Source organism: Acinetobacter sp. GRABPA_MV_2, assembly GCF_056725885.1.
Genome location: NZ_JBWZNA010000001.1, coordinates 1 through 115,343 on the forward strand (window position 1 = coordinate 1; position 115,343 = coordinate 115,343).

At 38.0% G+C, this 115,343-nt stretch carries 106 protein-coding genes, 4 tRNA genes, 1 pseudogene and 1 riboswitch (1 of these 112 running past the window's edge); of the genes and pseudogenes, 69 read left to right on the forward strand and 42 right to left on the reverse strand.

What is annotated here, in order from left to right; genetic code table 11:
* The 8 genes from ACXM0J_RS00005 to ACXM0J_RS00040 all read left to right on the forward strand — a co-directional run.
* Positions 1-2,242: BapA/Bap/LapF family large adhesin (locus ACXM0J_RS00005; RefSeq protein WP_479750130.1), on the forward strand; the 2,242-nt coding region annotated here is incomplete at its 5' end.
* Between the two features lie 114 nt (positions 2,243-2,356).
* A complete protein-coding gene (locus ACXM0J_RS00010; protein ID WP_086266077.1) occupies positions 2,357-4,015 on the forward strand; it encodes a poly alpha-glucosyltransferase in 1,659 nt (552 codons plus the stop codon).
* Between the two features lie 3 nt (positions 4,016-4,018).
* Complete coding sequence (locus tag ACXM0J_RS00015; RefSeq protein ID WP_086266076.1) at positions 4,019-4,744, forward strand: CatB-related O-acetyltransferase; 726 nt, start codon at positions 4,019-4,021, stop codon at positions 4,742-4,744.
* 3 nt (positions 4,745-4,747) lie between these two features.
* Positions 4,748-5,542, forward strand: a complete 795-nt coding sequence (locus ACXM0J_RS00020) for a serine hydrolase (protein ID WP_086266075.1) — start codon at positions 4,748-4,750, stop codon at positions 5,540-5,542.
* Positions 5,542-6,591, forward strand: a complete 1,050-nt coding sequence (locus ACXM0J_RS00025; protein WP_086266074.1) for a YheC/YheD family protein — start codon at positions 5,542-5,544, stop codon at positions 6,589-6,591. Before ACXM0J_RS00020 ends, ACXM0J_RS00025 begins: the two co-directional genes overlap by 1 nt.
* 34 nt (positions 6,592-6,625) lie before the next feature.
* Complete coding sequence (locus ACXM0J_RS00030; RefSeq protein WP_479750133.1) at positions 6,626-8,116, forward strand: glycosyltransferase; 1,491 nt, start codon at positions 6,626-6,628, stop codon at positions 8,114-8,116.
* A complete protein-coding gene (locus ACXM0J_RS00035; protein ID WP_086266072.1) occupies positions 8,070-9,059 on the forward strand; it encodes a hypothetical protein in 990 nt (329 codons plus the stop codon). Before ACXM0J_RS00030 ends, ACXM0J_RS00035 begins: the two co-directional genes overlap by 47 nt.
* A gap of 463 nt (positions 9,060-9,522) precedes the next feature.
* Positions 9,523-9,930 carry a hypothetical protein gene (locus ACXM0J_RS00040; protein ID WP_139841488.1) on the forward strand — a complete coding sequence of 136 codons (408 nt, stop codon included), beginning with the start codon at positions 9,523-9,525 and terminating at the stop codon, positions 9,928-9,930.
* A gap of 90 nt (positions 9,931-10,020) precedes the next feature.
* Here ACXM0J_RS00040 and ACXM0J_RS00045 read toward each other — a convergent pair whose 3' ends face one another.
* Entirely contained in the window at positions 10,021-10,395 is a 375-nt protein-coding gene (locus tag ACXM0J_RS00045) for a hypothetical protein (RefSeq protein WP_086266070.1), read from the reverse strand.
* Positions 10,396-10,965: 570 nt separating this feature from the next.
* Positions 10,966-11,553 carry a recombinase family protein gene (locus tag ACXM0J_RS00050; RefSeq protein WP_213034469.1) on the reverse strand — a complete coding sequence of 196 codons (588 nt, stop codon included), beginning with the start codon at positions 11,551-11,553 and terminating at the stop codon, positions 10,966-10,968.
* An 821-nt stretch (positions 11,554-12,374) separates the two neighbouring features.
* On the opposite strand from ACXM0J_RS00050, the gene ACXM0J_RS00055 reads away from it, so the two are divergent.
* Positions 12,375-12,959, forward strand: a complete 585-nt coding sequence (locus tag ACXM0J_RS00055; protein WP_086266068.1) for a recombinase family protein — start codon at positions 12,375-12,377, stop codon at positions 12,957-12,959.
* Between the two features lie 629 nt (positions 12,960-13,588).
* On the opposite strand, the gene ACXM0J_RS00060 is transcribed toward ACXM0J_RS00055, so the two are convergent.
* The 3 genes from ACXM0J_RS00060 to ACXM0J_RS00070 form a co-directional block, all read right to left on the reverse strand.
* Entirely contained in the window at positions 13,589-14,872 is a 1,284-nt protein-coding gene (locus ACXM0J_RS00060) for a ribonucleotide-diphosphate reductase subunit beta (protein WP_016802591.1), read from the reverse strand.
* A gap of 138 nt (positions 14,873-15,010) precedes the next feature.
* Complete coding sequence (locus tag ACXM0J_RS00065) at positions 15,011-15,145, reverse strand: hypothetical protein (RefSeq protein WP_002120013.1); 135 nt, start codon at positions 15,143-15,145, stop codon at positions 15,011-15,013.
* A gap of 56 nt (positions 15,146-15,201) precedes the next feature.
* On the reverse strand, positions 15,202-18,036 hold the full coding sequence (locus tag ACXM0J_RS00070; protein WP_086266066.1) for a ribonucleoside-diphosphate reductase subunit alpha: 2,835 nt from the start codon (positions 18,034-18,036) through the stop codon (positions 15,202-15,204).
* Between the two features lie 353 nt (positions 18,037-18,389).
* Between ACXM0J_RS00070 and ACXM0J_RS00075 the strand changes: the two genes are divergently transcribed.
* The 3 genes from ACXM0J_RS00075 to bfmS are packed head-to-tail and all read left to right on the forward strand — an operon-like array spanning position 18,390 to position 20,967.
* The gene (locus tag ACXM0J_RS00075; RefSeq protein WP_031944149.1) at positions 18,390-18,572 is read left to right on the forward strand and encodes a hypothetical protein; all 183 of its coding nucleotides are present in this window, start codon (positions 18,390-18,392) and stop codon (positions 18,570-18,572) included.
* Positions 18,569-19,285 (forward strand): response regulator transcription factor BfmR, encoded by a 717-nt coding sequence (gene bfmR / locus ACXM0J_RS00080; protein WP_000076440.1) that lies wholly within the window; start codon positions 18,569-18,571, stop codon positions 19,283-19,285. Before ACXM0J_RS00075 ends, bfmR begins: the two co-directional genes overlap by 4 nt.
* Positions 19,286-19,317: 32 nt before the next feature.
* On the forward strand, positions 19,318-20,967 hold the full coding sequence (bfmS, locus tag ACXM0J_RS00085) for an ATP-binding protein (RefSeq protein WP_213034468.1): 1,650 nt from the start codon (positions 19,318-19,320) through the stop codon (positions 20,965-20,967).
* A gap of 21 nt (positions 20,968-20,988) precedes the next feature.
* Here the strand turns inward: bfmS and ACXM0J_RS00090 are convergent, their stop codons facing one another.
* Together ACXM0J_RS00090 and ACXM0J_RS00095 are read right to left on the reverse strand one after the other, a co-directional pair.
* Positions 20,989-21,342 carry a hypothetical protein gene (locus tag ACXM0J_RS00090; RefSeq protein ID WP_002120022.1) on the reverse strand — a complete coding sequence of 118 codons (354 nt, stop codon included), beginning with the start codon at positions 21,340-21,342 and terminating at the stop codon, positions 20,989-20,991.
* 92 nt (positions 21,343-21,434) lie between these two features.
* Positions 21,435-22,853: a GGDEF domain-containing protein gene (locus ACXM0J_RS00095; RefSeq protein WP_139841487.1), complete on the reverse strand. Its 1,419-nt coding sequence runs from the start codon at positions 22,851-22,853 to the stop codon at positions 21,435-21,437.
* A 425-nt stretch (positions 22,854-23,278) separates the two neighbouring features.
* On the opposite strand from ACXM0J_RS00095, the gene ndhC reads away from it, so the two are divergent.
* The 15 genes from ndhC to ACXM0J_RS00170 all read left to right on the forward strand — a co-directional run bounded on the left by ndhC (position 23,279) and on the right by ACXM0J_RS00170 (position 39,468).
* Positions 23,279-23,830, forward strand: coding sequence for an NADH-quinone oxidoreductase subunit A (ndhC, locus tag ACXM0J_RS00100; protein WP_002120061.1), 552 nt, complete (start codon positions 23,279-23,281; stop codon positions 23,828-23,830).
* A 6-nt stretch (positions 23,831-23,836) separates the two neighbouring features.
* Positions 23,837-24,514, forward strand: coding sequence for a NuoB/complex I 20 kDa subunit family protein (locus ACXM0J_RS00105; protein WP_002120034.1), 678 nt, complete (start codon positions 23,837-23,839; stop codon positions 24,512-24,514).
* An 84-nt stretch (positions 24,515-24,598) separates the two neighbouring features.
* Entirely contained in the window at positions 24,599-26,386 is a 1,788-nt protein-coding gene (nuoC, locus tag ACXM0J_RS00110; RefSeq protein ID WP_002120052.1) for an NADH-quinone oxidoreductase subunit C/D, read from the forward strand.
* A 13-nt stretch (positions 26,387-26,399) separates the two neighbouring features.
* A complete protein-coding gene (gene nuoE, locus ACXM0J_RS00115; RefSeq protein WP_002120040.1) occupies positions 26,400-26,909 on the forward strand; it encodes an NADH-quinone oxidoreductase subunit NuoE in 510 nt (169 codons plus the stop codon).
* Entirely contained in the window at positions 26,906-28,237 is a 1,332-nt protein-coding gene (nuoF, locus tag ACXM0J_RS00120; protein WP_002120030.1) for an NADH-quinone oxidoreductase subunit NuoF, read from the forward strand. Before nuoE ends, nuoF begins: the two co-directional genes overlap by 4 nt.
* 11 nt (positions 28,238-28,248) lie before the next feature.
* Entirely contained in the window at positions 28,249-30,933 is a 2,685-nt protein-coding gene (gene nuoG / locus ACXM0J_RS00125; protein WP_086266065.1) for an NADH-quinone oxidoreductase subunit NuoG, read from the forward strand.
* 3 nt (positions 30,934-30,936) lie between these two features.
* Complete coding sequence (gene nuoH, locus ACXM0J_RS00130) at positions 30,937-31,953, forward strand: NADH-quinone oxidoreductase subunit NuoH (RefSeq protein ID WP_004703499.1); 1,017 nt, start codon at positions 30,937-30,939, stop codon at positions 31,951-31,953.
* 18 nt (positions 31,954-31,971) lie between these two features.
* Complete coding sequence (gene nuoI / locus ACXM0J_RS00135; protein WP_002120012.1) at positions 31,972-32,514, forward strand: NADH-quinone oxidoreductase subunit NuoI; 543 nt, start codon at positions 31,972-31,974, stop codon at positions 32,512-32,514.
* On the forward strand, positions 32,514-33,032 hold the full coding sequence (gene nuoJ, locus ACXM0J_RS00140; RefSeq protein ID WP_014205902.1) for an NADH-quinone oxidoreductase subunit J: 519 nt from the start codon (positions 32,514-32,516) through the stop codon (positions 33,030-33,032). The genes nuoI and nuoJ overlap by 1 nt, the downstream gene beginning before the upstream one ends.
* Positions 33,032-33,340, forward strand: coding sequence for an NADH-quinone oxidoreductase subunit NuoK (gene nuoK / locus ACXM0J_RS00145; RefSeq protein WP_000529822.1), 309 nt, complete (start codon positions 33,032-33,034; stop codon positions 33,338-33,340). Before nuoJ ends, nuoK begins: the two co-directional genes overlap by 1 nt.
* Positions 33,337-35,226 (forward strand): NADH-quinone oxidoreductase subunit L, encoded by a 1,890-nt coding sequence (gene nuoL, locus ACXM0J_RS00150; RefSeq protein WP_002120008.1) that lies wholly within the window; start codon positions 33,337-33,339, stop codon positions 35,224-35,226. The genes nuoK and nuoL overlap by 4 nt, the downstream gene beginning before the upstream one ends.
* A 1-nt stretch (position 35,227) precedes the next feature.
* Positions 35,228-36,826: an NADH-quinone oxidoreductase subunit M gene (nuoM, locus tag ACXM0J_RS00155; protein ID WP_002120006.1), complete on the forward strand. Its 1,599-nt coding sequence runs from the start codon at positions 35,228-35,230 to the stop codon at positions 36,824-36,826.
* 2 nt (positions 36,827-36,828) lie between these two features.
* Positions 36,829-38,322 carry an NADH-quinone oxidoreductase subunit NuoN gene (nuoN, locus tag ACXM0J_RS00160; RefSeq protein ID WP_002120035.1) on the forward strand — a complete coding sequence of 498 codons (1,494 nt, stop codon included), beginning with the start codon at positions 36,829-36,831 and terminating at the stop codon, positions 38,320-38,322.
* Positions 38,323-38,422: 100 nt separating this feature from the next.
* Positions 38,423-39,058 (forward strand): uracil phosphoribosyltransferase, encoded by a 636-nt coding sequence (upp, locus tag ACXM0J_RS00165; RefSeq protein WP_002120045.1) that lies wholly within the window; start codon positions 38,423-38,425, stop codon positions 39,056-39,058.
* Between the two features lie 116 nt (positions 39,059-39,174).
* The gene (locus tag ACXM0J_RS00170; RefSeq protein WP_005071069.1) at positions 39,175-39,468 is read left to right on the forward strand and encodes a cold shock domain-containing protein; all 294 of its coding nucleotides are present in this window, start codon (positions 39,175-39,177) and stop codon (positions 39,466-39,468) included.
* A 19-nt stretch (positions 39,469-39,487) separates the two neighbouring features.
* On the opposite strand, the gene gigC is transcribed toward ACXM0J_RS00170, so the two are convergent.
* Positions 39,488-40,372: a LysR family transcriptional regulator GigC gene (gigC, locus tag ACXM0J_RS00175; protein WP_002120024.1), complete on the reverse strand. Its 885-nt coding sequence runs from the start codon at positions 40,370-40,372 to the stop codon at positions 39,488-39,490.
* Positions 40,373-40,458: 86 nt separating this feature from the next.
* Between gigC and ACXM0J_RS00180 the strand changes: the two genes are divergently transcribed.
* Complete coding sequence (locus tag ACXM0J_RS00180) at positions 40,459-41,220, forward strand: ferredoxin--NADP reductase (protein WP_086266064.1); 762 nt, start codon at positions 40,459-40,461, stop codon at positions 41,218-41,220.
* Between the two features lie 48 nt (positions 41,221-41,268).
* Here ACXM0J_RS00180 and ACXM0J_RS00185 read toward each other — a convergent pair whose 3' ends face one another.
* Positions 41,269-41,688 (reverse strand): hypothetical protein, encoded by a 420-nt coding sequence (locus ACXM0J_RS00185; RefSeq protein ID WP_014205905.1) that lies wholly within the window; start codon positions 41,686-41,688, stop codon positions 41,269-41,271.
* A 289-nt stretch (positions 41,689-41,977) separates the two neighbouring features.
* On the opposite strand from ACXM0J_RS00185, the gene ACXM0J_RS00190 reads away from it, so the two are divergent.
* From ACXM0J_RS00190 to ACXM0J_RS00200, 3 genes are all read left to right on the forward strand, one after another.
* Entirely contained in the window at positions 41,978-42,205 is a 228-nt protein-coding gene (locus ACXM0J_RS00190; RefSeq protein WP_086266063.1) for a hypothetical protein, read from the forward strand.
* A gap of 235 nt (positions 42,206-42,440) precedes the next feature.
* Positions 42,441-44,123: a mechanosensitive ion channel gene (locus tag ACXM0J_RS00195; protein WP_086266062.1), complete on the forward strand. Its 1,683-nt coding sequence runs from the start codon at positions 42,441-42,443 to the stop codon at positions 44,121-44,123.
* Positions 44,124-44,252: 129 nt separating this feature from the next.
* On the forward strand, positions 44,253-44,423 hold the full coding sequence (locus tag ACXM0J_RS00200; RefSeq protein WP_002120038.1) for a hypothetical protein: 171 nt from the start codon (positions 44,253-44,255) through the stop codon (positions 44,421-44,423).
* A 12-nt stretch (positions 44,424-44,435) separates the two neighbouring features.
* On the opposite strand, the gene ACXM0J_RS00205 is transcribed toward ACXM0J_RS00200, so the two are convergent.
* The 5 genes and pseudogenes from ACXM0J_RS00205 to ACXM0J_RS00225 all read right to left on the reverse strand — a co-directional run bounded on the left by ACXM0J_RS00205 (position 44,436) and on the right by ACXM0J_RS00225 (position 50,095).
* On the reverse strand, positions 44,436-45,635 hold the full coding sequence (locus ACXM0J_RS00205) for a BaiN/RdsA family NAD(P)/FAD-dependent oxidoreductase (RefSeq protein WP_086266061.1): 1,200 nt from the start codon (positions 45,633-45,635) through the stop codon (positions 44,436-44,438).
* Between the two features lie 121 nt (positions 45,636-45,756).
* Entirely contained in the window at positions 45,757-46,635 is an 879-nt protein-coding gene (locus tag ACXM0J_RS00210; RefSeq protein ID WP_086266060.1) for a 1-aminocyclopropane-1-carboxylate deaminase/D-cysteine desulfhydrase, read from the reverse strand.
* A gap of 65 nt (positions 46,636-46,700) precedes the next feature.
* The gene (locus ACXM0J_RS00215) at positions 46,701-47,846 is read right to left on the reverse strand and encodes an HlyD family secretion protein (protein ID WP_001278631.1); all 1,146 of its coding nucleotides are present in this window, start codon (positions 47,844-47,846) and stop codon (positions 46,701-46,703) included.
* Positions 47,847-47,886: 40 nt separating this feature from the next.
* Positions 47,887-49,529, reverse strand: a pseudogene (locus tag ACXM0J_RS00220) (MFS transporter).
* Positions 49,526-50,095 carry a TetR/AcrR family transcriptional regulator gene (locus ACXM0J_RS00225; RefSeq protein WP_086266058.1) on the reverse strand — a complete coding sequence of 190 codons (570 nt, stop codon included), beginning with the start codon at positions 50,093-50,095 and terminating at the stop codon, positions 49,526-49,528. The pseudogene ACXM0J_RS00220 and the gene ACXM0J_RS00225 overlap by 4 nt, the downstream one beginning before the upstream one ends.
* Positions 50,096-50,274: 179 nt before the next feature.
* Here ACXM0J_RS00225 and ACXM0J_RS00230 point away from each other — a divergent pair, with 179 nt between their 5' ends.
* The 3 genes from ACXM0J_RS00230 to ACXM0J_RS00240 all read left to right on the forward strand — a co-directional run bounded on the left by ACXM0J_RS00230 (position 50,275) and on the right by ACXM0J_RS00240 (position 51,565).
* Positions 50,275-50,898, forward strand: a complete 624-nt coding sequence (locus ACXM0J_RS00230; RefSeq protein WP_069124180.1) for a LysE family translocator — start codon at positions 50,275-50,277, stop codon at positions 50,896-50,898.
* Between the two features lie 162 nt (positions 50,899-51,060).
* Positions 51,061-51,249, forward strand: a complete 189-nt coding sequence (locus ACXM0J_RS00235; RefSeq protein WP_213034467.1) for an NF038215 family lipoprotein — start codon at positions 51,061-51,063, stop codon at positions 51,247-51,249.
* Positions 51,230-51,565, forward strand: coding sequence for an EF-hand domain-containing protein (locus tag ACXM0J_RS00240; RefSeq protein WP_069124182.1), 336 nt, complete (start codon positions 51,230-51,232; stop codon positions 51,563-51,565). Before ACXM0J_RS00235 ends, ACXM0J_RS00240 begins: the two co-directional genes overlap by 20 nt.
* An 82-nt stretch (positions 51,566-51,647) precedes the next feature.
* Here ACXM0J_RS00240 and metG read toward each other — a convergent pair whose 3' ends face one another.
* Entirely contained in the window at positions 51,648-53,714 is a 2,067-nt protein-coding gene (metG, locus tag ACXM0J_RS00245) for a methionine--tRNA ligase (RefSeq protein ID WP_086266085.1), read from the reverse strand.
* A 284-nt stretch (positions 53,715-53,998) separates the two neighbouring features.
* On the opposite strand from metG, the gene ACXM0J_RS00250 reads away from it, so the two are divergent.
* The 3 genes from ACXM0J_RS00250 (at position 53,999) to ACXM0J_RS00260 (ending at position 56,851) form a co-directional block, all read left to right on the forward strand.
* Positions 53,999-54,499 carry a hypothetical protein gene (locus tag ACXM0J_RS00250; protein WP_086266057.1) on the forward strand — a complete coding sequence of 167 codons (501 nt, stop codon included), beginning with the start codon at positions 53,999-54,001 and terminating at the stop codon, positions 54,497-54,499.
* Between the two features lie 145 nt (positions 54,500-54,644).
* Complete coding sequence (gene apbC / locus ACXM0J_RS00255) at positions 54,645-55,835, forward strand: iron-sulfur cluster carrier protein ApbC (protein ID WP_086266056.1); 1,191 nt, start codon at positions 54,645-54,647, stop codon at positions 55,833-55,835.
* Between the two features lie 143 nt (positions 55,836-55,978).
* A complete protein-coding gene (locus ACXM0J_RS00260; RefSeq protein ID WP_086266055.1) occupies positions 55,979-56,851 on the forward strand; it encodes a 5'-methylthioadenosine/S-adenosylhomocysteine nucleosidase in 873 nt (290 codons plus the stop codon).
* 32 nt (positions 56,852-56,883) lie between these two features.
* Here the strand turns inward: ACXM0J_RS00260 and ACXM0J_RS00265 are convergent, their stop codons facing one another.
* Entirely contained in the window at positions 56,884-57,450 is a 567-nt protein-coding gene (locus tag ACXM0J_RS00265) for a DUF2062 domain-containing protein (protein WP_213034466.1), read from the reverse strand.
* 362 nt (positions 57,451-57,812) lie between these two features.
* On the opposite strand from ACXM0J_RS00265, the gene ACXM0J_RS00270 reads away from it, so the two are divergent.
* The 7 genes from ACXM0J_RS00270 (at position 57,813) to ACXM0J_RS00300 (ending at position 67,316) form a co-directional block, all read left to right on the forward strand.
* Positions 57,813-58,406: a LysE family translocator gene (locus ACXM0J_RS00270; RefSeq protein ID WP_086266053.1), complete on the forward strand. Its 594-nt coding sequence runs from the start codon at positions 57,813-57,815 to the stop codon at positions 58,404-58,406.
* A 114-nt stretch (positions 58,407-58,520) separates the two neighbouring features.
* Positions 58,521-59,090 (forward strand): dCTP deaminase, encoded by a 570-nt coding sequence (gene dcd / locus ACXM0J_RS00275; RefSeq protein ID WP_003653416.1) that lies wholly within the window; start codon positions 58,521-58,523, stop codon positions 59,088-59,090.
* A gap of 301 nt (positions 59,091-59,391) precedes the next feature.
* Entirely contained in the window at positions 59,392-60,741 is a 1,350-nt protein-coding gene (locus ACXM0J_RS00280) for a hypothetical protein (protein ID WP_130119736.1), read from the forward strand.
* 232 nt (positions 60,742-60,973) lie between these two features.
* On the forward strand, positions 60,974-63,016 hold the full coding sequence (locus ACXM0J_RS00285) for a hypothetical protein (protein ID WP_262470499.1): 2,043 nt from the start codon (positions 60,974-60,976) through the stop codon (positions 63,014-63,016).
* Between the two features lie 15 nt (positions 63,017-63,031).
* Positions 63,032-63,757, forward strand: coding sequence for a DUF6160 family protein (locus ACXM0J_RS00290; protein ID WP_086266051.1), 726 nt, complete (start codon positions 63,032-63,034; stop codon positions 63,755-63,757).
* A 32-nt stretch (positions 63,758-63,789) separates the two neighbouring features.
* On the forward strand, positions 63,790-66,201 hold the full coding sequence (locus tag ACXM0J_RS00295; protein ID WP_262470501.1) for a DUF6160 family protein: 2,412 nt from the start codon (positions 63,790-63,792) through the stop codon (positions 66,199-66,201).
* A gap of 161 nt (positions 66,202-66,362) precedes the next feature.
* Positions 66,363-67,316, forward strand: coding sequence for a DUF6160 family protein (locus tag ACXM0J_RS00300; protein WP_086266049.1), 954 nt, complete (start codon positions 66,363-66,365; stop codon positions 67,314-67,316).
* 81 nt (positions 67,317-67,397) lie between these two features.
* On the opposite strand, the gene ACXM0J_RS00305 is transcribed toward ACXM0J_RS00300, so the two are convergent.
* Together ACXM0J_RS00305 and ACXM0J_RS00310 are read right to left on the reverse strand one after the other, a co-directional pair.
* On the reverse strand, positions 67,398-68,342 hold the full coding sequence (locus ACXM0J_RS00305; protein WP_213034464.1) for a tRNA dihydrouridine synthase: 945 nt from the start codon (positions 68,340-68,342) through the stop codon (positions 67,398-67,400).
* An 85-nt stretch (positions 68,343-68,427) separates the two neighbouring features.
* Entirely contained in the window at positions 68,428-69,237 is an 810-nt protein-coding gene (locus ACXM0J_RS00310; protein ID WP_086266048.1) for a cytochrome C assembly family protein, read from the reverse strand.
* A 140-nt stretch (positions 69,238-69,377) separates the two neighbouring features.
* Between ACXM0J_RS00310 and ffh the strand changes: the two genes are divergently transcribed.
* Entirely contained in the window at positions 69,378-70,790 is a 1,413-nt protein-coding gene (ffh, locus tag ACXM0J_RS00315) for a signal recognition particle protein (protein WP_086266047.1), read from the forward strand.
* Between the two features lie 49 nt (positions 70,791-70,839).
* Here the strand turns inward: ffh and ACXM0J_RS00320 are convergent, their stop codons facing one another.
* Together ACXM0J_RS00320 and ACXM0J_RS00325 are read right to left on the reverse strand one after the other, a co-directional pair.
* Positions 70,840-71,574, reverse strand: a complete 735-nt coding sequence (locus ACXM0J_RS00320; protein ID WP_086266046.1) for a pantothenate kinase — start codon at positions 71,572-71,574, stop codon at positions 70,840-70,842.
* A 14-nt stretch (positions 71,575-71,588) separates the two neighbouring features.
* Complete coding sequence (locus ACXM0J_RS00325; RefSeq protein WP_086266083.1) at positions 71,589-72,341, reverse strand: biotin--[acetyl-CoA-carboxylase] ligase; 753 nt, start codon at positions 72,339-72,341, stop codon at positions 71,589-71,591.
* Positions 72,342-72,369: 28 nt separating this feature from the next.
* On the opposite strand from ACXM0J_RS00325, the gene ACXM0J_RS00330 reads away from it, so the two are divergent.
* The 7 genes from ACXM0J_RS00330 (at position 72,370) to ACXM0J_RS00360 (ending at position 82,961) form a co-directional block, all read left to right on the forward strand.
* Complete coding sequence (locus tag ACXM0J_RS00330) at positions 72,370-73,173, forward strand: sulfite exporter TauE/SafE family protein (RefSeq protein ID WP_014205929.1); 804 nt, start codon at positions 72,370-72,372, stop codon at positions 73,171-73,173.
* 256 nt (positions 73,174-73,429) lie between these two features.
* Positions 73,430-74,125 carry a GntR family transcriptional regulator gene (locus tag ACXM0J_RS00335; protein ID WP_016144478.1) on the forward strand — a complete coding sequence of 232 codons (696 nt, stop codon included), beginning with the start codon at positions 73,430-73,432 and terminating at the stop codon, positions 74,123-74,125.
* Positions 74,126-74,135: 10 nt separating this feature from the next.
* Positions 74,136-77,585 (forward strand): chromosome segregation protein SMC, encoded by a 3,450-nt coding sequence (smc, locus tag ACXM0J_RS00340; protein WP_086266045.1) that lies wholly within the window; start codon positions 74,136-74,138, stop codon positions 77,583-77,585.
* Position 77,586: 1 nt separating this feature from the next.
* Positions 77,587-78,627 (forward strand): cell division protein ZipA C-terminal FtsZ-binding domain-containing protein, encoded by a 1,041-nt coding sequence (locus ACXM0J_RS00345; RefSeq protein WP_086266044.1) that lies wholly within the window; start codon positions 77,587-77,589, stop codon positions 78,625-78,627.
* A 94-nt stretch (positions 78,628-78,721) separates the two neighbouring features.
* Positions 78,722-80,761, forward strand: coding sequence for an NAD-dependent DNA ligase LigA (gene ligA / locus ACXM0J_RS00350; protein WP_005071003.1), 2,040 nt, complete (start codon positions 78,722-78,724; stop codon positions 80,759-80,761).
* A gap of 252 nt (positions 80,762-81,013) precedes the next feature.
* A complete protein-coding gene (gene ftn, locus ACXM0J_RS00355) occupies positions 81,014-81,478 on the forward strand; it encodes a heteropolymeric bacterioferritin subunit Ftn (RefSeq protein WP_001214863.1) in 465 nt (154 codons plus the stop codon).
* Positions 81,479-81,767: 289 nt separating this feature from the next.
* Complete coding sequence (locus tag ACXM0J_RS00360; protein ID WP_479750175.1) at positions 81,768-82,961, forward strand: MFS transporter; 1,194 nt, start codon at positions 81,768-81,770, stop codon at positions 82,959-82,961.
* Between the two features lie 69 nt (positions 82,962-83,030).
* Here ACXM0J_RS00360 and ACXM0J_RS00365 read toward each other — a convergent pair whose 3' ends face one another.
* Both ACXM0J_RS00365 and otsB read right to left on the reverse strand, forming a co-directional pair.
* A complete protein-coding gene (locus tag ACXM0J_RS00365; protein WP_213034463.1) occupies positions 83,031-84,464 on the reverse strand; it encodes an alpha,alpha-trehalose-phosphate synthase (UDP-forming) in 1,434 nt (477 codons plus the stop codon).
* Positions 84,452-85,303 (reverse strand): trehalose-phosphatase, encoded by an 852-nt coding sequence (gene otsB, locus ACXM0J_RS00370; RefSeq protein ID WP_139841486.1) that lies wholly within the window; start codon positions 85,301-85,303, stop codon positions 84,452-84,454. The genes ACXM0J_RS00365 and otsB overlap by 13 nt, the downstream gene beginning before the upstream one ends.
* Positions 85,304-85,659: 356 nt before the next feature.
* Here otsB and ACXM0J_RS00375 point away from each other — a divergent pair, with 356 nt between their 5' ends.
* The 5 genes from ACXM0J_RS00375 to bioD all read left to right on the forward strand — a co-directional run bounded on the left by ACXM0J_RS00375 (position 85,660) and on the right by bioD (position 90,315).
* On the forward strand, positions 85,660-86,391 hold the full coding sequence (locus ACXM0J_RS00375; protein ID WP_086266043.1) for an alpha/beta fold hydrolase: 732 nt from the start codon (positions 85,660-85,662) through the stop codon (positions 86,389-86,391).
* Positions 86,392-86,484: 93 nt separating this feature from the next.
* Positions 86,485-87,765 (forward strand): adenosylmethionine--8-amino-7-oxononanoate transaminase, encoded by a 1,281-nt coding sequence (gene bioA / locus ACXM0J_RS00380; protein ID WP_086266042.1) that lies wholly within the window; start codon positions 86,485-86,487, stop codon positions 87,763-87,765.
* A 1-nt stretch (position 87,766) separates the two neighbouring features.
* Positions 87,767-88,924 (forward strand): 8-amino-7-oxononanoate synthase, encoded by a 1,158-nt coding sequence (locus tag ACXM0J_RS00385; protein ID WP_086266041.1) that lies wholly within the window; start codon positions 87,767-87,769, stop codon positions 88,922-88,924.
* Positions 88,921-89,670, forward strand: a complete 750-nt coding sequence (bioC, locus tag ACXM0J_RS00390) for a malonyl-ACP O-methyltransferase BioC (RefSeq protein ID WP_086266040.1) — start codon at positions 88,921-88,923, stop codon at positions 89,668-89,670. The genes ACXM0J_RS00385 and bioC overlap by 4 nt, the downstream gene beginning before the upstream one ends.
* On the forward strand, positions 89,671-90,315 hold the full coding sequence (bioD, locus tag ACXM0J_RS00395) for a dethiobiotin synthase (RefSeq protein WP_086266039.1): 645 nt from the start codon (positions 89,671-89,673) through the stop codon (positions 90,313-90,315).
* 59 nt (positions 90,316-90,374) lie between these two features.
* Here the strand turns inward: bioD and rluB are convergent, their stop codons facing one another.
* The 5 genes from rluB to ACXM0J_RS00420 form a co-directional block, all read right to left on the reverse strand.
* On the reverse strand, positions 90,375-91,298 hold the full coding sequence (rluB, locus tag ACXM0J_RS00400) for a 23S rRNA pseudouridine(2605) synthase RluB (RefSeq protein ID WP_016142048.1): 924 nt from the start codon (positions 91,296-91,298) through the stop codon (positions 90,375-90,377).
* Positions 91,299-91,339: 41 nt separating this feature from the next.
* Positions 91,340-91,936, reverse strand: a complete 597-nt coding sequence (gene scpB, locus ACXM0J_RS00405; RefSeq protein WP_086266038.1) for an SMC-Scp complex subunit ScpB — start codon at positions 91,934-91,936, stop codon at positions 91,340-91,342.
* On the reverse strand, positions 91,933-92,724 hold the full coding sequence (locus ACXM0J_RS00410; protein ID WP_017387236.1) for a segregation and condensation protein A: 792 nt from the start codon (positions 92,722-92,724) through the stop codon (positions 91,933-91,935). Before ACXM0J_RS00410 ends, scpB begins: the two co-directional genes overlap by 4 nt.
* A gap of 224 nt (positions 92,725-92,948) precedes the next feature.
* Entirely contained in the window at positions 92,949-93,566 is a 618-nt protein-coding gene (locus ACXM0J_RS00415; RefSeq protein WP_078220265.1) for an L-threonylcarbamoyladenylate synthase, read from the reverse strand.
* A 90-nt stretch (positions 93,567-93,656) separates the two neighbouring features.
* Positions 93,657-94,319: an elongation factor P hydroxylase gene (locus tag ACXM0J_RS00420; protein WP_213034462.1), complete on the reverse strand. Its 663-nt coding sequence runs from the start codon at positions 94,317-94,319 to the stop codon at positions 93,657-93,659.
* Positions 94,320-94,415: 96 nt separating this feature from the next.
* Between ACXM0J_RS00420 and ACXM0J_RS00425 the strand changes: the two genes are divergently transcribed.
* From ACXM0J_RS00425 to lysM, 6 genes are all read left to right on the forward strand, one after another.
* On the forward strand, positions 94,416-94,976 hold the full coding sequence (locus ACXM0J_RS00425) for a YceD family protein (RefSeq protein ID WP_002120393.1): 561 nt from the start codon (positions 94,416-94,418) through the stop codon (positions 94,974-94,976).
* 74 nt (positions 94,977-95,050) lie between these two features.
* Positions 95,051-95,236 (forward strand): 50S ribosomal protein L32, encoded by a 186-nt coding sequence (rpmF, locus tag ACXM0J_RS00430; RefSeq protein WP_000290730.1) that lies wholly within the window; start codon positions 95,051-95,053, stop codon positions 95,234-95,236.
* A 151-nt stretch (positions 95,237-95,387) separates the two neighbouring features.
* The gene (fabD, locus tag ACXM0J_RS00435; protein ID WP_002120357.1) at positions 95,388-96,374 is read left to right on the forward strand and encodes an ACP S-malonyltransferase; all 987 of its coding nucleotides are present in this window, start codon (positions 95,388-95,390) and stop codon (positions 96,372-96,374) included.
* Complete coding sequence (gene fabG / locus ACXM0J_RS00440) at positions 96,371-97,105, forward strand: 3-oxoacyl-ACP reductase FabG (protein WP_002120395.1); 735 nt, start codon at positions 96,371-96,373, stop codon at positions 97,103-97,105. Before fabD ends, fabG begins: the two co-directional genes overlap by 4 nt.
* 84 nt (positions 97,106-97,189) lie before the next feature.
* On the forward strand, positions 97,190-97,426 hold the full coding sequence (acpP, locus tag ACXM0J_RS00445) for an acyl carrier protein (RefSeq protein ID WP_001279871.1): 237 nt from the start codon (positions 97,190-97,192) through the stop codon (positions 97,424-97,426).
* A gap of 186 nt (positions 97,427-97,612) precedes the next feature.
* Positions 97,613-98,086 carry a peptidoglycan-binding protein LysM gene (gene lysM / locus ACXM0J_RS00450; RefSeq protein WP_086266037.1) on the forward strand — a complete coding sequence of 158 codons (474 nt, stop codon included), beginning with the start codon at positions 97,613-97,615 and terminating at the stop codon, positions 98,084-98,086.
* A gap of 44 nt (positions 98,087-98,130) precedes the next feature.
* Here the strand turns inward: lysM and ACXM0J_RS00455 are convergent, their stop codons facing one another.
* Positions 98,131-98,898: a hydroxymethylpyrimidine/phosphomethylpyrimidine kinase gene (locus ACXM0J_RS00455; protein WP_086266036.1), complete on the reverse strand. Its 768-nt coding sequence runs from the start codon at positions 98,896-98,898 to the stop codon at positions 98,131-98,133.
* 97 nt (positions 98,899-98,995) lie between these two features.
* Here ACXM0J_RS00455 and ACXM0J_RS00460 point away from each other — a divergent pair, with 97 nt between their 5' ends.
* A complete protein-coding gene (locus ACXM0J_RS00460; RefSeq protein WP_086266035.1) occupies positions 98,996-99,670 on the forward strand; it encodes an HAD-IA family hydrolase in 675 nt (224 codons plus the stop codon).
* Positions 99,671-99,728: 58 nt separating this feature from the next.
* Here the strand turns inward: ACXM0J_RS00460 and ribB are convergent, their stop codons facing one another.
* Positions 99,729-100,388, reverse strand: a complete 660-nt coding sequence (gene ribB, locus ACXM0J_RS00465) for a 3,4-dihydroxy-2-butanone-4-phosphate synthase (protein WP_068565914.1) — start codon at positions 100,386-100,388, stop codon at positions 99,729-99,731.
* Positions 100,389-100,479: 91 nt separating this feature from the next.
* A riboswitch (FMN riboswitch) is annotated at positions 100,480-100,630 on the reverse strand.
* A 176-nt stretch (positions 100,631-100,806) separates the two neighbouring features.
* Here ribB and ACXM0J_RS00470 point away from each other — a divergent pair.
* Both ACXM0J_RS00470 and ACXM0J_RS00475 read left to right on the forward strand, forming a co-directional pair.
* Positions 100,807-102,591, forward strand: coding sequence for a DUF2157 domain-containing protein (locus tag ACXM0J_RS00470; protein ID WP_086266034.1), 1,785 nt, complete (start codon positions 100,807-100,809; stop codon positions 102,589-102,591).
* On the forward strand, positions 102,588-103,139 hold the full coding sequence (locus ACXM0J_RS00475) for a GDYXXLXY domain-containing protein (RefSeq protein ID WP_086266033.1): 552 nt from the start codon (positions 102,588-102,590) through the stop codon (positions 103,137-103,139). The genes ACXM0J_RS00470 and ACXM0J_RS00475 overlap by 4 nt, the downstream gene beginning before the upstream one ends.
* A gap of 54 nt (positions 103,140-103,193) precedes the next feature.
* Here ACXM0J_RS00475 and panD read toward each other — a convergent pair whose 3' ends face one another.
* From panD to ACXM0J_RS00530, 11 genes are all read right to left on the reverse strand, one after another.
* Positions 103,194-103,574: an aspartate 1-decarboxylase gene (panD, locus tag ACXM0J_RS00480; protein WP_002120296.1), complete on the reverse strand. Its 381-nt coding sequence runs from the start codon at positions 103,572-103,574 to the stop codon at positions 103,194-103,196.
* A gap of 131 nt (positions 103,575-103,705) precedes the next feature.
* Complete coding sequence (pth, locus tag ACXM0J_RS00485) at positions 103,706-104,287, reverse strand: aminoacyl-tRNA hydrolase (RefSeq protein ID WP_002120328.1); 582 nt, start codon at positions 104,285-104,287, stop codon at positions 103,706-103,708.
* Positions 104,288-104,307: 20 nt separating this feature from the next.
* On the reverse strand, positions 104,308-104,604 hold the full coding sequence (gene rplY / locus ACXM0J_RS00490; protein ID WP_002120443.1) for a 50S ribosomal protein L25: 297 nt from the start codon (positions 104,602-104,604) through the stop codon (positions 104,308-104,310).
* 96 nt (positions 104,605-104,700) lie between these two features.
* Positions 104,701-105,651, reverse strand: coding sequence for a ribose-phosphate pyrophosphokinase (locus ACXM0J_RS00495; RefSeq protein ID WP_002120445.1), 951 nt, complete (start codon positions 105,649-105,651; stop codon positions 104,701-104,703).
* A gap of 36 nt (positions 105,652-105,687) precedes the next feature.
* A tRNA-Gln gene (locus ACXM0J_RS00500) sits at positions 105,688-105,762 on the reverse strand.
* Positions 105,763-105,853: 91 nt separating this feature from the next.
* Positions 105,854-105,928 (reverse strand) — tRNA-Gln (locus ACXM0J_RS00505).
* A 20-nt stretch (positions 105,929-105,948) separates the two neighbouring features.
* Positions 105,949-106,023: transfer RNA gene (locus ACXM0J_RS00510), tRNA-Gln, on the reverse strand.
* A 26-nt stretch (positions 106,024-106,049) separates the two neighbouring features.
* Positions 106,050-106,124 (reverse strand) — tRNA-Gln (locus ACXM0J_RS00515).
* On the reverse strand, positions 106,123-106,956 hold the full coding sequence (ispE, locus tag ACXM0J_RS00520; protein WP_086266032.1) for a 4-(cytidine 5'-diphospho)-2-C-methyl-D-erythritol kinase: 834 nt from the start codon (positions 106,954-106,956) through the stop codon (positions 106,123-106,125). The genes ACXM0J_RS00515 and ispE overlap by 2 nt, the downstream gene beginning before the upstream one ends.
* A gap of 18 nt (positions 106,957-106,974) precedes the next feature.
* On the reverse strand, positions 106,975-107,553 hold the full coding sequence (lolB, locus tag ACXM0J_RS00525; protein WP_044099511.1) for a lipoprotein insertase outer membrane protein LolB: 579 nt from the start codon (positions 107,551-107,553) through the stop codon (positions 106,975-106,977).
* 4 nt (positions 107,554-107,557) lie between these two features.
* The gene (locus ACXM0J_RS00530; protein ID WP_213034471.1) at positions 107,558-109,267 is read right to left on the reverse strand and encodes a tetratricopeptide repeat protein; all 1,710 of its coding nucleotides are present in this window, start codon (positions 109,265-109,267) and stop codon (positions 107,558-107,560) included.
* Positions 109,268-109,355: 88 nt separating this feature from the next.
* On the opposite strand from ACXM0J_RS00530, the gene hemA reads away from it, so the two are divergent.
* Positions 109,356-110,639, forward strand: a complete 1,284-nt coding sequence (gene hemA / locus ACXM0J_RS00535) for a glutamyl-tRNA reductase (RefSeq protein ID WP_086266030.1) — start codon at positions 109,356-109,358, stop codon at positions 110,637-110,639.
* Here hemA and ACXM0J_RS00540 read toward each other — a convergent pair.
* Both ACXM0J_RS00540 and ACXM0J_RS00545 read right to left on the reverse strand, forming a co-directional pair.
* The gene (locus ACXM0J_RS00540; RefSeq protein WP_086266029.1) at positions 110,636-112,504 is read right to left on the reverse strand and encodes a DNA primase; all 1,869 of its coding nucleotides are present in this window, start codon (positions 112,502-112,504) and stop codon (positions 110,636-110,638) included. The two genes, hemA and ACXM0J_RS00540, sit on opposite strands and share 4 nt — an antisense overlap.
* 157 nt (positions 112,505-112,661) lie before the next feature.
* Entirely contained in the window at positions 112,662-113,825 is a 1,164-nt protein-coding gene (locus ACXM0J_RS00545) for an outer membrane protein assembly factor BamD (protein ID WP_086266028.1), read from the reverse strand.
* Between the two features lie 71 nt (positions 113,826-113,896).
* Between ACXM0J_RS00545 and rluD the strand changes: the two genes are divergently transcribed.
* Both rluD and pgeF read left to right on the forward strand, forming a co-directional pair.
* Positions 113,897-114,949, forward strand: coding sequence for a 23S rRNA pseudouridine(1911/1915/1917) synthase RluD (gene rluD, locus ACXM0J_RS00550; RefSeq protein WP_032038599.1), 1,053 nt, complete (start codon positions 113,897-113,899; stop codon positions 114,947-114,949).
* A 10-nt stretch (positions 114,950-114,959) separates the two neighbouring features.
* Positions 114,960-115,343, forward strand: the 5' portion of a protein-coding gene (pgeF, locus tag ACXM0J_RS00555; protein WP_086266027.1) for a peptidoglycan editing factor PgeF. Its footprint extends 354 nt past the window's final position; only the first 384 of its 738 coding nucleotides appear in the window; the start codon lies at positions 114,960-114,962; its stop codon lies off the right edge, out of view.

A 115,343-nucleotide genomic window follows, 5' to 3' on the forward strand; every position in this document is an offset into this window, starting at 1 on the left:
GGATTCTGACAGCGACTCTGATTCTGACAGCGATTCTGATAGCGACAGCGATTCGGATTCTGACAGCGACTCTGATTCTGACAGCGACTCGGATTCAGACAGTGACTCTGATTCGGACAGTGACTCTGATTCAGACAGCGACTCTGATTCTGACAGCGACTCGGATTCGGATAGCGACAGCGACTCTGATCTAGTTGCGAATGATGACTTGGCAACGCTTGATGCCAATATCGATCCAACCACAAGCCCAGTACCTACACAATCTAAGACGTCTGTAGTTCTACCTTCTTATGATGGTTTGATTCTAGACTGGACATGGGCTTCGAATAATGCGTTGCAAGTAGAAGTTCCTCAAGGAACATTGCAAGATTTCAATATAGATATCAGTGGATTATATGCTGGTGTGGGTGTTGTTAGTTTAGGCCTCGATGTTCTTCGTCTAAATGAAAACACAGGAGAATATGAGCTTTATGAGCATATTCCAAATGCTGGAACTGCTTTTGCAGCACTTGTAGGATTCTATACTGGCGGTACCACAATTAATGACTTACCTGAAGGTCAATATGCCATTGTCATGACAAATGACCAAGGGCTTAACTTTACAGGTTTAGGCTTCCCAACTTTAACTATTCCATCAGGTGGTGTAGCAACTGATTATGGTGAGGTTGTGGTAAGTGGTAATGTCATTGTTCCTGAAGGTCCAGGGGATGTAGCAGATGTCGATCCTGAAGGTCAGCCACTAGTCGTTACACAAGTAATTTCTGAGACTGGTAATACATTAACATTGGATCAATCTGTTAATGATTTCCAAAAAATAGAAGGTGCTTATGGTGACCTCTATATTGATAAGGATGGGAATTATGAATACATTCGAAATCCGGAAATTCCTAACTCAGTAGGTAAAGTCGATACGTTTACTTATACAATTCAAGATGTTGATGGAAATACAGCGACAGCTAATCTCAACATTCGAATTGATAGTTCTCAAGTAGACATTAATTGGCCAACGGATCCTACTTTAGACGGTACAGTTGACTTAGTTGCTACTAATGACAGCAATGGCGCTCAAGTAGATTACACAAACTTTGTTGAAACAAAATCGGCAGATCTTGGTTCAATGACTGCTTCGGTTACTCGTAGTGGTAGCTTATTTGGTGGTTATACTTATACGCGTGTTTCTGGAACCGATACTTCGGATGTTGTTACCGTAGATCCAAATGCTTCTGCTGTACTATCTATTAAAGTAACTACAACTGATTCATCGGGTGCTAATAACGATACCTTCGGTTATAGCGTACAAAAATTTGTAAGCGGTAGCTGGCAAACTGTATATGTGTCACCAACTACGACTTACAGTCATCCATTCTTGGGTGGTTCGAATGCTACAATCATTGATAGTAGTTATTCAATACCAGCGGATAGTGTGGCGACTCAATGGCGTGTTGTATATACAAGTACAGAAAGTAATGAATCATTCCTTATTAATGGTACTAATAGCACAACAGTACAAACCTCAGTTCAACCAACATTGACACATTATGATGTATTTACTGCTTCTGGAGAATTTACTCCAGCAACTGGTAACATAATTACAGATGATAGTGGCAATGGCACTGATGTAACAGGTGGTGTAGGTACTAAATTATTTGTAGAAAATGCAGCGGGTGTATTTGTTGAAGCTACTGGTCAAACTTTAGTTTACAGTAATGGAACATTAAGCATTGCCGCAAACGGCACATATACATTTACTCCAAATGCCACAGCGGACGGAAGTCAAACTACAAGTTTCAATTATAAACTTATAGCTGCGAATGGTGATGAAAGTAATGTTGCTACATTAACAATTAATTTGGGTAGACATTATGAAACTGGTACTGGAAATGATTTAATTTCTGGTACATCAGGAAGTGATGTTTATACAACTGGTACTGGTGCAGATACAGTTATATTTAAACTTCTTAATGCCACAGATCCTACAGGTGGAAACGGTTCAGACACTTGGAGTGATTTTAATAAAGCAGAAGGAGATAAAATCGATATAAGTAGTTTATTATCGGGTCAATCTGTTAATAATGCAAATATCGGTCAATATGTAACTGCTACACAAGTAGGTAGTGATACAGTAATTAGTATAGATAGAGATGGAAGTGGAACTTCTTATAATTCTACAGAAATATTAACTCTTAAAAATACTAATACTACGATTGATGAGTTATTGCAAAATAGTCAAATATTATTTTAATTTGATTGTTTGAATAAAAGAGGATCTGCGGGTCCTCTTTTTATTTTATTTAAATAATTTTTAAATTAAATGTGATATGTTATAATGAGTTAAAAGATTTTTTGAAGTGATAATATGGAAATTAATACATATAGTAAATTTGAGGAATTCAAAGAAAAATTAAAAAGCTGGTTGCTAATCCAATTAAAAAATCATTCTGAATATGAAAATGGTTTATGTGTTTTTTTATCTATTGGTAGTGATAAAAAACGATGTGAAGTATGGAACACTTTTGATAAAAATTTTAATACAGTATTAAAAAGAACATATTCATTTTTGGATAAGTTATATTCTAAAAATAGAGAAATACCTAAGTTTTTTAAAATAGATATTGCATGTAATATTAGCGAAGAGAGCTGGAGTGAAGTTAATTTTAATGTTTTAAATCAAGATCATAATAATCATTACAGGAAAGGGGTTAGCTTTGATGATAAATTCCACATATGTTTTTTAGAGCAAGAGATATATGGCAAAGCTATTATAAAAGGCATTTCATATGATAAACCTAATTTTTTTGATGAAAAAAATCTTAATGATGCAATAAAAGTTAAATATAAAAATATTACTAAAGTGTTTAAACTAGATGATATAAAAAAAGTATGGGTTTTTAATACAGTATCTGCTTTTTATGAGAATGGAAATTTTATTAATTTGCAGAGTGGTGGTCCAACAAATGGAATAAGATATAAATCTGATGATATTAAGGTTGAGGTTAGAGACCTTATAATTAAAAATGCAGAGTTTTTATATAACCAAATTATGGATGATGGGCGATTTGTTTATGGTTATTTTCCAGCTTATGATAGAGAAATTAAAAGTTATAATACGGTCAGACATTGTACATCTCTATATGCATTATTAGAAACATTGGAAGTAGATTTTAATAAGAAATATTTAGATAAAATTGAAAAATCTATGGAGTATGCTTTCGAAAAATTTTATAAAATTGTAGAAGAAAAAGGATTTATGATTGATGGGGAAAAAGATTTAGAAATAAAATTAGGGTCAAATGCAACTACAATATTTATGCTTGCTAAATATCAAGAAATAACTGGTAAGGATAAGTATCTCAAATATGCTGAAATGCTGGCAAAAGGGATACAATATATGATTGATGAAAATGGACAAACTAGTCATATTTTAAATTACCCATCATTAACTGTAAAAGAAAAATTCAGAATTGTATATTATGATGGTGAAGCTGCATTAGGGCTTTTACGCTTATATCAAATTAATAAAAACAAAGATTTATTAAATACTGTTAAGCTAATGTTTGATAACTTTATTATAAAAAAATATGATAAATATCATGATCATTGGCTAAGTTATTGTACAAATGAATTAACAAAAATATGTCCCGAAGAAAAATACTTTAGATTTGGAATGAATAATTATCTCAATCATATGAGTTTTATTAAAAATAGAAAAACTGCTTATGCAACTTTTTTAGAAATGATGATGTCGGCATATAAAATGGTTTTATATATGCGAGATAATGGTTATGAAGAATTATTTAATGAGGCAAAGTTTGATGAGTTAAAGGAGTTAATTAAATATAGAGTTGAGTTCCAACGTTCTACAGGATTTTTTTATCCTGAATTAGCAATGTATATGGCTAGGCCAGATAAAATTAAAAATGCATTCTTTGTTAGACATGATCGTTTTAGAGCACGAATAGATGATCAAGAGCATAATTTATCGGGGTTAGTAGCTTTTTATAACTATTTTGAGTGACATATGAAAAGACAATATATAGAGCTAAAAGAAACTATGAGTAAAAATAATATATTTTTTACTCGTAATGGTAACGTAAGGTTTCTTGACAAAGATTACATTAATTTTCTCGAAAAAGTAGAAATTGAACCTTTTTGTGCATTTTTAGTTGGTAACAATATTTGGAGTATGGGAGCATTTTCTTATAGTTGGTCTCTATTGCCAATTACTACTAACGTAGGTCGGTATTGTTCAATAGCAGAGGGAGTGAGAGTACTTGGGTTAAGGCATCCTCACGAATGGCTTACAACTTCAGCAACAACATACGATCGAAATTTTATAATTTATCAAAAATATTTAGAAATTAATAAGATGGATCAAAATGCCCGAAGATTACCCAATAATCCTGAACTAAAAACACTAAATATTGGACATGATGTTTGGATAGGGGCAAGGGCATTGTTAAAGCCAACTATAAGCATTGGAAATGGTGCTGTAATTGCAGCAAATTCTGTAGTTACAAAGGATGTACCACCATATGCTATTGTGGGAGGGAATCCTGCAAAAATTATAAAATATAGATTTGATGAAGATACTATTAATCAACTATTAAAATCAGCTTGGTGGGAATATAGTTTTTCAGATATTCAAAGACTAGAAATAGATAATATTCAAAATTTTTTGATTGAATTTGATTTGCAAAAAAGTAATTTTAAAAAATTAAAATTAGAAAAGTTAATAGTGGAGTAAAATATGAACACTATTATAAACTTAGATGCTAGAGTAACAGGATTAACCGAATTTAATTCAATAATGAAAAAGATTGAGAGAATTTCGGCTAAATCATTATCAATCTTTATCATTGATAATGAACATAGTATTGAAGTATATTCTAAGAATACAAATGTAAAAATTGTACCTGGTTCAGTTGTAAAATTATTAACATTATTTTTAGTATTTGATTTAAATATTTCTTTAAGAGAAATTGTAAGAGTTAAAGAAAATAATTTAATAGTAGGAAGTGGTTATAATTTACAGGGAAATGATCTTATAACAATCAATGACTTACTTAAAAATATGATATTTAAATCAAGTAACACGAGTGCTGAAGTATTAAAGGAAGTAATTGAAGAAAAAACAAAGATACCATATGAAGAACATGCAAAAAAAATAATAAATAAATTGGGCATGACACTTACAAATATTGTAAATTCGCATGGCTTATATGAAAGAAAACAATATACAACTGTGGATGACTTATTAAAACTAGTTATTAATATGTTAGAAAATAAAAAAATAGAAACTTTCTTATTTTATAGTCATCAGAGTATCATTATTCAGAGAAATAAAAATTATGTCAATATTGATTTTGATTCCAATGAAAAAATATTTATTAAAACAGGAACACTTTTTCCAAATGTTTTTAATAGTGTACAGATAATAAAGATACGCAATAACTATCTTATTGCTTGTCTAGGGTATTCACAAAATGATCACCGCAGATCGATTGATCAAGAAATGATTAATGATTTAATTGGAGTAATATAATGTCTATATTTGGAATTTTAAAACCAGCAAAAAATTTAACTGATGTAGAAGAAATCTTCATTATTGTGGCTCAGAGCCGTGGGCATGAAGCATATGTGTTTACAGCAAAAGATGTATGTTTTGAAACTGAAAAGGTGTTAGGAAAGACTATATTAAATGGAAAAGTTTTAGAAAAAGAATTTAACTTTCCAAATGTAATTCAAAATAGACTTGCGGTTAAGGCTGAAGATAAAGAAATATATTTAAAATTAGCAGAAAAAATTCCATTTACATCAAATAGAATTGGAACAAAAAAGAATGTTGATCTAAAACTTAAAAAAATTGAAGATATTAATGAATTTTTGATAAGTGTTGAGGACTGTAAAGAATTTGAGGATCTTACGGATGCAATTCAAAAATATAAAAAAGTTATATTAAAGCCCTTATCAAGTAATCAGGGGAAAGGAATTTTTTCTGTCGAATTTTTCGATAAAAAATATATTGTAAAACAGTTGGATAAGAGAAATGAGTTTAATAAAAATGAACTCAGAAATTTTTTTGATAAAGATATTAAGAATAAAGGCTATTCACTAAGTAAATATTTCAATAGTTCTACGAATAATGCACTTAATACAGTTTTCCGGATGCAGATTAGTAGAGGGGCTGGTGGTAAATGGAAATTAATAAAATTTTTTCCCTATGTAAATATCAACAAAAATATTGATATTACAAATGGTATGCAAGGAGCATTAATCACAACGCGTGAAAAATTGTTTTTAGAGCAATATTATCCCAATTCATTTGATAAAATTAATAAAAGTATAAAGAAAATTTTTGAAAAGTTTCCACTAGCTTTTCAAAAGCAATATGCCTGGCGTTTAGACTCGTTAGGTTTAGATTTAGGTATCGATCAAGAAGGGAACATTGCTATATTTGAAGTCAATGCAGGGCCAGGAATAGGATTTATGGCTTATCCTGTAGCAAAAGCTCAGGTTGATTATTATGAATGGTTGCAAGAAAATGCAAAACCACCTTTCAAGAATAACTTTTTGCCTATCAACTTAAGATAAGAGAATTATAATGTTAAATGGAAAGGGTATATATATGCTTTATCCTGCAATTAAGCAGGAAAAAAATGGTCTATTAATTGCACTAATTAAAAGAGCAGATTTATTTAGTAGAAATGGGGTTAAGGTAAATATATGTACTCTTTCTTACAATCCTATGATTAATATGCTTTATAAGGATTTGTATCTAAGTGGTCTGTTGGATTTAGAAGTAAATAAAAATATTAATTTTTTAAATATATATTCTTATTATCAAAAAAATGAATTTTTAGTTGGTTTTGAGTCTAAAGAGAATTATCAATTTAGCATCGAAGAAGAAAATATTGAAAAAGATAATTTAGGAAATGTTAAGGTCCTTGATAATAAAAATAAACTCTGTAAATATTATGTCAAAAATAAGCAAGGACTTTTAAGTCATATAAATATTTTTGAATCTGGACAAATAGTTAAAAGATTGAAATTTAATGAAAAGGGGATTTTGAGCTCATCACAAGTCTTAGATAGCAACAGGTTAGTTATCACAGAGGACTTCTATGACACTAACAATCATCTTGTTCTATCAAGAAATTATAATAAGGAAGGTAAGATAGTTAGTTTATATTTATATGGAGAGGAAGGTATAATTTCAAGAAAGTTTAGTTCGGAAATTGAACTTTTTGAATATACTTTATCTAAAATTAATGTTAATGAACACAAGTTCTATATTATTGATAGAGCTATAGTTTTTGCAAAAAATATACTATTGAATAAAAAAGAAAATTCCACTGTAATTGGAGTTATTCATGCTGCACATTATTCAAAAGCTAGAGAAAAGTATTCAAGAACTAATGCACATTATAATAGTTATATTGAGAACTTAGAGAAAATAGATCATCTCATATTTTTAACAGAGAAACAAAAAAATGATTTCAGCGAGAGATTTGGTTCCTACCATAACTATACTGTTATCCCCCATTTTTATAAAAATACTAAAGCTGAAGATATTTTAACTTCACGACAGAAGTATCAATGTGTATGTCTAGCAAGGTTTGATAAAGTAAAACGATTAGATCTACTTATAGAATTATTTGGTGAAATTCATAGAAAAATTCCTGAAGCAACCCTAGATATTTATGGTTTTGGACCTGAAAAGGAAAACTTAATAAAAGCTATAGAAAATAATAAGTTGGTAGGTGTAGTACGCCTACGTGATTTCATTTCCGATGTAAATTCCGTACTCAAAAATGCAGATCTAATGTTATTTACTAGCGGATCTGAAGGATTTTGTATGGCTATATTAGATTCTTTAAAAAATGGTTGTCCCGTAATTTCTTTTGATATTGATTATGGTCCGAGTGAAATGATTATTGATGACTATAATGGTTATTTGATTGAAGATAATGATACAGAAAAATTTATTAACACTACTATTGAATTATTGAATAATAGAGAAAAAATAAGTTTATTCCATAAAAACTGTGCTAAATCTGTATGGAGATTCAATGATGAAAATAATTTTAAGTTATGGAAAAATATTATATTTAAATAATATTTTAAAGATTATTTTCTTTTTATGGGTCTCATTAATTAGCTTGGCTTGTTTGGCAGCGGACAAAAAAAATATGACGATCAGTGAAGAAAAAAAATATTATAAATCTGGAAAAATTAGGGTAATCTATAGTCTGAATGAGATAGAGCAGACAGATATCAATAAAAATAATATTCCAGATTATGTAGAAAATATTGCAATTCAAGCTAATGCAACTATAGATGCATTGGACTATTTAGGTTTTGCTAATCCTCTTAATAGCCCTCGATATAAATCTGAAGTAAATTATATTGATATTCATGTGGTTAGCATAAGGTATAATGGTATTGCTTACGATAGGCCTTATCTAGCTAGTTTTGATGGGATAAAAAAAGAAAAAGCATTATTGATCAAATTAAACAGTAGATTAAAAAACTTTCCAGGAAATTACTGGACCGTTGTTGCTCATGAGATATTTCATCTTTATCAATATGGGTATAGTCCATTAAAACCAAGTTGGTATCTTGAAGGTATGGCAAATTGGTCGGAAAGATTATTAAGAAAAGATGATATTGATAAAAAGGGTAGAGTTCTTTTACCAATTAATATCAGTAGCTTACAAAATAATATTTACAAAATACCTTACAATAAGCTGTGGTATAGGTTAGCTTTTTTGTCTAATAAAATGAATGATAGTCAATTAAATTTGCCAGATAGTATAAAGAAACGTAAATATATTGATGGTACTTTGGTTTTTAAAGATAATTCGTTCTCTGGCTATATATTTATGCGAAGTTTTTTATTAAATTTATCATTGGTAGCAAATGATAAAAAACTTTTACTTCCGTTAAATAGGTATGATAACTTTTATAATTCTTCAATAATTATTAAATGTCTTAAAAAAACAATAATAGAATCTGGCATAAAACTAAATTCCGATGAGAAAGATTTTTTAAATTTATAATTTTTTAATGAAGTTTTAAAAAATTATTATTTTAATTATAGACATAGATTGCACGTATTTAAAACATGTATTTAAAACATTTTTAAAATTATTGTTTTATAACTACCTGTAAAATAACAACATTTTTGAGAAAAAGTAAAGTGCTTTGAATTTATTTAATTTATAATTGATAGTTACTGGTTCTCATGTAAATATGATCTTGAGGGTACTAATTATATAAATATCCTCGTATTTCAGGTTTAAGTGATATTCACTAAGTCCACAACCTTTTAGGATGTGGACTCTTCTTAATTAATAAGGAAGTTAAAATTAGATTGATTTTTTTTAAAATTAAGAGAGTAAAGTTAAATTTCACTTAAACATATTTTGGTAAGATGTCTATTGTTAATAATCCTAATTTCATAATTTAAAATGGATTTTATAAAAATAGATTTTTAAATATTTAATATGAGGATTAAAATTAGTGAAGAAATTAATTCTAACTCAAATCGTATTTTCCTTAACAATGATTTTAGCTGGGTGCGTAAATCAACCATATGGACATCAATCAGTTTATTCACCAGCTTCTATTAATACTATCGCTAGTCATAAATTGTATTTGATAGCAGAAAAATCAGGCCATCCAAGCTTAGGTACGGGAGAGGTCACATCAGATAAGGCTTCCCAATACGCAAGTAATCATAAGAAGACAGTGATTTGTGATAAACATCATTACTATGCTGCGAGTAATGTTAGTAGCGATGTGAAACAGACAAAGATTACTTTAGTAAGTGGTGAGGAGATTAATGTCTCTAAATCATGTTGGGTAGAAGATTCAAACCCACAAAATTCAATTTATGTTTCTAAATCATCTGTTAGTCATGGTTTTTGATAATTAATTACATCGTGGAGATTAAGCCTTAATTGTTTAGTCTCCTTCTAGTCTATTCAAATAATTTTAAGAAATTTCAATTTAAAAAGATTAATCATTTAAATTAAAGTAATTAATTGAAGTGATACCTTGAAAATAATTTCTATATAATTCTATATTGAGATCTATCAAATTATTTCTTTCAATTTCTATTAAGTAGACTGTATTATTATTTACTTCGTTTTGGCTTAAAATGTATTCTATTATTGTACATATTTCTATTTTTTTATCTAAATTTAATTTTACTATACAAACGAAGAAACCTATTTCTTTCATTTTTTTTGCATAGAAAGTAGCATAAGTTCTTGTATTTTTTATTAAACCTGTATCAAAAATAATAATTGTTGGGAAAGGTCCAGTTCCTTTAGGAATATAAATCTCACCTGTCGCAGAGTTTATTGAAGAATTCCGAAAAATATCATTCATATCAAAGATTTATCTTATTTTAAAATAAATAAATTTTCATAATAATGCTTGAAAAACATTAAACTATTTTATTAAAAAACTGAAATTTATAAATCTTAAATGGTTAAGTTAACATTTGAAATATATTAATACTATCAAGATATTGTTGAAAGTTAATTTATTTCATTTCATTGGAAACAACTTTACTTTGTAAATATAATTTAATCAATAGCTGATGCATAGAAATTATATTTTTATATAAAATGTTTTTTATAACTAATTGAAAGTAAATTGTTTTTAGGTTTATAAGATTAATTAATCCTAGTTTAATTGAGAAAAGTAATGATGATAAAAGATATTTTTAAAATTATATGGTAAAGGTAACTGAATATAGAGCTACTCTAAATCATATAAATTAAATTTTAAGCATAACAAGTATTATTGATATATGTATATATATCAATAATTTATTGATTTGGATTTAATGTTTCATATCGTATAGAGATTCAACTCTTATTAATAAAATGTATGTCATTACCATTCCCTTTTATATTATTTCATATGTATTTAATAGGTTTGAAATTTAAATAATTACAATACATTACTCTTTGAAGCATTGTTTAAAATTCTTTGAATTACAGTTCTTGTAACTGAAAATTCTTTAGCGAGTGAATATACGCTATAACCCTTTTTGAACAATTCGATAACTCTAATTTTTTGTTCATTATTTAATATTTCTGGTCTACCAACTTTTCTTGCAAGTTTTTGATCTTTTGGTTTTTTATTATCAGCCTTAAATAATTTCTCAAATTCAGCTGACAGCTTTAAAAAATGCAGAAAGAAAATTTTTAAGTCACCATTAATTTCATTTTTTGAGTAATCCAAGCATATTAGTCGGATTTTTTTTTGATCAATTTTATCCACTATACTTAAAATTTCTTCAAAACTACTACCTAAGCAATCCATGCTTTTTATCACCAAAGTATCGCCTTCTTCTAATGAATAACTTATAAGATTAAGAAATTTATCTCTATAAATAATAGATTTATCAACAGATACTTCTTCTACTACTAATCTATTCTTTTGAATCTTATAACCATACTCACTAAAAAAGCAGATATATCTAGAAAATTCAAATTGCAAATTAGGCTCTATTCTAACATAGGCATATGTACGCATATTAAAAGCACCAAAATTAAACAAAAACAAAACAAATCTTAGCATCTTATTTTTTTAAAAAAAACATGAACTAAATCACAAAAGTGTACTATACAGTGTTTAAAACATAATATTTAAATACATGCTTAAATCTATATAGGTTATTAGATTTTTTTATCACATTTATTATATTAGTTAATAATTTTATTAGTTCTATGATGTTTGTTTTTTTCATTTCTAATAATCTCCTTGCTTAATTATTTATGAATTTAATATAAATCTAATATTAAAATCTAGTTTTATTTTTTAATTAAATTAATTTAATGATAAATAGCTTAATAAAATATTTTTGAGTTAATCTAGTAATTATCATTGTTTCTATTATATGTCTGATTTTAAATGAATTTTGTTTGTTGTTATTTGGTTTTTAATTGTGTTTAATTTTAATAAAAATAAAATACATAGTTTTAAAACTATTTGATTTGTTGGTTTGTAAATGATCTAAATTATAATTTTAAATCTTTTTATATTTTATAAACATTTTTAAGAAAATTAATATTTTGTTATATTCGCAATTTGTTTGATATTAAATCTGTTGATTTTAAAAATAAAATATTTTTCAATTAAGTTTTAAAAATATATAATATTTTACTATATTATATATTTTTAACTTTTGGCGGATGTGGATTTTTAAAATTATGGAAATATAAAAGTATTTACATTACTATAAAATTAATAAACTAATTATATAACAAACAATAAGTGAAGAGCTAAAAAGTATATTTTGATTTGAATTTACTTTATAGATACTCTTCGTATCACTCTAAGGAATAGGAGGGGGTATGCGTATTTATGCCTATATACGAATAAATTCTAGTATTGAAAATATTGAAGAAGAGAAAGAATCTTTTATTTCTATATTAAATAGCTTTAACTATAAAATTCATCCTAATAGAATTATTTTTGAATTAGTATCAGTAGATAAAACTATTACTGCGCGAACTATTTTTCTTAATTTAATTAACTATTCTTTAGAAGAAGATGATTTTTTAATAGTTAAAGGTATTGATTGCTTGGGTAGTAGTTTTACAGAGATATTATCATCTATTAAACTAATTGAAAGAAAGAAGATTAAATTAATTATATTAGATTATTTTAATTGTGAATTTAAAGATGATATTAAAAATAATTTTATACACTTTATAGAAATTTGCATTAAATTTGAAAAACTTTTTTTAACTAATGGTGTTGGACAAAGAAAATCAAGTTTATCAAGAAAAGGAGGTAGACCTGAAAAATTGACGAACGATCAAAAACAGGATGTTATTAATAAATTTAAGAAAGGTTTTAGTGTGTATTCGTTAGCTAAGGACCTTGCTGTCTCAAGGACTGTGATACAAAGAATAATTGAAAAATCTGACAATTAAGATATGAATAAATTTTCTGTTAATGAGTATTAAATAGTGTTTTAAACTTTTATTTAATACTTATTAAATTAATATTTTAATTTTAAAGTTAAATTCATATTGATATTTTAATATTCCTATTGATATTGTTGTATAGACCTTTAGCTATATCTTAACTTATTAGAAGTAATATTTATTAACTTAAGGTTTTTTATATAATTTTGGTAGCTCGAAATATGGATATGAGTATTGATTTAATCAAATGGAAGTGTTCAATATGTAAAGGGTTTATATTGGTTGATCATTCGAAAATACAAAAAGAGGATTTAGTACAATTTGTATTTAGACGCATAAATAAGAATGATTCTTTTTATTTTATTTATAAAGTTGGTTTAGTTGTTGATCGAAAAGAAAAATTATTGATCATCAAATATAAGAATAGACTATATAAGGTTTTCGAAAAAGATACTTATCCTGCAAGAGCGCCAACTCACCTTATCTATAATATGTTTTGGGTATGTACCTGTTAATTTTCATATTTTGATTTTGATATCTTTTATTTGGAATAAATCTTTGATTTGCTAATTATCTATATATTCAATAAAAAAGCCACTCTAGTAGAGCGGCTTTTTGAGTCTGACAAATCGAACTTACCAGCTTAACGCACCACCAGTTTGGTAGTCAGTTACGCGAGTTTCGAAGAAGTTCTTCTCTTTACGTAAGTCCATCATCTCAGACATCCACGCAAATGGATTCGTTACACCAGCAAATTGCTCTGGTAAACCTAACTGAGATAAACGACGGTTACAGATGAATTTCAAGTATTCTTCCATCATGCTTGCGTTCATACCCAATACACCGCGTGGCATCGTGTCACGTGCATATTCGATTTCAAGCATTGTACCTTCAACAATCATTTGAACCACTTCTTGTTGGAACTCAGCAGTCCAAAGGTGAGGGTTCTCAATCTTGATTTGGTTAATCATGTCGATACCAAAGTTCAAGTGCATAGATTCATCACGCAAGATGTATTGGAATTGCTCAGCAACACCGTTCATCTTGTTACGACGACCCATACTCAAAATTTGAGTAAAGCCACAGTAGAAGAAGATCCCTTCAAGTACACAGTAGAATGCGATCAAGTTACGAAGTAAGCGTTGGTCGTTTTCAGGCGTGCCTGTGTGGAAATTAGGATCAGTTAAAGATTGAGTATATTTCAAGCCCCAAGCTGCTTTACGTGCAACCGATGGAACTTCACGGTACATGTTGAAGACTTCGCCTTCGTCCATACCTAAAGATTCGATACAGTATTGGTAAGCGTGAGTGTGAATTGCTTCTTCAAACGCTTGACGCAAGATGTACTGACGGCATTCAGGGTTAGTAATATGACGGTAAATCGCCAATACCAAGTTGTTTGCAACCAAAGAGTCTGCGGTCGAGAAGAAACCTAAAGAACGCATAACAATAGTACGCTCATCTTCAGTTAAGCCATTTTCAGACTTCCAAAGCGCGATGTCATGGTTCATATTAACTTCTTGAGGCATCCAGTGGTTTGCACACCCGTCAAGATATTTCTGCCAAGCCCATTCATATTTAAATGGTACAAGTTGGTTCAAGTCCGCACGACAGTTAATCATTGCTTTGTCGTCAACTTGAACACGTTGAGCACCCATTTCTAGCTCTTCAAGGCCAGGGGCAACGTCTAAGTGTTCTAAGGCTTGAGCGGCTCTAGCCACTGTATCGGAGGCAACTGTTGGTCGCACGGAATGGGTTCCAGCGGATTGTGGAGCTGCCACGCTCGGCGATGATGGCTGCGCAGTAGATACATTCTGCGCGTCAGTCGTTTTTTCCGTGTTGACGGGCGTAGACTTGAGTTCAGGTGCAGCCGGTTTTTGCGAATCATCTTCAAAATCGTCCCAACTAAGGATAGACATTTTTGTTCTCTCTTCGTTGTATATATCTATATTTGACATCTCTTAAACGAAGATGTCCCTACTATACGCTTTTAATGTGTAAACAAAATTAAGTTTTATTGATGCATGACCAAATTTTGGGCCTTTGGTCTCTACTCACTACAACTTATTTTGTTTACGCTGTTGCTTACGTATTGTGATAAATGCGTAAACCATCGGCATATAAAAGAAAATAAAGGCAAAGATTAAAACTCCAACACCAAGCATATAGTTATGGCTGAGATGAGAAAGCATAATCTTTACCTCTTTTAAGATTGCTCTTTAGTGAAAAAGAGCAATCTTATTGAATGTTATTGGCAAGCTTCACAATCAGGGTTGTCGATTGAACAAGCCATTGGTACAGGAGCTGCTTGAGTAAAGCCTTCTTCTTCAACCGCTGCTTCTGGTTTCTTCGCTTCTACAACAGGGGCAGCAACCGCCGCTGCTTCAACAGTCGCAGGTTTAACTGCATTTAAAGCACCTGTGTTGATTGTAGATTTTTCAGCAGAAGTTGCACCTAAAGCTCGGAGGTAATAAGTCGTCTTAAGACCACGTAACCATGCCATCTTGTAAGTGATGTCAAGTTTCTTACCATTCGCACCAGAGATGTAAAGGTTAAGCGACTGAGCTTGATCAATCCATTTTTGACGGCGTGATGCAGCATCAACGATCCAACGTGTATCTACTTCAAACGCAGTAGCAAAGATTGCTTTTAATTCTTCAGGAATACGAGCAATTTTTTGTACTGAACCTTCAAAGTGTTTAAGGTCGTTAACCATTACTGTGTCCCAAAGACCACGATCTTTTAATGCACGAACGAGGTATGGGTTAATAACAGTGAACTCACCAGACAAGTTGGATTTCACATATAAGTTTTGGAATGTTGGCTCAATAGACTGAGAAACACCACAAATGTTAGAGATGGTTGCAGTTGGAGCAATCGCCATCACGTTTGAGTTACGCATACCGTCTTTTTGAACTTTGGCACGTAAAGTGTCCCAGTCTAAACGTTGAGTACGGTCAACTTCGAACATGCGCTCTGGACGAGATTTCGCAACAATTTCTAAAGAGTCGATTGGAAGGATACCTTGATCCCACAATGAACCTTTAAATGTTGAGTAAGCACCACGTTCAACAGCCAAGTTGCTTGAAGTTTCAATCGCGTAGTAGCTAATTACTTCCATTGATTCATCTGCAAAATCAACAGCAGCGTCTGAACCGTAAGCAATACCCATTTCATATAGAGCATCTTGGAAGCCCATGATACCCATACCCACAGGGCGGTGTTTCAAGTTCGAGTTTTTCGCTTGTGGTACAGCGTAATAGTTAATGTCGATAACGTTATCGAGCATACGTACTGCTGTTTTAATAGTGCGAGCTAACTTCTCACGGTCTAACACACCACCTTGAACGTGTTGTACAAGGTTGATCGAACCTAAGTTACATACTGCAATTTCGTCTTGATTTGTGTTCAAGGTAATTTCAGTACATAGGTTAGATGAGTGAACTACACCAACGTGTTGTTGTGGTGAACGTAAGTTACATACATCTTTGAATGTGATCCACGGGTGACCAGTTTCAAACAACATAGAAAGCATTTTGCGCCATAAGTCTTTAGCACGTACTTTCTTGTGTAGCATGTTAGTTTCTTTCGCTACAGACTCATAGTAAGCATAACGCTCAGCAAATTCAGCACCAGTTAAGTCGTGCAAGTCTGGAGTTTCAGAAGGGGTAAATAATGTCCATTCACCATCTTCAAATACACGTTGCATAAACAAGTCTGGAACCCAGTTCGCAGTGTTCATGTCGTGAGTACGGCGACGGTCATCACCTGTGTTTTTACGAAGCTCTAAGAACTCTTCGATATCTAAGTGCCAAGTTTCTAGGTATGCACACACAGCACCTTTACGCTTACCACCTTGGTTTACTGCAACAGCTGTATCGTTCGCAACTTTCAAGAATGGAACAACACCCTGAGACTTGCCGTTAGTACCTTTAATATAAGAGTTCAAGGCACGCACAGGAGTCCAGTCATTACCTAAACCACCAGCCCATTTAGAAAGCATCGCGTTGTCACGCATTGCGCCATAAATGTCATAAAGGTCATCGCCAATCGTTGTTAAGTAACAACTTGAAAGCTGTGGACGTAATGTACCTGAGTTAAACAGGGTAGGCGTAGAAGCCATGTAGTCGAAGCTAGACAATAAGTTATAGAACTCAATTGCACGCTCTTCTTTATCTTGCTCATTGAGTGCAAGACCCATCGACACACGCATAAAGAATAATTGTGGTAATTCGAAGCGAACGCCGTTTGAGTGAATGAAGTAACGGTCAAATAAAGTCTGTAAGCCTAAATAGGTAAACTGATTAGAACGTTCTGGCTGAATTGCTGCTGATAATTTTTCTAAGTCGAAGTCAAGCAAGTCAGGTGAAAGCAAATCAAGCTCAACACCTTTTTTCAAGAATGCTTCAAGTGCATTGTTTTCAGGTGTGTCTGTTGATAAACCTAAGAATGCTAAACCTGTACCTACTAACTCGTTACAAAGCAAACGTGCAGTCACATAAGTGTAGTTAGGTTCTTGTTCAATACGGGTACGTGTTGCCATCATCATTGTAGTGGCAATATCACTTTCTTTTACGCCGTTATATAAGTTTTTAACGGTTTCATCCACAATGGCTTGAACGTCAATACCTTCCAAACCTTCAGCTGCTTTAGAAACAGTTGCTTGCAATGCACTTAAATCAAGTGGCTGAAGCTGACCATTTGCGTCAGTAACTTGTAAAGTAGGGTGGTGGTTTGAGTTCGTTTGCTGACGAGCGCTAGCACGTTGTTCACGGTAAATCACATAAGCGCGGGCAACTTTTTGTTCCCCAGTACGCATTAAAGCAAGTTCTACTTGATCTTGAATTTCTTCAATATGGATCGTACCGCCCGATGGTAAACGGCGAGTGAAAGTATTTAATACCATTTCCGTCAACTGGGTAATACGGTCATGAATACGGCTAGAATCCGAACTCTGTTGACCTTCCACAGCAAGAAAAGCTTTACCAATCGCAACTGAAATTTTCTCTGCATCAAATGCAGCAACATCTCCAGTGCGCTTAATCACCTGAATTTGACCGGGAGTCGAAGTAATTACGCTCATGCCAGCATAGCTCCATTGTCACTTTTGTTATGTTTATAGACCGTTTGAACCGAGCAAAAAACATGCCACGATATTTGAGGGATAAACACAAGACTTAGTAGTTAAAGTTTATTTTCAACACAAGATACGGGATTTTTCATAGCAGATCAATCTTGACTTTTTAGTAATTTTTTATCTGTATGATTTGATGGGAGATAGCATAGCAAAGCTGTTAAAAAACGCTTATAGATAACTTTGTGGATAACTCAAAAAACAAACACTTAAATAAATTTAAACTAAACAGAGAAATAATTTGTTTAATATTCATACATTGGAAATATGAATAGAATATGAAATTTAATAACAATAAATAAATCTTAAAAACACGTGAAAATTCAAAGGCTAATAAAATGCAACAAAATACGATGGTCATGTATCAGTTTGGTGAACGCCTACTTGTTTACAATGTAAACGTGTGTATATTGCAAATGATAAACGAATGTATCTGCAAGATTTTTAAGATGCATGAAACGAGATTTATAGGGGCAATGATATGAGCCAAGAAGAAAAGTTACCAAAGATTCTGATCGTTGAAGATGATGAGCGCTTAGCGCGATTAACTCAAGAATATTTAATTCGCAACGGTTTGGAAGTTGGTGTAGAAACTGATGGTAACCGTGCAATTCGTCGTATTATTAGTGAACAACCAGATCTAGTGGTTTTGGATGTCATGTTGCCGGGTGCCGATGGCTTAACAGTTTGCCGTGAAGTTCGTCCACATTACCATCAACCGATTCTGATGTTGACTGCACGTACAGAAGACATGGATCAGGTACTTGGTTTGGAAATGGGCGCAGATGACTATGTTGCTAAACCAGTTCAACCACGTGTTCTTTTGGCGCGTATCCGTGCACTATTACGTCGCACAGATAAAACTGTAGAAGATGAAGTCGCTCAACGTATCGAGTTCGATGACCTTGTAATTGATAATGGAGGTCGTTCTGTAACGCTAAATGGTGAACTTGTTGACTTCACTAGCGCAGAATATGACCTATTATGGTTGCTTGCATCAAATGCTGGTCGTATCTTATCGCGTGAAGATATCTTCGAACGTTTACGTGGTATCGAATACGATGGTCAGGACCGTTCAATCGACGTCCGTATTTCACGTATTCGTCCAAAAATTGGTGATGATCCTGAAAATCCAAAACGTATTAAAACAGTACGTAGTAAAGGTTACTTGTTCGTTAAAGAAACCAATGGGTTATAAGATCGGAATAAACTTCCTATAAGGTTGGTCGAGTGTTTAAACACAGTATATTCCTGCGAATATATGCGGGACTGGTAATTCTTGTTGTTTTGGTTGCTGTCTTTGGTTATTTGCTTGTACAAATTATCAATTATCAACGGGCACAAGAATACCGAGAATCTTTAACTGATGGTATCTCTTATGTCATTAGTGAGGGAGTCGCTCGACAACCGGGGAAACAACAGAAAATAGACTGGGTTTCAGATGCATCGGATTTATTGGAACTTCCAATTTACTATACTGATGCAAGCAAGGTTGAGTTATCTCGTACCGAGAAAAAACGAATCGAAGCTCAAAAATCTGTTGTACGTTACGATGCCAGTAATAGTATTGCGTATATCATTATTGGCTTGCGTGACGACCCTCAGCACTTTTTATCTATAAAAGTCGACAAAATTAGTGAGCGCCAAATGAAGGCTCTCCCTATTTTTGTACTTGATTATCTGATGTTTTATCCGGGACAAGAACAAGAATATCTTGCCAAGATTCAAAAGCATTTTTCATACCCAATTAATATCTACAATATTCAAGACATTAATCTGGACTCTGAACAAATTGGTCGGTTACGCCAAGACCAAAGCGTCATGTTGTACAAAGACAGTGCAACAGTCCGCGGTACAACCATTTCAATCGTCTCTCCAATTCCGAATCAGCCTACACGGGTTCTCGTGCTTGGACCGGTTCCGATGTTTAACTGGATGCCTTTGCAGCTTTCAGCAGGGATTACCTTATTTAGCTTATTTTTGCTGAGTCTAGGTGTCTATGGGTTGATCTTGCCACTTGAGCGTAAGATTCGCCAAGTACGTTATGCATTAAACCGTATGAAGTCTGGTGATTTGTCATTGCGTGTTCCTATTGAAGGAAGTGACGAAATGGCAAACTTGGCATCAAGTTATAACAATATGTCTGATCATATTCAGCGCTTAATCGAGGCTCAGCGTGAGTTAATGAGAGCAGTATCTCATGAGCTTAGAACGCCTGTTGCCCGTATTCGCTTTGGTACAGAAATGTTGGCGGAAGAAGATGACTACAATCATCGTATGCATCAGGTCGATATGATTGATAAAGATATTGAAGCACTCAATACTTTAATTGATGAAATCATGACTTATGCAAAACTAGAGCAGGGTACACCTTCACTAGATTTTGATGAAATTACTTTATTTGATGTATTGGATCAGGTTGCGGTCGAAACCGAAGCTTTAAAAACGCAAAAAGAAATTGAACTGGTTGCTCCTCCACTTTATGTAAAAGTAGATGCTGAGCGTCGTTATTTACATCGTGTTGTTCAAAACTTAGTGGGTAACGCGGTTCGTTATTGCGATAATAAAGTTCGGATTACCGGTGGTATCCACAGTGATGGCATGGCCTTTGTTTGTGTTGAAGATGATGGCGCAGGTATTCCTGAACAAGACCGTAAAAGAGTATTTGAAGCTTTTGCCCGTCTAGACGATAGCCGTACGCGTGCGTCGGGTGGTTATGGTTTAGGGTTGTCTATCGTAAGCCGTATTGCCTATTGGTTTGGTGGTGAAATTAAAGTGGATGAAAGCCCAACCTTGGGTGGCGCTCGTTTTATTATGACATGGCCAGCAAAACGCTTTAAACAGCCTCCTTTAAAAGCCAATAAAAAAGCACCTTCATAAGGTGCTTTTTTATTAATCTACTTATAGTTGGGTTGCATCTGGTTCCAAAATAGGTTTTCCGCTTCTTAAGCTGGTTAACGCATCGGAATTAAAATCGATCAGTAACGAATTGTTTTTTGCATCAATCTGGTATTTTTGAATAAGAGGTTGATCTCCATTAAGCGTTTCTATTTTATATTCATCTGCAATATGCAAAATACCTTCTAGGTTTGTTGTCGTTGACGCAAAATCCTGTCTAAATATTTCATAGACATCCCGCAAGTCAAAAATTGCATTGTTGGCATCTGGATGTTTGTGAATATAGCTTTCTATATGTCGCACCAGTAATTGTGCAAACAAGTAGTAGTTTGGTTTATGCGTATATTCTAGAGTCATGCATTTTTCTCCTTATTATCTGTTATTAGCATACATGGCAAAACACAGGTTATTGTATAAAATTCATTACACTAGATGATGAAATGAAAAAGTTATAAAGATATAAACACTCGATTACGTCCTTGGCGTTTTGCTTGATATAAAGCATCATCTGCTTCTTTAAATAAATTTTCAATCGCTCGATGGGACGATGGGGAATATAAGCTTATGCCAATACTCACCTGTATGAAAATTGGTAATTTTCCATAAATATAAATCGGTTGCTGACTAATTTTAATTCGAATTTGTTCAGCCAGTTCAAATGCACTTTCTTTAGTGGTATCTGCAATAAAAATGGCAAACTCTTCACCTCCAAAGCGGCCTAATAAATCGTGGGGATGCAAAATATTTTGAATCGTGGTGACACAAGTTTGTAGAGCCCGATCACCGATTTGATGGCCATAGTTGTCATTAACTTGTTTAAAGTGGTCGACATCAAGCATGAAAAAAGCTGAGGTCTTATTTTCTTTTTGTACTTTTTCTTGAAGTAATCTGACTGACTGTAAAAACTGGCGTCGAGTCAGACTTGAAGTTAGTTCATCATGTGCAATGGCATGTTGAAGCTTTTGAATTAACTCTGAATGCAAAACACTAATGCTAGAAACCGTAAGTGGGGCAATCGTCATCATAATTAACCCAATACGGATTGAGATCGTATTGCTGAGATATTCGTTTGGATAAAGCAAAAGGTAATGTCCAGAGACATGATAAATAATATAAGCACTGGTGAGGCTTGTAATGAGTGCAACAATAATAGGTTTGTAGCGAATAGCACACCAGATCAGCGCTGCAATCGGGTAGAGGAGCGAACCCGGACCAGAGTCATAATAGCTAGCAGCAATCGAAATAAGCACGGCTCCAAAAGGTAAAAGGTCGCTTGGTTGTAGGCCACGATTTCTTGAAAAGTAATGTTTAACCTGATTATATTGAGGGATGTTCAATATGATAGGTAAAAGAAGTAAGGCATTTTGCAGTTCTGAAGTGAACCAGTAACCAAACTCATCCAACAAGCCACCAATCATAAATTTAGTATTAAACATAGGCACGAAAGTTGCTGCAAACAATGCACCTACTACGCTACCTATTCCGCATAGTCCAAATAAAAAAAGGTAGGAATAACCGCGATAGGCTGCCTTAATATGTTGATTAAAAAACATATAGAGCGCAAACGTAGTAACAACATAAAGAAAGTTTGATGTTGTTAAAATAAGTGTGAGAGCAAAGGGGGTGCCCTGAAATAAGTCAGCAATCACATATCCTATATAGGCACCTAAAAATGCGCTTGGTCGGCGTGTGATTGGAAAACGAATAAGCAATCCGAGCAAAACCGAATTGGCAGGCCAAAAGAATGCAAGAAAACTTAAAGGGCGAGATGCAATGCCAATGAAACAACATGTCGCAATAATGAAGCTAAATAGGAGAAAAATTTTTAAAAAGGAGAGAAGTGAAAATTCACGAAGTGAGTATGGCATCAGCTGCCCTTAATGATAAATACTCTTATCCAAGAGTAATAAAATATTATGCATGATTAAACATTCATCATAATTCAGAGGAGAAGCTGAATACAATAAAAAACAAACTAATATTATAAAAAAGTAAGTTATAAAAAGTTAATAAGCGCTTCAACTGTGTAAATATTCTAAAATTAAAAAATGAAAAAAATCATCATAAATAAAGAAACAATTAAATAAACCGATTATGTGCTGTGAAACCCCCCTTACAACACATAGAAGAATAGTTTTGTCTAGAAAATCATCCGAAAGACTAAGACGCTTCAACTAGCATGGGAAATTAGAAATCAGGTACAATTGGCGGGATTAATTTTGTGTTTGGTGTATTTGAAGGCCAATACATACATTCTTTGTTAAATAATAGGCCTGCCAGGAGTTATCCCCGCATGAGTGCCATTACTCCATACGACTGGGCGATTATCGCCTTCGTGATCGGCGTTACATTTCTTTGCGTCTTTATGCTCACAGTTCCCTTACTCCTCGGGGGGAAATCGTGGGGACGTGCTAAGCAAGAGCAGTTTGAATCAGGTGTCGTGAGTGCTGGTGGCGCTCGCATTCGCCTGTCTGCAAAGTTCTATTTAGTTGCAATTTTCTTTGTTGTCTTCGACTTAGAGGCACTTTACCTCTATGCATGGTCTACTTCTGTGCGTGAAGTAGGGTGGTTGGGATATACCACTGTGGTGATCTTTGTCGTTGATTTATTGATTGCGCTTGTTTATGCCTTCTCTGTAGGTGCTTTAAGTTGGTCACCAGCAGATCGCCGTAAATCAGCAGGTGAAGCGGTTAAAATCGGTTCACCAACAATGAACATTGCTGAAATTACACGCTTTAATTCTATTGAAGAGCTCGTAACTGACCCTACAGGCCAGATTCCAGCTCAATCATCAGGTCGTGTTAAGTCAAAAACTACACCTGCATTGTCATCTGAAAAGGAGTAAGTCGGGATGAAATATACTCTGACCCGCGCGAATCCGGATGCTGATCAATACCCATTGCAAGAACGTCAAATTGTGACGGATCCGCTTGAAGAGGAAGTGAATAAAAACGTATTCATGACTCGTTTAGAGGATGTCTTGCATACAGCAGTAAACTGGGGACGTAAAAACTCTTTGTGGCCATTTAACTTTGGTACCTCATGTTGTTACGTCGAATATGCAACGACCTTAACAGGTGTGCATGACTTGTCACGTTTCGGTGCAGAGGTTATCCGTGCTTCACCTCGTCAGGCTGACTTGATGATTGTTGCAGGTACATGTTTCGTAAAAATGGCACCAGTTATTCAGCGTCTGTATGAACAGATGTTAGAGCCTAAATGGGTCATCTCGATGGGTGCTTGTGCAAACTCTGGAGGTATGTACGACATCTATTCAGTAGTACAAGGTGTAGACAAAATTATTCCTGTTGACGTGTACGTCCCAGGTTGTCCGCCTCGTCCTGAAGCATTAATTCAAGCTTTAATGCTTTTACAAGACCAGATTCAATTAGAGCGACGCCCGCTTTCTGCCGTGATCGGTGATGATCTTCAGCCAGTGTATAAGCCAAAGATGATGCCAGAACGTGATCGTAAGAATGCAGAGCGTATTGCCGTTAAAAACTTACGCTCTATGGATGAGATTAAATAATTTTTTGACGGTGTTTTGACATATCTAACTGATATGTTCATCGAGAAAATTGACAGAATTTGTATTAAATAGGAAGCCAAGCCAATGGCTGAAACTGACATTGCTATGCCAGAGTCAACAGCAGTTGATTCACGCCCAGCATTTGCAATCGTAGAAGAGCTCAAAACCAAATTTGGTGAGAACTTTTACGTGCAGGCGACTTTTGAAGAGTTTCCAACAGTCTGGGTCGAGCGCGCACGCGTGCAAGAAGTCCTTATGTTCCTGCGTAAAGTGGAACGTCCGTATGTAATGCTGTTTGACTTATCTGCGATGGATGAGCGTTTACGTGTTCATCGTGATGGTTTACCAGCATCTGACTTCACTGTGTTCTATCATTTATTATCGCTTGAGCGTAATAGTGACATTCGTATCAAGGTTGCCTTGAACGAAAATGATCTAAACATTCCGACAGCGACAAATATCTGGCCAAATGCCAACTGGTATGAACGTGAAGCTTACGATATGTTCGGTATCAATTTCGAAGGGCATCCAATGCTCCGTCGTATTTTGTTGCCAACCTATTGGGAAGGTCATCCGCTTCGTAAAGAATATTCAGCACGTGCGACAGAATATACGCCGTATATGCAAGACAAAGCGAAACAAGACTTTGAACAAGAGCACTTACGTTTTGTGCCGGAAGACTGGGGTCTTAAGCGTGGTAACGCTGATGAAGACTTCATGTTCCTGAACTTGGGTCCTAACCATCCATCTGCACATGGTGCGTTCCGTGTTGTATTGCAGTTAGATGGCGAAGAAGTGAAGGACTGTGTACCTGATATCGGTTATCACCACCGTGGTGTGGAAAAGATGGCTGAACGTCAAACATGGCATTCTTTCATTCCTTATACTGACCGTGTTGACTACTTAGGTGGTTGCGCTCAAAACATGCCGTATGTGATGGCTGTAGAGCAAATGGCAGGCATTAAAGTTCCTGAGCGTGCACAAGTTATTCGTGTCATGTTGAACGAATTGTTCCGTATTAATAACCACTTGTTATTCTGTGGTACGGCAATTCAGGATGCCGGTGGTATGACACCAGTATTCTATATGTTCGCAGACCGCCAAAAAGTTTACGACATTGTTGAAGCAATTACGGGTTACCGTATGCATCCAGCATGGTTCCGTATTGGCGGTACAGCACACGATCTTCCAAACAACTGGCAAAAGCTTGTTAAAGAATTGCTAGAGTGGATGCCTAAACGCTTAAACGAATATTACACAGCGGCTTTGAAAAACTCTGTGTTTATTGGTCGTACGCGTAATGTTGCACAATACGATGCCAAATCTGCACTCGCATGGGGTGTAACTGGTACTGGTTTACGCGCAACAGGTATCGATTTTGACGTACGTAAATATCGTCCATACAGCGGCTATGAAAACTTCGATTTTGATGTACCGGTTGAGTATGAAGGCGATGCATACGCACGTGTGCTTGTTCACTTCCGTGAAATTACCGAGTCGCTAAAAATTATTCAACAGTGCTTGGATAACATGCCTTCTGGTCCATACAAAGCGGATCATCCATTGGCTGTTCCACCACCGAAAGATAAGACATTACAAGATATTGAAACCTTGATTACGCACTTCTTGAGCGTTTCATGGGGTCCTGTCATGCCAGCGGGCGAGTCATCATTTATGACTGAAGTGGTTAAAGGTGCAAGTACTTACTACTTGACTTCAGATAAAGCGACCATGAGTTATCGTACTCGTATTCGTACACCGACGTTTACTCACTTACAGCAAATGCCTTCAGTGATTAACGGAAGTTTAGTATCTGACTTAATCATTTATCTGGCGACCATTGACGTGGTTATGGCTGACGTGGATCGCTAAGAGGTAACACATAATGATGATTTTGACTGATAAAAAACCACGTGTGAATGTTGAAGGGATTTTGACTGCGGAAGAAATTCACGAAATTGAACATCACATTGGTCACTATCCATACCCTCGTGCAGCCTCTTTGGATGCATTGAAGTGTGTACAGCGCCGTAATGGTTGGGTAGATGACGCTCAAATGAATGCCATCGCACAGTTGTTGTCGATGAGTGTTGCTGATTTGGAAGGTGTTGCAACATTTTACAACCGTATCTATCGCCATCCGGTAGGTCGTCACGTAATTTTGCTTTGCGACTCAATTGCTTGCTTCTTAATGGGTGCAGAAACTCTTGCTGAAGCATTCCAGCGTGAATTAGGAATTCAGTATGGTCAAACGACACCAGATGGTCGTTTTACACTGCTTCCAATTTGCTGCCTAGGCAACTGCGACAAAGGCCCAACTTTAATGATTGATGAAGATACTCACGGTTTAGTCGAAGTGACATCAATTAAACAGTTATTGGAGAAGTATGTATGAATACTGAACCAAAACCAATTTATGGCGACGGTAATCCAGAAACTCATCCGCTTACTTGGCGTTTAAGTAAACAAGAAGCGGTACGTAGTGCTGATGATTACGAAGCACTTGAAGGTTATGCTGGCTTTAAAAAAGCACTGGGCATGAAACCTGCTGAAGTGTTAGACGTCATTAAAGCTGCAACTGTAAAAGGTCGTGGTGGTGCGGGTTTCCCAGCAGGTATTAAATGGTCATTGATGGCACCAAATGATGGTGGTCCACGTTACTTGATCTGTAATGCCGACGAAATGGAACCGGGTACCTTTAAAGACCGTTTGTTGATGGAAAAACTTCCACATCAATTGATCGAAGGGATGTTAATTGCGGGTTATACCTTAGAAGCAACTCAAGGTTATATCTTTATCCGTGGTGAATACATCGAAGCTGCTCAATATCTAAATGAAGCGTTAGAACAGATTCGTGCTAAAGGTTATTTAGGCGAAAATATCTTAGGTTCTGGCTGGAATTTTGATCTGCATGTACATACGGGTGCAGGGCGTTATATCTGTGGTGAAGAAACTGCATTGATTAACTCGCTTGAAGGTCGTCGTGCTAACCCACGTACTAAGCCACCGTTCCCGCAAGTTGCAGGAGCATGGGGCCGTCCGACGATTGTGAACAACGTTGAAACTTATAACAACTTGCCAGCAATCATGCTTCGTGGACCAGAGTGGTATATCGGTTTATCAGCTGGTAAATCAAAAGATCCAGGTACTAAAATTTATGGTGCATCGGGTAAAGTTAAATTCCCAGGTCTTTGGGAATTGCCATTTGGTACAACTGCGCGTGAAGTGATTGAAGATCATGCTGGTGGTATGCGTGAGGGCTTAAAGCTCAAAGCATGGTTGCCGGGTGGTGCTTCAACTGACTTTTTACCAGCAGATACTATTGATTTACCGATGGATGCAGACACGATTATGAAAGCAGGTTCTCGTTTGGGAACATGTTTGTTAATGGTGGTAGATGAAACTCAATGTATGGTATCGCTCACTCGTAACTTAGAAGAGTTCTTTGCGCGTGAATCATGTGGTTTCTGTACACCATGTCGTGATGGTTTGCCATGGGCTGTTAAAGCGCTTAAAGCACTTGAAGCAGGCGAAGGTAAGAAAGAAGATATCGACCATTTACAAGAACTAACTCGTAAATTATGGATTGGTAAAACTTTCTGTGCCCACGCACCAGGTGCGATGGAGCCGCTTATGGGCGCACTCAAACATTTCCGTGGTGAGTTTGAAGCGAAAGTGACGAATCGTCCTGTCGTGCAAACCAGCAACGTAGAACAAGCTTAAGGAATTCGACTATGGCTACAATTCATGTCGATGGAAAATCGTATGAAGTCAACGGCTCGGAAAACTTGCTACAAGCATGTTTGAGTCTGGGCATCGACATCCCATATTTTTGTTGGCATCCATCCTTAGGTTCGGTTGGTTCTTGCCGTCAATGTGCTGTTACGCAATATGCGAATCCAGAAGATACGCGTGGTCGTTTGGTCATGTCTTGCATGACACCAGCATCTGACAATACCTATATCTCAATTGAAGACAAAGAAGCAACGGATTTCCGTGCATCTATTGTTGAATTTTTGATGACCAACCACCCACACGACTGTCCAGTTTGTGAAGAGGGTGGTCACTGTCATTTACAAGATATGACTGTAATGACGGGTCATGACCGTCGTCGCTATCGTTTTACAAAACGTACGCATTACAACCAAGAACTTGGCTCATTCATTGCGCATGAAATGAACCGCTGTATTGCTTGTTACCGTTGTGTTCGTTACTACAAAGACTATGCGGGCGGTACAGATTTTGGCGTATATGCGAATGCATCTCGTGTTTACTTTGGTCGTCCAGAATCAGGTACTTTAGAGTCTGAATTCTCTGGTAACTTGACTGAAGTATGTCCAACAGGTGTATTCACTGATAAGACTCATTCAGAGCGTTATAACCGTAAGTGGGACATGCAGTATGCACCAAGCGTGTGTCAAGGCTGTTCTTCAGGTTGTAACATTTCTCCGGGTGAACGTTATGGTGAAATTCGTCGCGTAGAAAACCGTTTTAATGGTTCGGTTAACCAGTACTTCCTTTGTGACAAAGGTCGTTTTGGCACAGGTTATGTAAACCGTGCAGACCGTCCACGTCAGCCTCAGTTCCGTAATGGTGAAACTGTTGCAACTGTTTCTGTCGATCAAGCTCTTGATCAAGCGATTGCTAAGCTTCAAGGCAAAAAAGTTTTGGGTATTGGTTCTCCTCGCGCAAGCTTGGAATCGAACTATGCATTACGTGATCTTGTAGGTCAGGCAAATTATTCAACTGGTATTGCACAAAAAGAGCAAAAGCTTGTTGAACTTGCTGCATCTATCATGCAAACAGAGGGTATTTACAACCCGAATATGCGTGAAATTGAAAGCTATGATGCTGTTCTGATCTTAGGTGAAGACCTAACTCAAACTGCACCTCGCATGGCATTGTCTGTTCGCCAAGCTGCGAAAAACAAAGCGCGTGAAATGGCTGCAAAAACACGTACACCAGATTGGTTAGCTGAGCCTGTACAACGTATTGGCCAAGAAGCAAAATCTCCGGTTTACATTTTAGCTGCAACTCAAACTCGTCTTGCTGACGTTGCAACTGGTGAAGTGGTTGCTTCTCCAAATGACATCGCACGTTTAGGCTTTGCAGTTGCTGCGGCAGTGAATGGTGAAGTTGTAAGTGGTTTAGATGAAGATGCAAAAGCATTTGCTCAAACCATTGCTGACACTCTAAAAGCAGCAAACAAACCATTAATTATTGCGGGTACGAGTTTGCAAGACGCTTCTATTATGGAAGCTGCAGCACAGTTGACTCAGAACCTAGGTTCTAAAGCTGGTTTAAGTCTTGTAGTTCCTGAAGTGAACTCTATGGGCTTAGCATTGTTCGGTGGTTTAAGCCTTGAACAAGCATTTGCTCAAGATTACGACACACTTGTTATTGTTGAAAATGACTTGTTCCGTCGCTTACCAGCTGCACAAGTACAAGCTGCATTAGATAAAGCTGAAACAGTAATCGTGCTTGATCACAGTGAAACTGAAACTGTGAAACAGGCTGATATCGTTCTTTCAGCAGCAAGCTTTGCAGAGGGTGATGGTACTGTTGTAAGCCAAGAAGGCCGTGCACAGCGTTTCTATCAAGTTTACGATCCAAGTTACTACAAGCCTGAATACGCAATTAAAGAATCATGGCGTTGGTTACATGCCATTGAAACTGGCATTAAAGGTAAGGCTGTAGATTGGACATTGCTTGACGATGTAATTGAAAGCATCGTGAAAAATGTACCAGTACTTGAAGCTATCCAAGACGTTGCACCTGATGCAGGTTACCGTGTACATGGCTTGAAAATCGCGCGTGAACCACGTCGTTATTCAGGTCGTACAGCAATGCGTGCGCCGTTATCGGTTCATGAACCTAAACAGCCTACTGATCCAGATTCAGCATTAACATTCTCAATGGAAGGTTATGTGGGTCCGCAAAAAGCATCATCATTAGTACCATTTGCATGGGCTCCGGGTTGGAACTCTCCACAATCTTGGAATAAATACCAAGATGAAGTCGGTGGTCACTTAAAAGGTGGTGATTCTGGTGTTCGTTTATTCGATCGCTTGGCAAAACGTCCTGCACGTAGCTACGTTGCTCCAGTGCCAGTAGTTGCAAACCCTGAAAGTTTCCGCTTAGTACCAATGCATCATATTTTTGGTTCTGGTGAATTCACGATTAAAACACCTGCAATGGAAACTCGTATTCCTGAAGCTGTGTTTGCAGTGGGCGAACAAGATGCAACTCGTTTAAACCTTCAAGAAGGTCAACGCATTACAGTAAAAGCAGGCGAAACGACTGTAAGCTTGCCTGTACAAGTAATTGAATATTTACCTACAGGTTATATTGGTTACCCAGTTGGTTTAGCACCAATGGTGTCACTAGCTGAGCCTGTTTCAGTGGCTTTAGGAGTGTAATTCATGAATCAAGAAATTATACGTCAAACGCCACTTTGGGCTGAGAACTGGCCGATTGCTTACGCTGTCGTTCAAGCAGTTGTAATTTTGCTTGTTGTTGTTTTAGTTGCAGCATTGATGTCTTTTATTGAGCGTCGTTTACTTGCTTGGTGGCAAGACCGTTATGGTCCAAACCGTGTTGGTCCTGGCGGTATGTTCCAGATCGTTGCCGACATGCTCAAGATCATGTTCAAAGAAGACTGGACCCCAAAATTTGCTGACAAACTTACATTCCGTTTAGCACCAGCTGTTGCAATGGCAACAGCGGTTCTTTCGTTCATGGTAATCCCGGTGAGTCCTTCACTGGGTGTTGCCGACATGAGTATCGGTTTGTTGTTCTTCATGGCGATGGCTGGTATTGCAGTCTATGCAGTATTGTTTGGTGGTTGGGCTTCAAATAACAAATACTCGTTGCTTGGTGGTTTACGTTCAGCTGCTCAAACGATTTCTTATGAAGTGTTCTTGGGTATTTCATTGATGGGTGTGGTTGCAATTGCAGGCTCATTTAACCTTCGTGAAATTGTTGAAGCACAACGTGATGTTTGGTTTGTCATTCCGCAATTCTTAGGTTTCTTGATCTTTGTGGTTGCTGGTGTTGCGGTAACTCACCGTCATCCATTTGACCAACCAGAAGCAGAACAAGAATTGGCAGAAGGTTACCATGTTGAATATGGCGGTATGAAATGGGGTATGTTCTTCGTTGCTGAATATGTCAACGTGGTACTGATCTCTGCATTGATCGTGACTTTATTCTTTGGTGGCTGGTTAGCGCCATTCAATTTAGAAATTCCATTTGTTCCACCAGTATTCTGGTTTGTGATTAAAACAGCATTCTTTGTAATGATGTTCGTATTGGCACGTGGTTCTTTAATGCGTCCACGTTATGACCAAGTCATGAACTTTGGTTGGAAAATTTGTTTGCCATTGGCGTTGGTCAACTTGTTAGTGACTGGTGCTGTGATTCTGATGAATCAGGCCTAGGACAGCAGGGAGTACAAAATGTATAAATTTCTAGCTGGATTCGGATCAATTGTACGTACGTTACTCATGGTGTTTAGCCATGCAACGCGTAAACGTGACACGATTTTATATCCAGAAGTTCCGGCTGAACAGATTGTGCCGCCACGCTTTCGTGGTCGTATTGTATTAACGCGTGACCCTGATGGGGAAGAGCGTTGCGTAGCATGTAACCTATGTGCAGTTGCATGTCCGGTTGGCTGTATCTCACTACAAAAAGCAGAAACAGAAGATGGTCGTTGGTACCCAGAGTTTTTCCGTATCAACTTCTCGCGTTGTATTTTCTGCGGTATGTGTGAAGAAGCTTGTCCAACAACTGCGATTCAGCTCACACCAGACTTCGAGTTAGGCGAATATGTACGTCAAGACCTTGTTTATGAGAAAGAAAACTTACTCATTTCAGGTCCAGGCAAATACCCAGACTACAACTTCTACCGTGTAACGGGTATGGCAATTAACGGTAAAGAGAAAGGTCAAGCACAAAAAGAAAGTGCACCAATCGATGTACGGAGTCTATTACCATGATGTGGCCGTTTTATTTGATGGCACTCGTGGCCATTGTTTCTACGGTTCGTGTAGTGACTAACACGAACCCTGTACACGCTCTACTTAGTCTAATTGTTTCATTGCTTGCTGTTGCTGGTATTTTCATGATCGTGGGGGCGCCTTTTGCAGGTGCTCTTGAAATCATCGTTTATGCCGGAGCAATTATGGTTCTGTTTGTCTTCGTGGTGATGATGCTTAACTTAGGTCAACACACCGTTGAACAAGAACGTAAATGGCTTTCTTCAGATGCTTGGGCATATCCAGCACTCATGAGTTTCTTGCTCGGCTTGCTTTTAGTTTGGATGCTTGGTGGTGAATACACCACTATTTCAGCACCGCTTGGGGCACAAGTGATTGGACCAAAAGTAGTTGGTCAAGCACTCTTTACTCACTATTTATTATTGGTTGAAGTTGCCGCGATGTTATTGCTAGCAGCCCTTGTTGCAGCATACCACTTAGGTAAACGTGAACCAGGTGCAGAAGAGGAAAAAGAATAATGGGCCAGATTCCTTTAGAACATGGTTTGATTGTTGCAACCATCCTTTTTGCACTCGGTTTTTACGGTGTAATGGTGCGACGCAACCTATTATTTATGTTAATGAGCCTTGAAATCATGATGAATGCTGCAGCATTGGCATTTGTTCTTGCGGGTAGCGTATGGGCACAACCAGATGGACAAGTGATGTTCATCCTGATTTTGACCCTTGCAGCAGCAGAGGCATGTATCGGTCTTGCGATTGTCCTTCAGTTCTATCATCGCTTCCATCATTTGGATGTGGATGCTGCTAGTGAGATGCGCGGATGAGTTATTTATATCTAACAGTATTATTTCCGCTAATCGGTTTTATTTTATTGGCGGCGGGACGAGACAAACTCTCTGAAAACGTTGCAGCAGTTATTGGCGTGGGTTCTGTAGGTTTATCTGCATTATTTGCACTGATTGCTGGAATGGCATTTACCACAAGTGGTCAACAAGTTTTTGTTCAAAACTTGTGGACATGGTTCAATGTTGGCGGTTTTGCGCCGGGCATTAGCTTACATTTAGATGGCTTATCTTTACTCATGATGGGCATGATCACGGGTGTTGGTTTCTTAATCCACATCTTTGCTTCATGGTACATGCGTGGTGAAGAGGGCTATGCGCGTTTCTTCTCTTACTTCAACCTGTTTGTTGCAAGCATGCTTGTGCTTGTATTGGGTGACAACTTGGCGTTGTTATTCTTGGGTTGGGAAGGTGTAGGTCTTTGCTCTTACTTGCTGATCGGTTTCTATTATGCAAACCCTGCAAATGGTTGGGCAGCGATCAAAGCGTTTACAGTGACCCGCGTTGGTGACGTATTCTTGCTTATTGCTTTATTCTTGCTTTACCAACAATTTGGTACGCTGAATACTCAATACATCGTTGAACACGCAGCTGAAGTAATGACGAAGAGTTCGTCACTTACAATTTGGACTGCATTAATGTTGTTCTTGGGTGCTGCTGGTAAGTCTGCTCAAATTCCATTGCAAACATGGTTGGCAGATGCGATGGCAGGTCCAACACCTGTTTCTGCATTAATCCACGCTGCAACAATGGTAACGGCTGGTGTGTACTTATGCTGCCGTCTATTCAGCGTATTTGAACTTGCTCCTGAAGTGATGCAATTCATTTCAGTAACTGGTGCGGTAACTTTGTTAGTTGCAGGTTTTGCTGCACTTGTACAAACAGACATCAAACGTATCTTGGCTTACTCAACAATGAGTCAGTTGGGTTATATGTTTATGGCTGTAGGTGCGGAAGCTTATCAAGCTGGCTTGTTCCACATGTTGGCTCACGCATTCTTTAAGGCATTGTTATTCTTGTCTTCTGGTGCGGTTATTCTGGCTTATCACCACGAGCAAAACATTTTCAAAATGGGTGGTTTGTTCAAACGTAACAAATTCCTGTTTGCTTGTTTCGCGATTGGTGGCGGTGCATTAGCAGCGATTCCATTCTTGACTATTGGCTTCTTCTCTAAAGATGCGATTCTTGGTGAAGTTTGGGTACAAGGTCAATCAGTTGCTTTATACCACACCTTATATTGGGTGGGTGTAGCAGGTGCATTCCTGACTTCAATCTATACATTCCGTTTAATCTGGGTTGTATTCTTTGGTCAAGAAAACACGCCTTACCATGAAATTAAAGGTGCAACTTATTGGGCTCCATTGGGTATTTTAGCTGTATTGTCTACTTTTGTTGGTGCGGTATTAAAAGCACCGGTAGCAGGTATTCTGAATACTGCAAAAATCCCTGAATTCCATGTCGCTGAACAATTTGTAGAAGGCATGCATGGGGCAGAGCACTTAGCAGTAGGTATTGCATTAGTTGGTCTTGTTGTTGGTATAGCATTATTTACATTTGCTTATGGTGCAGTGAAATCATTCGCTCAAACAAGTTTGGGTTCAGGTTTGGCACATATTTGCCGTACTGCGTTTGGTTTTGATGCATTGTATGACATCGTTTTTGTTAAACCTTATTTATTCTTCGCCAAAATCTTTGGCCGTGATCCGATTGACGGTTTGTGGTTAGTTCTTCCTGCACTCGTGAAAGGCGGAAATAGTTTTACAAGCTCACGTCAAACAGGTTCATTGCGTGAATACGCATCAAGCATGTCACTCGGTGTAGTGGTGTTATTGATGATCTTGATCGTTATTCAGGTAGTGGGGAAATAAAATGGAAAACAATTTAATTTTACCCGCGCTGATCCTTGTTCCGTTCATTGCCGGTTTTATTTGTTGGTTAGTCGATAAGCTCGACAAAACTTTGCCACGCTGGATTGCCTTAATTGGTATGCTCATTACTTTGGGCTTAGGTCTTGCACTTTGGCAAAGTGGAACTTATAGCTACGAGTTGGGTTCTAAAATCCCAACTTGGTCTGCTGAGTTCTATTTACCGTGGATTCAATCACTCGGTATTGGCATTCACTTAGCTGTGGATGGTTTATCTTTACTCATGGTGTTATTAACAGCGTTACTTGGTGTACTTGCTGTTGGTTGTTCATGGGGCGAGATTCAAAAGAACGTTGGTTTCTTTCACTTAAACCTATTATGGAGTTTAGGTGGCGTTATCGGTGTATTCTTAGCGATTGACTTGTTCTTGTTCTTCTTCTTCTGGGAGATGATGCTTGTACCAATCTACTTCTTGATTGCGTTATGGGGTCATAAAGGTTCAAATGGTCGTTCACGTGTTTACGCTGCAACTAAGTTCTTCCTTTACACGCAGATTGCTGGTCTAGTGATGTTAATCGGTATCCTAGGTCTTGTAGTTTATGGCTACATGATGACAGGCATGATCGGTTTTGATTACAACTATTTATTAGCTGTAGCTAACCATTTACCTGCAGGCTTAGCGTACGGTTTCATGATCTGTTTCTTCATCGGTTTTGCGGTGAAGTTACCAGTCTTCCCATTACACGGTTGGTTACCAGATGCGCATGCTCAAGCACCTACAGCAGGTTCTGTGGACTTAGCGGGTATCTTGATTAAAACAGCTGCGTATGGCTTGCTTCGTTTCGTTATTCCATTCTTCCCGACAGCTTCTGCACAGTTTGCAGACATTGCGATTATTTTCGGTTTGATTGGTATTTTCTACGGCGCATGGTGTGCTTACCAGCAAACTGACATGAAACGTTTACTTGCGTATACGTCGATTTCACACATGGGCTTTATTTTACTTGCGATCTACGCAGGTAACATTTTGACCTTCCAAGGTCTAATGATCATGATGTTGGCACATGGTTTGTCATCAGCTGCATTGTTCATTATGTCTGGTCAAATCTACGAACGTTTACATACACGTGATTTACGTTTAATGGGTGGTCTTCGTGGCCAGCTTCAGTACTTGCCATTTTTCTTGATGTTCTTCGTTGCTGCTCTTGTAGGTGTACCTGGTTTAGGTAACTTTATTGGTGAATTCCTGATTTTGATGGGTTCATTTAATAAATATCCTGTCTTCACGATTCTTGCTTCTATCAGCCTTGTATTTGCAGGTTTATATGGCTTGATCTTGATTCACCGTGCTTTATTTGGTGAACCAAATCCTGAACAAAAGCAACATTACACTAGTCCATTGAAAGACTTATCTGCTCGTGAAGTTGGTATTTTGATGATTTGTGCGATTGGTCTCGTTTGGCTTGGTATCTACCCACAAACATTCTTGGATGTATCTCATTCAAGCATGCAGTGGTTGGTCAATAGTTATGTGCCAGTACAAGAAGTCGTTGAAACTGTTCAGCAAACAGCTACTCAACTTGACCATGTGGAGATCCAATAATCATGAACTTCACAGTATCATTCTCTACGCTTATGCCTTTAGCTCCGGTGATGATTGTTGCTTTGACAACAATCGTCGTCATGCTGTTAATTTCAATTAAGCGTAATCATAATTTAATCGCAACAGCCTCTGTTGTCGGTTTAAACCTTGCTGCACTTTATATTTTATTTGCAGTATTTGGCGGTAAGTTTGTACCGGCAAATGTGATGGGCATGTTTATGGTTGATCCATTTACCATGTTCTATCAATTTATGATTTTGATTGCGGCATTGGCATGTTGTACTTTGTCTCATGCTTACATCGAAACTTATAAAGACAACCGCGAAGAGTTATATCTTTTGTTACTTGCTTCAGTAGCAGGTGCAATGTTGATGGTTGCAAGCTCTCACTATGCATCGTTCTTCATTAGCCTTGAGTTAATGTCGATTCCTGTATATGGCTTACTTGCTTATACTTATCAACGCAGTAACTCACTTGAAGCGGGTATTAAATACCTTGTACTTTCAGCGACAGCTTCTGCAATGTTGTTGATGGGTATGGCATATATCTATGCATATACAGGTTCGCTTTCATTCTATGATTCTGTACAGGCATTATTTGAAGCAATCAAACAGCCAATGGTGTTATTAGGTTTAGCACTTATTATCTTTGCTGTTGCATTTAAATTATCGCTTGCGCCGTTCCATAAATGGACACCGGATGTATATGCAGGTGCACCAGCGCCAATGGCAACTTTCTTAGCGACTGCTGCTAAAGTTGCAACAATTGGTTTGTTCGTGCGTTACATGCTTGCTTCAGGCGCAATGATGGTGAACTCGTTAGTAACTATTTTGACGATCATTGCTGTATTGTCGATTTTAGTTGGTAACTTACTCGCTGTTCGTCAAGTTAACTTAAAACGTATTCTTGGTTATTCATCTATTGCTCACTTTGGTTATTTGTTAATTGCTTTAATTAGCATGACTTATGCGAGCTTGGGTAGCGTAACTGTATATGTGGTGTCTTATGTATTAACTACTATCGGTGCCTTTGGTGCGGTAGCATTAATGTCTAGCCCATATAACAACGTAGATGAAGCACAAAGCCTTGCAGACTACCGTGGTTTGTTCTGGCGCCGTCCAGTACTTACAGCAACTTTAACAGTCATGATGTTGTCTTTGGCTGGTATTCCATTAACAGCAGGCTTCATTGGTAAGTTCTTGGTGGTAATGGCTGCTGTAACAACTCAACACTGGTTCTTAGCTGCAATGATTATTGTGGGTAGTGGTATCGGTTTGTACTATTACTTACGTGTGATGGTTGTAATGTATATGACACCACCAGAAACTCCTCGTATTGATGCAGATGCTCATTGGGGACAAAAAGTGGGTGGTTTAATGGTATTAGCTGCTGCTGCATTAGTTATTATTTTGGGTGTTTACCCAGATCCAATGATTAATTTGGCATTAAAAGCAGAAATTTTATCTCCATTACATTTCATGCTTTCACAACAGTAATTCTGGTGTACAAAAAAGCCTCCAAATCTGGAGGCTTTTTTTTATTGAGCGTTAAAAAAAGATTATAATAAATACGTTTTTATATTTTTAGGTAACATCTGTGGCCATTCAAGAAATTCGTCACCCACTTATTCGTCATAAATTAGGTTTGTTACGTCGTGCTGATATCAGTACTAAGAACTTCCGTGAGCTTGCTCAGGAAGTGACTATGTTATTGACGTATGAAGCAACAAAAGATTTGCCAGTTGTGGATTGTGAAATTGATGGATGGGCTGGAACTGTTACTACACAGCGTATTGCTGGTAAGAAAATAACGATTGTACCGATTTTACGTGCCGGAATTGGTATGTTGGATGGTGTACTTAATCTGATTCCAAGCGCAAAGGTGAGTGTTTTAGGTCTTGAGCGTAATGAAGAAACACTAGAAGTTCGTACGTATTACAAAAAATTAGTTCCAGATGTGGCTAATCGTCTTGCGATGATTATTGACCCAATGTTGGCAACAGGTAATTCTTTAGTTGCTGCTATTGATGTGTTAAAGGCAAGTGGTTGTAAAGATATCCGTGTTATGGTGTTGGTTGCTGCTCCTGAAGGTGTTGCTAAAGTTGAAGCAGCTCATCCGGATGTACAAATTTATACGGCATCTATTGATAATGGCTTAAATGAACAAGGTTATATTGTTCCTGGCTTGGGTGATGCTGGCGATAAAATTTTTGGTAGTGTACAAAAAGATTAATTTTTTGAAATAGCATTAAAAAGAGACTTCATTCAACCGTATAATTTTAAAAACGGGATCGTGAGTCTCTTTTTTATTTATTGCAACAACTGGATTGGAAAAGTAGGGGAAAGATCATGAAGCAAGAGTTTTATACTGGATGGGTAAAACAATATAACGCTGATAAAGGGTTTGGTTTTATTGAAACTAGTGAAGGTGATATTTTCTTTCATATTTCTGATTTCCCTGCATCAGAGGGCGAACCGAAAAGAAATGAAAAAGTGAGATTTCTTGCTGCAGATAATCAGGGCAAATTTAAAGCGATCAAAATTGAGCGTGTTGACCCGAATCCTGCGAAAACCAAGAAAAATAAAATTGCGGATCACAATAAAGCGATCACAAGCGAATTGCTATCAAATTTTCGACGCTAATCAATGAAAAGATCAGGTTTTAAACCTGATCTTCACAGAATTGTAAGAATGCTTTGAGGCCTGGACCTTGATACTTTTGACGGTGTACCAGCATATAAAGCGGACGCGTAAGCTGCCAGAATGGTGTATCTAAAATTACTAATTGTCCCTTTTCAATTAAAGGTTCAATGGCAAGTTTAGAAATACATGACATACCTAAACCACCAGCAACGATTTTTAAAATTGCTTCATTGTGACCTAGGGTTAAGCGAATATTCGCGTCTGGCAGATCTTGCAATATCGCATTATCAAATACTTCACGAGTCCCTGAGCCTTCTTCACGTAAAATCCATTCGACTTGAAGAAAATCATGCGCTGTTAGAGGTCTATTTAAACGTGCTAACGGGTGATTTGGGGCACAGCAAACTGCAAGCTCATCATCACGCCAATGAATACATTGGAGTTGAGGTAAATGACATGATCCCTCAATTAAAGCTAAATCAAGTTGAAATTGATTGACTGCTTCAATCATTTGGCGTGTATTGCCCACTTGTAATTGCAAATGTGCTTTAGGATGATGCTGTAAAAAGTTTGCCATTAAATCTGGCATGAGGTAATCACTAATCGTTAAAGTGGCCCCAATACGTAAATCAATACTTTGCAATTCACCTTTTGCAGCTTGCTCAAAAGCTTCACAGCGACCTAATATCTCTAAGGCTTGTGGCAATAGAAAACGACCTAAATCATTAAGTTGTAATCGTTTACCTAAACGATCAAAGAGAGGAGCACCAAGGCCATCCTCTAAATCAGCTAAAGCCATACTTGCTGCACTTTGCGTCAGTCTGACCGCATCGCTGGCTTTGGTGACAGTTCCTTCTTGAGCGACTGCTACAAAAACAGCCAACTGGCGTAATGTCATGCGCATGTTTAAAAAGCCTTAACGTTTAAAAGTATTCATTATTTCGGCTGTCATGCTAACATGAGCGCACTATTTCATGCCACGTTGAAATCATGTCAATTGAAAAATTTAGCGTAGAAAAAGTTTTATCTGTACACCGCTGGACTCCAACTCTTTTTAGTTTCACCATAACTCGCCCTGCACATTTTAAATTTACTGCTGGGCAATTCGCACGTATTGGGCTAAAAGTTGGAGAGGAACTCGTTGTTCGTGCTTATTCGGTAGTCTCATCACCATTTGATGAAACGCTTGAGTTTTTTTCGATTGTGGTACCAGACGGTGCATTTACGTCAAATCTTCAACATTTAAAGGTCGGAGACGAGCTTTATTTAGAAAAAATACCTTATGGTTATTTGACTTTAGCTCGCTATCAACAACCTTTACCACATGATTTATGGTTATTGGCAACGGGTACAGGATTAGCTCCATTTTTATCAATGTTACAAGACTTCGATACATGGTCTAAATATCAAAAAATTAATTTGGTTTACAGTGTCCGTACCGCAGCTGAGTTAGCTTACGTTGATCGTATTCAAGAGATTGCTGAAACTTTTGGGGAAGGACATAACGGATTTAAATTTATTCCGATTATTACTAGAGATCCATCTGCGCTATTGCATGAGCGTTTACCGATTCTGATTGAAAACGGCGAACTAGAAAAATCTGCTGGTATAGAACTGAACCCTGCTACAAGCCATGTCATGCTTTGCGGTAATCCGCAAATGGTGGATGACACGAAAGAAGCTTTAAAACGCCGTAAATTAACGATGAATCGTCGAGGTGAGGGAAATATTGCGGTAGAAAATTACTGGTAATAAATTGCGGTGAAAACAACTTTATAATTAATTTTATGGATATGTTTATTAGTGGACAAACATATCCATAAATTCGCGAATTTCTGAAATTGCGCTGTCTACATCGGTTGAAAGCCAAGTTGGCTCAAAAAGACCTGCATAATGTTCCAAACGATCTTGTGGAACGACTAAGCGAACAGGACAGTCTTCTTCTAGTAAGCGCCAAGGTAAAATCGGAACATCATTGTCTAGAAAAATATTGATATTACGAATATCAACAATCATGGCATTAATGCAGTCAGGAAATGGCATGACGGAAAATTCTTCAGTACGGCGACGAAAATACTCTAAATCACCCCATTTGAGTTCATAACTTGGTTTATTAAATTCAATAATACCAATGAGATGTTCGTCTCTCGTCTGATGTATATAACATTGATGTGTGACGTCAGTGTCGAGATCAAGTGTTACGTTTTGCTGACGATACATCATAAAATAGAGCAGCTTTAAAACAAGGGGGCTTATTATAGCCTATTTTATAAAAAGTAAGCGCTAAAACATATTGTATTACAAATAGAACATTAAAGAAGCTCGAGCATAACTCGTCATTATTTTTAAATGGCTAAATATTATTGCCTAAATTTTATACTATTTTTATTATTTTAAAAGTAGAGTTTTGCAACCGCAGACACCTTAGCATAATGCTTTTTCACACAATGCAACAAAGCAAATTGCTATGATGAGTATAAGTTAATGATAATAGAAGAGGGGAAAGAAGATGCATGATTTTTCAAAACCACCTCATGTGACGAGTCCTGAAGAAACTGCGAAAAAAAGAAGATTGCCAGTTTATATTTTAATTATTGTTGGGCTTTTTCTTATTGCACTCATCGTCTACATGGTTACTGATCATAGCAACGTACCTAAACAAGAAGGAGCTATGCAACATGAGCCTGTGCCACATGTCATTTCAAATGCCTCTAATTTAAAGACCTATATAGGTTAAAACGAGGTAATAATTTAACCAGTATATCTTGATATCAAGCCTTTAGGATGTGACCTGAAGGCTTTTTTTGCAACCTTTTGCATCAATTTGTTGTATTTATGCAGAAGTATGTTGATTAGAAAATACTCAAAACATAAGGTGAGATAGACCGCATTTATCGTCATTTTTAACAACGAATGGTGTTTTTCATAATTGATGGCACTGAAAAGAACATAACAATTGAGGACATAACAATATGAATGAATTTTTTAATGGGCCTCGCGGCGCTCAGTTTGATGCGATGTATTACTGGGATCAGTTTCATCCTATTTTAGCTGCAATCGTCATCTTACTGGTAGGCTGGATAATTGCTTTATTAGTTGCGGCAGGAGTTAAAAAACTTCTGCAAAAAGTAAATACTAATGCAAAATTATCTTCAGCAACTGGGCGTACTCCCAATATAGAAGGCCTTATTTCAAAGCTTGTATTCTGGTTTATTTTAATCTTAGCTGTTGTTGCAGCTCTCAATGTACTTAACATTAGTGGAGTAAGTGGCCCGTTCAGCAATATGGTGAATCAGGTACTCGTCTATATTCCAAATATTATTGCTGCTGTTGTGGTGGGTTTTATTGGTTGGATCGTTGCTCGACTGGTGAGAGCAGGTGTGACCAATGTTTTATCCCGAACTCAACTCGATGATAAGTTAAGCAGTGAAGTGGGTGTGGGTGGAATTAGCCAAAATATTGGTGAAATTCTTTACTGGCTTGTATTGTTACTTTTCCTTCCGATTGTTCTTTCAATATTAGGATTAACAGGCTTACTGATTCCTGTTCAAAATATGGTAAATGATGCTGTAGCATTCTTACCAAATATCTTTATTGCTGGTGTTATCGTTTTTGTTGGTTATATCTTGGCAAAAATTGTACGCGGTATTGTTGAAGGTTTAGTAAATAGCTTAGGTGTTCAGGCTCAAGCTGAAAAAATTGGTCTTTTCAAAAGCTCTAATGTAGGCAAATTCTTAGGTTCATTTGTTTTCGCAATCATCATTATTACAACATTGATTGTAGCGTTTGAAGCTTTAGGCATTGAGACAATTTCTCAGCCAGCAACAGCAATGCTTAATGAAATCTTGCAGGCGATTCCAAACATTATTGCTGCTGGTTTAATTCTACTGGTTGCTTATATTGTTTCTCGTTTTGTTGGCCGCTTAGTTGCTGAATTAATTGCAGGTACAGGTGTTGATGAAATTCCTGCAAAGTTAGATGTACAACGCTTTTTAGGTCAAACTAAAGTTTCTAATGCAGTTGGCTGGCTAATTGTATTCTTTACTATGCTATTTGCAGTTTCTGAAGCTGCGGATCGTCTTGGTTTCGATCAAATTAGTGGTCTAATTGCAATGTTTATCCATTTCGGTGCAAACATTCTATTGGGCGCTGTAATCTTGGTTATTGGTTTCTGGCTTGCCAATGTTGTGGCGAACGTGGTTCAACGTGGCGAATATAATAGCTCGCGTTGGTTAGGTAGTTTAGTTCGTGTGTTAATTATTGGTCTCGTACTTGCACTTGGTTTAAGAGCGATGGGTATTGCAGATTCAATCGTTAATCTTGCATTTGGTTTGACTCTAGGCGCAGTTGCAGTTGCTTTCGCTCTTGCATTTGGTTTAGGTGGTCGCCAACCAGCAGAAAGACTGTTGAGTGATTTGTTAGATAAAGCTAAAAAAGAAGCGAATGAACCAAATCCTCTGTACCAACCACCTTCTACTACGGCTAGTCCATCTGCGACTACTAGTTCGTCAATATCTACAGTTGCACCAACGACTACAACGTCACCGTCAACAGTTTCATCTGATGCGAAACCTGCTGATTCTGCACAAGTAAATCCAACAGAACCACCAGTAAACAAGCCGTTTGGATCTACTGGAGAAAATGACGAAATTTAGTAAGTAAAACTAATTTTCAGATAAACCGTACAAAAAATCTTTGATTTTTGTGATAAGTTCGACCACTCTATATTGAGTGGTCGAACTTTTTTTGGGCCATTATAAAAAGAAATAAGTGAGGAAAATACGATGAAGAAACCAGGTCGTTTTTTAGCACCGATTGTCATTGCGGGAATTACCGTAGGTTTTTTAGCAAGTGCTTATAAGTTTGTATTTAACAAATCTAATTCATCAAAACAGGCAACAACTCATACGCGTAATTCTGAAAAATCGTCAAATGATTCGAAAGCGTCAAATTAGCTTATTCATCATTTAAACGTATTGTGCTGCTGCATAAGCGGAAGACCAAGCCCATTGGAAGTTATAGCCTCCTAAATGGCCAGTTACATCAAGTACTTCGCCAATAAAAAACAATCCTTTTTGCTTTTTACTTTCCATGGTTTTGGAAGATACTTCGGTTGTATCAATTCCACCTAAAGTAACTTCGGCAGTACGATATCCTTCTGTACCTGATGGTTTGACAGTAAAGCCGTGTAACTGTTCGGCAATATGATCTAGCTGTACATCACTGATATTACCAATCGCTGTTTCGCTCTGCTCTGACCATATAAGTTGTTGTAGCTCTTGGATAATACTTTTCGCAGTAAACTCACTAAGAAGGGTGCGTAATAGAACTTTAGGTTGTGCTTTCTTTTTATCTTTTAAATAAGTTGCTAAATCTTGGCTTGGGAAAAAGTTAATTTTAAAACTTTCACCAGTATTCCAATAGTTTGAAAGCTGTAGGGAACTTGGTCCACTCAAGCCGCGATGCGTAAACAATAATGCTTCAGTAAAACTATTTTTCGAGTTACTTAGAGTCACATCTAAAGCATTGCCACTTAGGCGTGTAGTGACTTCTTTAATATGATCTGAAAAGGTAAACGGGACTAAACCTGCACGAGTTGGATAAACTTGATGTCCAAACTTTTGTGACAGTTCATAGCCAAAACCGGAACCTCCAAGAGTCGGAATAGATAAGCCACCTGTAGCAACGACTAATGACTCACAGCTAAAACGTCCTTGGTTTGTATGTACGGAAAAACCACCTTGTTCTAATGGAACAATCTCTCCAACTTCACAATGGGTTTGGATCTCGACATTGTTGGTTTTATTGCATTCACTCACCAACATTTCTAAAATTTCTTTAGCACCGTTTAGTGTAAATAATTGCCCATGTTTTCGTTCTTCATAGGCAATGCCATAATCACATACCAATCCAATAAAGTCCCAATTGCTATAACGTGATAGAGCAGAAATGACGAAGTGTGGATTATGAGAAATATAGTTGTCAGGCTCTACATATAGGTTGGTAAAGTTACACTTACCTCCACCTGACATTAAAATCTTTTTACCAATTTTATTAGCTTTTTCTAAAATTAAAACCGAGCGTCCGCGTTTAGCAGCATGTGCAGCCAACATGAGTCCAGAAGCACCTGCACCTAAGACAATGACATCAACATGACTGTTAGACATAAGAGATTCTCGATTAATCGTGAAAATTTAAAAAGGGGCATATACTACCATGCCGAGCTTTATTCATGCTAAAGACATTTATCACGGTAGTGAACAATACGACCTAAAAGATAGTCAGTTATTAATGTGATTTATTTCTTATATCTGCCTGTAAACCACCAGAATGAATTGCCAGAATGCGAGTTCCTTCAGGAAAGTAATTATTCTTTATAAGATCAAACAGACCGAACATCATCTTTCCCGTATAGATCGGTTCAAGTGGTACGGTATGTTGCTCTTCAAAATTTTCTATAAATGCCAATAACTCAGGTGAAGTTTTCGCATATCCGCCACAGCAGTATGAATCTGTCAGCGACCAATTCTGTTTTTTGGTCCATTGCTGAATATCTTGTTGTAGAAAGTCGCCTTTTAATGCTGAAAATCCTAAGACTTTCTGATCGGCTGAACTCCTTTCAATAAGACCCGAAATCGTTCCACCAGTTCCTACTGCACAGCAAATTACATCATAGTTTTGCAAATCGCTTTGACTTAGAATTTCCTGACAACCTTGAACTGCCAATTCATTGGTGCCGCCTTCAGGAATAATATAGGTCTGTGGAAATTGGCGTTGTAATTGTTGAAGATATTTTACTTCATCTCTCAAGCGATATTCATTGCGGGAGACAAAATGTAGATGCATTCCTAAACTTTGAGCTTTTGCTAGGGTTGGATTCAGAGGTTTGTCAGCTAACTCTTCACCACGAATAATTCCTATACTTTTTAAACCAAAAAGATGAGCTGCATAAGCTGTTGCAGCAATATGATTTGAGTAAGCCCCACCAAAAGTCAAAATGCTTGATAAACCTTGTTCTTTTGCAGCAAGCAAATTGTATTTTAATTTGAAAAACTTATTACCCGAAATTTGAGGATGAACTAAATCTAAACGTTTAATGTCGAGATGAACAAGAAAGGATAGTTCAATGTGCTGATAGGAGATAGGTTGGGCAATGTGATCAAACATTAGAAATTGAGAAAAATAATGATTGATCACATTGTAGCTTTTTAAAGAGGTTTTTAAAAAGCTGATTAAGAGCTTGTGTCGACAGAAGTAATCACTGACATACCAGGGCGTAAGTGTTCTATTCCTTCCTGATTTGGGTCAATGGTAATACGCACGGCAATCCGTTGAACGACTTTGGTAAAGTTTCCTGTCGCATTATCCGGTTTTAGTACACTGAACTCGGAACCCGCGGCTGGAGAGATTTGTTCAACATGACCTGTAAATTTTTTATGTTTCATTGCATCGACTGTAAACCACGCTTTTTGTCCAATTCGCATGTTGGCAATTTGGGTTTCTTTAAAGTTGGCAATCACCCAAGTTTGCTGTGGAATCAGATAGAGTAACTGTGATCCTGCGGCCACATATTGCCCAACGCGAGGGTTTACTTCACCAAGTTGTCCATCCATTGGAGCAACAATAACACTATAGTCTTTGGTGGTTTGTGCTTGATCTAACTGTGCTTTAGCACTGGAAACTTGTGCTTCTAAGCCAGCTTCTGCGACTTGAGCTGTTTTAAGTGCTTCTTTGGCAACTAGAACATTAGCCTCTGCCTGTTTAAGTGCTGCAAGATTATTCTCGGCATCAGCAGCGGCTTTATCTTGCTCAGATTTAGAAGCTGCTCCACTATTCCCTAGCTGTTGATAGCGTCTAAGCTGTGCTAAAGAGAGTTCATATTGAGCCCTAACTTGTTCTACTTTAGCCTGCGCAGCCACAATATCTGCTTGTTTTTGAGCAATTGACTGAGTTTGATTGGCTAAAGTATTTTTGGCCTGTTCTACCCCCGAAGCCGCTTGTGCTACTTTTTGGTCATAAGTGGTGGCATCAATATGCATTAATACTTGACCCTTTTTAACATGGTCAAAGTCTTTTACCAATACATCTTTAACATAGCCATTAATTTGCGAGGATAAAATGGTAGTTTTACCTTTAACATAACTATTGTCAGTTTGCTGCACACTTGTGGCAAAAGGCCCAATTCTCCATGCCCACAAAATCACTAAAATACCGATAATAAGCACACCCAACATCCATAATAGGGTTGAGCGTTTTGTCGGAATCAGTTTACTTGCAGGTGCAGGTGCAGGTGCAGGTGCAGGTGCAGGTGCAGGCGTTGGCTCATTATTAGATGTTTGAGCAGGTGTTTGTTCCGGTTTATTTTGATCATCTGACATATATCAATCTCAATTTCTATTTCATCAATAACAAAAGCCGTTAAGGGCGGCTAATTCCTCTGCGTTGTAGGTATTTACTACGTGCAATATTAAATCCGCCCCATAAGAGTAAGGCGACGGCAAAAATACCGTTTAATGCAATCACATCATTGTAGGCACGGACCTGAGCTTCACGAGTAACCACTTGATTAAGTGAGCGCATAGACTGAGCTGTTTGTAATGCGGGGTCATTTGTTGTGATGGCTGCACTACGTTGATAGGTAGAGAGCCTTTGAGCAACTAATGGGTCGGCTTGTTCCAAATCTTTAATAATCTCGACTTGATAGTTTTGTGTACGATGTTGTTGATAGGTCGAGAAAAAAGATGAGCCAACAAGGCCACCAAATGTTTGGGTTGCAGAGAATAAGACAATAAAAGTCACTACATACGAAGGACCTTTAGCCAAAGTTTGTGCAAATCCAATTAGAAGTAAAGGACCGATAAACAGGCCGCCGGCAAAGCCTACTAAAAACTGGCTTGCAAAGAAGTTTGAAGGCCGTACATCGCTCGTAAGGTGATAATCTAATCCACAGGCAATGAGAATCAAAAACTCTGCAAAAAGTAAGTGAAAAATAATTCGTTCACGCGAGAAAGTAAGCGCACTAAATAGAGTTCCGCTTAAAATCCCCACCAATATGACCACATAGAGTGGAACAAATTGGTCTGGACCCATTCCCATAGTTTTTAGGAAGTTAACGGCTGCATAGCTTTGTTCTGACATTAAAAGACGAATGGCAAAAGCACCAAAGATAAAGCGTAGGGTTGAGGAGGCGCCTAACCAACGTGTCATAATTAATGGATTGGCACGATAATGTTCATAGAGCAAACCTAAAACAACTAAGCTAAAACCTGCAATTAATACATAAGCAAGCCATTCACTGTTAAACCACCACAAGATTGGGCCTTGTGTCAGCACAATACATAGACATGCAAAACCTGGCGCCAGTAAAGCAAAGGTGAAGAAATCCTGTTTTTCGAAAACATAGATTCGTAAGCTACGTGGTAATTTCAAAGAAACCACCATTGCTAAACAACAAAGCGCTAAGCCGAGTTCAAAGGTGTAAAGAACAGACCAACTGTCTGTATTTACAAGAAATGGAGAAATAATCCAGGCGAGGGGAACACCTAACTGCTGAAAACCAAAGGCAATATATATACCTTTTGCCATGTCTGCTTTTTTAAAAGCTTGCATGGTGTAATACATACCTAAAGAGCTTAATGGCGCACCAGCTAAACCAGCTACAACCCGCGCAAATAGGGCCATTTCATAGGTATGTACAAAATATGCAAAACAAGAACCGCAATAAAAATTACAAGTCCTATTTCTGAAAATACTCTCAAGCCATACTGTTGACGGGCCTTAAATAAAATTAAGTTTGAGCTGACATTTGCCATGACATATGCAGCAGGTAGCCAAGCAGCTTCGGAAGGGGTTAGTCCATACTCACCTTGAATTAAAGGTAAATTTGCCGTAATAAAACCATTACTTAAGCTTGCCGAAAGAGCGATAAATAAACCAATAAAAAAGTAAATAAATCGTTTAGGTACAGAGTGAGCAATAGCTGCTGGTGAACCAGGTAGAGTCGGTTGCTCTTCTGGCGTCCAGTCGGGTGGTGTTTCCAAATAACGAGGCGTTTTACTCATTCTATCCCTCGAATTTTTTGTATTTGAATACCATGAAATAGTAATTCAATTGCTCGTTTTGCTAAGCGAGTCTGTTCTTCTGGCTCATGTCCTTGAAATGAAGAACCTAACATTGCAGTGACCATTGCATAGTCATTGGCAGTGAAATCAGCTCGGCACAGTTTTTGTTCTATCGCATTTTCAATCAGTGGGTTAAGTGCATTATTTCGCCGTTCATAAATTTTTAACATAATTGGATCTTGTCGATCAATTACTCTCCAAAAATCTTGCAAAATTGCAAGTTTAGGAAGTTGTGCAATATGTCCCTCAATTAAACGAAATAAACCATCCTCGAATTGTTGAAAATGAGCAGCTTTTTGCTCTAGCTGTGTAATCGCACGTTCTAAAAGCGCACCAATTAAAGCTTTTCGATCACAAAAATTACGATAGAACGTCGCTCTGCCTACACCAGCGTGGTCAATCACAACTTGTAAAGGGACATTAATGCCATGAATACGAAAACATTCTTCGGCTGCATTGAGTAATTCATCCCGATTATGGGCTGCAATTTTTTGACGTTTACTCATGTCATCGGTTTGGGGAGTTCTAAAGGTTATATATTTAACGGACACTTTTGTCCGTTGTGAAGATCTAAATTGTAAAAACATGAAAATTCAATTTTCATCATTTATATCTTCGCCATTTTTATATGTGTCATAAAAAGCTGTTAGAATACCGCGCAATTGCATGATGCTAGGTCAATACAATGTTTGAGTCCCTTATTCCTCTTTTTTCAATTGCGATGGCATTGATGCTTGGAGCAATAAGTCCTGGGCCAAGCTTTATTTATGTGGCACAAAATTCAATTTCTAAATCACGTAAACACGGTTTGTTTACAGCATTGGGAACAGGGACAGGTGCAGCACTTTTTGGTCTATTAGCTGTTATGGGATTGCAAGCAGTTTTATTAGCAGTGCCTTCTGCTTATTTAATTTTAAAAATTGGCGGTGGGCTATATTTGCTTTGGCTGGCTTTTAAAATTATTAAACATGCCAAAGAACCAATTGCCATGGAGAATGATGGCAAATCAAGAATGACCTATAAACAAGCATATCGTTATGGCCTTATTACGCAGTTAAGTAATCCAAAAATCGCAGTCGTACTAGCAAGTGTGTTTACTGCTTTGTTGCCAAAAGAAATCCCAAATTATTACTATGTCGCATTGCCAGTGATTTGTTTTATGATTGATGCTGGTTGGTATTCATGTGTTGCGATGCTGTTATCTTCAGAGAAGCCTCGAAAAATGTATCTGAAAGCAAAAACAGGGGTGGATCGAGTTGCTGGAAGTATTGTGACTTTATTGGGTTTAAAATTAATTTTCTTCAAATGATTATTCTTTAATTAAAATATCTACAAAATCCAAAGCCAGCTATTTATAGTCTGGCTTTATTTTTGCGTAAAATATATACAAATTGAAATATCTTTTTTAGCACTTAAATACTTTAAAAGTGGTAACTTAATAAATAAAACAAAAAGAAATGAGGATCACGTTATGAAAAAACTAATGGTGAGCATTTCTGTAGTTTTTCTCATCTTAACTACAGGATGTGAGATGAGAACGACGAGTAAACAACAACCGGCAAATGAGCGGGCCATGAGTATTGCTGGTTCTCCAGTTCACGAAAAGGACTATAAAATTTCCGATATACAAGTGAATAATCATGAGCAATCTAACTATTAAGTTACTTGCTGGATGTGCAACTTACTGTATTTTGAATATGGTAAATGCATGTGAGCCCGCTTCTTTAGATTGGGAGCTTTTTCAGAAAAAATATGATTTAAATCATGATGGCATGTATAGCCTAAAAGAATTTCAGCGGGTACAAGATTTTTATCCTTATAACTGGCCGAGAGATAAACGGTTTCAAGGGGAAAATAAACAAACAGAGCTATTTCATTATTTAGATGAAAATAAGAATGGCTATTTAACAAATGAAGAGTTAGGAAATATACACCTTTTATTTAATAACCCTTGCGAAGGGTGGCCGTGGTCCTAATTTAGTAAGCCTCTTTTAAACCTATTCAAAGCCCTTAAAAATAAAAAAGCTCCCAATTTAGGGAGCTTTTTTTGAAAGTAGATTAAGAAACTTTATCGCCTGGTTTTGCACCGCTGTCTGGAGAAATAATGAAAATACCTTCACCATTTCCGGCAGCAAGTACCATTCCGTTTGAAACACCAAAACGCATTTTACGTGGTGCAAGGTTCGCCACCATAACAACCAATTTACCTTTTAGGTCTTCTGGCGCGTATTGGCTACGAATACCACTAAATACATTACGTGGTTCAGCTTCACCAACGTCTAACGTCAGTTGAAGCAACTTATCTGAACCTTCAACTGTACCTGCTTCAATGACCTGAGCAACACGTAAATCAACCTTTAAGAAGTCTTCGATACCGATAATTTCAGCTTCACCCACTGCTGGAGCAGGGGCAGCTTTTTTCTCGGTAGCTTTGTCCTTGTTCGCCGTTGCTTTAGTTGCTTCTGGAGCAGGAGCACCTAAAGATTCTTTAGAAGCATCAACCATAGCTGCAACCGCTTTTGGATCAACACGCTGCATAAGCGGTTGGAACTGCGCAATCTCATGGCTTACAAGAATTTGTTTGCGTGACTCGAAATCGAAGCTTTCAAGTTTTAAGAAATCTTGAACTTGCTGAGCTAAAGTTGGTAGAACTGGAGCCAAGTACACCGCTAGTTGACGGAATAAGTTGATACCCACAGAACATACATCAAGAACTTGTTGCTCTTGACCTTCTTGTTTAGCAAGAGCCCAAGGCTTTTTCTCATCAATATATTGATTTGCACGGTCAGCTAGCGCCATGATTTCACGGATCGCCGTAGAGAATTCACGTGCTTCATATGCAGCAGCGATTGAATCACCTGCATCAATAAAACTTTGTACCAGCTCAGATTCTGCACATTGAGCAGATAAAGTATTGTTAAAGCTGCTGTTGATGAATTTCGCACAACGGCTAGCAATATTAACGACTTTACCAACCAAATCCGAATTTACTTTTTGAACAAAATCATCAAGATTTAAGTCAGAGTCTTCAACTTTATCTGAAAGTTTAGACGCAAAGTAGTAGCGTAAATATTCTGGGTTTAAATGCTGTAAATACGTCTCGGCCTTAATGAAAGTACCACGTGACTTAGACATTTTTTGCCCATTTACAGTCAAGAAACCGTTTACAAACAAGCCTGTTGGGGTGCGATAGTTTGCACCTTCAAGCATTGCTGGCCAGAATAAAGCATGGAAGTAAACAATATCTTTACCAATAAAATGATAAACATCATTTTGGCTATCTTTTTTCCAGAAATCATCAAAGTTTAAATCTGGACGTTTAGCTTTGATATAGTTTTCAAAACTAGACATATAACCGATTGGAGCATCTACCCAAACATAGAAGTATTTATTTGGTGCATCTGGAATTTCGAAACCAAAATATGGTGCATCACGAGAAATATCCCAGTCTGCTAAACCTGCTTCAAACCATTCATCTAACTTGTTCGCAATTGAAAGAGGTAAACGTCCTTCATCACGCGTCCATTTTTGTAAATATTCAGAGAAGTTTGGAAGCTTGAAGAAATAGTGATCTGATGATTTTTCAACTGGTGTTGCACCACTTAAAGTCGAACGCGGGTTAAGTAACTCGGTTGCATTGTAAGTTGTACCGCACACCTCACATGAGTCGCCGTATTGATCTTCTGATTTACATTTTGGGCATGTACCTTTAATGAAACGGTCAGACAAGAACATCCCTTTTTCTGGATCAAATAATTGAGTTACAGGACGGACTGCGATATTTCCAGCTTCACGGTTTTTAATATAAATATCTGTTGAACGTGCTTTGTTTGCATCGCTATGCGTTGAATCGTAATGATCGAAATGTACGCCAAAACCGTCAAAATCACGGATATGTTCTTTTTGAACATTCGCAATTTGCTCTTCTGGGCTAATACCATTTGCTTCGGCACGTAGCATAATTGCTGTACCGTGAGCATCATCCGCACATACATAAGTCACATCATGACCCATTGCTCGCATGGCACGAACCCAGATATCTGCCTGGATGTAACCGAGTAAATGACCCATATGAATTGGACCATTAGCATAAGGGAGGGCATTAGTGACTAAAATTTTACGCACGGATTTCATTCTCTCATTCGTATTTATAAGGTGGAAGATTTTAACTGATGCAGGGAGATAAGCAAAGATTAATAATCTTCGGCTTGGCATAAGCGATTTCTATTAAAATGGATTTTGGCTAGAGGTGGTTTCTCTTTAGAACAGATAAACAAATCGAAAAATATTTGAATCTTCCTGTATTGTCTTTGTTTCAAATTGCAGTTACGGTCAGAAAATAAGCCATAACGATGTATAACTAATAACTTATTCAGGTAATTTTTTAATTAACTATGAGGATAACAACGATGACTACTGAAAATAAATTAGATGATTTAAAGGCAAAAGCGGCAGATGTAAAAGTACAAGGCGAAAAAGCTTTGGATGATTTAAAGGAAAATGTAAAAGAGAAGCAAGCTGCGGGTAAAGAAGCAATTGAAGATAAAGTAGACCAATTAAAGGCGAAAGCAGCTGATGCAAAAGTACAAGGCGAAAAAGCTTTAGACGATTTAAAGGAAAATATAAAAGAGAAAGAGGCTGCCGGCAAAGACGCTGTTGAAGATAAAGCCAGTGATTTAAAAGGCAAACTTGAGGATGCTCAGCATAGTCTGCAAGATAAATTTGATCACTTACGTACTGAAGCGGCACATAAACTTGATGATGCTAAAGCCAAAGCTGCAGAATTAAAGGAAGAGGCTGCTACAAAATTTGATGAGTTGAAAACTCAAGCAACAGCAAAGTTTGATGAGCTAAAGAAAACTGCAACTGATAAATTAAATAAATTAAAGAATCATGATTCTGCTGAATAAGCTGATTTAAACTAAAATTCGTACTCCTTACCTAAAAGATGAGATATGAAGTGAGTAATTATTCATCCTAAGGTGAGCGAGTGCGGAGCAATACTGTTACACTATCTCCATTAAGCTGTAATGATCTGTTTTTGGAGTAAACAATATGTCTTGGCTTTCTTCATTAAAGTCTGTTTTTTCACCGGCACAAGAAGTGAAAAAAGATGAAATCCAAACCGTACTCCAAAATTACTTACTACCACATTCAAAAGATGCATTAAAAGAGCGTATAAGTCAGCTCCAAGTTCAGGGACGAGTTTTACAACTCACCATTAATACTTTCCCTGACGAAAAAGAGCATTTGCAGCAAATTCATGATGATTTAGCTAGTGCATTAGAAAAGTGCGGTATTGAAGAACTTAATTTACACGTGGTTCAACAAAAGCGCCCTTCACAAGAAAGTTCGAATTTACCTCCTGTGCTTGATGCCTCACCTAAATCAGAACCAGATCCAAATAATCCACCGATTCAAAAAGCCGCTCCGCAACAAAGAGATGTTCCACTTCATCCTCGCATTAAGAATGTTATTTTAGTTTCATCTGGAAAGGGAGGCGTAGGTAAATCGACAACTACGGTCAATTTAGCGCTTGCCTTACAAAAAATGGGACTTAAGGTTGGGGTGTTAGATGCTGACATCTATGGACCAAGTATTCCGACAATGCTAGGTAATGCGGGCAAAACTCCACTTATTGAAAGTGAAAATTTTGTACCTTTAGATGCTTATGGTATGGCTGTGCTTTCTATTGGACATTTAACCGGTGATAACAACACACCTGTTGCATGGCGTGGACCAAAGGCAACGGGTGCTCTAATGCAATTGTTTAATCAAACGCTTTGGCCTGATTTAGATGTACTCATGATTGATATGCCACCAGGTACTGGTGATATTCAGCTTACGCTTGCACAGCGTATTCCAGTTACAGGCTCAATTATTGTGACTACGCCTCAAAATGTTGCTTTGCTAGATGCTACCAAAGGAATTGAATTATTTAATAAAGTTGGTATTCCAGTATTAGGTGTTATTGAGAATATGTCGACTCATATTTGTTCAAACTGTGGATATGAAGAGCAAATTTTTGGTATTGGTGGTGGTGATAAGCTTTCCGAGCAATACCATATTCCATTATTAGGTCGTTTGCCTCTCAATGCTCAAATACGTGAACATGCTGATCAGGGTAAACCAAGTGTTGTAGCAATGGATGATGCCGCTGATAGTTATATTGATATTGCTAAAGCAGTCTGGCAGCAGATTGAAAAAATCCCTCAACGCACACGTGATGATAAACGTATTTTCTAATTGATTAAAACCCGGCTTTAAGTCGGGTTTTTTATCATCTGATTAAAATAAAAAGTTAAATTATTGAATCGAAATAACAAAGCTAAACTTGAAATTGGCATGTAGATTGCTACTTTACACTTTTTAAAAAGAAAGGTTAAAAAATGCGATTCAAATCTACTTTTGGCGTTATCAGTTTGTGTAGCGCTTTATTTTTAGTTGGATGTAATGATGACAACTCATCTGTTTCGCAAACACCAACAGTTCAGGAACAAAAACAGAAGTTACAACCGATTATTATTCAGGGTGCTTTACCCGTAGAGTCGGAAAAAATGGCTTCAAAATTAGAGAATAAGACTATTGAAGAAATTGGTGGGTGGAAATTCTGGAAAGGAACCTATAATGGTTATCCAATGATTATTTCTAAAACTCGTATGGGTATGAGTAACTCTGCTGCAGCAACTGCTCTAGCGATTGAACGTTATAAACCAATTGCGATCATTAATCAGGGCACCTCAGGTGGACATGATCCTGATTTACATGTTTATGATATTGTTTTAGGAAAATATACAACCAATATTGGTGCATTTAGAACTCCTAAACAGCCCTTAGGCGGTGGTTCAAACTCACTCACATGGGTTGAGGCTTTTGATGTTTTGCCAACAGATGAATCTGACCCAGAACCGATTGCAATTCGTAAATTTGAAGGTGACCAAGAGTTGTTAATGGCGGCACATAAAGTCCGTTATGATAAAGGTGATGTGGTTGAAGGAACGATTGGTTCAGCAGATGTTTGGAATAATGAGCTAGATCGTATTCAATTTTTCCATCAACGTTATGGTACTTCTGTTGAAGAAATGGAAGCAGCATCTGTTGCGCAAATCGCAAGTCAACTTAATGTCCCTTTCCTAGGCATTCGAATCTTATCTAATAATATTACCAATAATGGAGCTTATGATCCTGGTACAGGAGAGGCTTGCCAAGAATATGTGCTTAATGTGGCTGAAGAGTATATGAAATCAAAACTACCAAAATGATGATTTAAACTTATGCAAGAAGAGAGGAGTTTTTATAAAACCTCTTCTTGCTTTTTATGGCGATGTCTACTTTTCCAGTTTTTTATGACCATCCAACGCCAGAAAATTTCTGTGCATATATATAAAATAACGGCAAATACAAAAGCTTCTACGACTAGACCTGTCATCAAAATTTTCGCGAGACTAAAATCAATGTGGCCATGGCCGAAATGAGTAATCCAACGAGAAATCTGATGCAATACACCCAGCAACATTTCTTTGTTAATCATATGCACATGAAAAATGTGGGCACCGAACCAAAAACCAATATATAGAATAGGAACTAATGTAAGCGGGTTACTTAACCAAGCGAGCATCAAGCTAATTGGTAAATTTACTTCAAATAGCAATACAGCCATCACAATAAATACGCTGTGAAAAGGAATAGGCAGTAAACCAAAAAAAGTTCCGACAAAAACAGCTCGGGTAATTGATTTTCGATTGACATACCAAAGCACAGGATTAAGGGTCTTTTTACCAAAAATCCTTAGAAATTTCATATTTGAAACTTTCTCGGGGGAGGGAAGCCAAGATTGAAAAAAATGCTTTGCCATAATCATTAAGGGTAGTAAAGCGCGATGCTCTATATAAAAAATCAGAAACAATATATGAATTGAAACTTATTAAAAGCTTAAAATTTAAACTTACCATTGCTATATATTTTTTATTATAAAGACTTTTGATGGAAAAATAGACTTAAAATAAAAATACTTATGTTACTTAAGTCAGAATCTATTTGAAAAGCATCCCAACTGACCGTAAAGTTTTCTTCTTGAATTTATATGGTATTTATATAAATATTTGTTTTTATGAAATTTATTTTTATTTTGAAAATAATTTGAAATACTTTGTCTTACAATTACCTTTTGCCTTGTGACAGGATATCAATTAATCTGAGATGACTATATTGTGAGGTCATTCAATGATTTCATGGCTTTTTATTGGCTTAGTAGCCACAATTTTACTTACTCCAGGCCCAACCAATACACTACTCGCTTCTTCAGGGGTGCAAGTGGGATTAAGGAAGTCAGTAAAACTTATTCCAGCAGAAGTTTTGGGTTATATCATCTCTATTTCTGCATGGGGAATGTTGATTGGAAAAGTGTCTAGCACACTACCAATGCTGCCGCCTATCCTAAAGCTATTGAGCGCTTGCTATATTATTTTCTTAGCCATTAAGTTATGGCATACGGCAAATCAAGAAGTTGAATTAAATCAGCCAACGATTCGTGCTCGTGAGTTATTCTGCGCCACTTTATTAAACCCAAAAGCATTACTCTTTGCCTCAGCAATTTTCCCAGTAGCGGCATGGAGTAATTTTCATATTTATTTAATTCATATGATGGCTTATTTAGCGCTTATTACACCAATTGCGTTGTTCTGGATTTTCTTGGGATCGGTTTTAGCTTCTAGGAAAGTGGGTTGGTTAAATCAAACTAACTTGCAAAAAACCGCTTCACTTGTTTTAGTCAGCTTTTCAATTCCAATTAGTTATTCTGCTTTACTGAACCTTTAAATGTACCGCTGAGCTATTCTTATTTATTTGAGTAGCTCTGTGTTGTTTTCATAATTGGTTTTTTAAGTTAAAGTACGTCGAAATCAATGAATTTACCTTTTGGATAGAAAATACATGGCCATTAAGTCTGATCGTTGGATTCGCGAAATGAGCGAAAAACACGGCATGATTGAACCTTATGCAGAGAATCAAGTCCGTTTTGATGAAAATGGTGAAAAGTTGATTTCCTACGGGGTCTCTAGCTATGGTTATGATGTACGCTGTGCCCGTGAATTTAAGGTTTTTACAAATGTACACTCTGCAATTGTCGATCCAAAGAATTTTGATGACAAAAGTTTTATCGATATTGAGTCTGATGTTTGTATTATTCCGCCAAACTCATTTGCTCTAGCGCGAACAATTGAATATTTCCGTATTCCTCGCAATGTGTTAACAGTGTGCTTAGGTAAATCGACCTACGCTCGTTGCGGTATTATTGTAAATGTGACTCCATTAGAACCTGAATGGGAAGGTCACGTTACTTTAGAATTTTCAAATACGACGAATTTACCTGCGCGTATTTATGCTGGGGAAGGCGTAGCACAAATGCTTTTCTTTGAAAGTGATGAAGTGTGCGAAACCTCTTATAAAGACCGTGGTGGTAAATACCAAGGTCAAACAGGTGTTACACTTCCCAAAACTTAATGTTTCCTCGATGAAAACATTTAAAAATAATGGGTCACTTAGGTGGCCCAATTTTATAAATAAAATTTTTTGAGAAGCGTTTATCGGAATTATGATAAACGACAGTTTCCTTTTGTAAAAAATGATATAAAATGATCAATAATTGATTTGTTTTTTTTGTTCTGCATCACAGAATTTAAAAGCAAATGTGGTTGATATAGGCTCTCTTTGATAATGTTTAGTTAAATATTTATCAAATGCTGATAGGCCAAATAAAAAGAAATTAAACAGGATTATGCCCCCACGGATACGGAGGTCGGCCATGCGACAGTTTACGTCTCTTCGAGTAGCACTTTTGACACTCGGAAGCTTATGCTTTTCCTCAGCCTATGCTGCTTCTACACTAGTCCCTATGTCAGATGCTGAACTATCAGCAACTCGGGGTCAAGCCTTGATGAGTATGTCTTATATTGCACCTAATGATTCGGCAAATCTGGAAAAATTGCGTGATAGCAGTAGTAATGTAGGATTTTATAAATTAGGTTTAGAGGCCGAGTTAGAAATTAATGCCAATATTCGTAAACTGCAGTTAGGTTGTGGTGGGGTAAATGGTGCGGGCGGCTGTGATATTGATTTTGATAATGTTAGTTTAAGTGGTGTAGCAGATACACGCGAGGGCCGGGTAGCAAGCGATGCTAAACTGACAAACCCTTTTTTCGAATTGGCAATAAAGAACCCAAATAGTGCATCAACTCGTGAAGTAGCTGGTATTCGCTTGAGTGCTGAAGCAGTTGAAGGACTTTTAACTATTGGCACAGAAAACTCAGCTACACCAAATGGTATTAATAGTTTAAGTGGTTATATGGTAGTAGCACCCCAAGTAGGTGCGGCGACTGTTGAGGCTGCACGCATCACGCAAACAGGTAGCCCTGCTTGTGGCGTATATCCATCTCCTTCGGGTTGTGGTGTTAATCAAGCAATTACAGGTAAAGCTAGAGGTGAAATTGCATTAGGAGCAGGATTTAATCTTGATTTCCAGACTAAGTCTTATGATATAACACTGTCCCCTACCCAAAAAGCACAGTTATCATTACCACAATCAATTGTATCTGGACACCGGATGAGCAGTGTAAATTTATTAGCCTCTGCTATAGTCAATGGTATTGATTTGTCGGGTACCCTGGCAGCTGATGTTGATATCCTTGGGGGAATTACGTTAAATGGTAATCTTCGTGGGACCATTAATAATTTACCTGTAACAGTACCGTTGTTAGAAAATTTAGGTTATATCCATAAAATTGATTTGAGTGGTAGTCCATTATCATTATCCATGCAGGGACAAGATATACGTTGGCCTGGAACGGTATCAACAGCAATGCGTGGTTGGTGGCTAGAGTTATCAAATCCAATAGATATTGGTCGAATTGACCCGACTAATAGTGTCGTTATTAAAACAGATACTATTAGAGATGCACTTACTGAAGTGAGTAAAGAATTAACCCAGAATCCATTAAACTGTGGTTTCTTGGCTGTAAATTGTATTGGTGGTGATTTTAATGTTGGGACAAGGGATTTATCAAACGCGAGACCAGCAGTACTAGAATTACAGAATTTACAATTAGCTAATCAGTCTTTTGCTCCAAACTGCTATGGAAGTTTAAAATTCTGCTAAGTATGAATAATGCATAGTTTTAAATTTTACATTCATCGGAAAAGTAAGTTTTTAAGCTCTATTTTTTTGCATTCGTGCAAATATTGCGCATAATGGAAATGTGGAAGGGTTGGCAATATCTATTTGGATTTGCCTTCTAGTCTAGGGAGAAAAGGAAAAATTCACCTAGCATCAAGGATTGTTAAAGAAAAATAAATATGGTGCGCGGCATCGTATAAACAGGAAGGTCAAGATGACTACACTTAATTATACGGTAAGGTTTCAAAAAACCGTTCTGGCAAGTTTAATTGGCTTTTGTATAAGTCAGCCAAGTTTTGCTCTTGAAGAACTTTCTGATGCAGGTTTAAGTGAAACCACTGGTGAAGGTATTGCTATCTTGCCACAGAATACTTATATGGTATTTCGTGGAGCTGGAGCGAATGAAACTACAAACCAAATTTTAACTGACCGCACTAAAGATACAGGTTATATCAATTATGTACCTGTTGGCCCTTTAAGTATGACAGCCGCTGATACCAATAAAAATGGTTCTATTGATTCAGGTGACCGTGCGGTAGGTAAAGCTGATATTTTTCTTTATGGCTTAGCACTTTCTAAATCTGATAATAATACCAATACTCGCCTTGCTTCTACCGATGCAACTGCTGCAATCTCAAGTTGGGGTACTGCTGTTAACCCGTGGATTTTCAAAGTTGCGACTGAAAACTCAGTGCCGAATTTTAGTACAAATAATTGTACAGGTGCGACTGACCCAACATGTCAGGTAACTTACTTAGCTTTAGAAGCCCCTTTATATGAAGTCGGAACAAAGGATTCTGCAGGTATTGACGCTTATAAGCTGAAATTAGGCTTATGGACAGATATTTTTGTCCGAAATCCAAATAAAATAAATGGCGCCGCAGATCAATTTAATTATGGTGATTCAAATGGTCTAATTGGCACGAGTACTGACGCAACTCGTGCAAACCGTCTTCGTTTACAAGGGGTCTGGAATAACTTTAGCTTAAATGGCAGCCGCTTACAGCTTTTCCAAACATTAGGGGGAGCAACATCTGCTGGTGGAATGAGCCCTTTTTATAATGATACTTTGGGTTTAGCTGGAGTTATTCGTTTAAACAGTGGCGATGCCTCCAATTTAAGAGCAACGATTACTTCAAATACTCCAACGTCTACCGTGGGATCATGGGTAAATCGTTATAGTACCCAATATACTGGTGCGCCAAGCAATAACTCACCGAGCTCAGACTGGTTATATCGTATCCGTAGCCAAACTACGACTGTTACTTCAACAGGTTCATGGACTGCTCCAACTGATAGTGCTATGAATAATGTTTTACGTTTAAGTACGCGCGAGTCAGGGACTACACAAGGTAATTTGGTAACTCCAGCAATTAATGGAGGAGTTGCACCAACATTTGATGCGAACGAAGGTCTATATCTCTATAACCCTAATATTAACCTTGTGTTGGGTTCTTTATATCAACCACTTGTTTTAAGCTCGGATGGCAAGAACTTTAGTTTAGAGCTCGCTCGTATTCCGAATAAACCTGAAATTTATAAGAAAATCTATACAGACTATAGTGGGGCCGATACGAGTTATTTAGGGTCAACTTGTAATATTTATCAATGTGGTACGAACGTAACCTTAGGTGGTAAAACATATCAGGGTTCTAGTGCGACACATAGTAGTATTTCAATTGGTTCAACGGTCTATAATGCAACCAATAATACTTTAGAAGCCTTTAAAGGTAATAGCACACAAGATGCTGTAGGTATTTCATTTGGTAAATTACCTACAGGAACTGTGGCGGCTATAACGCAAACTAAAAACTTCTACCAATTGCAAAATCAGGAACGCCGTGCAGGTAGTTATAGTTGCGGATTTTTGAATTTAAGTACTTGTTATGATACATGGCAATATCGGACAGCCACAGGCTGGACTGGCAATGCAGGCTCAGGTTTAAGATTTGATTCCCAAAGTGCGAACTGGGCTAATATTGATAGTACTTCCTATTATAACCCGACAGTAAATAATACAGGGTATACCTTAGCTGATGCTGGAAATGGTGCTCAATACACTGTGCCAAACGGTACACCTTTGCCAGATGCTCGTTACGAGGGTGGTCGTTGGTATAGCACTACACCAAATGCAGATTTAAATACCTATAAGTTATCGGGGGCACAGATTAGCTCAGCGATTACCAATAACATGGGTTCTGCTGTTATTGACGGTGTTTTAATCCAGCACTTGAAACTCACAACTAAAGGTCTATAAGAGGAGAAGAGTGATATGAAAAAAATAAGTACTTTAATCCTCGCTCTTTGTGCAACGGTCACTCATGCAGAGCTACAAACTTTAGACAATGAAGCATTGCAGGCCATAAATGGGCAAGCGGGTGCTGATTTATCTTTAACGCTCAATTTAAACCAGACAGCTAACGGTGTATTTGACAATGGTAGTGGTGGTGTCTGTGAGAACCTAGAGTTCTGTCATATTGGCTTGGCAATTAATAAGCGTTTTGTACAAGCAGATGCGACCAAACCAAGTGGTTGGGCCGAAAATAGTGATAGTGGTAATAAACTTTGGCTTGTATTTAAAGGTGTACAAGGTACTTTAAATATCCAAAAAATGGGTTTAGATGGTGCTGATTTAAAGTATTTGGATAAAAACAATACTGAAATGATTAAGCCTGCTATTCAGCTTAGTTTTAGTGCAGCGCAGCCAATTTTAATTCGTAACTTTGGTTTTAATGCCTTATCAATTGAGCAAGATAACTTTACTAGCTCAACAACAGCACAAGGGTCCAGCGCAAATATGTATGATTATGCATATTTCAAAAAGCCAACTTATGCGGCGACTGCTAACAGTGCGAACCAACAAGTGGCTACTGCCACACCATCAGCGTATGACCATGGGCGCGAAACTGGTTTTATGGGCTTGATGATGAATGGGAATTTGGCTATTCAAGGGAAAGTCATGGTCTTTAGCTGTGATGGAAGTCATCCTCGTTGTTAAGCGTTAATGTAGATTTCAAAGGAACTGAAGTGATGAAAAAAAATAAAGAAAATCACAGCTCAAAGTTTATTTTAAACGCATTAACAATCAGCATGTTGTTAGTGAGCGGACATGCTTTTGCGTTAGAAGCTTTAACAGATGCTGACATGAGTGCTGTTAATGGGCAAGATGGGATTTCGATTCAAACGACGTTTAATGAAATCAATATTGATAATGCTTACTGGGATGACCATGCAGGGACACCTAGTAGTGCAGATCAGGTCTTAAGAGCTCAGGCGAGCGGGATAAAAGTTCAAAAAAGTAATGCATCTAGCCAAACTTTAAGCACTAATTACCGTTTAGATGTAGGGAGTAACCCAACTACGGGTAAAACTGGACTCGACTTTTCTATGCAAAGTAGTCCATCACTTATTACCGTAAATAGCGTTAAAGTTTGTAATAGTTCAGCTACATGCTCGCCAACTTTAGGGCAGTTGGCTATTCAAACGACCTCTCCTTTAAATTTGGCACTTACAACTCAAGATGGTTTGTTTAATGCAAATAGCCAGTCAAGCATGACACTTGGTATTAATAATGCCAATATTTATTTAGGAGAATTGGATGCTCGTAGCCAGTTAAATCAGTTAATTTTAAGAAATTTTAACTTTAATTTTGTCGGTAAAGGAGCGATGTTAATTGACCCAACTCGTGGCTTAGTTTTACAGACAAATACTGGAACTAATGTTGCTGGTGTAGGGCAAACTCCAAATAGTACCTATGGCTATGTTGATTTTAACCGTGTAGCAGATTCAGCTTCTGGTTTAACTGCGGGTACGTATGTTGACAGTAGTGGCAAAGTAACCAATTCAGGCCTGAATATTGAGGTGATGCTCAGCTCGAATGTCGATAAAACTAACCCTTATGCTTTAGACGCAACTAATAACCCACAGAATGCGAAAGGTTTGATTCGTTTAGGTGCTAGCGGACGTATGGTAAATAGTTATTTACAAGTCCGTGGTATGGATGGTACGGCAGATACCACCACTTTAGGCACTGCAAATACAGCTGGGGGTACAGGTTCAAGTAATAGTATTTTAGGTAATTCTGGCATTGCCTTTCGTATGAAAGGTGAATTCACTAAAGACAATGACTCAATGCTAGGCTCAGATGGCAAAGCAACCACTTTAGAAATTGGTGGAGCAGGTTTAAATGCTTATGGCTTTGAATTTGGTAATTTAACAGGTCTTAACTCAGCTACGCGTGGTTATTTTGATAGCGGAAATATTTATTTAAATCTTGCCGATACCAAAACATTATTAATGCCAAACAACGCGACTTTAAATGCAATTCGTTTAGGGTCGGGTACTTTAACAACAACTGCTGATTATCAACATAACATTCACCGTGATACAGTCACTAATCCGTTTAGCTTAATTCTTGCGATGCGTGGAGCAGAGTTTCAAGCATTTTCAAGACGTGGTCGTTTTACGACAAGTGCGAATGTTGCTGCTGCCAATCAGTTTGCAGACAATGGTGCGAATAACCAGTGGGGCTTAGCATTACCTTTTTATAACTTAAATGCTAACGCCGCTGTATATGGTTTAGATGCACCAGCAAATAGTGCTTATTACTACACAAAAGATGCAAATGGTAAGCCTATTCGAAATGCTGTGGCTACATCTGGAACCACTTCGCGTTTAGGTTTTGGTATTGCTGCTGGAACTACGGGACGTGATGCGACTGGAACTAAAACAACCTCAATTTTATTAATTGATGGTTCTCCAAATGCTAATAATGGTGGTAGTCCTACTGATTATTACATGGGCTTACGTAATATCGATATGTTCCTCAAAGGCAATGGAAGTATTGGTTTAGAAAATGGCAGTCTTAATATTAGTTTAAAAGAGATGCTACTTGCTTTATCAACAGAAATTGCAGCAGGTTATTTACCAGGGGCTAAATATAAAACTTGTCCAGCGACGGGTTCATGTACTTCACCTATCGATAATTTTGCAAAAAATAATGATGTCTTATTTGGTCTAAAACTCCGTTTAGGTGGCGATCTTAACTTATCAATTGTGCCAAATAGTTCAATTGCAGATGGTAGTGCTTTAACTGTACTAGGCGATTTCACAATGCCTGCGACAGCAACTGGAAATACGGTTCAAATTAGTGATCCGATTGATGGTTCTGCCATTGGTTTTGACAATATTACGGGAAAGCTAGCGTTTAATACCGCTTTAGTTGTGGGTAAAGATACAACAAGCGGTTTAGGTAAAGTTGGGGTAAATACGGCGGTTTATTTTAACCCTGATAAGAGTATTGACGGCGCATTACGTGTAAAAGATATTAATTTCTATCCGCCTACAACAGGAGCTGGAGCACGTTTAGGTGAGCTTGCAATTACTGGTGGACGCCTAAATAGTAGCTTTAGTATTGTGCCTAGAAATGGCGCCTTTAACTAATGAATAAAAGTGACGATTATCGTCACTTTTTTATATAAATTTTATTTTAGTGTGATTGGATTTGCATTCGTCGGGTTATAGAGATAATTGCTTTGTACTTGAATATTATTCTGATAGTCTGAACAAATAATAAACGTTTGTCTCTTAAGGATTAGAGCGACATGAAGAATAAAAATATAGGGTTCTGGCTGCTACTTGCCAGTAGTTCAAGTGTATTTGCAATGCAGCCTTTGGATGATCAAAGCCTTGCAGCAGCGACGGGCCAAAATGGCTTAACTTTAGGAATTCAGGCCGATAAAGTTAAATTTAACCAGGTCGCACTCATTGATACTAACGGTATTGCTTCAACTTCTTATAACAGTAAAGCTGGTTTTGTAATTGCTGGAAACTCTACTAACCCAGTTCCTAGTATAGAGTTTATTAAAGCTGCTGTATCGGGTAATCCTTCTTTTAATATTGCAATGGATACCGATGCTGGGGGTGGAAATCCTTTTTTAAATTTAGCTATATCTATGGGGAATGATGTAAACGGTATTCGACTTCTACCTTTTTCAGTTTATTTAGCCCCAAGTACATCCTTATCTAGTCCATCCGATTATGCATTAACAAGTTATGCACCCAAATCAATTTTTAGTTCGGGAACGACAGTAAATGCGGGTGTAAAAGAAATCATTCGTTCTACTGGAAATCTAGATATTAACTTTCTACAAACCAATAAACCTCGTTTAAATATTCAACTGGGTCATGCTGCTCAGTCCGTCATGCTTAAATTTGGTGGAGCAATTCAATCTATTTGTTCTGCTGCTACGGGTTGTCCAATTACTTTAGTGTCCGATAATACAGGTGCTACATTTGGGTTTAAGTTTGCAGGAACAAATACTTCAACTGGTTTTGTGTTAGATGGTTTTTATGCAGGTGTTGAACCAACTGGATTAACTTTTGGGAATATAGGTGCATCTAGTAAATTTGATGCTTCACTTAATAATGTCACTTTAGGAAATATGAGTACTCAAAGTACAACAACGTTTAATAATTTACCTAATGGCTCTATGGGGAATTTTGGTGTCACTGGCGTTTCTGTAACTGACTTTAAAATGAAAGTAAGCGGCTTTTAAAAAAGAATAATAGCTTAACCTGAAATACGAAAGAGGGCGGCTGTGAAAACAATCGCCCTCTTTTTTTAAGGTTATAGCGAGTTAAATAGTATCTGATCTGGTGTGTTCTAATTGTTGAACAATCTCATCTAAAGCTTTAATTCGTTTAACTTTATCCCATAATTCTTTCGCTTGAGGGTAGGCTTTGGTCATCATACCTAACCACTGTTTATAACGACCAACCATCCCAATTTCTGTTTTTGCTTGACCGTTTAAAAAGCGAATTTGTAAGTCAACGAGTTGTTCCCAACTAAATAACGCTTCATCCATATTTTGGCGAATGCATTGGGTTAAATCAGGAGTTGTCACCGCACCACGGCCAATCATTAAGTCTTCACAACCAGATTGTTGCTGACAGGCTCTAGCATCAGCATTGGTCCAGATTTCACCGTTAGCAATCACATTAATTTTTAAAGCTTCTTTAATGGGTAGAATTTTTTCCCAATAAGCTGGTGGCGTATAGCCATCTGCTTTAGTTCGAGCGTGTACAGTTAACCAGCTTGCACCCGCATCTTCAACAGCATGGGCATTTTCCATCGTATGGTTTTCATCGAGATAACCTAAACGCATTTTTGCTGAAACAGGAATATGTTCAGGTACCGCATCTCTTACTGCTTTAATCAGCAGATGTACCACGTCTGGTTCATCGAGAAGTACTGAACCACCACGATGTCGATTAACAGTTTTTGCAGGACAACCGAAATTAAGATCGATTGCAGGTGCACCCAATTCAACAACTTTTGCTGCATTTGCTGCCAGCATATCTGGGTTATTACCTAGGAACTGAACATGAACAGGCGTACCTGCTGCTGTTTTACCATCATTTTTTAGTTCAGGACAAAAACTATAATAGATGTGGTCTGGCAAAATACTGTCTGTAACGCGAATAAACTCGGTCACACACCAGTCGAAATCACCAACAGATGTGAGTGTATCCCGCATGATCGGGTCAGTTAAACCTTCCATTGGAGCGAGTATGAGTTTCACAGTCTGTGTCACCTGAGTAAAACGAAAAACAGCGTTATACGGGATATGCATAACGCTGTCTAGTATCGATTAAATTTTAATTTTCCTAGCGCCCTAAGATCATCTCAAGCACAAATTTACTTCCGATAAATCCAATCGCTAAAAGTACAAAACCTATTAAGGTAAAACGAATTGCTTTTTGACCTCTCCAACCAAGCTTGTAATGGCCGATCAGTAATGCACCATAGATAAACCAAGAAATAATACTAAATACGGTTTTATGAGCAAGATGCTGAGCAAAGAAGTTATCAATGGTTAAAAAACCAAATGTAAGCGCAATCGTTAATAAAATGAAACCAGTAATTATTAGGTCAAATAACAAAGATTCCATCGCTTGAATTGGCGGGAGTAAGTTGACCCAAAAACGTTTTTTTTGTTTCTTTTTGAGTTCACGATTTTGGAACCATATTAAGATTGCATGTATGGTTGCCATCAGTAAAACTGCATAGGCAGAAAGTGAAAGAATAATATGAGTATCAAGACCTAGCGAATGCTGCTCAATAAATTGGTCTGGTCGACTAAATGCAAAACCTAAAATAAGACCAATAGCTGCGACAGGAATGCCTAACAAGTTTAACGGTAGAATAGGGCGGAAAGTACTAAAAATTAAGCTTAACAATAGCATAAGTCCCGATGTGAAAGACATCAGGTTAAATACATCGTAGTTAATTCCCGCTGGTGTAAGCATGGCATCGCATAAAACTGTACCGTGCAACAGTAGTGCCAAGATAGTAACAAAAGCAAATAACCATGAGTTTGGTTCACGTTTTGACATTAAACGAATAAACAGATACCAGAAAGAAGTGGTATATGCGATGAGTGCCAAAATTGTGTAAACCAAGGGGAGGCTAATCATGTCAAACCTTTTTCAGGATTAATTCATCTATATAAGATATAAATTCGCTGCGAACTAAAGTATCCTATAGCATTCTATGCATAAATTTTCTATTTCGAGAAAGATTTTTTTGCAACTAGCCATTTTAAGCGGATTTTGCAATGTTTGATACCTTAACAGAACGACTCACACAGAGTTTAAGAAATGTTACTGGCTCAGGGCAGCTGACCGAAGACAATATTAAAGATACCTTACGTGAAGTACGTATGGCACTTCTTGAAGCCGATGTCGCGTTACCTGTAACTCGTGAATTTATCGCGAAAGTTAAGGAAGAGGCATTGGGCCAAGAAGTGATGACTCAGTTATCACCAGGCCAGGCATTTGTAAAGATTGTCTATGACGAACTCACCAAGATGATGGGTGAGGCGAATGAAACACTTGATTTAAGTGCGAAACCTCCTGTTGTAGTATTACTTGCTGGTTTACAAGGTGCAGGTAAAACTACAACTGCTGCCAAGCTGGCACGTTTCTTAAAAGAACGTCAAAAGAAAAAAGTAATGACTGTTTCTGCCGACGTTTATCGTCCGGCAGCAATTAAACAGTTAGAAACTGTTTCAATTGAAGTTGGTGCAGGCTTTATTCCTTCAGATCCTTCTGAAAAGCCAATTGATATTGTTAATCGTGCAATTGAACAGGCAAAAATCCAGTTTGCTGATGTATTGATTGTCGATACGGCAGGTCGTCTACATGTCGATGCAGACATGATGGACGAAATTAAAGAATTGCATGCAGCAGTTAAGCCGACTGAAACCTTGTTTGTGGTTGATGCCATGACAGGTCAGGATGCTGCAAATACAGCAAAAGCATTTAATGATGCTTTAGCACTTACCGGTGTCATTCTTACTAAAACTGATGGTGATGCACGTGGTGGTGCAGCGCTTTCTGTGCGTGCCATTACTGGTAAGCCAATCAAGTTCTTGGGTATGGGTGAGAAGCTTGATGCTTTAGAACCATTCCACCCGGACCGTGTTGCTCAACGTATTTTAGGCATGGGTGACGTACTTTCTTTAGTCGAAGAAGTTGAACGTAAAATCGACAAAGAAAAAGCCGAAAAAATGGCGAAAAAATTGCAAAAAGGCGGTAGCTTCAACTTTGAAGATATGCTGATGCAATTTGAGCAAATGAAAAAAATGGGCGGCATGATGGGCTTCTTGGACAAGTTGCCTGGCATGAGCGGTGCAGGAATTCAGCAAGCGATTGAGCAAGCGAACCCTGAAAAGCAAGTCAAGAAGATGGAAGCGATTATCCAGTCAATGACTGTTAAAGAGCGCCGTAATCCAGACTTGATGAACCCAAGTCGTAAAAAACGTATTGCGGCAGGTTGTGGTATGGATGTTGCTGAAGTGAATAAACTTATCAAGCAACAAGCACAAATGGCCAAAATGATGAAGAAGTTTGCCAATCCATCTGGTATGAGCAAAATGATGCGTTCATTAGGCAATATGCAAAAACAATTTGGCGGCGGCGGTGGCGGAATGGGTCCACTGTTTGGTAACAACGACCAAAAGAAATAAACTTATAAAATAAAAGGCGCAGATAGCGCCTTTTATTTTATTCTGTGTTTTAGTCTTTAGGATAATGAGCAATATATTGTTGTAGTCCTTTGAGTAAAAGATCGGTTTCCACAACAGGCTCATATTTTTGTAAAAACTTGGCAAATAGTGTTGCATCGCCACCAGTTAGCAGCAGCTTTTTTGGAGATTGCTGCATAATATTTTCAATGGTACTAATGAGGCCTAATAAAATACCGTGATGTACTGCATCTACAGTGTTATTGCCTGGATTTAGGTTATCAAAAGCTGAGTCTGGAATTTTAATACCCTTGGTATTTTGAATAAGAGCATCTCGCTGCAAATACAAATTAGGCAGGATGTAACCTCCTAAATGCTGTTTACCCTGAGTTAGGTCAATTGTGAGCGCTGTTCCGCAACCAATAATGCAATAGTTTTCATCTGCTTGAGCTACAGCTAGCACTTGTAACCAGCGGTCAATACCGAGCTGACTCGGAACCTCATAACCACACTGTAAGCCAGCATATTCAGAATGGACTTTCGCAAAAACTACTGGAATTTCAAGCCATTTTAAAATCTGCTGAATGCGTTGATTATTCTCGGTATCGAGTACTGAAGAAATTCCAATGCGATGCAGACCTTGATGTTTAAAGTGTTGAATTAAACCTAGTAATAAATCGGCAGGGGACTGTAAATGTAGCTCAGCTGCATGTTCAATAGTTTGCTGATTTTCAGTAATCCAGTATTTTAAACGGGTGTTCCCGATATCAAGCCATAAACTTTTCATGGAAGAACACCTGTTTATTGATTCACTTGCGGTCTTAAGCGACCTTGATAAAACTGTTGAGGTTCAGGAGTTTCAAGAATTACTGCACCTTCATTGGAGATTCCAACAAAACGACCATGTACCAGTCCCTGACTATGTTCGAACTGCACCAACTGATTAAGCCATGCTGCATGGTGGTTAAAACGTCCCGCTAAATTGTAGCAGCCATGATCAAACCAGCGAGCAGCATTTTGAATCGCAATATAAAGTTCTGAAATTAACTCAAGACGACCCATTTGCTCTAGGCCCAAATCTTCTAAAGAGGTAATTGGTTGATCACTATCAGTCACTGGTGGTGTTTTTAAATTAATACCTACACCCACAATAGCCTGATGTTGAGACAGTGGTTCGACTAAAATTCCACCCCATTTACCCTGAGCGCTATATAAATCGTTTGGCCATTTCACTTGCAAATTCAGAGCTTGTAACTGGGGGATTTGCAGAATATTCAGTGCAACTTCAAGTGCTAAGCGACCATCTAAGGGTGTTCGAGTTTGCACCAATGTGCTTAAATAAATGTTTCCTTCAGGTGAAATCCATTGCCGTTGATGTTGACCTCGCCCTTGAGTTTGTTGAGCACTGCAAACCAAGCCCGTTGTAATGCCTTTTTGGGCAATTTCACGAATATCATCATTGGTCGAAGTTGTGGTTGCTTTTAATAAAACCACTTCTGGAAGCTGGTTTTTTGCGCTTAAAAGTTGTTGTAGTTGGCGAGTCTCTAAATCCATTGAATATGAGCAGAGTGGTAAAACATTTATGGAGTTAATCATATATTTACTCATTGGCGCAATTGCTGGTTTTACTGCCGGATTGTTTGGAGTTGGTGGTGGACTAATTATTGTACCAATCCTCTATGTGGTTTTTACCCAATTGCACTACGACCCCGCAGTAATCATGCATATTGCAGTCGGAACATCGCTTGCAACCATTATTGTGACGTCTTTTAGTTCTGTTTCAGCTCATCATAAAAAGGGTGCTGTACTTTGGCCGGTTTTTCGTAATTTAGCACCAGGGTTAGTATTAGGTTCATTTTTAGGGGCGGGTATTGCCGACCTGATGTCTGGTCAGCATTTGCAACTTCTTATTGGTATTTTTGCAGTTGTGATGGCCTATCGGATGTTTAAAGGAGCACATGTAGTTGTTGATCCAACGCGTCAGCTTCCTTCAACCCCTATGCAATTCATGGCGGGTGGAGGCATTGGTATTGCCTCTGCAATTTTTGGAATTGGGGGAGGAAGTTTAACCGTTCCATATTTAAACCGTCATGGCGTGGTCATGCAAAAAGCAGTCGCGACTTCTGCCGCTTGTGGTTTACCAATTGCAGTTGCTGGAGCGATTGGATTTATGTGGTTTGGTGCGAAAGAACAAATTTCAGTGCCTAACACGATTGGTTATGTGCATATCTATGCTTTTATTGGCATTAGTGTCATGAGTTTTGTCACGGCGAAGTTTGGAGCAAAGGTTGCTCATGCGTTATCGCCGCAGATGTTAAAAAAATGCTTTGCTTGCCTGTTAGTGGTGGTAGGCAGTTATTTTATTTATAAAGGCATTATGCACTAGAGACTAAAATCTTAAATTTATAAGACTGTGATGTAAAAGCTTGAATTTTTAGAAATTCGAGCTTTTTTTATTCATAAAATATAAGAGTGTTCTAAGCTTTTATTCATCTGATTTTGGTGTTGTTTTTAAATGAGTTGGCTTAAAATGCAATGAAATTGTCAGACAATGACATAGTTTTTAATCGATGGGATCAGTTAAAAACAAGGATGCGAAAGAAAAGCATGGATTAATGCATATAAAAAGTAGCGGGTGATTTATGAATCTCGAAGAGACAGAAAGTCTTTCTGAGCAAATTGTCAAATATATTAGCGAACAGATCATTAGTGGCGAGCTGGTAGAAGGCGAACGTATTCAAGAGCTACGTATTGCCAAAGAACTTGACGTTAGCCGAGGATCAGTTCGTGAAGCATTGTTATTATTAGAGCGTACTCATTTAATTGAGATATTTCCACGCCGTGGGGCAATTGTCTCAGAAATGTCTGCACAACAAGTTAAAGCGTTGTTTGATACAAATATGATGTTATTGGGGCATATTGTACAACGAATGAGCGAAACATGGCGTGCGCATGAAGCAGATCAATTACAGTTGCTATTAGAGCAACTTCTTGAGCATGTCAAAGCAGGTGATATCGAAAAATTTTATGATGGGGTCTTCCAATATTTAGCTGAACAGCAAGATATGGTGGGTAATCCTTATCTAATGAAATTTTATAAAGAGTTATTACCTTCATTACGTCGTAGTTATTTTTTGACCTTAAATACCTCTAAGCGGGAACTACAAGAAGCATTTGCATTATTTAAACTCGTGACTGATGCAATTTTAATCCGAAAATCACAACAAGCCGCTTTATTTATGGAAGATTTTTGTCGACACTTACGTAACCTTGTGTTGGAATCGCTGACACGAATGAAACAGATTGAATTGGCTTGGGCAAGACGCTCACGCCGCTAGTTAGGGCATTATGCGTTTAAGCAGTTTAAAACTTTCCGGCTTTAAATCTTTTGCAGATAGTACAACCTTAAATTTTAAGGCTAACCGCACAGCAGTGGTTGGTCCAAATGGTTGTGGCAAATCCAATGTAATCGATGCAATCCGCTGGGTGATGGGGGAGTCAAATGCTCGTCAGCTCCGTGGTGGTAGCATGCAAGATGTTATTTTTACGGGGACTTCCAAACGTAAGCCCGTTGGTGTGGCCAGTGTTGAGCTACGCTTTGATAATACTTATGGAAAGTTGGGTGGATCGTATAATGCTTATAATGAGTTAGCCGTTCGCCGTCAGGTCACGCGTGAAGGTAAGTCAGAATATTTCTTAAATGGTACACGTTGTCGCCGCCGTGATATTACCGATATTTTCTTGGGGACAGGCTTAGGCCCACGCTCTTATGCAGTCATTGAGCAAGGCATGATTAATCGTTTGGTTGATGCCAAGCCTGAAGAAATGCGTGTGTTCATTGAGGAAGCCGCGGGTGTTTCTCGTTATCAGGCCCGTCGCCGTGAAACTTTACAGCATCTTGAGCAAACAGAGCAAAATCTTTCGCGCTTAGACGATATTGCACTAGAGTTAAAATCGCAGCTTAAAACACTTAAGCGTCAGTCAGAAGCAGCGGTTCAATATAAAAATTTAGAAAGCCAGATTCGTACGCTCAAAATTGAAATTTTGTCTTTTCAGGCAGAGAAAAGTGTACGCCTACAAGAAGAATATACCGTTCAAATGAATGAATTGGGTGAAACCTTTAAATTGGTTCGCTCGGAATTAAGCACGATTGAACATGATTTAGAAGCAACCAGTGCTTTGTTTCAGCGACTTATTCAGCAATCTTCACCGCTACAACAAGAATGGCAACAAGCTGAAAAGAAACTATCTGAGCTGAAAATGACTCTCGAACAAAAACAGAGTCTATACCAGCAAAATAGTACGACTCTCGTTCAATTAGAGCAGCAAAAAGCCCAAACTAAAGAACGTTTACAGCTTTCTGAATTGCAACTTGAAACACTGAATAATCAGCTAGAAGAACAAACAGAAGCTTTAACTGGAGTCGAGCATACAGCGACGGAGGCTGAACAAAACTTTGCTGATTTACAATCTCAGCAAAAACAAGCACAACAACAGTTTGAACAAATAAAAGCTCAGGTTGAAAAACAACAGCAGCAAAAAATGCAGATGTCAGCTCAAATTGAACAGTTAGGTAAAAATGTTCAGCGCATTGAGCAGCAAAAAGAAACTTTGCAACATCAAGCAAACCAAATTCAATCGCATGTTCATGAAGGTGAGCAGGGTGAGCCTGAGCAACTGCAACAACAGTTGCGTAGTGAAATTTCGACGCTTGAAACTGAAATTGAGCAATATGTGCAGCATATTGAACAAGCTCAACAAGCGCATCAGGTAAATAAAAACCAGCAGCAAACACTGAAAACAGAAATCCAAGTTTTATTATCAGAGCAGAAAAACTTAAGCCAGCTTGTTGCTAAACAAAGTCCAAAGCAAAACCAAGATACGTTACGTTTAATGCAAGCTCTAGAGTTAACAGAGCAGGGCAAACCGCATGCGCAGATTGTTGAGAAGTTTTTAGCAAAATGGTTACAAGCTCATATTCTTGAGACCGAACAAGTCTTTCAAGAAGGAGTTGCCCGCCAGTTAAAACCTTCAGAGCAAACAAGTAAATTTAAAGGGAACTTGGCTTGTTTAAATGAGTGGATTGCATCGCCACAACTATCAATCTTTTCAAATGTAGCGATTGCACAAGATTTGACTCAAGCTTTAAATGAGCAAAAGCAATTGCAACATGGTCAGTCTGTTTTGACTTTAGATGGCTATCATGTCGGGCAGGATTGGGTGATTGCCCTTATGTATGATGACGAAAGTCAAAGTGCACAAGGTATGCTGAGCCACCGTATTCGTCTAGACGAAATTGAACAAGCTCTTGAAAAGCAACAACCTGAATTACAAACATTAGATCAAATCGTAGTTCAGCAAAAAGATGAGTTAGCGCACTTACAGTCAAGTGTGCAGCACAAACAGCAAGTTGTGAAACAAAAGCAAAAAGACTTACAACAGCTTGATGTACAAATTGCTAAGCAACAAACCGCGGCACAAGCATTTTTACTGCAAAAACAGCAATTAAAAGATCAACTTGGTCAGTTGGATATGCAGCTTGAAGAAGATGCAATGCAAAAAGATGATCTTGAAATTGATTTGCATGCATTAGCAATCAAGCTCGAAACCATTTTACCTGACTATAAAACTTTGCAATTTCGGGTAGAAGAATTAACAGAGCAGCTAGAAGAACAGCAACAAGCCTTGCAACATCAACAACAAGAACGTGAAGTTTTACGCCGTAATAGTACTCAGACTACTCAACAGGTTGAGTTGCTTGAAAAAGATATCTCGTTCTTACAAAGTCAATATCAGCAAATTGCAGCTCAAATGGAGCAAGCGAAAAAGTTTGTTGACCCTATTCAATTAGAGCTACCGAATCTTGAGTCAGAGTTTCAGCAACAATTTGCTCAAACTGAAAAGTTGCAAAAGAACTGGAATGAATGGCAGCTTGAACTCAATAGTGTGCAGGAAAAACAGCAGACTTTGACCGATCAGCGTCATCAATATCAACAAAAAGATGAGCAGCTCAGAGAACAACTTGAAGCGAAACGGTTGGCATGGCAAGCAGCCAAATCAGATCGTGAGCATTATCAAGAGCAGCTTAAAGAGCTAAATGCCGAACTCCAAAAAAGCTTACAAATAGATTTAGCCGAGCACCAGCAAAAACTGGAAAAAGTACAGAAACAGTTTGAAAAAATCGGTGCGGTTAATCTTGCCGCTTCGCAAGAGTTTGAAGAAGTTTCTCAACGTTTTGATGAGCTGAGTCACCAGATTCAAGATTTGGAAAATACGGTAACTCAATTAAAAGATGCGATGAAAAGCATTGACCAAGAAACTCGTAAGCTGTTTATGACAACTTTTGATCAGATCAATCAGGAGTTGCAAAATCTGTTTCCAAAGGTTTTTAATGGTGGTGAGGCGAGTTTAAGTCTTGAAGATGACTGGCAATCTGGTGTTAAACTGATGGCAAGGCCGCCGGGTAAGAAAAATAGTTCTCTAGCATTACTTTCCGGTGGAGAAAAGGCTTTAACAGCGTTAGCATTAGTATTTGCGATTTTTAGATTAAATCCGGCACCGTTTTGCGTATTAGATGAAGTGGACGCACCACTTGATGATGCGAATGTTCAGAGATATTGTAATTTGGTAAAAGAGCTTTCTGAACATGTACAATTCATTTACATTACACATAATAAGCTGGCGATGACCATGGCAACTGATTTGTTGGGTGTGACCATGCCTGAACCGGGTACATCAAAATTAGTCACTGTCGATCTAGAACAGGCAAAAGAATACGGGTTAGTTTCGGAGTCATAGAATGGAAATCAATACGATTATTGGCATCGTTGTTGCCATTATAATTATGCTAATTGGCTTAAAAATGATTTTAAAAAAGCCAAACCATGCTGAACCCTCATTAGACAGTGATTTGCATATTAATCCTGATAGTAATCAACCGGTTATACCTAGGCACGTGAGAGATCAGCTTGAGAAAACTGAATCTGTAGCGGTGACTAGTGCAGAGCGAGTAGAACCAACTTTAAGCGAAGCTGCGCCGTCACAAGTACCTGAAACAAAACAGACAGAAATTGAGACCGTAGAATCCGCTAAAGCAATTCAAACTGAACAAACTCAAGCAGTTGTTGAAAACGCTTCTGTAGAAGAAATTAAATCTCAAGAAACAGTACCAAGTTCTACCATTCATAAAGATGGTTCAGTTGAGTTGGTTGATACAGTTTCTGTTAAACCGGAAGCTGAAGCTTTAGCAAAAGAAAATCTGGAAGCTGAAAGCGAAAAAACTGAGCCTGAGTTGAGTTTAAACCCGAATATTGAAACTGCCGAAATTGCTGAGTTTGAAGGCGAGAGTAATATTCTGGATGTGCATTTACATGAACAGCAACGTTATGATGATGAAAGTGCATTAGCGATGGCTGAACAGATTATTGCGCTAAATGTTTATCCAAACCCTCGTCGTGCATTGTCTGGTGATAAAGCGCTTAAAGTGCTGTTAAAATATGGTTTACGCTACGGTGAAATGTCGTGCTTCCATCGTTATGAAAATACCGATGAGCCGAGTGTACTCATGTTCTCTGTATTGCGTATGACAGACAATGGACCAGCTGGGTTTGATCTTGAAACGCTATCTACTGAACAAGTTCAAGGGTTAGCATTTTTCCTTGCCCTTCCAAACAGTAAAGCCGTGACTGGTTTTGACATGATGGCGAGTATTGCAGGTTTAATTGCTCGCGAAATTGATGGCAAAGTTTACGATGAGAATAATCTTGAATTTACGCCACAGTTAAAAGAGCACTGGCGTCATCATGTGATTGATTATCGTCCGGCACAGGCGACTGCCTAGTTTTAATTTTTTACGTTCGTTGCGATAATTGCAACATATCTAGTCGCAGCTCAGGGTGGAGAAATTTCCACCCTTTTTTATGGTGAATAACATAATGGCAACAACTTCCGTGATCGAACAGATGCGTCAGCTTATTCAACTGATTGCAAAGCATAACCATGCCTACTATGTCATGGATCAGCCGACAATCTCGGACAGTGAATATGATCATTTATTTCACCAGTTAAAAGCTTTAGAAGAGCAATATCCTGATCTTGTTCAATCAGATTCGCCAACAACAAAAGTAGGTGGACAAGCTCTCTCTAAATTTCAGAGTGTGACTCATGTAGTTCCGATGCTTTCTTTGGGTAATGTTTTTAATCAGGAAGACTTGTTTGCATTTGCACGTCGTGTTGAAGAGCGTTTGCCTAATCAAAAAGTACAATACGAGGTCGAACTAAAACTAGATGGTCTTGCGATTTCTCTCTGGTATGAAAATGGTGTGTTAATACGTGGCGTTACTCGTGGTGACGGAGAAACTGGGGAAGACATTACCCAGAACGTTAAAACGATTCGTAATTTGCCTAAAGTGTTACATTCAGATCACTTTGAAATTCCACGTTTGCTGGAAGTTCGTGGTGAAGTACTTATGCCAAAGTCCGGTTTTGAAAAACTCAATGCCGAACAGGAAGCCAAAGGTGATAAAACATTTGCGAATCCGCGTAATGCAGCAGCTGGTAGTTTAAGACAGCTCGATCCTAATATTGCTGCGGCTCGACCTTTAGCATTTTATGCTTACGGCATTGCTCAATGTGAACCTAATCATGGCTTAACTACCATGCATGACAGTCTACAATGGCTCACAAAACTTGGATTTGAAATTGCTGAACGTCAATATCTGTGTAATTCGATTCAAGAAGTGCAGCAGCGATATGAGCAAATTCAGCAAGAACGTTCAGATTTACAAGTTGAAATTGACGGGATGGTTGTAAAGGTCGATGACTTAAAGCAGCAACAACAACTTGGTTTTTTAAGTCGTGAACCACGTTGGGCAACTGCTTATAAATTCCCTGCACAAGCTGCATTAACTACGGTTGATCAGATTGATTGGCAAGTAGGGCGTACAGGTACTTTGACCCCAGTAGCGCGTTTAAACCCTGTATTTGTGGGGGGAGTTACGGTCTCCAATGTAACTTTACACAACATTGGTGAAATCCATCGTCTTGATGTACGTGTTGGTGACACGGTGAGTGTTTACCGGACAGGCGATGTTATTCCTAAAGTAGAAAAAGTCTGGCCAGAGTTCCGTCCTGTTGATGCCGAAGTTGTACATTTACCTGAAAACTGTCCTGTTTGTGCTTCACCAGTTGTAATGCCAGAAGGCGAGGCTTTAGCACGTTGTTCTGGTGGACTGTATTGTGCTGCTCAGCGTATTGAAGCGATTCGTCACTTCGTATCACGTAAAGCTCTAGATATTGAAGGTCTAGGCGATCGTTGGGTAGAGTCTTTATTGCATCTCGATTTGCTCAAAGATGTTGCTGATATTTACCATTTGCACGAACACCGAGAAACTTTACTCGGGATTGAAAAAATGGGCGAGAAATCGGTACAAAATCTAATTGATGCCATTGAAGCCAGTAAAAAGACAACGCTTGCGCGTTTTATTTATGCTTTAGGAATTCGTGGGGTGGGTGAAACAACAGCTAGAATGTTAGCCAATACTTTCCAAACTTTGGAAGCGCTTAAAGCTGCTGATGTAGAAGCTTTAAAGAAAACCCCAGATGTTGGTGATATTACTGCAGAGTGGATTGCTGACTTTTTCTTGGCACCGCACAACATTGAAGTGCTTGATCGCTTAATTGCAGCGGGCATTCATTGGGATGCACCGACTGCACCAACACGGCAGCCATTAAATGGCGAAAGCTGGGTATTAACGGGCACATTAGAGCAAATGACGCGTGATCAGGCTACTCAAATGCTACAAGCATTAGGTGCGCGTGTAAGTGGTAGTGTATCGAGTAAAACCAAATGTGTTGTTGCGGGCGAGAAGGCTGGTTCGAAATTAGAAAAAGCAGCAAAACTAGGTATTGCTGTTATGAATGAGACTGATTTTTTATCACTTATGGCAAGCTACGGGCAGACTTTAAGCGAATAGATCTACCGAAATAAGAACCATTGATTTTAGTTACAAATTTATAAATTGATGGTTTGAGCCATATTTTAACGCTTGTCTGAACTTATAAATTGGACAAGCGTTTCTTTTTGCAGAGGAAATTTAAATAACTTAAACTGTAAATGCGTATGTTTCTCATTTTAATTTGATAAAAATCATAAACTTAACTATTTTTTGTTTTGCAATCACTTTTAAGATTGCCCATAATAGTCTTCATACGATAGGAGATTTATTATGCGTGGCAATCCAGAAGTCATAGACTATTTAAATATGCTCATTGGCGGAGAATTGGCTGCCCGTGATCAATATTTAATCCATTCTCGTATGTATGAAGATTGGGGTTTAAATAAAATTTATGAGCGTATTGATCATGAGATGCAAGAAGAAGCTTCTCATGCTGATGCGATCATTCGCCGTGTATTGTTCTTAGGTGCTAAACCAAACATGCATCGTGAAGATATCAATGTTGGTACAGACGTTGTATCTTGTTTAAAAGCTGATTTGGCGCTTGAATATCATGTTCGTGAAAAATTAGCGACAGGTATCAAACTTTGTGAAGAGAAGGGCGATTACATTAGCCGTGATATGTTGCGTCAACAATTATCAGATACTGAAGAAGACCATACATACTGGTTAGAAAAGCAATTACGTTTAATTGAGTTGATTGGCTTACAAAACTATATTCAATCTCAAATTTAATAAAAAGACCCAGCTAAGGCTGGGTTTTTTATTGACTCATTTTAATAAAATGAAGTCTTAACTTGGATGTTAATTTTGTCAAATTGAACATATTCAAAGCTTTACTATATAAGGCTTTGGCAGTTACAAAAAAGTCAGAAAAATTGTATCGCACCCCCTGTTTTTTTTATGAAATTGTTTATAATTTCGCCAATAAAACCCTTGCCTAGAAATTTAATGAGGCAAGGGTTTTTCTATGGAAAATCGGTTGGTATGGATTGCCAATGATTTTATGGTGAGTTCGCGAAGTATGTTATTTACCAAACCTGCTGTTTTAGATACAGCTACTCTCCTAAGCACACAGCGTCTTGCAACACGACTAAGCTTTTTTAGCTTAGGTTTTGCGACTGCAGCTTGGGCACCTCTTATTTCTTTTGCACAGCAGCGTTTAAACCTAAATCATGCCGATTTTGGTTTACTTTTGCTGTGTATGGGTATTGGCTCAATGATTGCTATGCCTGCGACTGGTGCTTTAGTAAAGCGCTGGGGATGTCGTCCATTAATAGCTTTGGCATTGGTGGTGTTAATGGTCTTATTGCCTAGCCTTACGATATGGAGCAGCATTGTGACCATGGCTGTAGCATTGTTTATCTTTGGATCGGCAGCAGGATGTCTTGGAGTAGCTATCAACTTACAAGCAGTAGTTGTTGAAAAACATAGTGTGCGAGCTCTCATGTCGAGCTTCCATGGAATGTGCAGTCTGGGTGGCTTAACAGGCGCTATGCTTGTGACAGCACTATTATCCGTGGGCCTTTCTCCTTTAATGAGCACTTTATCAGTTGTTATGATTTTGCTTGTTATTGGTGGCGTTGCTATTCCTTCTTGTTTAACGTCTTTTGAACAGGATGAAAAGCCACATGAAGATACAACTCAAGCACCGAAAAAATTTTATCGTCCTGATGGCATTATTCTGCTTATTGGTATGATGTGCTTTATTGCCTTTTTATCAGAAGGTGCAGCAATGGACTGGGGGGGTATTTATTTAACAAGTAAATATCAGCTTAATCCTGCTTTTGCTGGTCTGGCTTACACTTTCTTTGCGCTTAGCATGACGACTGGTCGTTTTGCAGGTCATATCTTGCTTAAGCAATGGGGTGAAAAAAATATTGTGACTTATAGTGCAATTGGAGCCGCTATTGGTATGGCTGTTATTGTAACGGCACCAGTGTGGCAAGTGGTTGTATTGGGCTATGCATTATTAGGATTAGGTTGTTCTAATATTGTACCCGTGATGTTTTCTCGTGTTGGTCGACAAAACAATATGCCTAAAGCAGCAGCACTTTCTTTAGTATCAACAATTGCCTATACAGGTTCATTAAGTGGGCCAGCTTTAATCGGTTTAATTGGAGAATGGACTGGTTTAAGTACGGTTTTAACAGGAGTAGCTGTATTATTATTTATTATTGCTTTACTTAACCGTTTTACATTAGTAAAGACAAATTAATTTATAAATAATAATCACCAAATAGCGAACCTCGAGAAATTAAATTTCTCGAGGTTCTTTTATTTAGATTTATAGAACCTGATAAATAGATTGATAATTATCTTGTAATAAGCGCTGAGGCTTCATTAGTAAAGTTGGTGTCTTTTCTAAATCATCCAAGAAATTGTTTCGCCAATTGGTAAGATCAGATGATGTTAATCCCTCTATCAATTGTTGATAACGATTAATACGCTCAGTTTTAGACATTTCTAAAGCCATTTTTAAGGTATCCATCATTGCCGCTCTATCTTGCGGGTCAACAACCAAGGCTTGAGACATCTGCTCAGCAGCACCAGCATATTTAGATAAAATGAGTACACCTGGATTTTCTGGGTCTTGTGCCGCAATATATTCTTTAGCCACTAGATTCATACCATCACGTAGTGAACTAATCCAGCAAATATCTGAATGACGATAAATGTGCATGAGATTATGGTGTTGTACCGTGTCATAGCAGCAATCTACAGGTCTCCAGTCTTCATGTGCAAACTCTTCGTTAATTAGCTCTAGCTTAGTTTTAAAACGTTGGTATAAGCGTTGATAAGCTGGAATATCGGTACGAGAAGGAATTGCCACTTGAAGATGTCGAACTAGGCAATGATATTCGGGGCTGGTTTCCAAAAAGGTTGCAAATGCATTAAATCTTTCGAGTAAACCTTTTGAATAATCAATGCGATCAACTCCAATAATTGTCTTTTGACGTGGTATTTCTTCAAAATTAAACACCGAAGAGACCACCAAATCTTGTTGGGCTTGCTTTTGTATAAGTTCAGGCTGAACACCAATTGGGTACGATTTAATTAATATTTGACGTTTTTTGTAGCTAATACTGTTGCTTTGAATTTTTTGAGCTTCGAGTAAATTCAGACAAGTCTGCATGCAGGCATTTTGGTCAATCTGAGTTTGTAAGCCAATAACATCATATTGGCTCAAGTCTTGAATTAACTCACGGGCTACCGGAATTTTGTGCCAAATATTTAGACTCGCAAAAGGAATATGTAAGAAGAAACCAATTTTGTTTTGCATGCCTAATTCACGGCAATAGCGAGCCACACTAAAAAAGTGGTAATCGTGCACCCAAATAAGATCTTCAGGCTGAGCAAGCTCTTTTAGCTTTTGAGCAAATAAGCGATTAACCTTTTGATAGGTCTTATATTCTTCTGCATCATATTCAATTAGATCATCTCTATGATGCATTGCTGGCCACAAAACTTTGTTAGCAAAACCACAATAATATTGGGCATATTGCTGATGAGTGAGGGGACAGGTAATGTAGTCAATTCCTTGAGAATAAGCCTGCTCAAATTCTGGCGCTTCGCTATCGGTAATTTGCTGCCCATTCCAGCCTAACCAGATGCCGTTACTATCATTTAGTGCATCTTGTACAGCTACAGCGAGACCACCTGCTGAAGCTTTACCCGATGGCATACTTATTCTGTTCGATAATACGATTAATTTAGACATAATTTTTCTCCATTCTGATTTTGGCTATTTTTGACATATAAGCTTTTTATTTTGTTTTGAAATAAAAGAAGAAAATCCGCGACACTATCGATATCTTTTAATCTATATTTAGCTTGTGTTTCGCCTGGACCTACTTTAATACTAAGGCCAGCTTGCTGATTAATGTAAGTGAAACCAGATTCATCTGTTAAATCATCACCTATAAAAATAGGTAATACACAGGGTAAATTAAGGTGATTTAATATAGTCTCAATTGCTCTACCTTTATCAGCTTGGTTTGGAATTAATTCAATAACAAATTTTCCTCTATTTATTTTTAAGTGGGGATAATTGAGATTAATTTGCTGCATAATATTAATAGCATTATTTTCTAAATTAGGATTTTTACGATAATGTAAGGCAATAGAATATCCTTTATCCTCAATTAATAATTCGGGATATTTTTCACAATTTTTGAGAAGATCTTGTTTTAATTTTTTGAAATTAATACTGCTTAAATCTGGTCGAATATAATTTCCTGAATCAAAATAAATATCTAAACCATGTAAACCAGCAATTGGAACTTCAATAGGATGTAGTAGTTTTCTTGCAGTATCTACATCACGACCTGTTACAGCAATAACAGGTATATTTAATTTAGTAATTTTTTTTATAACTTCTAATGTAGTCTGTGGAATAAAACTATGCTCAGGATTAATTTGAAAGGGTGCTAATGTGCCATCAATATCCAAAAATAAGCAGTAATTTTTATCTAAAGATAAGTTATTTATAATATCGTTGGGTGTAACAAAAGATGTATTTTTTTCTCTCCCATCAGATATTGTGTTTTGACGGTTCATATTAGCCTTCCTAATACTTTTTGATCAATAATTAATCTTCTAGCATTAAAATGAATTGATGAGTCATTTCTTTTAATAAAAAAACATAAGTATTAACATTAATTACATTGCATAATGGATTTATAGGCGAAGTGTGGAGTATGTTGTTTTTTGATTGGCTTCAATGTTTAGATAATTAAATTTTTGTATGTCTACTATGAATAATGCAGGTCTTGTTTATCAATATATTTCAGAATATTAAATACTCATAAATAGTTGATTTTACTTTTTGAAATCTAATTTTTATGTTGATTTTAAAAGATATTTTAAATCGATATTATTATATAATCCTTATAAAATCGGCTTTGAGAAGGCATATGAAGTTACAAAATAAAATTTTATTAATTACAGGTTGGGGAGTAGGAGTGGAGCCTTTGCAGTCTCTTAAATTGCAACTGGAAAAAGCTGGCTATCAAACACAACTTATTAATATTTTTAATATTTTAGATGGTAACTATTGTACCCAGCTTGATTTAGTGTCTGAGGTTGATGTAGTGATAGGCTGGTCTTTAGGTGGGCAGTTAGCAACTCAATTGGTTAATACTTTTTATGAGCAAACAGGTCAAACTAAAACGTTAATTACACTCGCTTCAAATCCTTGTTTTGTTGTACACACTCATTGGCAAACTGCTATGCCTAATGATGTGTTTAGTCAATTTAAAGCTTCTTTTTTTCAAAACCCGCAAGTCACTTTAAAGCGTTTTTATTATTTAATTACACTCGGTTCATCTCAGGCCAAACAAGATTGGGTAAGCATACAAAACATAGCAAATCCTCCTTCAAGTGAATTGCTATCAGTGGGTTTGAAAATGCTTGAACAACTAAATTTGGTAGATAACTTAAAAAGCTATCCAGGTCCGCAGCTTCATGTGTTTGCCGAGCAAGATAATGTTGTTCCTTGCAAAATTATTGAAAATTTCAAGAATATCACGACAGAAAACATGAATTATAAAGTGCTAGAAGGTGCTACTCATGCTTTTCCATATCTAGAAGTGGACCGAACAATTGAAGAAATCTGCCAATTTTTAACAATTCATCAGCAAAGTTAATAAGCTTTGGTGGATCTCGCAATTTTCTTTCATTCTTAACAGGTTTAACATGTGCTAAATGAAAGATTTAATTGCTGTTAAAGGGTATAGAGGATGACCGATAATTTTGATTTGGAACATATTTGGCATCCATATACCTCAATGACCCAACCTTTACCAACATTTAAAGTTAAACGTGCCTATGGGGCAACGATTGAACTAGATGATGGTACAACTTTAATTGATGGTATGTCGTCATGGTGGTGTGCAATTCACGGCTATAACCACCCTGAACTCAATCAGTCAGTGACGGATCAATTACAGAACATGTCGCATATCATGTTTGGTGGTTTAACTCATGATCCTGCCATTGAACTTGGAAAAATTCTTTTAAAAATTACTCCACCGAGTCTCGATAAAATTTTCTATGCAGATTCAGGTTCGGTTGCCGTTGAAGTTGCTTTGAAAATGGCTGTGCAATTCTGGACAGCACAAGGCCAACCACAAAAAACAAATTTTATTACTACACGTTCTGGTTACCACGGTGATACATGGAATGCGATGTCTGTGTGTGATCCAGTGACAGGCATGCATCAGATTTTTGGTACAAGTTTACCAAACCGTCTTTTTGTAGCAGCACCGCAAACCAAATTTCATCAAGAGTGGAATCAAGAAGATATTGCTGAGCTAGAACAAGCTATTCAGCAAAATCATGAAAACCTTGCTGCACTGATTATTGAGCCGATTGTACAAGGTGCAGGGGGTATGCGTTTTTATCATCCTGAATATTTACGTCAGGCGAAAGCACTTTGTAAACAATATAATCTGTTATTAATTTTTGATGAAATTGCGACTGGTTTTGGTCGCACGGGTAAGCTTTTTGCTTGGGAACATGCACAAGTTGAGCCAGACATTATGTGCATAGGTAAAGGGTTAACAGGCGGCTACATGACGTTATCTGCTACCTTAACGACAAAGCATGTTGCAGAAACCATTAGTCGCGGTGAGGCCGGGGTGTTTATGCATGGCCCAACCTTTATGGCCAATCCACTTGCTTGCGCGGTCGCTTTAAAAAGTACCCAATTATTAATTGAGCAAGATTGGCAGGCTAATATTGAGCGAATTGAACAACAGCTTAGCCAATATTTAACGCCTTTAAGTCAGCTTGATTATGTTGCCGATGTGCGAGTGCTGGGTGCAATTGGTGTAGTAGAACTCACCTTTAATGTTGATATGAAAACCTTACAGCAACAATTTGTAGACCGCGGAATCTGGATCCGTCCTTTTGGAAAATTGGTTTATGTGATGCCACCGTATGTCATTACGCATCAAGAGTTAAGCGATTTGCTCGAACAGTTGGTTGATGTTGTTCAAACGATGCAGGGAGCGAATTAAGATGTCATTGCTTGATCATTTTTCTGCCGAATTAGATGAGTTAAAGCAACAAGGTAACTTTAGACAATTTACCCCAAATGTGCAGCACGGACGTTTTATTACGATCCAAAATAAAACGATGCTCAACTTAGCTTCAAATGATTATCTTGGGTTGGCTGCTGATATCAATCTTCGTCAAGAGTTTTTAGATAGCTTTCCAATCGAGCGTAGCTATTTTAGTTCATCATCTTCACGTCTATTAACGGGCAATTTTGATGAATATGAACAATTAGAAAATAGCCTAAGCCAAGCATTTGGTGGTCGCGCGGCACTATTATTTAATAGTGGCTACCATATGAATATTGGTATTTTGCCAGCTGTTGCTGATAGTAAAACTTTAATATTGGCGGATAAGTTAGTTCATGCCAGTATGATTGACGGGATCCGTTTATCTGGCGCTCAGTATGTGCGTTATCGACATAATGATTTACAACACTTGGAACAACTCCTCCAAAAATATCATGATGATGACAAGATTGAACGAATCATTGTGGTCACAGAAAGTATTTTTAGTATGGACGGTGATGAGACGGATTTAGCTGCTTTAGTGCAGCTAAAAAAACGTTTTGCTAAAACTATGTTATATGTCGATGAAGCGCATTCAATTGGGGTTCGTGGTCAGCAAGGCTTAGGATGTGCTGAACAATATAATGTGATTCAGGAAATTGATTTTCTGGTCGGTACATTAGGCAAAGCATTAGCGGCGGTCGGTGGTTACATTATTTGCGATCCAATTATTAAAGATTATCTCATTAATAAAATGCGCCCACTTATTTTTAGTACTGCACAGCCACCGATTGTTATGGCATGGGCAAACTTTATTTTTCAAAAAGTATTACTCGCTCAATCTCAACGTGAACACTTAAAAAATATTAGCGAATATCTTCAACAAGCTGTTGTACAGAAGGGCTACGATAGTCCATCGACCAGCCATATCATTCCAGTCATTGTTGGAGAGAGTCAAGCTGCTATCGATAAAGCAAAACAGGTTCAGGAAAGTGGTTTTTATGCTATGCCTGTGCGTCCACCAACAGTACCTAAAAACAGTTCGCGTTTGCGTATTTCTTTAACGTCAATGGTGCAGCAACATGAGCTTGAAGAATTGGTGGGTTTTCTGTGAGTTTGAATAAAAACTTGGTTGCCCAGCGTTTTGCCAAAGCAGGGCAAAGCTATTCAGAGCATGCAATTGTTCAAAAACAGATTTGCCAAAATTTAACAGGTTTAGTTCAGCAGTTTTGTCCGACTACGATGTCGCGTGTCTTTGAAATTGGTTGTGGTTCTGGCAATTTAACTCGTCTTCTTGCTACATCTTTTCAGTTTGAAGAGTTCATTTTGAATGATCTATATGCAGATGTGCAGCAACACTTTAGTCATCAAGAAAATTTAAAATGGTTGATTGGGGATGTTGAAACTTTAGATTTTCCCCAGCAGCTCGATATGATTGTTTCAGGTTCAGCTTTACAGTGGATGCAAGATTTACCGCATTTGCTCAAACGTTGTAATGAAGCTTTAACTGAGCGAGGTTGGTTATGCTTTTCAACATTCGGCTCTCAGAATTTAATGGAAATTAAAGAGCTAACAGGACAAGGTTTAAGTTATTGGTCAGTTGAAAATTGGAATAGTGTCTTAATTCAGGCTGGTTTTGAGATTTTGCATTTGTCAGAATCAGAAACTCAACTCTATTTCGATTCACCTAAAGCCGTGTTGCAACATTTAAAAGCAACAGGTGTAACAGCAACGGCGCAGCATCGTTGGACTAAGCAAACTTTACAACAGTTTTATCAAGATTATGATCGGTTTAAGTGTGTCGAAGGATATTCCCTAACATATCATCCGATTTATTGTATTGCCCGGAGAATGAAGTAAATGAGTGGCCAGATCTATTTTGTGAGTGGGATTGATACCGAAATTGGTAAAACCTACGCGACAGGTTTCTTAGCAAAATTATGGACTGAGCAGGGTAAAAAAGTGATTACCCAAAAACTCATTCAAACAGGTAACGCTGATGTTTCTGAGGATATTGAAAAGCATCGTGAAATTATGGGACAGGGCTGGTTTCAAGAAGATCATGACAAGCTAACCATGCCTGAAATCTTCAGTTATCCTGCTTCACCTCATCTTGCAACACGTCTTGATAACCGAGAAATTGATTTTCAAAAAATTGAAGATGCGACCCAAACATTGGCAGAGCGTTTTGAAATCGTATTGTTGGAAGGTGCGGGAGGCTTAATGGTGCCATTAACCACCAGTCTGCTTACCATTGATTATGTCGCTCAGCACCAGTTTCCCGTTATTTTAGTAACATCGGGTCGTTTGGGAAGTATTAACCATACTTTACTTAGTCTTGAAGCACTTAAGTCTCGTGGGCTGAAGTTGCATGCCTTGGTTTATAACCTAAAAGATGAATCAAAAGATCCATTAATTTCTCAAGATACTTCAAATTATTTGAAAGATTACTTAGCTATTCATTTCCCCGAAGCTGAATGGATTGAACTGGCAAAAATGAATTAAGTCAAAAGGCTATAAAAAACCGCTCAAATGTGAGCGGTTTTTTACATCTTATGAATATTTTAGAATTTCTTCGAACCGCGGTTAAAACCAGTCGCTTTACGTTGGTTCCCTGTGTTAACAGGAGCTTCTTTTTCATCATCACGACGTTGTTGACGCAAGTAACCGCCACGACGTGCTGCCATTGGTTTTTCAGTCATACGATCAGTACGGCGTTTTGCCATACCAAATAGACCTGTACCTTGGCGTGGCTTTAACTCAACCGATTTGGCTAAGTTATCGATGTCAGTTTTGTCGAGTTCCATCCAACGGCCAGTACGTAATTCGCGCGGTAAAATAACAGTACCGTAGCGTGTACGTAATAAACGGCTGACTTTAAGATCTTGCGATTCGAAAATACGACGTACTTCGCGGTTACGACCTTCTTTTACTACAACTTGATACCAGCGGTTAATACCTTCACCACCAATTTCAGAGAATGATTCGAATTTGGCAGGGCCATCTTCGAGCTCTACTCCGTTGACCATGTTTTGGCGTAGTTTTGGCGTTACTTCACCCATTACTCGAACAGCGTATTCACGTTCAATTTCATTAGATGGGTGCATTAAGCGGTTAGCAAGTTCACCATCATTTGTGAATAGTAATAAACCAGTACTGTTAATATCCAGACGACCTACCATTACCCAGCGGTCATTAGCAATTTGTGGTAAATGATCAAATACGGTTGGGCGTTTTTCAGGATCATTACGTGAACAGATTTCACCCTCAGGTTTATAATAAATCAGTACGCGACGACGAATTTCGTCTTCAATCTGAAACTGAACTTTACGGCCATCAATGCGTAATTCATCGCCTGGTTCAATGCGCTCACCCACTTGGGCAACACGACCGTTTACACTCACGCGTCCTGCGGCAATAACCTCTTCCATGTATCGGCGGGAACCTAATCCGATTCGCGCTAATACTTTTTGCAATTTTTCACTCATGACAGCACAACCTTAGACATAATGATCAACAGTCCACCTCTTTATGATTTCGGTGCATTTGCATCGAGAGCCATAAAGGCTTCCTTGGCGTTCTGTAGGGGAGGCAATTGGCCTAGAGAGGCTAGACCAAAAGCATTCAGAAACTGAGGCGTTGTAATTAGCAACGCAGGTCTTCCGGGTAAATCTCTAAAACCGGCTTCTTTAATCCAGTTCCAGTCAAATAGTGTTCTAAGAATCTGACTATTATTAGATACACCACGAATTTGTTCAATATCAGCTCGGGTAACCGGTTGATGATAAGCAATGACAGCCAGGGTTTCTAGTAATGAAGGCGACAGTTTTGTTGGTCGCTCTGGCCAAATTTGCGCAATAATACTACGATATTTAGATCTTACCTGAAAGCGAAACCCTTGTGCTGTTTCAATCAGCTCAATAGACCGACCATGTTGCAATAGCGCGAGCTGTTGCAAAAGCTGACGAAGCTGTTGTTTATTATATTGATTGTTAAATGCTTCTTTTAAGCGGGCAATTGAAACAGGCGCTTCACTGGCAAAGATAATTGCTTCAAGTTGTAATAAGACTTCATGATGTATGTCAGCTAATGACAAATCATTATTATTTTGTTCAAAACTACTCATATTGAAGATCCTTGAATTGCTAACGGGGCTTCAATACCAGTGGCAATAATTTTAATTTTCTGTTGGCGAGTCAATTCTAAAACTGCCATAAATGTAACAACCATTCCCATACGACCTTGCTGGGGATTGAGTAATTCTTTAAAACTTAACACATCACCAGACTCTAATTTCTCTTCAATATATGCAATACGTTCTTCGAGCAAAACAGGTTCTTGAGCGACAACATGGGTAATAGGTTCAGGGCGATTAAATACACAGAACAACGCATCATGTAGCGCTGAGATATCGTAACCTTCATAAACAGGAGAGATATGTCCTAAGCTTACATTGGCACTAAATGTATCGCGCTCAAGAATTGGCATTTGGCCTAAACGCTCAGCTGCTTGCTTAATGCGTAGATAGGTTTCAAGACGATCAATAAGCTCCTGCTTAGGGTCTTTTTCAATGCTTATAATTGTAGGTTTTGGTAGAAGTAGGCGAGACTTCAAGTCAGCCAATAAAGCAGCCATCACCATATAATCTGCTGTCAACTCGATATTTAAAGATTTCATGCTATCCATATAGGCCAAATATTGAGTCGCTATAGGAGCAATATCGAGTTGAATTAAATCGAAACCGTTTTTCTGAATCAGATAAATTAAAAAATCTAATGGACCTTCAAACCGCTCGAGCAAAATCTCAAATGCAGCTGGAGGTATATAGAGATCTTCTGGAATTTTGTCATGCCACTCATCTAAAACACGGATGTGTGGAGCGTCTTCCATGGATTGATGAAGTGATTGATTCATTACGATTATAAGCCACGCGAATTTTCAAAAGCATGAGACTTGTTATTCAAGTCCTAGACAGCTGTAAGTAGAAGAACAGCAGATAGTGAAAATCATTCTAAATGAATTGTGTCTTTTAATAAATTACTTAACGACTAAAGTGTAAAAAAAATCCAAAATAAATAAAGAGTATTTTTTTGAGTGATAATACTTTTTTTTAAACTATTGGTAAAAAATGTAAGTGCTTATTCAAAAGCACTTACGTCGCCAACACCACGACGGATAATTTCAGGATGTTCACCCGATAAATCAACAATACTTGTACTTGTTAGAGTTCCGAAACCTCCATCAATAAATACATCAATTCGTTTATCTAACTGATTTTCAATATCGTAAGGGTCATCTAGAGGATCTTCTTGACCTGGTAAAATTAATGTACTGGTAAGTAGAGGTTCACCAAGTTCTTTTAATAAAGCCTGACAAATTGGGTTACTCGGAATACGTAAGCCAATTGTTTTCTTTTTAGGGTGCATCAATCTACGAGGAACTTCACTTGTTGCAGGTAAAATGAACGTAGTAATAGCCGGTGTATTCGCTTTCAATAAACGATATGTCGCATTATCAACTTTTGCATAAGTTGCAATATCAGATAAGTCACAGCACATAATGGCGTATTGATGTTTAGGCCCTAAACCACGAATCTGTGCAATACGTTCCATGGCATTTTTATTACCGATTTGACACCCAATCGCATAGGCAGCATCGGTAGGGTAGACCACAACATCTCCTGCTCGGATACGTTCAACCGCTTGGGCAATGAGGCGTTGCTGTGGATTTTCAGGATGTACATGTAAATGCATCATATTTTAGAGACTCCATCACGCCAGTGTTAAAAATAATTATTAGGCTTTTTAAATGGCCTAGGCAAGTAATTAACGTAGCTTTTTTGTCAATTAATCAAGGAGTTCACGTTTAAATTCATTTAATTGTAAAGGTGTACCCGAACGTGTACATTGGCAAATAAAACCAATAAATGCTGCTGCATCACGTGGCAACTTAGCTTCACCCGAAAAGTAACGTTGCACTTGAGCATAAACGTTATCTTTAAATAGTTTGCCATCTCCGCCATCACCCGTAAGGTTATCGAGTGAAACTCTAAATTTTCGACCAAAAGATTGTGCAAATAACCATTCAATTGCTTGAGGCTTAATTTCTACTTGTTCAAATAAAATTTGCTGTTCTTGGGTGCGACCATCAGGTGCATACCAATAACCTAAATCTGGTAATAGACGTCTTTTTTCGCCCGCAATAGACCAATGACTAATTTCATGCAAAGCACTATTAAAGAAACCGTGAGCAAATTGGATCTTGGCTGGTTCTTTATTTGTCGCTGGGAAATATTCAGGTTCAAAATCACCACGAACTAATGTCACATTATGGTGGGAAAACCAGTGATTAAAGTGTAAAATAAGCCAATCAACTTGCTCAGACTCCGATTTTGAGCTTGACCATGGTGAGAGTTGCACTAGGTCAGGTACAAGAGTGTTCTGATGAGTTGAATGGGTGCAAACGAGTAATGAAGTGTTAACTTCAGGTTGCGGCTGCAACAGGTGCATTGCTTAATTTACCCCGAGTTCTGTCTAAAGAAGTGCAAAATTGTATCTTAATCTTTGACAGAGTACCGATGAATTTGTAGAATTGCCGCCTTAATTATGTCAGCAAATACCTTTCCGGCACAGATTGAGCCGTTTAAATGGGCTGAACAAGGCTTTACATGGTCAGGTCAACTGCCCTTGTCTCGCTTTGCTCGTATCGCTCGTGAAGCTGTTGGATCAATTGATAATCAATTGATCAACATAGACTGTAAGCTATCAATGGATGCATATCATCGCATTGTGTGGATGGACGGTCACATGGACACGAAAGTTCCAATGGAGTGCCAACGTTGTTTGGAACCTGTTGAAATGCCTCTTGTCTTAGACTTCCATATTGCATTAGTGGATGATGAGTCACTGATAGAGCGCTTGGATGAGGATGCTGATTTCATCGTTTTAGGTGAAAGTGAGTCTTCGACGAAAGGCGATTATGATACGCCTGCCTCGATTAACTTACTCGCATTACTAGAAGATGAACTGTTATTGTTGATGCCTTTATCTCCCAAGCATGATGCTTGTGAACATAAACATCAACCTACCATTCAGAATGTTGTCGAAGAAAAACGGGATAATCCGTTTGATGTTTTGGCAGGTTTGAAGGGTAAACTTAACTCATAATTTGTGTTATAATTGTGAGATAAGACAACTGAATTTGTTCTGATCCATTTTTTCGATCTTTGTAAGGAGCCATCATGGCCGTTCAGCAAAACCGTAAAAGTCGCTCTCGCCGTGACATGCGCCGTTCACATGACGCTTTAACCGAGAATGCATTAACAGTAGACCAAGCAACTGGTGAAACTCATCGTCGTCACCACGTGACTAAAGACGGTTTCTACCGTGGTCGTCAATTATTCGCTAAAGCAGCTGATGCTGAATAATTGCATGATATGCATTAAGCGTGATGCTTAAGTATAGAAAAAATGGGAGCGAAAGCTCCCTTTTTTTGTTGTTTTTCGCAATTATAAATATATAAATAACATGTTAAATTTCCGCTCCAGAAATGAGTGAAAACCCAAAAAAGGATTTCTTATGTCTGCTAAACGTCTTGAACAAGTAGCTTTAGCCACAAAAACTGCGTTTGTGTTTCCTGGTCAAGGTTCACAAAAAGTCGGTATGCTTGCTGAACTAGCAGAACAGTTTAGTGGGGTCGGGCAAACTTTTGCAGAAGCTTCAGATGCTCTTGGATTTGATCTTTGGCATATTGCGCAAAGTGGCGAAGGTCTTGACCAAACAGAAAATACCCAACCTGTGTTATTAACTGCCAGTATCGCTTTATGGCGCGTATGGCTTGATTTAGGTGGTCTGGCACCTAAATACCTTGCAGGACATTCATTAGGTGAATACAGTGCATTGGTCGCTGCAGGCTCTATGAGCTTGGCTGATGCAGTTAAATTGGTTAACTTACGTGGCAAACTCATGCAAAGTGCTGTACCTCAAGGTCAAGGGGCTATGGCTGCAATCCTTGGTTTGGCTGATGAAAAAGTGGTTGAACTTTGTCAAACCGTGAGTGCGTCAGGCGAAGGTTCTGTAGAAGCTGCAAACTATAATTCACAAGGTCAAGTTGTGATTGCAGGAAGTACAGCTTCTGTACAAGAAGTCATGGCTTTGGCAAAAGAGCAGTCAGCTAAAGCAATTGCTTTACCAGTGTCAGTTCCTTCTCATTGTTCGTTAATGAAACCTGCCGCTGAGAAATTTGCAGAAGCTTTGGAACAAACTGCCATTGAGCTACCTACCATTCCTGTAATACAAAATGTCAACGCGGGAATAGCTACCGATGTTGCTCAATTGCGTCAGGCATTAACTGCACAGTTGTACCAATCAGTACAATGGACACGTACCATGCAGTCTCTACAAGACCAAGGTATTCAATATATTGTTGAGTGTGGTCCAGGTACAGTATTGAGTAACCTCGCAAAGCGTTTACCAAATATTGAAAAAGCTTTTTCTATTGATAGTAAGAGCAAAATGGAAGATGCCCTAAATGCTGTTTTAGTGGCAGAAGGAAAAATTGCATGACACAAGAACGCAAAGTTGCATTAGTAACGGGCGCGAGTCGGGGTATTGGCGCTGCCATTGCCCAGCAACTTATTCAAGACGGTTATTTTGTTGTAGGTACTGCGACTTCTGAATCTGGTGCACAAAAGTTAAGTGATAGCTTTGGTGAACAAGGTGCAGGTTTGGCGCTCGACGTGCGTAATCTCGATGAGATTGAAGCAGTCGTTTCTCATATTGAACAGAACTATGGTCCTGTACTTGTTCTAGTGAACAATGCAGGTATTACGAAAGACAATTTGTTGCTTCGTATGTCTGAAGATGATTGGGATGACATTCTCAACATTCACCTTAAAGCAGTTTATCGTTTATCTAAACGTGTGCTTAAGGGTATGACGAAGGCACGTTTTGGTCGAATTATTAATATCAGTTCTGTTGTGGCTCACTTTGCAAACCCAGGCCAAGCGAACTATTCTGCTGCTAAAGCAGGTATTGAAGCATTCAGCCGTAGCCTTGCAAAAGAGATGGGTAGCCGCCAAATTACTGTAAATAGTGTGGCGCCAGGTTTTATTGCAACAGAAATGACAGATGCACTTAGTGAAGACATTCGCAAAAAAATGAGTGATCAAGTGGCTTTAAATCGCTTAGGTGAGCCACAAGATATCGCAAATGCGGTGAGTTTCCTTGCAAGTGATAAAGCAGGTTACATTACCGGTACGGTATTACATGTAAATGGTGGTTTATACATGGCCTAACGCCGATGTATAAACTTTTAAAAATTTTTATATTCAATTAAACTAGTGGCAAATTAAACGCCACAAGCAATGAGGAGAATTCCTGTGAGCGATATCGAACAACGCGTTAAACAAGCGGTTGCAGAACAACTTGGTCTTAAAGCTGAAGAGATTAAAAACGAAGCATCTTTTATGGATGACTTAGGTGCTGACTCTTTAGATTTAGTTGAACTTGTTATGTCTTTCGAAAACGACTTCGACATCACTATCCCTGATGAAGATTCTAACGAAATCACTACAGTTCAATCTGCAATTGACTATGTAACTAAAAAACTTGGTTAATTCGCATATTGCTGAATAAAAAGAAGGCCACCGTAAGGTGGCTTTTTTTATTTTAGAAAAAATTTAAGAGATACATAATTTTACAAGATCAACCTCAATTGATAGCAGAGGCATAACTTTTTTGAAGTATAACAATAAGGGTCAGTTTAATGACTTTACTATAAACAATAATATGAGGACTAAAAGATGGGTCTTTTTGATTTTGTAAAAGGTATTGGCAAGAAAAATACCGCACCAGCAGAACCACAACCAGCTCCGGCAACACCAGCAGAACCTTCTGCACAAGAAGTTGCAAATAAATTATTAGGTTTAATTAAGAGTTTAGGCTTAGGGGTAGACGGCTTATCTGTAACCTATAACGGTACTACTGATACCGCAATTATCAAAGGGCAGGTAAAAAGCCAAGCAGATAAAGAGAAAATTATTCTTATTGTTGGAAACATTGATCATGTTGCGCAAGTAGATGATCAGATGACAGTGGCAACTCCTGAACCAGAAAGCAAATTTTATACTGTGAAATCTGGTGATAATCTTTCAAAAATTGCTAAAGAATTTTACGGTGATGCAAATCAGTATCCAAAAATCTTTGAAGCAAATAAACCAATGCTAAAAGATCCAGATGAGATTTTCCCAGGACAAGTTTTACGTATTCCTCAATAATTGAGCTTAATAAAAAAGGCGCTTAAAGCGCCTTTTTTGTGTTTTTAAAAACGCTTTGGAATCTTTTGTCCATTTTGTACAGGGGCTTCTGCATTTTTTAAAACACCGAATAACCATGTTTCAGCATGTTGTACAGCAATTTTTAAAGAATCACCTAAAGCTAAGCGTCCTGCGATAAAGCTCGCTAAAGAACAACCTGAGCCATGATATTCACCTTCAAGGCGAGGACAGCTACTACTCGCTGCAAGCTCACCATTAATATACAAACTATTTTTAATATGATCTGGAGTATCTTCGTGTCCACCTTTAACTAGAACAGCTTTAGCACCCATTTCAAAGAGCTTCTGAGTGGATTGATCTAGATTAGTAATACCTGTTAAAGCCCTTAATTCAACGGTATTTGGAGTAATAATTGTGGCTAGAGGAATAAGCTCAACAAAAGCTTTAACGAGAGTTGCCTGATCACCTAAAGAGCCGCCACTGTTTGCGACTAAAACAGGATCAAGTACATATTGATAGTCAGGGTGAGCACGTAAAAATTCAGCTAGTGCAGCAATATTATCTGTCGTGCCAAGCATGCCTGACTTAACACATTTAATGGGTAAGTCACCTACAACTGCATTTGCTTGTGCTAATAAGAGTTCTTTTGAGGTTGCTTCAAAGCCAAATACTTGTTGTGAATTCTGAATGGTGAGGGCAGTACATGCAATTGCTGCATGGGCTCCACTTTGTCCAATTGCTTCGATATCGGCTTGTAAACCTGCACCACCTGAAGGGTCTAAACCCGAGAAACAAAGTACGGTTGGACGCACGGTTATTTCCTTTTCAATTTAAATTTACGTTAGTATAAGAGAGTTTGATTAAACTCTCGACCAATTGAATTAAATACTTTACTGGGTTAGTGATTGAATGGCTATAAAACATATTTTGATTGATTTAGACGGAACCTTAACAGACCCAAAAGTTGGAATCCATACTTCAATTCGCTATGCAATGGAGAAATTAGGCTATCCATTGGCTGCCGATTTAAATATTGACTGGACAATTGGCCCACCATTAAAGCCATCACTCGCAAAATTATTAGCTACTCAAGATGATGCTTTAGCTGAACAAGCTTTACTTGCTTATCGCGAGCGTTTTTCGGTGGTTGGTTTGTTCGAAAATGAAGTATATCCATCTGTTGCAAAAACGCTTAGCGCTTTAAAAAAAGAAGGATATCATTTATTTGTTGCAACTGCTAAACCAACGATTTATGCAAAACGCATCTTGGAACATTTTGAATTAAGCCAATATTTTGTACATATCTATGGGAGTGAGTTAACGGGTGAGCGCACTAATAAAGCTGACCTTATCCATTATATTTTGGAACATGAGCAACTAAATCCTGAAGAGTGTTTAATGGTCGGTGATCGCCAATATGACGTTTTAGGTGCTCGTCATAATGGTATTGAGGCGGTAGCGGTGACTTATGGTTACGGAACAGCAGAGGAACTTGCTCAAGCACAGCCAAAAGCAATGATTACGCAATTTTCTGAGCTTTTGGACTACGTTGAAGAACTGGCAGCACAAAAGAAAGTTTCTTAAATATTATTAAATTTTAATTTGAAGGTTTGGCTTTGATCTAAAGCCAAACCTTTTTTATTTAAATACCGTGTTGTTGGCGGTATTGAACAAGTTCTTCAATCGTAATCACCGTTAAGTGATGAGTTTGAGCATATGCTAAAACCTGAATGCCTGAAGCCATCGTGCCATTTGGATTGGTTAATTCACACAATACGCCAGCGGGTTTAAGCCCGGCTAGTCTTGCTAGGTCAATTGTTCCCTCAGTATGTCCCCGACGAGTAAGGACGCCACCATTACGAGCACGTAATGGAAAAACGTGACCCGGACGATTTAAGTCACTTGCAACGGCACCATCTTTAATAGCAGTTTGAATAGTTGTTACACGGTCTTTAGCAGAAACACCAGTGGTAACGCCTTGAGCTGCCTCAATGGTCACTGTAAAAGCGGTATGAAACTGGCTTGAGTTTTGAGAAACCATCGGAGGAAGTTCTAGGTGATCTGCTAGCTCTTCTGTAAGGCATAAACATACGATACCTGAGCCATCACGAATCATACGTGCCATTGTTTCTACCGTTAAAGTTTCGGCTGCAACAATTAAATCTGCTTCATTTTCGCGATCAAAGTCGTCCATAACCAAGACAGGCTTGCCTTGACGGATATCTTCTAATGCTTGTTGAATGCGTTGCTCAGCAGGAGAGAGGGCTGAGAAAAAAAGTTCTGGTTGAATTAAGCTAGACATAATGAAACGCTCTCGTAAAAAATACGGTTGAACATTTCAGGACTGATGTAAAAACAGGCTGGCACTGAAATAAAACGGATTTATCCCAGTTCGTCGTCTTCTTTCATCCGGACTATACCGTCGGCTTTGGAGTTTCACCAAATCTGCTCAAATTACACAATTTAAGCTCGTGGGCTTGTTAATCTATTTATAAAAATTAACTTTACCACCGGTGGGGAATTGCACCCCGCCCTGAAGCGATGGGTTTTATTATAGCGCGCTTGATAGAATTGGCTAGATGCTTTTATAGAATGCTAAGTTTCTTTATGAATAAGCATTTTCATAAATCGAAATAGGCTTTTTAACAAGAGCTTACTTGTTGATATGAAAATGGAATGCTATGTTTTTTATAGAAAATTATAAATAAAATAGGTGTTTCATGCAGATAAGAGACTATTATCCTCTAACCAATAGCTCATTTATTCAGCATCTCCATATTTTCAGTTATGTATTTATGGCAGTAAGTATCCTTTATTTAATTGCTGCCAACTGGTTTATGCTTCCAAACAGTATTCAACTCGCGATCCCGCCCGTTATATTAGTTGTTACAGCTTGGTTCAGCATAAAAGATACATTAAGTGATGGGGTTAGGCAGACCTTACATAGCGTTAGTGGTTTGATGATAGGTTTAAGCTTGGCTGTAATTGGACAGGTTTATCAAACAGGTGCAGACAGTTATTTGCTTTTTTTAATTTGGACATTGCTTTTACTGCCGTGGTTATATCGACCAAATATTGGAATCTTTGGTTTAATTTGTATTACCAGCCAACTTACACTTTTTTTATTTTTTAAACAGACTTTCTGGTCAGAAAAATTTCCTTATGTATATCTATTTGCTCTGAATTTATTAAGCCTTATTGAATTTTGGGTGTGTATAAAGAAATATCGTGCTTTACGATTTGTCTTTATCGCTTGGTTCGCCGTTATTTCGATTATTGGAATGATTCAATATTTATCGAATGAGAATATTCCTTATCTAATTTCTGCTTTCTTTTCGGGAATAATCGCTTTTTATTATTTCTTCAAAAAAGATGATCAGCTATGTGCTAGTTTGATGGCAGCTGTTTTGGGTGTGACTGCAACTATATGGCTTGTAGATGGGATTAATAACTTATTTAAAGACTCTAATGAGTTCATATTTTTATTGATTGCAGGCATTATTTTTATTTGGTTTGCGCTGATTAGCTATCTTTTAATAAAAATTTTTCGTCAAAGCCGCTTTTATGTCATTCCATTGGCAATTGGTGCTTGGCTTGCTGGTTTGGCACTTGCAGCTTTTACGCTGGTGTTTTGGGAGGCTATTTCTTTAGTTATTGGAGTTGTTTTTGTTGGATTGGCGTTCATTCTTTTAAAGAAATCACAAAGCTATTTCTTTTGGCAATTTGCCTATTGTTTGTTTATCAGTGGGCAGACCGCTTTCTTGTTTCATCTTGGTTCAGAAACAGATCAAATTCTATGGGTTTTAATTGCACAGATTTTTATTCTATGTATTAGTTATTTTCTTAAACCCCATTGGTTCTTCATTTTAATTCAAATGCTTGCTACGTATGGCATAGCTTTTATCTATTTACTACAACTGGACCATTCATTGTGGTCAATACATTCTACTCAGACTTATTTAAATTTAACTTTGCTCAGTTACTTGGTTTTTAGTTTGATGCTCTTACCTAAGAGAGAATCAATAGCCCTATATGAGCGTAGTATTTTTTTATGCGTGCTGGTCGTAATTCTTGTAGCTTCTTTTTTCAATACTTTTATGGGGTTGGTACCAGAAAATTCGATAGATCAGCAGTTATGGGTTTTATATTTGCTACCTGTTGTCTGGTTACTTTGCTTTAGTGTTCTTCATTTATATCGACAACTTAATACACTCACTTTTTGCGCCTTTTTAATATTTGGTGTGTTACTTATTGTGTTGGGATATTTTGAAATTTTCATCCTGCTTATTATTTTAACGTGGGCATTAAAAAAGAAAGATTATATTGTGTATGGAGTGAGCTTAACAGTATTCGTTTTTGTGTTCTGGCAGCTCTATTACAACCTACAAATAACTTTTCTAGCTAAGAGTGCATCTATTTTTATTTCGGGTATTGTTTTGTTGGCTCTGTCTTGGTTACTTCAACGTGAAAATAAAAATGATCTTGTTAAAGGAGAGAAAGAATGAAAAAGTATTTTTCTCTTATTCTTGCCTTTATTACGCTATTATTTTTTGCAGGTTTAGTGGCGAAAAACGAATGGCATCTGCACCATAGTAAAAGTATTTTTATTGAGCTTAAACCAGTTGATCCTCGTTCAATTTTACAAGGTGACTATATGGCACTGGCTTATGAATTACATTTACAATTTCTTAAAGCTCTTGCAGGAAGTGAAGGTGAAGCTCTGGAACAGGTGATTTTTAATCGCTCTTCCGTTCCCGCAAAAGTTATTTTGGATTCACAAAATCGCGTAGTTCGTACCATTTTAGATATCAATAATTCATTTGCTGGGCAGAGGTTAATTTTAAAAAATCCTGAAAATCGTTTGCAGGCTTTATATCCTGCCTCTCGCAGTTTCTTGTTTGCAGAAGGCTTGGCTCAATGTTATGAAAAAGCCAAATATGCTGAATTTAAGGTAAATCCTGAAGGAGAGGCGATATTGTTCGAATTACGAGGAGAGCAGCTTCAACCATTAAATTGTGAAAAACAAAAGAACTGGTGGGAAGGAACGATTTAGGATTTATAAAATAATAAAAGCCCGTCAATGCGGGCTTTTTATTCTTAAAATAAATTAGGCAACTTGAACAGGAATGCAATTCGCTGTGTGGTTGACTGTATTATTTGGATTAGCATATACCAAACGTGGTTTATGAATATTTGCTTCAGCTTCAGTAAAATCACCAAATGTAGCAATAATTACTAAATCGCCAACGTCTGCTTGATGTGCAGCACCGCCGTTTACTGAAATAATTCCAGAGTTATCTTCACCACGAATCGCATAAGTTGTGAAGCGTTTGCCATTGGTTACATTCCAAACATGAATTTCTTCATATTCACGAATACCAGCTAAGTCCATCAATACGCCATCAATTGCACAAGAACCTTCATAGTGAAGTTCAGCATGGGTTACAACTGCACGGTGAATTTTGCATTTTAATAAACGAGATAGCATGGCTAGCGTCTCCTGAGTAGACCTAAGATGTAGATCTTATGGTGAAATCTTTAGCTTTTGCGGTTGGCAAAGTGGCTGATGCGCATTTTGCTCCTAAAAAAGCAAGATAGCAAGCATGATTGTTCAACAATTTAAGTGGGTTTATATGCATTAATTTGATTCATGGCCTGTGGAACTTGTCCTTGAACAAGTAGCTTCACTTTAGAAAGGGCATGATCAATTGCTGCATCCATCAGACTTTGTTCACTACTTGGTGCTTTTCCAAGTACGTGACCTGAAACTTTCTCTTTCGAGCCAGGATGTCCGATACCAATACGTAAACGGTGAAAATTTGGACCAATATGAGGGACAATGTCACGTAAACCGTTATGACCACCGTGTCCACCGCCTGTTTTAAGACGAATTACACCTGGGTTCATATCAAGTTCATCATGAGCAATCAAAATTGCTTCGGGAGCAATTTGATAAAATTTTGCAAATGGAACTACACTTTGTCCAGAACGGTTCATAAATGTAGTGGGTAGAAGTAGACGGACATCGTGTCCTTCTATATTACCACGTCCACTGATTCCGTGAAATTTCGGATCATTTTTTAATGTAATGCCATATTTATCAGCAAGCTGTTCAATGAACCAAAAACCTGCATTATGGCGGGTTTGGGCATATTCTGAACCAGGATTGCCCAAACCAACAATTAGCGAAATATTTGACACTAATCTACGCCTTTAAACACTTATGCGCGTTTGAAGTCAGCGTGCATAGGAGTGTTTTTAGATGGGTGACGTTGTAACGCTTGGATTTTAACGTTTTCAACTTTGTCGCCCACTTTGATTTCTACAACTTCTTCAAAGAAAGCATTGCTTTCTAAAGCTTTTACAAGCTCACGAAGTTCTAAAGTAACAGTTACAGGCTCAGCGTTGCCACCATAAATGATAGCTGGAATTAAAGCTTCGCGACGAAGGCGGCGGCTCGCACCTTTCCCTTGTTTGTCTTCAGCACGCGCTTGAGCGTTTAATACGAAGTTTGCCATGAGTAAATCCTCATTAAAGTTTAAAAGACTAAACTTGCGACCAGTTTAGTGATAGAAAACCCCAGCCAAGGCTAGGGTTTATAAAAAGCTGCAATATTATAAACTATCGAACATTGCACTGATAGACTCTTCGTTATTAATACGACGAATCGTTTCAGCAACCATGCTAGCAACAGAAACCTGGCGGATCTTGCCTAAGGTCAATGCTTCTTCAGAAAGAGGAATGGTATCAGTCACAACCAGTTCATCAATAACTGAATTACGTAAGTTTTCAATAGCCTTACCTGATAGTACAGGGTGAGTTGCGTATGCAACTACACGACGTGCACCAAATTGCTTAAGCGCATCAGCTGCTTTACACAATGTACCAGCAGTATCAACCATATCGTCTACGATAACGCAATCACGATCTTTTACGTCACCAATTAAGTGCATAACTTGCGACTCGTTGGCTTTTTGACGACGTTTATCAATAATTGCTAAATCGATGTCACCCATCTGTTTGGCAACAGCACGAGCACGTACTACACCACCAACGTCAGGAGAAACCACCATAAGGTTGTCATGTTGTTGTTGACGTAAGTCAGCAAGCAAAGCAGGAGTACCGTAGATGTTGTCGACTGGAATATCGAAGAAACCTTGAATTTGGTCAGCATGTAAGTCGATCATCACGACACGGTCAATACCAACAGTGGTAAGCATGTCTGCAACAACTTTAGCTGTAATCGGCACACGTGCAGAACGTGGACGACGGTCTTGGCGAGCATAACCAAAATAAGGGATAACAGCGGTAATACGACCAGCACTTGCACGACGCAAAGCATCTGCCATAACCAAGATTTCCATAAGGTTATCATTGGTAGGGGCACAAGTAGGCTGAACGATAAATACGTCTTTACCACGAACATTTTCAGTAATTTCTACTGAAATTTCTCCATCAGAAAAGTGACCGACTGATGCAGCACCTAGAGGGATATGTAAGTGACTTACGACTTTTTGAGCGAACTGTGGATGAGCATTTCCACTAAAAACGACAAGATTGGGCATGAAGCACCCTTGGCGGTTGGTATGTAATGAAATAGATGGCAGGGGCGGCTGGATTCGAACCAACGGATGCCGAGATCAAAACCCGGTGCCTTACCACTTGGCGACGCCCCTAATGCGGCAGAACTTTAATATTTTTGCAATGCAATGTCAAGATTAATCAACAAAAAGCATAGCAATTAAGTCTGTCTTTAAAATAAGAGAATGGCAGGGGCGGCTGGATTCGAACCAACGGATGCCGAGATCAAAACCCGGTGCCTTACCACTTGGCGACGCCCCTAAATTCGATGATATATATGATGGCAGGGGCGGCTGGATTCGAACCAACGGATGCCGAGATCAAAACCCGGTGCCTTACCACTTGGCGACGCCCCTAATATAATCATCATTACAGGTGAGGTTGGCAGGGGCGGCTGGATTCGAACCAACGGATGCCGAGATCAAAACCCGGTGCCTTACCACTTGGCGACGCCCCTAACGTGTAACCTTAAAATGATTAAGAGGAGATTCTTTTAAACTATTTACCAAGTAAGATTTACATGGTGAATGCTTAAGAATTTCATCAATATTCATTTCATTCGTTACTTCAATAAAAACACAAGCACCTGTACCTGTAAGCTTTGCTTGACCAAACTGATCTAAATATTGCATTGCTTCTTCTACTTCAGGGTATAACTGCCGAGCCAGTGGCTCAAAGTTATTTCCAAAATTAGAAGGTTCTAACTGATAGGCGCAAAATTTAGTGGTCTTAGAGTCTCTTGTCAATGTTTTTTGTGAAAAAAGCAATTGAGTGCTGATAAAACAATCAGGTTTTAAAATAATGAACTGTTTTTGATCTAAGTCTATGAATGATAAATGTTCACCGATGCCTTCAGCCCATGCATTTTTACCGTAAATAAAAATTGGAACATCAGCACCGAGCTTAACACCGTAGTCCGCAAGTTGTTCTTGCTCTAGGCCACATTCCCATAATTGATTTAACACAATAAGCGTTGTGGCGGCATTAGATGAACCGCCGCCTAGACCCGCGCCCATTGGAATATTTTTTTCAATTTTGATGTGCAAGCCACAAAATTTTTTCGCATGTGGTTTTAGTATTTGAGCTGCCCGATAAATCAAGTTTTCTTCAGCTCGAACTTCACTTAACCCATCGATTTTGATTTCTTCGCCCAAAGTCGGTGTAAATGTCATCCAATCATATAAATCAATCAGTTGGAAAATGGTTTGTAGCTCATGGTAACCATTTTCACGTCGGCCTGTAATATGTAAAAACAGGTTGAGCTTAGCAGGGGAAGGAACTCGAATCATAGATTTATATAATTAGACTTAGCGGTTTTGGATGACCATTGTAATACGGTTTTCTTTATCTTCAGCAAGAGCTTGCTTTAAAACCAGTTTGTTCGGCAAAGTTTGTTCACCATCGTAACTGAAATTAACCGTCCAGCCATCTTCAACCAGTTGGCTCACTCGATTTGCAGCGTCTTTCGTAATTTGAGCATTTAGCGTTGCTGGTTTGGCTAAAATCCAGCTCGTTAAGTGCGTAATTGGTGCTTGCCAACCCGTTGCACGTTCTAAAAGTTCTTCTGGAGAGGCTGCGCTAATAAGTCCTGTTTTAGAGCTGTTTAAAGTTACTTCGCCCGGTTTACCCTGAATTTGGGTTTTTCCAACGCCTAAAATACCGCTTAATTCGATATCAAAATTATCTTGCTGTTGAAGCCAGGTAAAAAAAGCACTACCGGTTTGCTGTGGTGTACGAACTCCTATCTTACCTTGCAAATTAAAGTGTTTTTCGTCTTGAACTTGTTGGGTAACCGCAGGTTTTGGTTGAGTAAAATGCTGACAACCGGTTAGAAATAATACACTTGATCCACAAATCGCTGTGCACAGTTGGGCAAATTTGCTCATATATTTAACTCTTTTTTGCAGATGTAGGTAAAATTAACGCATCAAGCTGTTGTAATTGTGGATCATTGGCATGTTTTTGTTTCAGTTGTTGTAACACTGCGCTAAATTGCGTGAGTGACCCCTGCATATACAAAGCTTTAGCATAACGAACGCCAATATTTATATTATGGCTAAGTTCATAGGCTTTGCCTAAGGCTTCCGCCGCAGCTTCATAATCGTTCTGTAAAAATGCAATATAACCTAGCGTATCAAGGATTGAAGCTTGTTCAGGCGCATATTCTAATGCTTGCTCTGCATACTGACGTGCTTCTTTTAAACGACGATTTTGCAGGGCTAGTGTATAAGCATATGCATTTAGATACGTTGGGCTGTTAGGCTCAAGTTGTAATAACTGTTTTAATGTTTTGTCCAGCTTGTCACGATCCGTATATGGATCAAGTAATAAAACTTCCGCATAAATCAGTTCCGGATCGTCGGGTAAGTTTTTAATTGCTTCATCTAATAGATTTAGTGCAGCTTTTTTATTACCCATTTTCTTTAATATTTCGGCTTGGGCTTGATATAAGAAACTTGCATGTTGAGGATAATTTACACGTTCTTGAGTAAGGAACCGTAAAGCATCGTGTAAATTTTCTTGTTTATCATATATTGCGATCAAGTTTCGTCTAGATACAACATATAAACTGCCATCAACTAAACGATAGTAAGCTTTTGCAGTTTCATAATGCTGTTTACGCTCTGCATTAATGGCTAAGTAGTAATATGCTTCATTTTGGTATTTAGCCGAGTTTCTTAGGTCAACAAGATATTGTTCTGCTTTGTCATATTGTTTTAAATCAATACTCGTTAAGCCAGCAATAAATAAGGCTTCTTCAGCTTTAGGGTTAGTTTCTATAATTTTTTCAAGTTTTTCTAACGCAAGCTGAGGTTGGTTAATTTGTATGAGATAGCGGATTTCAGCTAATCGAATATCTAAATTTTTCTTATTCTTACGACTCGACTTTGCATACCATTTAAGCGCAGCTTCTTGATCGCTGAGAGCAATAAGTAAGTTTGCTTTCATTAAAATAAAGCTCGTTGCTTTAGGACGTCGACGTAATGCTTTGTTAATGTTGGTTAGTGCAGTTTGTAATTGACCATTTTGAGCTTCTAAATTGGCGATGAGTGCTAAAATAGAAGGATTGTCTTTTTCTGCGCTAGAACGTAAAGCTGTTAATAGTACTTCTCGATCCTGCGCATTTTCTGGAGCAATGCTAGCCAAAATTTGTTCTAAATCGGCAGTGGGATCTATCTTTAAAATTTTATCTAATGTCTCAGCAGCAAGCTGATATTCGTGCGTTTTTAAAGCAATGTGTGACAAATAAAATAAAGCTGGTACATCTTTAGGCTCTTGAGCTACCCAATGAGTAGCAATATTTAAAGCAGCTTGTAAATCATTATATTCAAGTGCAACGTCTAAAGCTCTCTGCTTAATTGACGTAGAGTTGCTTTTAATTGCGAGTACTGTGTAATTATGCAAAGCGTTTGGAATATCGTCATAAGCTAGAGCAAATTCAGCGACCATTGTTTGCTCTAGGGCCTGATCAAATGAATGCACGGCATAGGTCTCTTGCACAGGACGTGCATAGACATACGAGGACATGCTACCTAACAACAAGAATGTGGTAGAATACTGTCTTATCGAAGCACCGTTAAAATTAATACGGCTATTCATTTGACGCAATTTTTATTGATCCAAAGTAATGCTTTTTATGACACCGATGTTGCACAATAGCATAAATTTAGCGAAATGATGATCTGATATGTCTTTCTTTGCATTGGGTGTCAACCATCAAACAGCTTCTGTAGAACTCCGCGAACAAATTGCTTTCAATGCAGAGCGATTAAGTCGCTTGCTTGCCGAACAACGCCATCACCAAAACTTAAAGGATTTGGTGGTCGTCTCGACCTGTAACCGTACAGAAGTTTATGCCATGGCAGAAAACGCCGAAAGCCTTCTAAAATGGTTAGCTGATGCCAATAATATTGATGTAAAGCAGTTAATTCATCATGTTTATCGTTACGAGAATACGCAGGCGATTACACATTTAATGCGAGTGGCGAGTGGTCTAGATTCTCTCATGCTTGGTGAGCCGCAAATTTTAGGGCAGGTTAAAAGTGCTTTAGCATTGTCTAAAGAAGCTCAAACGGTCTCTCCTGAATTAAATAGTGTTTTTGAATACGCTTTCTATGCAGCTAAACGTGTACGTTCCGAAACAGCGGTCGGTAGTCATGCTGTTTCGATGGGGTATGCTGTTGCACAACTTGCTTTACAAGTTTTTAGTAAGCCTGAAAAGCTTACCGTAATGGTTGTTGCTGCAGGTGAAATGAATAGCTTGGTTGCTAAGCATTTGGCTGAAATGGGTGTCGCGAAGATTATTATTTGTAATCGTAGCCGTGAGCGTGCTGACCAGCTGGCTCAGGAGATTGCACATCAGGTTGAAGTTGAAATTATTGAGTTTTCAGCATTAGCAGAAAATTTATATCGTGCTGATGTTGTGTCGAGCTGTACTGGTAGTTTATATCAAGTTATTGCTTATTCTGATGTTAAGGCCGCATTGAAGAAACGTCGCTACCAACAAATGTTAATGGTTGATTTAGCGGTACCACGTGATATAGATCCTAAAGTTGAAGCACTTGATGGGGTCTATTTATATGGTGTTGATGATTTACAAAGTGTGATTGATGAGAACCTTGCCCAACGTCGTCAGGCGGCTGTTGAAGCAGAGGTAATGGTTAATCAATTAGCTACTCAGCTTATTACGCATCAAAAAGTTAAAGAGGCGGGTAGCACAATTCATGCTTACCGTCAGCACAGTGAAGAAATTAGTCAACAAGAGCTTACACATGCACTAGAAGCTTTGTATCATGGTGAGAATGCTGAACAGGTATTACAGCAATTTGCACACCGTTTGACGCAAAAGCTTATACATCCTACATCGATATTGCTACGTGAAGCCGCTAAGGCAGAAAATCCTGATTATTTTGAATGGTTACAGCAGCATTTACAGGATGTGTTTGAGCATGAGCGTAAGCCAAAACATTAAGACAACAGCTTTAAGCTAATTTGTTTTGTTAACTCATTCAATTGTTGTCTTAGATTTCTCGATTCAATTAAAGAAATCGGTGATTTCAGCTTCTGACGCAAATATCTTTCTTGCAGACTTAATGAATATTCTTTAGCTAACTTGTCAGCTACTTCAGGAGCCTGTGTTAATGCTTGAATATTTGTTCTTTGCATAATATCGGCGATTTCATGACAGTAACTACTACAAGCACCAAGCACATAATAAGTTGCTAACTCTTGATCATCCGGTAAATCATCAAAAATACGGTTTAAGATTGCCAGTACTTTAGCCAATAATTCATCTTGCTGAATATAAGCCCGTAATCCTTCGAAATGAATATAAAGAAAAGGATGATGCATTAAAATTGCAATCGCAAAGTCTTCATCTTTTGTATGGATGTTAAACGAGAGCGAAGCATCGTGGCTGATTTGTGGAGTAAAACGTTTACCAAGTCCGAGTTTTTCACGGAAAGATTGAGTAAGCAAGTAGCGGAAAGAACCTTGTTTAGGTAAGAGTTCAGTTAGTTCTCTGAGTTCTCCCATGACTAAACTTTTCCCTTCAGGCGTACTGATATCGTGTTGACCTGTTAAGTGAGCAAACACGAAGTCGGACAGAAGAGGAGCTTGTTGTAATAGTTTTTGGAAATTTTCGAGTCCTTCTCGACGGATGAGAGAGTCGGGGTCGTGATCATTCGGTAGAACAAAAAATTTAAGTTCGCGACCATCATTGAGAAGGGGTAAAGCAATTTCTAAAGTTCTGCGCGCTGCTTTTTGACCTGCTGCATCACCGTCAAAAGCAATCGTAATACGACTATTTTGTTTAAATAAAATATTAAGGTGTTCAGTATTACTTGCAGTCCCTAACGTTGCTACAGCTCCAGTAATGCCATATTGCTGAAGCGCAATGACATCCATATAGCCTTCAACCATTAACCAATCGCTAGATTTAAGCTTTCTACCTTCATAAAGTCCATAAAGTAGCTGATTTTTATGAAAGACTTCTGAGTCGGGCGAGTTAATGTACTTAGGTTTAATTTCGTCATTTAAGGCGCGCCCACCAAAACCAACTACTCGGCCTTTAGGGTCGCGAATTGGGAAAATGACACGATCACGTAATAAATCAAAATCACGACCATTATCGCTTGAGCGGATAAGTCCAAGTTGTTTTAAGCCGTCAATGTCATAAGGAAAGGCTTTTTCTAGATGTTGCCAGTCTTCTGGAGCATAGCCTAAGCGCCAAAACTGAATCGTCTGATTGGTTAGTCCACGCTGTTTAAAGTAATTTTTGGCTTTTTGACTATGAGGTAATTGTTGTTCATAGAACTGCGCAACATTTTCCAGTAAGTCATATAAATTACCTTCTTGAACTGGCTCATCAAAGCTAAACGGCTGTTCGAACTGAGCAAAAGGGTCATCAAAAAATACTGGTTCAAGCGTGTTGTAGCTCTCATCACTTGGTTGTTGTGGAGTTACAGGCTCTGCCGCATTTGTTTTAGTAACGGGTGGCTTTGTAACCTGACGGGTATAAGATAGTTTTTTATTTTCAGTATTATCTTTAGGTAATTCAATTCCGGTACTGCTCGATAACTCTTTCATTACCTCAATAAAGTTTCGGTTATCAATATCCATGAGAAAACGGATTGCATTTCCGTTAGCCTGACAACCAAAGCAGTGATAATACTGCTTGTCGCGATATACATGAAACGATGGCGTTTTTTCTTGATGAAAAGGGCAACAGCCGGAATATGTACGTCCGGTTTTTTTCAATTTCACACGCTGACCAATCAGATCGACAATATCTGTGCGATCTAGAATTTGATCAATCGTATGTTGTGGAATTGCCATAATTCAGATAACCGTATTAAAACTTGATGAGACAGTGAGTCAGAATATTCTGACATGATGAATCGAGATATGCCCAATAAATATTTTAATATTTTATAAAAACAAACAGGCAAGTGATATCACTTGCCTGTTTGTTGATGTTTTTTAAAGCTTAAACTTATTGAGCAGCGTTATCCGCACCTTGTGTTGCCTCATCTGATTGTACATCAGTTGAAGCCTTAGGAGAGGTTGCAGCTGGAGCAACAGTTGTATTTTCTGCTGCTTGTGGTTCAGGTTTGTCTAATAAACCGAAGCTTAAACGGTTTGTCCAACTACGTTCAGACTTAGGAGTTTCAACAGGTGTTTGTTGTGGTGCTTCAGTTTCTTCTTTATCTGAATTACCAATTAAACCAAAACTAACACGGTTGAGGAAACCTCGTTTTGGAGCTTCTGCTTCAGTTGTGCTCTCTGGCGTTGCAGCAGTCGATTCGCGACCGAAAATACCTAAAGTTGCACGGTTGATCCAGTTACCTTCTTTACGAGCAGCACGCATGTTAACTGTGCCGTCTTTTTTCACAAGGCTTGGATAATTAAGCTTTAAAACTTCAATATATTGTTGTGAAGTAGCTTTATCACCTAACTTGTCATAGCTATATGCCAAAGTGGCTAAAGCTTCTGGAATTTGAGGTGTTTGTGGATAGTGTTCAATCACCCATTGCGAACGTTCTGCAGCGGCGATCCAAGCTTTACGTTTAACGTTGAAGCGGGCAGCAGTCATTTCATTTTCAGCAAGTTCTTGCCCAATGAATTTCATACGCTGAGCAGCATCGACAGAATATTGGCTACTTGGGAAACGACGAATTAAATCAACAAAGTTTTGATACGCAACTTTTAAATAACTCACATCACGATGTGACTGTTGCAAAGAGGTATAGCGCATCAAACTATCGTAGTTTTGTTCCATATTGGCAACAGCACGAACATAATAAGCATAATCCACATTTGGATGTTGAGGATTTAAACGAATAAAACGTTCTGCTAAGGCAATGGTGCCTTCATAATCTTTTTGTTTAAATTTCGAATATAGAAGTTCAAGTTGTGCTTGTTGAGCGTATTGTCCAGTCGGATAATAAGTATCGATTGCCTCTAAAGACTTGGTCGCATCAAGATATTGACCACGGTCAAGCGACTTTTGGGCCTTTTCGAAGTAAGCTTGTTCACTAGATTGAGGGCCAGTATCGACCACTTCTTTTTTACTTGGATTGCTGCTACAGCCCACAAATGCAGACGCTACGCCTAAAGATAAGGCAAGCATCGTAATTTTATAACGTGGTAGCGACATAAAAACTCCTCTGTTATGTTGGGCAATGAGCTACAATTGCGCTATTAAACCACTTTTATCTCAATGATCAAATGACTTCAGCACAATCTTCAAACACAAACTTCTCTGAAACCGACTTCAATTTACTTGAAGATTCTGAGGATGCAGATAACCATACTTCTGATACAACTGCAACACGTTTATCGTTGCAAGTTCAGCTAGATGAAACCTATCTGGGACAACGTATCGATCAGGTAGCAGCCTTGGTATGGAGCGAGTTTTCACGTGAAAAGCTCAAGCAATGGTTGAAAGATGGCCATCTGTTGGTGAATGGTAACATTGTCAAGCCTAAACACCGTTGTGAAGGAACTGAGCTGCTTACGCTCGAAGTAGAGCTCGAAGCCCAGACGACGAGTCAACCTGAAAATATTCCACTTAATATTGTCTATGAAGACGATGATATTTTAGTTATTAATAAGCCGGTAGGCATGGTAGTACATCCAGGAGCAGGCAATAGTTCTGGAACTTTAGTGAATGCTTTGCTTTACCATTTCCCAAAATTGGCAGAACTTTCGCGCGCTGGTTTAGTACACCGTATTGATAAAGATACCAGCGGTTTACTGGTGGTTGCTAAAACTCTAGAGGCCCAATTTTCTTTAAGTAAACAGTTGGCAAATAAAACGGTTTACCGTGTATATGATTTGGTTGTTTATGGAAATATTATTGCTGGCGGCACGATTGATGAACCAATCAAACGCCACCCAGTTGATCGTGTAAAAATGGCAATTTTACCGGGTGGGCGAGATGCAGTAACTCACTACAATGTAAAAGAACGTTTTAAAGATTTTACCCGTGTACAAGCTCGCCTTGAAACAGGACGAACACATCAGATCCGTGTGCATTTTAGTTACATTGGTTATGGCTTAATTGGTGATCAAGTTTATATGAACCGTGTGCGTGTGCCAGCTGGTGCATCTGAGCTGCTCATTGAAACTTTACGTGGTTTTAAACGTCAGGCATTGCACGCAGCTAAATTGGGCTTAAAACACCCTCGTACTGGTGAAGAAATGCTATTTGAAGCGCCGTGGCCTGAAGATTTCACACATTTAGTGAATGTGTTACGTTCAGAAAACGCTGCATATTAAGGACGTGCATATGGAATTTGTTCAAGGTTTACCTCAAGGCGTATTTGTAGGGCAGACACGTGTTCAGCATCCTTTGGCATTGCCAACAGGTCAGGTTGAGTTATCTGGCTTTAATCTGGCTTTACATGTCAAAGATGAGGCACAACGTGTTCAACAGCATCGAATGATATTGTTAGATGAGTTTGCGAAATTCGGTGTTAAAAAAATGACATGGATGACCCAAACGCATAGTACGATTTGCCATACTGTAAATGAACAAATTCCTTTTAAAGCTTTAATCGGCGATGGTTTGGTCACCCAAACAAAAGGTCATGCTTTAATGATGATGACGGCTGATTGTTTACCTGTCGTGTTGGGAAATGCCGAAGGAACCGAAGTCGCTAATTTGCATGCC

What these genes read in the sequence shown, in the direction of transcription:
- ACXM0J_RS00010 (WP_086266077.1), top strand. Translation starts at nt 2,357, where the DNA reads ATGGAAATTAATACATATAGTAAATTTGAGGAATTCAAAGAAAAATTA.
- ACXM0J_RS00015 (WP_086266076.1), top strand. Translation starts at nt 4,019, where the DNA reads ATGAAAAGACAATATATAGAGCTAAAAGAAACTATGAGTAAAAATAAT.
- ACXM0J_RS00020 (WP_086266075.1), top strand. Translation starts at nt 4,748, where the DNA reads ATGAACACTATTATAAACTTAGATGCTAGAGTAACAGGATTAACCGAA.
- ACXM0J_RS00025 (WP_086266074.1), top strand. Translation starts at nt 5,542, where the DNA reads ATGTCTATATTTGGAATTTTAAAACCAGCAAAAAATTTAACTGATGTA.
- ACXM0J_RS00030 (WP_479750133.1), top strand. Translation starts at nt 6,626, where the DNA reads ATGCTTTATCCTGCAATTAAGCAGGAAAAAAATGGTCTATTAATTGCA.
- ACXM0J_RS00035 (WP_086266072.1), top strand. Translation starts at nt 8,070, where the DNA reads ATGATGAAAATAATTTTAAGTTATGGAAAAATATTATATTTAAATAAT.
- ACXM0J_RS00045 (WP_086266070.1), bottom strand. Translation starts at nt 10,395, where the DNA reads ATGAATGATATTTTTCGGAATTCTTCAATAAACTCTGCGACAGGTGAG.
- ACXM0J_RS00050 (WP_213034469.1), bottom strand. Translation starts at nt 11,553, where the DNA reads ATGCGTACATATGCCTATGTTAGAATAGAGCCTAATTTGCAATTTGAA.
- ACXM0J_RS00055 (WP_086266068.1), top strand. Translation starts at nt 12,375, where the DNA reads ATGCGTATTTATGCCTATATACGAATAAATTCTAGTATTGAAAATATT.
- ACXM0J_RS00060 (WP_016802591.1), bottom strand. Translation starts at nt 14,872, where the DNA reads ATGTCTATCCTTAGTTGGGACGATTTTGAAGATGATTCGCAAAAACCG.
- ACXM0J_RS00065 (WP_002120013.1), bottom strand. Translation starts at nt 15,145, where the DNA reads ATGCTTTCTCATCTCAGCCATAACTATATGCTTGGTGTTGGAGTTTTA.
- ACXM0J_RS00070 (WP_086266066.1), bottom strand. Translation starts at nt 18,036, where the DNA reads ATGAGCGTAATTACTTCGACTCCCGGTCAAATTCAGGTGATTAAGCGC.
- bfmR (WP_000076440.1), top strand. Translation starts at nt 18,569, where the DNA reads ATGAGCCAAGAAGAAAAGTTACCAAAGATTCTGATCGTTGAAGATGAT.
- ACXM0J_RS00090 (WP_002120022.1), bottom strand. Translation starts at nt 21,342, where the DNA reads ATGACTCTAGAATATACGCATAAACCAAACTACTACTTGTTTGCACAA.
- ACXM0J_RS00095 (WP_139841487.1), bottom strand. Translation starts at nt 22,853, where the DNA reads ATGCCATACTCACTTCGTGAATTTTCACTTCTCTCCTTTTTAAAAATT.
- ndhC (WP_002120061.1), top strand. Translation starts at nt 23,279, where the DNA reads ATGAGTGCCATTACTCCATACGACTGGGCGATTATCGCCTTCGTGATC.
- ACXM0J_RS00105 (WP_002120034.1), top strand. Translation starts at nt 23,837, where the DNA reads ATGAAATATACTCTGACCCGCGCGAATCCGGATGCTGATCAATACCCA.
- nuoC (WP_002120052.1), top strand. Translation starts at nt 24,599, where the DNA reads ATGGCTGAAACTGACATTGCTATGCCAGAGTCAACAGCAGTTGATTCA.
- nuoE (WP_002120040.1), top strand. Translation starts at nt 26,400, where the DNA reads ATGATGATTTTGACTGATAAAAAACCACGTGTGAATGTTGAAGGGATT.
- nuoF (WP_002120030.1), top strand. Translation starts at nt 26,906, where the DNA reads ATGAATACTGAACCAAAACCAATTTATGGCGACGGTAATCCAGAAACT.
- nuoG (WP_086266065.1), top strand. Translation starts at nt 28,249, where the DNA reads ATGGCTACAATTCATGTCGATGGAAAATCGTATGAAGTCAACGGCTCG.
- nuoH (WP_004703499.1), top strand. Translation starts at nt 30,937, where the DNA reads ATGAATCAAGAAATTATACGTCAAACGCCACTTTGGGCTGAGAACTGG.
- nuoI (WP_002120012.1), top strand. Translation starts at nt 31,972, where the DNA reads ATGTATAAATTTCTAGCTGGATTCGGATCAATTGTACGTACGTTACTC.
- nuoJ (WP_014205902.1), top strand. Translation starts at nt 32,514, where the DNA reads ATGTGGCCGTTTTATTTGATGGCACTCGTGGCCATTGTTTCTACGGTT.
- nuoK (WP_000529822.1), top strand. Translation starts at nt 33,032, where the DNA reads ATGGGCCAGATTCCTTTAGAACATGGTTTGATTGTTGCAACCATCCTT.
- nuoL (WP_002120008.1), top strand. Translation starts at nt 33,337, where the DNA reads ATGAGTTATTTATATCTAACAGTATTATTTCCGCTAATCGGTTTTATT.
- nuoM (WP_002120006.1), top strand. Translation starts at nt 35,228, where the DNA reads ATGGAAAACAATTTAATTTTACCCGCGCTGATCCTTGTTCCGTTCATT.
- nuoN (WP_002120035.1), top strand. Translation starts at nt 36,829, where the DNA reads ATGAACTTCACAGTATCATTCTCTACGCTTATGCCTTTAGCTCCGGTG.
- ACXM0J_RS00170 (WP_005071069.1), top strand. Translation starts at nt 39,175, where the DNA reads ATGAAGCAAGAGTTTTATACTGGATGGGTAAAACAATATAACGCTGAT.
- gigC (WP_002120024.1), bottom strand. Translation starts at nt 40,372, where the DNA reads ATGCGCATGACATTACGCCAGTTGGCTGTTTTTGTAGCAGTCGCTCAA.
- ACXM0J_RS00180 (WP_086266064.1), top strand. Translation starts at nt 40,459, where the DNA reads ATGTCAATTGAAAAATTTAGCGTAGAAAAAGTTTTATCTGTACACCGC.
- ACXM0J_RS00185 (WP_014205905.1), bottom strand. Translation starts at nt 41,688, where the DNA reads ATGTATCGTCAGCAAAACGTAACACTTGATCTCGACACTGACGTCACA.
- ACXM0J_RS00190 (WP_086266063.1), top strand. Translation starts at nt 41,978, where the DNA reads ATGCATGATTTTTCAAAACCACCTCATGTGACGAGTCCTGAAGAAACT.
- ACXM0J_RS00195 (WP_086266062.1), top strand. Translation starts at nt 42,441, where the DNA reads ATGAATGAATTTTTTAATGGGCCTCGCGGCGCTCAGTTTGATGCGATG.
- ACXM0J_RS00200 (WP_002120038.1), top strand. Translation starts at nt 44,253, where the DNA reads ATGAAGAAACCAGGTCGTTTTTTAGCACCGATTGTCATTGCGGGAATT.
- ACXM0J_RS00205 (WP_086266061.1), bottom strand. Translation starts at nt 45,635, where the DNA reads ATGTCTAACAGTCATGTTGATGTCATTGTCTTAGGTGCAGGTGCTTCT.
- ACXM0J_RS00210 (WP_086266060.1), bottom strand. Translation starts at nt 46,635, where the DNA reads ATGTTTGATCACATTGCCCAACCTATCTCCTATCAGCACATTGAACTA.
- ACXM0J_RS00215 (WP_001278631.1), bottom strand. Translation starts at nt 47,846, where the DNA reads ATGTCAGATGATCAAAATAAACCGGAACAAACACCTGCTCAAACATCT.
- ACXM0J_RS00225 (WP_086266058.1), bottom strand. Translation starts at nt 50,095, where the DNA reads ATGAGTAAACGTCAAAAAATTGCAGCCCATAATCGGGATGAATTACTC.
- ACXM0J_RS00230 (WP_069124180.1), top strand. Translation starts at nt 50,275, where the DNA reads ATGTTTGAGTCCCTTATTCCTCTTTTTTCAATTGCGATGGCATTGATG.
- ACXM0J_RS00235 (WP_213034467.1), top strand. Translation starts at nt 51,061, where the DNA reads ATGAAAAAACTAATGGTGAGCATTTCTGTAGTTTTTCTCATCTTAACT.
- ACXM0J_RS00240 (WP_069124182.1), top strand. Translation starts at nt 51,230, where the DNA reads ATGAGCAATCTAACTATTAAGTTACTTGCTGGATGTGCAACTTACTGT.
- ACXM0J_RS00250 (WP_086266057.1), top strand. Translation starts at nt 53,999, where the DNA reads ATGACTACTGAAAATAAATTAGATGATTTAAAGGCAAAAGCGGCAGAT.
- apbC (WP_086266056.1), top strand. Translation starts at nt 54,645, where the DNA reads ATGTCTTGGCTTTCTTCATTAAAGTCTGTTTTTTCACCGGCACAAGAA.
- ACXM0J_RS00260 (WP_086266055.1), top strand. Translation starts at nt 55,979, where the DNA reads ATGCGATTCAAATCTACTTTTGGCGTTATCAGTTTGTGTAGCGCTTTA.
- ACXM0J_RS00265 (WP_213034466.1), bottom strand. Translation starts at nt 57,450, where the DNA reads ATGATTATGGCAAAGCATTTTTTTCAATCTTGGCTTCCCTCCCCCGAG.
- ACXM0J_RS00270 (WP_086266053.1), top strand. Translation starts at nt 57,813, where the DNA reads ATGATTTCATGGCTTTTTATTGGCTTAGTAGCCACAATTTTACTTACT.
- dcd (WP_003653416.1), top strand. Translation starts at nt 58,521, where the DNA reads ATGGCCATTAAGTCTGATCGTTGGATTCGCGAAATGAGCGAAAAACAC.
- ACXM0J_RS00280 (WP_130119736.1), top strand. Translation starts at nt 59,392, where the DNA reads ATGCGACAGTTTACGTCTCTTCGAGTAGCACTTTTGACACTCGGAAGC.
- ACXM0J_RS00285 (WP_262470499.1), top strand. Translation starts at nt 60,974, where the DNA reads ATGACTACACTTAATTATACGGTAAGGTTTCAAAAAACCGTTCTGGCA.
- ACXM0J_RS00290 (WP_086266051.1), top strand. Translation starts at nt 63,032, where the DNA reads ATGAAAAAAATAAGTACTTTAATCCTCGCTCTTTGTGCAACGGTCACT.
- ACXM0J_RS00295 (WP_262470501.1), top strand. Translation starts at nt 63,790, where the DNA reads ATGAAAAAAAATAAAGAAAATCACAGCTCAAAGTTTATTTTAAACGCA.
- ACXM0J_RS00300 (WP_086266049.1), top strand. Translation starts at nt 66,363, where the DNA reads ATGAAGAATAAAAATATAGGGTTCTGGCTGCTACTTGCCAGTAGTTCA.
- ACXM0J_RS00310 (WP_086266048.1), bottom strand. Translation starts at nt 69,237, where the DNA reads ATGATTAGCCTCCCCTTGGTTTACACAATTTTGGCACTCATCGCATAT.
- ffh (WP_086266047.1), top strand. Translation starts at nt 69,378, where the DNA reads ATGTTTGATACCTTAACAGAACGACTCACACAGAGTTTAAGAAATGTT.
- ACXM0J_RS00320 (WP_086266046.1), bottom strand. Translation starts at nt 71,574, where the DNA reads ATGAAAAGTTTATGGCTTGATATCGGGAACACCCGTTTAAAATACTGG.
- ACXM0J_RS00325 (WP_086266083.1), bottom strand. Translation starts at nt 72,341, where the DNA reads ATGGATTTAGAGACTCGCCAACTACAACAACTTTTAAGCGCAAAAAAC.
- ACXM0J_RS00330 (WP_014205929.1), top strand. Translation starts at nt 72,370, where the DNA reads ATGGAGTTAATCATATATTTACTCATTGGCGCAATTGCTGGTTTTACT.
- ACXM0J_RS00335 (WP_016144478.1), top strand. Translation starts at nt 73,430, where the DNA reads ATGAATCTCGAAGAGACAGAAAGTCTTTCTGAGCAAATTGTCAAATAT.
- smc (WP_086266045.1), top strand. Translation starts at nt 74,136, where the DNA reads ATGCGTTTAAGCAGTTTAAAACTTTCCGGCTTTAAATCTTTTGCAGAT.
- ACXM0J_RS00345 (WP_086266044.1), top strand. Translation starts at nt 77,587, where the DNA reads ATGGAAATCAATACGATTATTGGCATCGTTGTTGCCATTATAATTATG.
- ligA (WP_005071003.1), top strand. Translation starts at nt 78,722, where the DNA reads ATGGCAACAACTTCCGTGATCGAACAGATGCGTCAGCTTATTCAACTG.
- ftn (WP_001214863.1), top strand. Translation starts at nt 81,014, where the DNA reads ATGCGTGGCAATCCAGAAGTCATAGACTATTTAAATATGCTCATTGGC.
- ACXM0J_RS00360 (WP_479750175.1), top strand. Translation starts at nt 81,768, where the DNA reads ATGTTATTTACCAAACCTGCTGTTTTAGATACAGCTACTCTCCTAAGC.
- ACXM0J_RS00365 (WP_213034463.1), bottom strand. Translation starts at nt 84,464, where the DNA reads ATGTCTAAATTAATCGTATTATCGAACAGAATAAGTATGCCATCGGGT.
- otsB (WP_139841486.1), bottom strand. Translation starts at nt 85,303, where the DNA reads ATGAACCGTCAAAACACAATATCTGATGGGAGAGAAAAAAATACATCT.
- ACXM0J_RS00375 (WP_086266043.1), top strand. Translation starts at nt 85,660, where the DNA reads ATGAAGTTACAAAATAAAATTTTATTAATTACAGGTTGGGGAGTAGGA.
- bioA (WP_086266042.1), top strand. Translation starts at nt 86,485, where the DNA reads ATGACCGATAATTTTGATTTGGAACATATTTGGCATCCATATACCTCA.
- ACXM0J_RS00385 (WP_086266041.1), top strand. Translation starts at nt 87,767, where the DNA reads ATGTCATTGCTTGATCATTTTTCTGCCGAATTAGATGAGTTAAAGCAA.
- bioD (WP_086266039.1), top strand. Translation starts at nt 89,671, where the DNA reads ATGAGTGGCCAGATCTATTTTGTGAGTGGGATTGATACCGAAATTGGT.
- rluB (WP_016142048.1), bottom strand. Translation starts at nt 91,298, where the DNA reads ATGAGTGAAAAATTGCAAAAAGTATTAGCGCGAATCGGATTAGGTTCC.
- scpB (WP_086266038.1), bottom strand. Translation starts at nt 91,936, where the DNA reads ATGAGTAGTTTTGAACAAAATAATAATGATTTGTCATTAGCTGACATA.
- ACXM0J_RS00410 (WP_017387236.1), bottom strand. Translation starts at nt 92,724, where the DNA reads ATGAATCAATCACTTCATCAATCCATGGAAGACGCTCCACACATCCGT.
- ACXM0J_RS00415 (WP_078220265.1), bottom strand. Translation starts at nt 93,566, where the DNA reads ATGATGCATTTACATGTACATCCTGAAAATCCACAGCAACGCCTCATT.
- ACXM0J_RS00420 (WP_213034462.1), bottom strand. Translation starts at nt 94,319, where the DNA reads ATGCACCTGTTGCAGCCGCAACCTGAAGTTAACACTTCATTACTCGTT.
- ACXM0J_RS00425 (WP_002120393.1), top strand. Translation starts at nt 94,416, where the DNA reads ATGTCAGCAAATACCTTTCCGGCACAGATTGAGCCGTTTAAATGGGCT.
- rpmF (WP_000290730.1), top strand. Translation starts at nt 95,051, where the DNA reads ATGGCCGTTCAGCAAAACCGTAAAAGTCGCTCTCGCCGTGACATGCGC.
- fabD (WP_002120357.1), top strand. Translation starts at nt 95,388, where the DNA reads ATGTCTGCTAAACGTCTTGAACAAGTAGCTTTAGCCACAAAAACTGCG.
- fabG (WP_002120395.1), top strand. Translation starts at nt 96,371, where the DNA reads ATGACACAAGAACGCAAAGTTGCATTAGTAACGGGCGCGAGTCGGGGT.
- lysM (WP_086266037.1), top strand. Translation starts at nt 97,613, where the DNA reads ATGGGTCTTTTTGATTTTGTAAAAGGTATTGGCAAGAAAAATACCGCA.
- ACXM0J_RS00460 (WP_086266035.1), top strand. Translation starts at nt 98,996, where the DNA reads ATGGCTATAAAACATATTTTGATTGATTTAGACGGAACCTTAACAGAC.
- ribB (WP_068565914.1), bottom strand. Translation starts at nt 100,388, where the DNA reads ATGTCTAGCTTAATTCAACCAGAACTTTTTTTCTCAGCCCTCTCTCCT.
- ACXM0J_RS00470 (WP_086266034.1), top strand. Translation starts at nt 100,807, where the DNA reads ATGCAGATAAGAGACTATTATCCTCTAACCAATAGCTCATTTATTCAG.
- ACXM0J_RS00475 (WP_086266033.1), top strand. Translation starts at nt 102,588, where the DNA reads ATGAAAAAGTATTTTTCTCTTATTCTTGCCTTTATTACGCTATTATTT.
- panD (WP_002120296.1), bottom strand. Translation starts at nt 103,574, where the DNA reads ATGCTATCTCGTTTATTAAAATGCAAAATTCACCGTGCAGTTGTAACC.
- rplY (WP_002120443.1), bottom strand. Translation starts at nt 104,604, where the DNA reads ATGGCAAACTTCGTATTAAACGCTCAAGCGCGTGCTGAAGACAAACAA.
- ACXM0J_RS00495 (WP_002120445.1), bottom strand. Translation starts at nt 105,651, where the DNA reads ATGCCCAATCTTGTCGTTTTTAGTGGAAATGCTCATCCACAGTTCGCT.
- ispE (WP_086266032.1), bottom strand. Translation starts at nt 106,956, where the DNA reads ATGATTCGAGTTCCTTCCCCTGCTAAGCTCAACCTGTTTTTACATATT.
- lolB (WP_044099511.1), bottom strand. Translation starts at nt 107,553, where the DNA reads ATGAGCAAATTTGCCCAACTGTGCACAGCGATTTGTGGATCAAGTGTA.
- ACXM0J_RS00530 (WP_213034471.1), bottom strand. Translation starts at nt 109,267, where the DNA reads ATGAATAGCCGTATTAATTTTAACGGTGCTTCGATAAGACAGTATTCT.
- hemA (WP_086266030.1), top strand. Translation starts at nt 109,356, where the DNA reads ATGTCTTTCTTTGCATTGGGTGTCAACCATCAAACAGCTTCTGTAGAA.
- ACXM0J_RS00540 (WP_086266029.1), bottom strand. Translation starts at nt 112,504, where the DNA reads ATGGCAATTCCACAACATACGATTGATCAAATTCTAGATCGCACAGAT.
- ACXM0J_RS00545 (WP_086266028.1), bottom strand. Translation starts at nt 113,825, where the DNA reads ATGTCGCTACCACGTTATAAAATTACGATGCTTGCCTTATCTTTAGGC.
- rluD (WP_032038599.1), top strand. Translation starts at nt 113,897, where the DNA reads ATGACTTCAGCACAATCTTCAAACACAAACTTCTCTGAAACCGACTTC.